Raw genomic sequence first — 115,343 nt, forward strand, 5'->3', positions numbered from 1 at the left:
GGCAGGCCCCCTTCACCGTCAAGGACAAGACCTTCCCCCACCTCACCCCCCTGACCGTCCTCACCCGCAACGAGAACCACATGGAAGTCTTCGCGGTGAACGGGGACGGGCAGGGCCAAGCCTCCTGGTTCGACGGGCAGCACTGGCAGGACTGGTTCGACCTCCGCCCCCATACGCTTCCCCAAAGCGCGCCCCTGGCCGCGCTCTCGCGCAACGACAACCACATGGAGGTCTTCGCCGTCGACGCCTCCGGCCGCCTGGCCGCCACCTGGTTCTACGACGGCAGGTGGCACGACTGGTTCGACCTCCCGGCCGCCTACGTGGCGATCCCCGACGAGGAGATCATCTTCGGCGACAAGCGCACCTTCACCCTCGGACGGCCGCTCCAGCACGCCGCGACGGACGCCGACTTCCAGACGCTGGTGTGCACCGAGGCACAGGTCGTCTGCGGCAGCGACGGCACGTGGGAGTTCACCGCGCACCTGGACAACCAGGAGACCGAGTGCGACGTCTCCTTCGACCTCGAACTGCGGCTGCTGGGCACCTCCCAGCGGTTCGGCTTCGTCATCATCGGTGATCTCAGCGCCGCTGGTAACGGCTATGCCACCAGGGTGGGGCTGCGCATCAAGGGGGTTCCGCCCAGCCGCACCTTCCGGGACTCGGGGACGTACGACCTGCTCAAGGACCCCGGGTTCTGGCGCGAGGTGTTCAAATGCCCGGCAACGTTTCATCTGGTGCCGCCGGCCTGGCGGTTCTGGCCGGAGTTCCCCCAGATCGACGATCCCGAGTAGGCGTTCAGGGCGGGACGGGCCGGCCCCACGGTGTCTCCAGGGCCGTGCGCAGGGCACCGGCCAGCTCCTAGCCGATGCGTTCGGCGAGTTGTTCCTCCAGGCGGGCGATGGCCGCCCTGGCCTGGCGGTGGGCGCGCTCACCCTCGAAGGCGCGTCGGATCAGCCTCTGCCGGGCGGATGCGAGGTCCGGGTCCTGTTCGAGGATTCTGGCGGCGCCCAGGCCGTGCACGGCCTGGTGCGCGGTCTGGCGGGTGACGCCCATGCGCCGCGCCAGTTCGGAGACGGTGGTGCCCTTCGTAGCTGCCTTTGCACTCTGAACTGCGGCGTTCAGCCGCGCCCGTGACGCGAGGAGCCCGTGCCAGAGTCCGCATGGCCTCTCGCGCTGTGTACAAATGCCAGCCTCAGCAGCGCGGGGGACGGTTCGCGGCGGGCGGTGACGGACCTGGCGGCGCATAAGAGCGAGCGGCAGTTCGCGGCGAGGGCGCAGCGGATCGACAGGCTGGTCTGGCTGTGGGGGGGGGAAGTCACTCCTTTGCCTTGTTGGGTTCGCGTAGGGATGCCAAGTCGCCGCCCTACGCATGAGTTTGACGGTGCTCTGGCTGTGTCTTGATCTTGTCTCGCCCCCGGTGAAAGAGTGTTCCCGTATCTTGCACCTCGCACGTTACGCAGAGGAACATTTGTCATGAGCACTCTCGGGATCGTCGGCAAGTCATCCGTCGCCGTGGCACTGGCCTGCGCAGCCACGCTGTTGATGCCGGCCACACCGGCCGCCGCCTCGGACTGGGACCGGAACTGCTACAGCATCTCGGCCCCCTACAAGGGCATCAGCGAGATCATCGGCAAGGCCGGCAAGACCCGCAGCGGCTGCACGAATGCCACCATCTCCCTGCAGCGTCACCGCTGGTACGGCTGGGAGGAAATGGACTGGACCCCGCTTAAGAGCGGCACCCAGATGGCGTGGTGGACCTGCACGGGTTCCGGCACCTACACCTACAAGACCGTCGTGAGCGTCGACTACAACCTCGCCACCTACGAAAGCGCCGAACGCCGACTGACCTGCTAAGACACCACTTCATTCGGCCATCCGGCGGTGGCGCAGGAGGGTTGCTGCGATGGCGGATGAGTGTGCCTGGTTCACCCTCCGCCACCGCCGCGACCTGCACCGACTTGAGCAGAACACCGCGGCCGCCGTCATCTCACCGGCAACGGATCACCACACTCCCAGCAATACCGCCCCGCCAGCCCTACACCGCGGATCATCCAGCCATCCCTGCCGCACCACCAGAGTTCAAAGACAACTACTAAGGGGCGGGTCCGCCAGGTGGTCATGCGGGATGCCCCGCCCCGGCGCCTGAAGGCGGAGAGGCGTTGGTCAGCCGACGGGCTCGTACTCCACCCTCTCCTGCCCACACCCGGCAGCCAGCTTCCGCAGGGCCTGCCGCTCGGCCTTGTCGACGGCCAGGTTCCAGCGGAGCTTGGCCACCACCCAGTGGGTGGTGTAGTGCAGCGGGCGTCAGCGAGCGGCGGCTGCCATTGGGCCGGGTCCTGGTCGGACTTCGACCGGTCGCTCCGCGCCGTCACAGCGACCAGCGACCGTTCGTCACCGAGGTCGTTGGCGTAGGCCTTGCGACGCGCGGCGCTCCACGTGCCGGCGCCGGAGTCCCAGGCTTCGGCGAGCGGCACCATGTGGTCGATGTCCAGGCCACGGGGCTGGATAGTGGTCTGGCCGTCGTAGTAGGACAACCACTCCCCCACAGTGACCTTGCAGCCCGGGCCGATGGTCGGGGCGATGCGGGACTCGGCGATGAGGACCTCCTCGCGGGTGTCACACCCGTCACGGTCCTAGTCAGTCCAGTGCTGGAAGCGAGAGCGCTGGTAGCCCTCCCGCTTCTCCGCGGCCGCTGGCAGAGCGGCGACCGCCTGCTTCAGCGTCATCGGAAGCGCAACCAGATCAGCGTCGGCGGCCGCAGTCGCGCCGCGGCGAGGGGCAGGGCGAGCAAGGCTGCGGCCAGGGCCGCGCGCAAACAGGTAGCGACCACGGCCTGGTGATACCGGGGCCCGTCGGGCGCCCGAGGGCGGTACGCGTGGAGCGTCACCCGGGCGAGCGCAAAGGTCGTACCGGCGAACTGTCCCGGGCAATGCCGGACACAACCAGCACGTCGAACAGGAAAGCGAGCGGCCCGGCCTAAGATCCGTTTCCGTAGCAGATGTCACCGATGAGCTGATCAAATTGGAGCGTTCCACCGAGGAAGCACGCGCGAACCTAGCGGGTCTTACCGGCGAGGAGTATCAGGCGCAGTGGCGCAGCTGAGACGAGGCGGCAGCCGTCTCCCAGGCCGCCGTCACCACGCACGCCAAAGCCACCGGCCAGACACACCATGAGGTCGAGCAGGCCGTGAAGAAGGCCGTGCGGCACGCCGACGAGGACCCGGCCAAGCAGGCACCTCCAGCGGCCGCGGCCAGTGTGCTCGCTGTCGTGATGGTGATAGGACCCGCAGCGGCCGCTGCGGTGAGCGTGGGGTATCCGGGGGTGCAGACCTACAGTGCTCGCCGAGGCACCCTGCATCTCCCGCTCCGTTGTGAAGGATTGACGATGGTGGCTCTGCATTGCCGCAACCGGCATGTGGCGCGCGGTGAACGCCGACATCATGAGGGATATGGGTGAGCTGCAACCGCGGAGTGGGCCATCGGCAGATAACTCATCTGGGCCCGCAGCGGAAGACCTTCAGCTGTCGCTGAGCGCACGGCTGGGCGTCGTGGCGGTCGTCATCGGCATTCTTATCGCCTGCTATCCGCTGGTGGTGGGTGGGCCTGCATGGCTGCGGATCCCGGCGGGTGTCCTGATCTCGCTTGGCGTCGGCCTGCTGCACCGCGTCCTGGGTACGGACCGGGTGATCGCCTCTTTTGTAGCGATCGCCGTCTTCTATGTGCTGACGCGATGCGCTTTGTGGGGCGCTGAGAGCGTGTTGTCTGACTGGCAGGAGCGACGTCTTGGACCTGATAGTGCGCCCGAGGCCGTTGTTGCCATTGTGAGCCTTGGAACGATGATCAGTTTGCTCGCGAAGGCGATCCTCAGCGGGATAGCCGCGTTGGTGCAGTCGAAGGGAACGGCCGAGGCCGACAAGATGCGTGCACAGGCACAGTTGCGGTTGGCGGACGCGGAGTACCTGCGGGCGCAGAAGGGCCTGCCGTCTGGCAGTTCGACCATGGGCATAGAAGGAGGCGCCGTACCTGCTCCCGCCGGGCCGGAAGGGGCAGGAGCGGCTGACGTATAGGCGTCACACGACGAAGCCCTGGCCTAACTCCTCGGCCGGGGCTTCGCGGTGTCTCCGTGTCAAGTAGCTGCGCTGCAACCGTGGCTCTCTGAGCCTTGTCTCCACCTTCGTGACAGCCAACCGTCGGCCGCGACCGACCTCGGGTGATCAGGAACTGCGGCTGTGGAGGGTCGGCCGGGCCCTAACCGTCATCTTCGCTGCCGCGGTCCTGGTGGCCGGTGGCGTCTTCTACGGTCTGGTGTATCTGCTGGACTTCCAGGAGATCGACACCGCCCAGAAGCTCGACGCCAAGACGCTCTTTGACCTGGTGAAGCTCTCCTTCGGGGTGGTCGCCGGGGCTGGTGCGCTCGTCGCCCTGGTCGTCGCCTACCGCCGCCAGCGCGTCGACGAAGCCGGTGCCCACCGGGAAGCCACCCGGCTCCACACCGAGCGCTTCTCCCAGGCCGTCGACAAACTCGGCTCTGGCTCCCAGGCCGTCCGGCTCGGCGGCGTCCACGCCTTGGCTGGCCTCGCCGACGACGCACCAGACGACAGTCTGCGCCAGACCTGCATTGATGTTCTGTGCGCCTACTTACGGCTGCCCTTCTCCCCCGACCCCGGCGACCTGCTCGATCCCCTGCCCGACGGCACCTCACCTTCTGAAGAGCAGCGCGATGGCCATCAGGACAAGAAGGACCGGTATCACGCTTTCCGTGAGGTCCGGCATACGATCTTGCGCCTCATCGGAGACCACTACCGCCTCCCCAAGGGCACTCACCGCTCCTGGCAGGGCTGCAGCCTCGATCTCACCGGGGTCACCATCGATGGCGGCGTGGACTTCAGCGGCGCGACGTTCTCCGGTGGCATCGTGAACTTCGGCGGTTCGGTGTTTTCCGGCGGCAGCGTGAACTTCGGCGGTGCGACGTTCTCCGGCATCGTGCACCTTGACGGTGCGACGTTCTCCGGCAGCAGCGTGAACTTCGAAGGTGCGACATTCTCCGATGGCATCGTGAACTTCGGTGGCGCGACATTCTCCGACGGCATCGTGTACTTCGGCGGTGCGGTGTTCTCCGGCGGCAGGGTGTATTTCGGCAGCACGGTGTTCTCCGGTGGCATCGTGCACTTCGGCGGCGCAGTCTTCTCCGGCAGGAGCGTGAACTTCGAAGGCGCGACGTTCTGTGGCAGCAGCGTGAACTTCGAGGCAACGACTGGTCCTGTTCCGGTGGGGCTCCTGGTGGCAGTCGGTACCCCGGTGCCATCCGAGGTCCGGCTGCGCCCCGGCTGGCTCTCCTCCGGTCCATGAACTGAAGGAGTGAAAAGGCATCGGCGTCGACGACCAAGACGAGGCCGCCGACGCCGATGCCTCAGACGGGGTGCCATCGGCCGTGGCCTTAGCCGTTGTTGGGGTGGCCGGGGTGGATGTCGCCGTGGTGTACGCCGCCGGTGACGCCGTGCTGGGCCATCCCCGCGGGTGCGGGGATGGTCCCGCGGCAGACAACGCCGCGCGCCGTCTCGGTGAGTGCTCCCCGCACCGCAAGGATGATCGCCAGCCGTGACCGTGGTCCCCCGGCTGAGGGTCGTGCCCCCCCCCGCCCGCGAGGATGATCCCTTGCGCAGAAGGTGCCGCCGATGCCGCGCTCGTGCTCCCACATCCGCGGGGGTAGTCCCTCACGGTGCCGCTCCAAGACGGCCGTGGCGTCGTGCTCCCCACACCAGCGGGGATAGTCCCGTCCCCCGAGGCCCCTCGTCGTGCCTGCTCCCTGCACCCACGTGGATGACCCCGGAACGACTGGACCGGCCTGCGTCGGAACTGCGTGCTCCCCGCGCGTGTGGGGACAGCCCGGTACCGAGGCTCCCTAGAGTCGCCGCATGGGCGAAGAGCTTTGGTAATAGTTGGAGTTGTAGCCCTGGCCTGGGGCGAGTAGTTGAACTGGCGCTGGTCCCGAGTTCTCATTAGGAGCAGCGGGGCTCTTGTGGGGCTGTCGTCGTATTGGGTTATCGGGCCCCAAGCGAGATGACCGCGAGGTGCTGGTCGCGATCATCTTCGTAACCGCCTCGGGCCACACATGGAACCAACTGCCGTCCGGCTTCGGCCGTCTACATTAAGACCTTTCCACTCGCCGGTTTTGAAAGGACTTCGCGTAGTCGGCCATCAGCTGGGGGCGGAGAACTTGGAGTTGGATAGTTCCGGTTGGACTGTGGGAGATCACGGAGCCGCTGATCCCACCACCGAGGGTGCGACGACGGGGTGGCAGGACGCCTGGCACGCCTGATGAGACGCTGTTCGCGGCGATCATCTATGTCCTGGTCAGCCGCTGTTCCTGGAGGTCCTTGCCGCCGCGCTTCGGAATCTCGAAGTCCACCGCGCACCGCCGGTCCCTGATCTGGTCCGGAGCCGGTGGCCGGCTGCACCAGGCCGTGCCGCACCAGCTCGACGACGCCGGTCTCATCGACGTCACCCGTGTCGTCCTCGACACCGCTCACGTCCGGGCAAAAAAAAGGGGGGCGAACACACAGGGCCGAGCCCCATAGACCGGAGCAAGCCGGGTTCCAAGATGCACATCCTGTCGGACGCGAACGGACTGCCCCTCCTCGGAGGCATCTCGCCCGGCAACGTCCACGACAGCGAGGGGGCTGAAGCCCATGATCGAGGGCCACCAAACGCAACACGACCCCTACCGCAGCCGGCACTTCAAGACTCAGCGGCTGCATGCGGACAAGGCGTAAGACGTGCCCCACCTGCGGAGATGGCTGCGGGAAAGCGCATCGGCGTGCGCATCGCCCGGAAGGGACTCGAGTCCAGAGAACGATTAGGACACCGACGGTGGGGCATCGAGCGCACCCTGTCCTGACTGTCCGGCTACCACCGCCTCAGCCCCCGATACGAGCGCAACCCCCGCAACTCTGGCCTTTCTCGGCCTCGCCGCCGCCCTGTGCTGCAACAAACGGCTCGTCCGCCGCACCACGTAGGACACGGTCTTACGCCATCCATCCCGCACCAACGCCGCGATAATCGTGCGGCAGCAGCCGGACGCTGACCCTGTGTGCTCTGGGCCGACAGCGAACCCGCTCTCACCGGCGCGCTCTGCTGCGCCCTAGCACGAAGCCGCGGCGCGCGGACCGCACCCTATCGGCCCTCACTCACACCCTCACCCGCGTGGCCTCCCACCCGACATCGATCTGGGCCCCTGGAACACAAAACGACTCCCGCCGCTTTGTGTTCCAGGGGAGACCACTCTCAAGATCATTCTTGCCCGTTCGGACAAGAATGATCTTGAAGGGCCTTGGACATCAGGGATGCCGACGCGATCCGGATAGCGTTCACGAGGAAGCGCAGGTCGCGCCAAAGGCCCGACCAAAGACAGACGTTCAGGCCATGTCCGCGGCACGCCAGGCCATGCGGTTCGATCAGCGCCTAGTGGTCACGTCAGGCTACCGAGGTAGTCGCCCCCAGCCGCCCGACTGGGTGAGGAAACCCGCATTTGGCCCCGATCTTCGATGCGGGGGACCCATTCCTTTGCCCGCCGAAGCACCGTGTTCGAACCTGATTACTGCAGGAGCACACGCATCCGTCGCGCGATATCACTCGCCTTTGAGCGAACCTGATCATCGTCCAGCAGGTCAGGCATACCGGTACCAGCCGAGTCATAGTCATGTGCGACATAGAACAGAGCTGTCGCGGTTTCATACTGCTCGGCTGTCGGGTACCGGCCGCCATACTCTTTGTACAGGGGGAGACAAATGATGGAGAACTCTGAAGGAGAGATCCTCCCTTCAGACACAGCCTCCGCAAGCACCAAAAAAGGTTCCAACGTTGCCATTTACAGTTTCCCTTGCATGCTCAAGTACCAGAACTGGTCTGAATTCACGTTCGTTTTCCAGGCTCCGAGCATTTCGCCCGATTCCACGTCAACTGAGACATGGCGTCCCGAGTTGAGATCTACATAGTGTCGAGCCGGCGCTCCGCGATACGTACCCGCGATCTTGACGTTCTCCGGATCCTTGATGAAGTCCCCCAAGGCATTCACGAAGGCCTGCTTACTCGCTTTACTCTCCGCTGCGGTGATCCCGAAGTCGGCGGCATGCTTGAAATGATGAGGCACCCTGTTTGCATCGATCCATGCGGATCCGCACCCCGGCCCCGAGTTGTGCACCAATACTGGCGTCTCACCCGCAAGCACATAATACGTGTGGATACCTTCGACAGTGAGGTTGTAGGTGCGCTGGCGATCCCGGAACTGGCGAGCTGCCTTCACGGCGACGATCCGACCCGAGTCCGTGCGAAGAGTCATGCCAGGCTTGAGTTTTCCAGCCGCTACCCACGCCTCCCTATTGACCGACCAGAAGGGATGTTCGTGTGTAGCCGTTAGTTTCTTGACGCCACCGGGTGTTACCAGGGTGAGCTCGGTGAAGCGCTTGTCTTTGTCGGTGACGATGGTTGCGGTTACTTCGCGTTTGCCGGTCTTGCCAGTCTTTGGGTCAGTCGCCAGGACCTTGTCTCCGACTTTAATGTCCTCAATATCCTTGTTCTTTCCGTCGGCCATACGCACGCCCGTGCCAGCGAGGAAACACTTGTTGCAGTCGGAAAGAGTCGTCTTCCTTCCCTTGGCTGCCGCCTCTGTCCCATCCTCTGCCGCCTTAGCCGCCTTCTTGACGACCTTACTGACGGGCTTGAGTACCTTCAGCCACGGCAGATCCATTGCCGTGTTAAAGCAATTCACTGTGACTCCGGGACGCGTTCCGCAACTCTGCCATGACTGCACGTCAGGAAGGATGAATTCCTTCACGGCCTTCGCGGCGCCACCATTTGCGAAAAACTTCCTGAGATGAGGGAAGGGATCAAAGCGGTCCAACGGGTTACTGAAACCGGTTTGAGCCATGCGGCTGTTCCTGCCGGAACTGTAATAGACCGCGCTGCTTGCGCGCCCACTGCTGCGGTAGCCGCCACCGCTCGATGAGACCGAACGGTTGTATATGTTGATCGCGGTTCTGAAGACAGACCGGGCCCAACTAAAGACGTTGCCGAAGCTGAAGAGGCCGGTGGGGTCGCTGAACGTCACCGGGTTGCTGTTGCTGTAGGTGTAGCCGTTCATCTGCTGAGAGTCTGTCAGGTCCATGATGGGATCGACGGACAGGAAGCGGCCGATGGAGGGGTCGTACTCCCGGGCACCGAGGTGGGTAAGTCCCGTAGCGGCTGTGTCATCGGTGCCGCCGACGAAGCTCTTGGTACCTGGCCAGGACTTGGGTGCCTCTCCTCTGGAGCCGCCGAAGGGGAGGGTGCGGCGCTGGGTCAATTTCAGATCAGACGCTGTGATGGAGAGTTGGCCGGTTCCCTGGTGATCGGCGGTGGTGAAGGTGATGGTGCCGTTGTTTTCCTTGATGGCCTGGTGGCCGCCGCCGAGGGGCGTGTAGCGGGTGGCTTTGGTCTTGGTGGCGCCCTTGGGCAGGGTCACTTCCGTGTGGCCGAGGTAGAGGGTGGTCTCGGTCGGTGTGCGGCTGATCAGGCGGTTGCCGTCGGTGTCGTAGAGGTACTCGGTGACCTTGTCGTTGCCGCCCTCGACCGGCTCGCTGACCTTGGCGAGGTGGCCTTCGGCGTCCCAGGTGAGTGTCTGGGTGTCACCGCGCAGGGTGCGGGCGATTGTGTTGCCGGTGGGGTCGTAGTCGTAGGAGTCCTTGGTGGTGGTGCCGCTGGGCTGTTTTGTGGTGACAGAGTCCAGGGCGTGTGGCTGGGGGTCGCCGGGCTTGGGGTAGTCGTAGGTTCGTTCGGTGTTTTTGGTGCCGTCTCCGCCAACGTCGTGCAGCGTTTCGGTCAGCCGGTTGCCGGCCTTGTCGTAGGTGTAGGAGTGCCAGTACGGGGCCGGTCCACCGGTCTTGCCTGCAGCCGGAGCGGTAGCGCAGGTCTTGTCGTTCTGGGTCCAGGCTTCAGTCAGTCGCCGCAGGTAGTCGTAGGTGAAGCACTGGGTGTCGGTGCCGGTGCGGGAGACATCCGAGACGGAGAGGATGTTGCCCGCTTCGTCGTAGCGGTACGAGTTGTGCTGATCCACTCCGCTTTGGTCTTGGCGGTCGACCCGGGAGGTGGCCAGGCGCTGGGTTCCCTGTTCGTAGGTGTAGGTGACCTTGGTCTTCTTGCCGTTGGTGCTGCCGAATTCGTTCCAGTAGGGCTTGCCGGTGTGTGTGTAGCTGGTGTCGGCCTGGAAGCCATCACCCAGTACGGAGATGGGCCGCAGTGTCTGCTTCTCGTAGGTGGTGGAGTATCCGCCGGCGGGCAGGGAGCCCGCCTCCGAGTAACTCACGCCTTTGACCAAACCAGAGGGCAAATAGGTGGTGCCGCTCTGGTAGGTGCCGGCCAGTTCCTTCTCGCTGTCGGGGATGACCACAGCGGTCATGGTCGGCCGGTACTGCGAGTCGTATTTGGTGACCTTCGAGGTGTAGGCCTGCCCGTCCACGTAGCGGGTGGACTCGGCCAGCTGCCCCTTGGCCCCGTCGATGGTGTCGTAAACCCACTTGGCGCGCAGATCGCCCGTGGCGCCGTCCTTGCGCAGCTCGGTTCTACGGCCGAGGTTGTCGTAGATGCTGGCGAGCACGGTGCCGCGCTGGTCGGTGGTGGTGGTCAGTTGCCCGCGGTCGTCGTAGGTGGAGTCCGTGGTGCCCTTGTCAGGGTCGCTGGACTTCGTCTGGCGGCCCAGCTGGTCGTACTCGTAAGTCCAGTTGTTGCCCGCGGGATCGGTGACCTTCTTCAGCTTGCCGCTGGGGTAATAGCTGTAGGACGTGGTGTCGAAGGCCGCACTCTGGCTGCGGGTGTGGTGCTGGCGCAGCTCGGTTGTCTTGCCACGGGCGTTGGTGAGGGTGGTGGTAGCGGTGGCGCCGTCGGGCGGGATGACGGTTGTGCGGTCGCCGCGGTGGATGGTTCTGGTGGTGGCCAGGACCTTGCCGCCGTCGCCGGTGCCGGCGATCTGCCGCTCCTCGACGGGGCGTGCGAGTCCGTCGTAGGTGGTGTGGGTCTGGCTCTCCACGCTCCAGGCGTTGTCCGGCTCGAACAGGTCTCGTCCGGGGGCTTGCTTGGCCTCGAAGTAGGGGGCGAATGTCTTGCTGGGCAGGCCGCGTTCGTCGTAGAAGGTGTCGGTGAGGATGCGGCCGCCGTCGGGGCCGGGCATCTGGGTCTGGCGTTCGCGCAGGAATCCGTCGTAGATCGTGTAGGTGGCGACCTGGCCGCCTTCGTTGTTCAGCGTCTGGGTGCGGACGGCGACTTCCTTGCCCTCGTCCACGAAGTAGCTGAACTGGTAGCTGGGGGTCTGGCTCGTCTTGCGGTCGGCCAGCCAGACTTTCGCGGAACGGCCCAGCGCGTCGTACGTCATCTCGATGCGCTTGTCGTTCGTGTCGATCTTTGCGGCGGGCTGGCCGCGCAGAGGCTCCAGTTCGGTGACGGTGGTCTGTGCCGAGGCCGGGTCGGCTGCCTTGGTCGGCGGACTGGTCTCGGTGATCTTCGTGGCCATCCCGGTGGCCGGGCTGTAGGCCGTGGTGGTGGTTCGGCCGTCCTTGCGCACGTCCACGACCGGATCGCCGGTGCCGGCGACGGTGACGTTCGCCGACAGGTCGGTGGTGGTGAGTTTGCGGCCGTAGGCGTCGAAGGTGGCACGGCCTTCCAGGTAGGTGGCCTTGGTGCCGTCGTGCTTCTTCAGCGTCGCAGTTGCGGTGGCGTCACCCTTGGTGGGCGCGGCTCCGTAGGCGCCGCCGTCGTAGGCGGTGCGGACATCGGAGATGACGTCCTTGGCGCGGTCGGGGGTGTCGGCGCACTTGGTGGTGACGGTCTCTTCCCGGGAAGGCAGGGTGAGGATGTTGTCCTTGGTGTTGGTGGCGTAGGTGGTGCGGGTGCACTGGTTGTCGTCGGCCGTGCTGTTGTCACCGAAGTCGTCGACCTGGGTGACGCGCCCGGCCACGGTGTCGTGTTCCGTCGCGGTGGAGGTGATGCGCCAGTCCGCACCCGCCCCGTCGTCCAGGGAGGTCCAGGTCTTGGAGTGAGCGGTGCCGGTGAAGTTGGATGTCACCGTGCCCCAGTCGCGGCTCTTCTTTCCGGTCTCGTGGTGCCAGGGACGGTCAACCGTCTTGGCCAGGACCTTGCCGCCCGGGCCCGAGTAGGTGACGGTCTTGTAGGGGAAGCCTTGCGCCGACTCATGATCGGCGATCGGGTCTCCTTCTCCGTCACCCAGACTGACCGAAACGTTTTTCGTGCCGCCGGAGGGTTCCTTGCGGTCTTCGTCCATGCCCCGCAGGAAGTAGCTGTCCTCCTGTGACTTGAGTGCGTCGGCGCCGCCCTGTCCGCCGGTCTTGGTGCGAACGTGGCCGTAACCGCGCCACTGCGACCAGGTCTTGAACTTCTGCTTGGTCAGACCGTCGTCATCGTCGTAGTGCCAGGCCGCGTCGCCCAGGTACTCATACTTCTTCACCGCATCAGCCGCGCCGCCGGTGCGGTCGGTGGTTATCGTGGATGTGACGACGTACTTGTTGAACCAATGCTGGTCCGGGTCGTCGCTACCAGCGCCGCCGATGTACTGCGGGAAGCAGCGGGTGGTGTTCGACTGCGGGCTCGGCAGCGCGTCGAAGGCACACACCGGGGCTGAATAGTTCACGTTGACCTGGCCGCCGGACTCATCCGAGACACCGGACAGGCGGGCCTTGATGTACGGCGCGTAGCCGTCGCCGATCTTGTCCAGGCGGTTTTCCTTCTGGGTGTAGGCGAAGGTCGTCTTCGGCACAGTGACTGCGGGGTCGGCGGTGTGTCCTGTGCGCTGGACGGAGTTGAGCAGCAGCTGGTAGTCGACGTCCGCCTTACCCCATTCGTGGTCCAGCTTCCAGGAGTCGACCTTGCTGTAGGCGTCGCCGTTCAGGACCTGCGTGGTGACGCCGGTCAGGCGCTTGCGGGTGAAGAACGAGGGGGACAGGCGGCCCTTGTCGCAGTCCTCGCTTTCGCCGCAGTTCATGTCCCAGGGCGTGTCGTACCAGTAGAAGGCGTCCTTGCCGATGTCGCTGCAGTCGGTCTTGCTGTCGGGCAGGCAGCGCTCGGAGGTGGTGAAATCGACCTTGGCCAGGGGCTTCTTGCTGTAGAGCGAGGAGGACTTCAGCCCGTACTCGATGTGGTCCAGCACTCCGCCGCGCACGTAGCGGGTGTTGTCCTTGGCCTTGAGGTTGCGGCCGTAGGAGTTCTTCTCCTGGTCGTAGTAGTAGGCGATGGCGTTGCTGTGCGGGTCGACGACGTAGTCGAGGTTCCACCGCCATCCCTGCTGGCACCAAGAGTCGGCGAAGGTTTCCTTGTGGCACTCTTCGCCAGCGTTGTTGCCGAAGACCGGCGCCGTCCATGTGGAGTTGGTGGTGGCCGCGCCCTCCTTCCAGCCCGGCAGCCGGTTGTATCCGAAGTAGTAGCGGACGCCGTCGGGGTCGGTCAGGCGCCAGTACTCGCCGTTGTCGTCCCCGTTGCCGCGCCCGGTGGAGGACATGCGGACGATGAGGGTCCCGTCATCCTGCTTGAACCGGTACTCCTCATCCGTTTCCTTGTCCTTGTCGGCGTCACCGGGCAGGGGGACCAGTTCACCGCCCTTGCCGTTGAACGTGATGAAGGCATTGTCGTAGCCCCAGCACTGGTCCCCGGGCTTGTTGCCGTCTGAGCCCTTTTCCCCGTCGTCCGAGCAGGGCTTGTAGCGGCGCTCGATGTAGCCGGGCCACAGGTCGAAGCCGTCGCCGGCCCAGGAGGACTGGTTGTTGGTGTTGCCGGTGCGTCCGTCGATTGCTCCTGAGGAGTAGGACAGACCCACTTCCGGGGTCAGGTCGCCCGGAACCTTGGGCACTGGCATGTCGTACGACCACGTGAAGTCACCGGTGTTGAGGTTGGTGTCCCAGGTGGCGGAGGGAGACAGTGAGGTCGCTTTGTAATCGCCGCTGACGCTCTTCTCGTCTGCGACGGCAGCCAGAACTGTGGCTCCGCTCGCTCGCAGAGCCACCGAGTCCGCGGTCAGCGTCTTCTTCTCGGTGTTGTTGACTGTACGAACTGGTTCGGGCGTGCGGCACTGCTGTTTCTGTGGCGTCTTCAGCGCACATGCCGGCAGCTCGACCAGAGTGAGGCGGGAGCCGTATCCGCCGCCGAACGCCTCAGCGAAGCTGGAGTAGTCGACCAAGGCGCGGACTTTGCCCTGCGCATCATTCTTGGCCTTACCGGTCTCGAGCGAGAAGAGCACGCCCCTCACGCCGGCTGCCTGTGTGGTCTTGCGGTCGACCACCCGTGCCGTGATGTCGCCCTGTGCTGCCTTGCCGGTGGCTGCGCCGGCGCCTTGGTGGCTGCGCTTGGCGGCGGCAGCCTTTGGGGCGCCCACCGCTAGCGGCAGGCCCTTGGCCTTGACGGGCTGTGCCTTGTTCGCGCGTACGCCGCCAGCGAGGTCGATCACGGCGGTGCCGGGCTTGGGCCAGGCCGCCTTGGGCGCACCCGTGGGTGTCTTGAGGCCCTTGGACTGCAGCCGTGGGCGGGCCGCCTTGGCGTCCTGGCCCTTGACTGGCTTCTCGGTTACCCCCGGGGCCGGGCGGTCTCCGTCATCCGCCGTGGCCAGCGGGGTGCCGGCGGCTTGCAGCAGGGTGCCCACCAGTGCAGTCGACACCGCTAGGGCCGCCCGTTGCCGCCAGGCGGCATGGTGGCGTGCTCTTCTTTTGCTGTTCATCCTCAACAATCAATCTTTAAGGGCAACGCACACCGCTGCACGGCATGGCATGGCCAGCTCAGTAAGAGAACAGGGTGAGGCCGGGGAGCAGGAGCAGGCCGCTCCCCGGCACTCGGTCAGCTGTCGCCGGGAATGTCGGTGGGGAGGCCGAAAAGGGAGCTGGCCATCTTCGTGATCTGTGCATCCGACAGGGCGCCCTGGATGGTCCATACGTCGTCGACCTGGCCGGCGAAGTACGTTCCCGTCGTGTCCCCCTTGGCCTTGCCGACCTGCAGGGATTTGGTGGCGGAGAACGCCAGGGCGTTGTCGGCCCACGCGATCAGGTCTTCGCAGGCGGCGTCGTCGGCATCCCCGTCTCCGTCCGCGTCACCGCAGGCGACTTCCTGCAGGTTGCCGTTGACGTAGAGGCGGATCTCCTTGGCGAAGCCGTCGTAGACCACCGCCAGGTGGTTCCACTGGGTGGCGGACTCGAACTCGGTACTTATCACCTTCGTCACTGTTGTGTCCGCGCTGTCACTGGCCGGAAGGATGAGTTCCCAGCGGCCGAGCCCCTCGGCAGGGTCCTTGGCGTCGGGCACGAAACGGACTTCGAAGGCACTGCGGGCGCTGCCCTCGGCGCTGAGCACGGCCATATCGTGCTCTGGTGCCGCGGCCGCCTGGGCCCAGGCGGTGACGGTGAAGCTGGACTTGGTGTCCACGGGCATCGTGGGCGTGGCCGCGTAGGCGGTGGTGCCGTTCAGCTCCAAGCCGTGAGCGTTGATCATGGACTCGCCGAGCTTCGCGCCTCCGTAGAGTTTCATCGGGCGCTTCTCCGCAGAGAGGTCCGGCGTGGTGGCAGGAGAGGAGCTGGAAGTGTCCTCAAAGTTCCAGCGGCCCTTGACCAGCGGCCGCTGCTTGAACATCTGACGGACTTCCTCGGCCGAGACAGGGCGGTCCAGCAGACGCACGTCGTCAATAGTTCCGGGGAAGTGGTTCTTGACCTCGCCGCTGTAGTTGCCGGCAGCGAGATACATGGACTGATCGGCATAGAACGCGCCGGCCAGCGGGATGGATCCGGCGCGGCTTCCGTTGACATAGAGGGTCAAGGTGTTGGCCACCGTGTCGTGCACGCCCACCAGGTGCGCCCACTCCCCCACGTACGCCTTGTCGTCTTCAGGCTGCATGGCGCGGATGGGCGTCGCATCGGCCGCGTCGGCGGAGTACTGGTTGACTGCCCACCGGTTGTAGGTGGAGGAGTAGTACAGCTCGAACCCGGGGCGTTCCTTGCCGGCCTGCGCGGCGATGATCGCCGCACCGTCGGGCTTCTTGTCGAGCTTGGCCCAGGCGGAGACGGTGAAGCTGCGCGAGGTGTTCACATGAGGGCCGCTGGACTGGCCGATCCTGGCGTAGCCGTCGGTGCCGTTGAACTCGGCTGCCTTGCCTGCCACGCCCGGCACGCCCGTGGTGACACCCCCCTTGTACTGGGCGGGGAGTACTCCGCCGTGGCCGGTGATCTCAGTGGCGTCGGCCGCCTCGTCCAGGTCGAAGACGGCTATCGCTGGCCGGCCCGGATCGCCGATGGTGTCCTTGTCGTGCAGCTTGTCGACCTCATCCTGAGCGAGGGGCTTGTCGAAGAGCTGCACTTCATCGATCGCGCCGGGGAAGAACGCGGAAGGGGCACCGCTGTAGGAGGCCGCTCCCAGTTGCAGCCCTCGGCGGGCTTCCCACGGCTTGTCATAGGCCATCTGGCCCACGAGCTTGCCGTCGACGAACAGCTCCAGCATGTCGCGCGCCGAGTCGTAAGAGCCGATCAGATGGGTCCACTTGCCAGCGGCCGCGCCGCCGGGTTTGTCCGCCATGGCACGGGCGATACCCGCATCCGCGGTGTCGGACTTGTACTGGTTGAAGGCCCAGCGGTCGTAGGTCTTGGAGTAGTAGAGCTCGAAGCCGGGGCTGTGGTTGCCCGGCTGGGTGGCGATGACCGCGGCTCCCTCAGGCATCTTCGACAGCTTCACCCAGGCCGATACCGCGAATCCGCGGCTGGTGTCGACCACCGGAAGGTCGGTGGAGGCATATCCGTCGACACCGTCGAAAGACACCGCCTTGCCCTGCACACCCGTCGTACCCGGCGTGGCGCCGCCGTGCAGTTGGGCGGTGCGCGGCGGGGTCGAGCCCTTGGCCTGGGAGGCGTCCGGAGCCTCATCCAGCTGCCAGGTGGCCCGCTCGGGCTGACCGGCCTTGACCCGGTACTGGTAGGTACGGATCTCGCTGCCGTTGCCGGCGGAGTCGAAGGCGCGGGCCGTAATGAAGTTCAGCCCCGGCTTGGCCGGCAGCACCTCGGCTATTTTGGCGGCACCACCGGACGTCGTGACCTTGTGCAACGGTGTGGGGTCACCGTTGATGCCGTACCAGTACGACGTCACATCACTGTCCGCCGCATCCAGCCCGAAGGAACCGTACTTGCCCACCCCGTCCCGCCAGGGGTCGTTCGGGTCCTCCGGATCAGACTCGGGGTAGTCGCCGGAGGAAACAGCGGGAGCCTTGGGGACCTTGGTGTCGTACACGAAGTAGCAGGCTGTCGGGCTGCCTGCGTAGGACCATGGTGAGTACTGCGCACCGTCGTGCACACGCGCGTACCAGTTGATCTCCTTGTTCACCGGGATCGTCGAGGGCAGCTTGATAGCGAAGACGGATCCTGAATTCTTGGCCGTCGTACGGCTCGGCTTCCAGCTGCCACCGCTCCACTTGGCCTGGAACTGCACGGAAACGTCGTCGCCGTCCGGATCCTTCACATCGACGGCGTAGATGTTGCCGAGCGTGCGCACGCGCGCGGCCTTATCCGAGCTCTTGCACGTGCCGCCGTAGGCCATCGTGAGCTGGGAGGCCTTGAGCTGTGTGGGCGCACGGTTGTACTTCACACGCAGGAAGGCCTTGTCCGAGAACCGTTTCCACCCGTAGGCGTCGGACTCGCTGGCTGCCTGCAGGCCGAACGTCATTGTCTTGTCCCGGGCATCGGCGGCATCCTGCAAAGCTGTCTTCACCGAGAACTCGGCGTCCTTCGCCGCGCACCCGCTGTAGCCGTAGGCAAATGACTTCGAGGACAGCTTCTTCTTCCAGAAACCCGACGCGTTCTGCGAGTTCCAGGTCGTGGAATCGGAGATGTCCTTGGTCTCCCAGAGCTCCACGGCGCGGTCCGAGCAGGAGGCCGACCATGTGTTGCGCACCACGAACTCGGCGGACAGGATCGACTTGCCGGCGAACTTGGAGACGGGGATGCGGTAGAAGAGGCGCTTGGTGTCGTTCGGCTGGCAATAGGCCCAGTTGCAGTAGCCCATGCCCGCGTCGTGTTCACCGTTGAACTTCCACTGCGCTGAGCCAGCCCAGTGCTTGGACGCCATCGTCCACGCCGTCGCCCGTGGTGAATACCACTGCGGGTCGATGAACACTGGGTAGGTGGTGTCCTTGCCCTTCAAAACGTCAGTGTCTGGCGTCAGTACCAGTTCCTGACCGCTGGCGGGAACATCCACCTCAACGGGGCCGAGCTTCCCGGACTCGCCCGCCGACGGCTCCTCACCTGCCACCGGGCCGTCCTGGCTCGCTGCCGCACCCCTTGAAGACTTGGCCTTGGCGGCCGGTGCGGCATTCGAGCCCGGGCTGGAGTCCCACATCATCGGCTTGGGTGCCTCGAAGACCGCACCCTTAGCGCCCTCGTCGATGGCCTGGAGCCCACCCTGAGCGGTCTCTTCGACCTCAACACCGTCGGCAGCCAACTTCAACCGCAACTGGGCCAGCTGCGGACTTTCCGCCGCCTTGGCCGACTTGACGACCAGAAGCTGCGTAAAGCCGTCCTCCTGCGCTCCCATGCGGAGATCCACTCCGGGCAGTACATCGCCATAAGTAGCCGTCGCACCCTCAACCTGCGGTTCAGGAAGCTTGTCCGGCCAGGACAGCGCCAGCTCACGACCGGCCTTCGTCATGCGTACCAGCGGCGCATCACCGCCCCCGGAGAACTCAAGGCCAGTTGTCGTCACCTTCGGAGCGAGGGCACCGTCAGCGGACTTCACAAGATCGGTGTCGACCGGCTCCCATTTTCCATCTTTGCGGGCGCGGATCGGCCTGAGGTACTCACGTGCTTCGAGCTTCCCCTCAGGAGTGGCGTACACGTCACTCGACTCACCGCGCTGGGAAAGCACCTCCACCGGCTCCCCCGTGCGCTTGGCCTCGGCCAGGGCAGCGTCGACACCATCCTGCCCCGCAGAAGGAGCATCACCCTCAGACTTCGCCGTTGCCGGTGCGGGGGCTGAGGCCTCAGCTGCAGGCGAGAACGGCACCAACGCGGCGACCACTGCCGCACCCAGCAAGCTCGCCAGAACTCCGGTCCCCCCGCGCGAACGCGCGTGTCTCCACATAACCCACTCCGGCCCGTTACGAAAAATGAGAATTCCCTTTACAGAGAATCGAGCCGTGACTGTATGCATCCGCCATGTAACTCACCAGAAGACCAGTCGCCACGAAACGGACAAACAGCCGACTGTGAATGTGACGTTACTCACGGTTGCGCCACAGCGGGCGGCAATTCGATAACTATCCGCAGGATTTGGAGAGCACTCCCGACCGCAGGCGCCCTGCGGCATGCTCCGCGACCGAGCGTGAGCGCGTACCGATGTGCCCAACCCTGCATCAACGATCCTGCAAGGGGCGCCGCCCGCAAGCCGGTTCTTCACCGGGCTCTCGGCAAACATGCTGGCAAGGCACCACTGAAAGGCATCTTGGCAAGCGCCCCCATCTCTTACAGCGCCTGAAGCTGGCAAAAGGTGACACAGGGAACCGTCACCAAGCCCTCTCAGGCCCTTCCTGATGAGGCGTGGCAACCCTGCCGTCTGGTGCTGTGACCGCGTAAGGTCCCCAACGTGGCGGTCGGATGGACCTGCTGTCTGTTCCGATCGCTGGAGCCGCCGAGGCTGAGCCTGTCTGTGTGCACAAACTGCCCGACCAGGCGGCGACTGCAGCGATCGGGCGCTAGCGCAGCACGTCTGACACCGGTGAAGCCCTCTCTGGATTGGGTATCTAGGGCTAGTCGGTGGCCGGAGCAGGTGATGTCCGCTTCGCGAGCGTGCCACTGTCACTGGCTGAGTGGTGGTCACCGGTGTGTCGTATGGCGGCGCAGGACGGTGCGGAGGATGGGAGTTACGGCCGGGGCCTGTCGGGCCGAGCGCCGGTGCGGAACTCGGGGTCGTGTGCGTGTTCTGTTGAGCGGGCGTCGAGGCGGGTCTGGAGCTGAGCGAGGACGCTGGCCCGCTCGGCGGGCCCGTAGGTGAGCCGCTTTCCGGTCGTCGCGTCGAAGGCCACCACTTCGCTGTGGGGCGCGGAGCACACCAAGGCCCGTTCGATGGCAGGCAGGCCGAGGCGGATGGCGTCGCAGGTACCGAAGCGGCTCAGGATGAGGAGGTCCTGGGTGACCTGCTCCCAGTCGCCGACGGACGGCCAGCCTGCGCCGCCGTCGAGTTCGTGGGTGAGGGTGGCCAGAGGCACGATCTCCCTGGGGGCGCGGCTGCCGTTGTTGAGTATGCGGTGGATCCGGTCGCCGTCGGGCTGGCGTACCCGGCTGTGGAGCAAGGCGGCGGCCTCCACGATGGTTGTGTTGATCTCGGGCAGGCCACGGGGCGGGAAGTAGGGCTGGTGGGCGAACAGCAGGTGTGGCGCGTTCTGCGGGCTCGGAAGTTTGCCGGGACGGGTGGTCATGGTGGGGCTCCCTATTTGATATCGGCTATCCGGCGTGGGTAAGGCGAGGCCCGAAGTGGGCCGCTGGACGAGCTGCGTTGACCGAGCCAGTGGTAGGGGTGCGTCACCGCTGCCAGCGCAGTTGGTGCGTTCGGTAGTCAGGTGGTGCAGAGGGTGCACTGGCCGCCATCGTCGGGACGTGCGTCGTGGGGTAGGGCCGCTGCAGGAGATTCAAAAGGCGCCGAATGGGGCGGTGGCTCTGCTGCGCGGTGCGTAACGAGGCCGAGCGGAGGTCAACGCACGGCGCTGGGCTGGCGGCGGAATACTCCCAGGCCGTTGGGAGGGCTGGTTCATGCCGTGAGTCAATCCGGCAGCCTTGACCAGTTCACCGGCCAGTGGGCCCCGGCCACGATCACAACGGCATCACGACAGACGGTGTCGGTGGTCGGCCCCGACCATTCCTGGGCCGGCAGCGGACGGGCGGTGGCAACAATGATGCGTAGTGCGAAGGGGGGCCGGTACGCAGTCGCCGATGCCTCCTGCGGCGGCCGAACGTAGGTCTTTCGGGCCGGCTGGCCGTGGGGTGAGGCGCACCGTTGGCGCTGGCGCTCGGTCAGTCGGGCCTCTGCGGCGCGTGATGGGAGAGGGCGACCACGACGGCCCATAGCCCCGACCACCATGGGGATGGGCCTCGGCCACCGCTGGTCACAGCGATGTTCAGGGCGCGCCAGGACCTGACCTTCCGTAGCCGGAGCGCGGGCAGGGCCCCGTCCCGCCACCAGTGCGGTGCTCGGCCTGGTGCACACGACGCTGGGCTGCCGAAGCGGTGCACTGTGCACAGGCTCCGGGCGCGAGTGCGTGCCCTCTGCAGGAGTGCGTCCTTGGTCCCCCTTCTGCGCCTGTTCGATCCCGCAGGCGGGGCTGCGGCGCTCGTGCATCGAGACTGTGCTTGCGTGCGGTGGTAGCTGCTCCCACGGGCCGCCCGCGTATTCGTGACCGGTTCGAGGCTGTGGTCGGGGCGGTGTGGTCGGCAAAACGGTCGGGCCGGGCCGGTTCTCTCAGGGGCATCAATCCGCCTGCCCTTCCTGGGAGTTCACGCATGTTTCGTCCCAAGCAATTACCCGATGCCGGGAGACCGCCGGTGGCCGCCGGGGTGGCGCTGACCCAGATGCGGCGACGTGTGCAGTGGGGCCGCGCGGGCGTCTGGGCGGCGCTTGCGGCCGGGCCGCTGGCGCTGGCCCTCGCGGCGTTGCAGCCGTCCACGACGGTCGCGGCGGCGTCGGGGGCGGCCGCGCAGCGTCCTGCGCAGCCTACGGCCGTGGCCGATCCGGCGGGATACGTGGCGGAGTTCGTCGATGCCTGGCTGCGCAGCAGTGAGGATGCGGGCAGTGCGGCCGGGCGCCGGGCGCAGTCAATGGCCCCCGGTGTCCCGCTGCCTTCCCTGGAGGAGGATGCGCAGGCGCCGCGCCGGGTGACGCCGGTGCGCAGTGTGCCGCGCGGGGAGGGGCAGTGGTCGGTGACGGTGGCGGCGCAGTATGCGGATGCGGTGCGCTATTTCGCGGTGCCGGCGCTCGTCTCAGAGAGTGGTGATTCCTTCGCGGTGATGGCCGCACCGGCGCTGGTGGCCGCTCCTGCCTTGCACCGGGTGCCTGTCTCCGCGTATCGGGTCACCGTCCCCGAGGGCCCGTTGACGCAGGCCGCGAAGGAGTTCTTGTTGGCGTACTTGGCCGGGCGGGGTGAGGTCGGCCGGTATCTGGCGCCCGGGGCGGAGGTGGCTGCGCTCTCCCCTGCGGCGGTGAAGGACGTTGAGGTAGAAGAAGTGGCCGCGCGTGAGGAGACGGCCGCTGGCGGCCGGGTGCCGCGGGACGGGACGCGGGTGCATGTCCTGGTCCAGGTCGAGGCGGAGGGTGCGGCAGGACGGTGGCCGCTGTCCTACGAGCTCACGTTCGCTGCGCGCGGCGGCCGGTGGGAGATCGCCGCGTTGTCCTCCGGGTCGGGCGGTGAGCGCTGATGGACGGCGTCCACCGTGTGGTTGTCGCGGGCAGGTTGGCTGACCTGGGTGATTCCTGGATTGGGACGGCGAAGGACTTGGGCGCGGCCGGTCTGCAGGCGGCGCTGGTCATCATCGTCCTGGTGATCATGTTGCAGCGCTTCAGCCTCAAGGCGGGGATTGGCGCTTTGATCCTCATGGTGATCGCGCTGGGCTTGTACAACTCACGCGACCAGCTGGCGGATATGTTCGAGGACGAGGTGAAGAACCCGGCCAAGAGCGCCCCCTTTGTTGCACCTGCGTGGCGTGAGGGCGGGCCGGTGAGCAGGCAGGGGCCGGTGTGAGCGCGGCGGCCGCCGCGCGCCGGGCGCGTTTTTACACCTCTGCGCGGCGCTATCCGTGGGTGATGGGCAAGATCGGCGATTGGCGTCTGCCGCTGGGGCCTTACAACTCGGCACAGATCGCGCTGGCCACCGTGGGCGGCTTCGTTCTGGTGAAGTCGGTTGGGGTGTGGGGCGGGTTCGGGCCGCTGTCGGTGGTGCCGGTGGTCGCCTGGATTGTGGGGATCTGGTTGTTGCGGCGCCCGAAGATCGGTGGGCGTACACCGGTCGCGGCCGCCTTGGGCCTGGTGGCGTTGGCGGTTTCGCCCGCCGGCGGCCGCATAGGCCGCCGGGCCGCACGGGATCAGCCCGCACGGCGCCTGGGCGGCGGCTTCACCATCGAAGGCCTTCCCCCAGCCGACCACACGCCGCGCCCGGTACCCGCGCGCCGGCCGGGCAGCCCCAGTCGGCCGGATGCCCGGGCCGGTGGGCAGCAGCCCGTCGACGTCGGCAGAGGGTCGTCGTCGGCATCCGCAGCCCCGGCGTCGCCGGTGCGCGCCGTGCTGAGGCGAGCCCACCTGCACGCCCAGAACTCGGCCAGGACCAGGGAGGGTTGATGCGTGTTCCCATCCGGCACATCGCCGGACATCTGCTGTGGTCCGCCCACGGACACGTGTGGGCCATCTACCGTCTGCATCCCGGCCCCGACAGCCAGGGACGTGGTCAAGAGAGCGTGCCGGGCACCTATGTACCGTCCGCGGTCCGCAACGAACTACTCGAGAAGACGACAGCGCTGGTGCGTTCGCTGTCCGGCGCACCGCGATTGTTCGGGCTGTGCGCTCAGGTCGATGCGAGTGAGGTCGCCTGGCGCATGGTCGACGGGATCGCTGAGGCCGGGGGGTCTTTGCCACCTGAGGCGTACCTGTGGATCGAGCACCTGGAGGCGGCGCTGGATCTGCTGGAGGACCAGGAGATGCACCAGCGCTCTTGGTGGCTGGCCGTTCCGCTTCAGAGCGGCCGCCAGAATCTGCAGGCGGCGACAGCGCTGTGGGCGGAGGTCTGCGACGCGCTCGGGCTGCGGGCCGCGCCCATCTCGCGCGCCGAGGTGAGGGCGTTCCGGGAACAAGCCGTGCAGGTGCAGGCCCAGTTGGCGGGTAGTGCTGCCTTTCGTCCGGCGCGGCCCGCGGAGATCGTGTGGATGATCCAGCATGCGGTGCACCGGGGCCTGGCCGAGCCGCTGCTCGGCCAGGCGGCGGCGAGCGAGCTGTATGGCGGGCAGGTGCGCGGCGGGGTGTTGCGCTCTCCCAGCTATGCCGACCTGGGGCAGGTCCGCCTCGAAGAGGGCGGCACCGACCGCGCCGAGCAGCCCGCCCCCGAGCCGCCGGGAGCGCGGGCGGCGCGAGGCCGCATGCCGTGGTGGAAGGAGCAGTCACCGTCGCCGCTGCGGCGTCGGTGGCTGCAGGTGGAGAGCGCCTCCGGTACCGGGTATCAGGCGCATCTGGTGCTGGCCGAGTGCCCGCCCGTGGTCAGTGAGGAAGCGGCGGATCTGTTTACGCAGCTCGAGGTCCTCGATTTTCCCGTCGATTTCACCGTCGATCTCACGCTGGTGCCGGCGGAGACGGCCCGCGCCCAGGTGCAGCGCAAGAAGAACGAGCTGGTGGACCAGGCCGACCAGTACGAGGTGCGGCCCACCGGGATGCCCGCCTCGCTGCCACAAGCCGCCGGTGATCTCGGGGAGCTTGATGGCCGGCTGTCTGGCAACAGCGTCGAGGTGGAGGTGCAGAGCATCACCGTTCTCACCGTGTGGGGGCCGACTGCTCAGCTGTGTGATGCGCGGGCGCGGGCGCTGGAGAAGCTGCTGGCGGGCGCCGACTACCGGGCGGTGCGCCCGTGCGGGCTGCAGGTCGATCTGTTTGCCCTCGGGCTGCCCGGGGCGGTGCGGGCACCGCGGTTGCGGGAGTTCACCCAGCATCAGCTCAGTGAGGACTGGGCGTTGTCGGGGGCCTTCGCGCATAGTGAGGTCGGTGATCCGAGCGGCCTGCTGCTGGGGCTGGATCTGGACTGTGGCACGACCCGCCCGGTGTTGATCAATGTGGCGGATGCGCCGAAGCAGGATGCCTCTGCCTCCTTGGGGGTGGTGGGGGATCTCGGCGGCGGCAAGAGCGTGTTGCTGAAGTTGATCGCCGGGTCGCTGGTGGACCGGGGCAGTCGCGTCATTTGCATCGACCGGACACCGGTGCGGGAGTGGGCGCGTTTCGCCCAGGCGGCTGCGCCGGGCCGCTGCCAGATCATCGATGCCGCACAGGCCGCGCTGTCCATCGATCCGCTGCGGATGTTCCCGGGCGCCGAGGGCCGTCACTACGCCCTCAGCTACCTCACGCTGCAGCTGGGGGTGGGCCCCATGACCACCGCCGGTGAGGTGCTGCATCACGCCGTGGAGCAGGCCGCCAGCTCCGCTGCCTGCTCGATGAGCGCAGTGGTCGCCGTCCTGCGGGAGATGGCCGCAGGCCAGGCGGGCAAGCGGCAGGATGCGGCCGCCACGCTGGCCGGGCTGCTGCGCGTGGTGGAACAAAACCATCTGGCCCGCATGGTGTTCGATCCGACGCTGCCTCCCGTGCAGTTGGAGGGAAAGGGATCCTCGGACTTCATCGTGGTGTCGACGAGCGGGCTGAAGCTGCCGCCCAAGCAGGCGTTCGCCCATCCTGAGGTGCTCCATCAGCAGCCGCTGGAGGCGCTGATCGGCCGGGCGGTGCTCTATCTGATCGCCGCGATCGCCCGGCAGGCCGCCTTCGCCAGGCCCGAGCAGTTTTGTGCGGTCGCTCTTGATGAGCTGTACTGGCTCACCTCGTCCACCGAGGGCACCGCCCTCGTGCACGAGATCCTGCACGATGGCCGCAAGCACGGCGCCGGATTGCTGGCCGGCGCCCACGAGGCCGAGGAACTGGGCCCCGACCGGGGGCTGATGGCCTACCGGGCGCTGGCGCGCACCACCGATCGTGAACGGGCCCGCCGTGGCCTGGAGTTCGTGGGCCTGGACGGCCGTGACAGTGCGCTGGTGCGGCTGGTCACCTCCAACCTGTCCCCCGTCGGCCAGCGGGAGCGGGCCGGGGAACTGTTGCTGACCGGGCCGCGGCAGAACACCGGCCGCCTCAAGGTCGTCATCCCCTCGCTTGCGCGGATCGCCTCGGGGATCACCACCACGCCCGGCCAGGCACCCCCGGTGCCGGCGCCCGAGAGGGCCTCCTGATGATCAGCCGGGAATGGGACCAGGCCCGGCGGCGCCATGCCTGCCGCCGGGCCGCCGGAATCGCAGCTTGGGCTGGTCTGATGCTGGCCGCGCTCGTCATGGTTCTGCAGCTGCCGGCCGCCTGGGCGCTGCCGGACGGCCACGGGCCAGCCACCGGCCACCGCGCGTCCTCACAGCGCGCCGGCGTGTGCGTGCTGGTCGTCGGGCCGGCGCTGCGCCATGGCGCAGCCGCAGAGGGCCGGCCAGCGCAGACAGGGCCGCAGGAGCACGTTCCTGTGGTGCCGGGCCTGCCGCCGGCCGCAGCTGCGGCTGCGGCCGCGGCTGCGCTCGCACTGGTGGTCCTGCGCCGGTTAGGGAGAGGGGACCTCTCATGATCCGGTGGCGTCCGGGGCACGGCAGGCTGCGCTCGTTCACCTACGCCCTGCTGCTCGCGGTGGTGTTCCTGATCGTCAACGCCCAGGTCGCCTACGCCGCTGAGGGCGGCGGGGACATGCTGGCCCCGCTGAATGTGGACAGTTCCGAGGGTGTGCCGATCAACGGCTATGAGCTGTCCGCGCACGGCGGGTCGATCTTCTCCCTGAAGACCAACGCCTACGCGTTTTTGATGAACGGGCTGTTCACGCTGTTGCGTCTGCTGGTCGGGCTGGCCTGCTGGGCCATTGAGTTCGCTCTGCGCTTCCCACTGATCAAGGTGCTGGCTGAACCGGCGCAGCAGATTTCTGACACCTACAACGACATCGTCGTCGACACTCTTGGCCTCAAGGGGCTGCTGCTGGGCTGGGCGTTCATCTTCGGCGGGATCCTTCTGGTGCGGGGTAAGGCGGGCAAGGGGCTCGGGGAGATCGCCTTGACCCTGCTGATTGCCGCGTTCGCGGCATCGGCGTTCATCCGCCCGGACTACCTGCTGGGCCCCGACGGGCCGCTGGCCCAGAGCCAGCAGGCGGCCGGTGAGGTCGCCCAGGCCACCGTCGCCTCCCATGACTGGGGCGGAAAGCTGGCCAGCGGCAACGCGGGGCCGTGCGGGACGGGTCTGTGGGGGCAGGCGCTGGAGAAATGCCACCAGATCCAAGAGGAGCGGCCCTACTCCGCCTCCGAGGTGGCCAAGCCCATCCAGGATTCCCTGAGCAATGTTCTGGTCGTCAAGGGCTACATGCTCGTGCAGTACGGGCGGGTCCTGGACCCGGGCAAGAAGGCCGACCGGCAGGCGTATGCGCTGCACCTCAAATGGGTTTCCGGCGGCTACAAGCCCGGCAGCCGGGAGCATGCCGAGCAGGACCAAAAGGCTGATGACGCCTGCAGCGGCATCAAGGGGCCGGCCAAGAAGTACTGCAAGGCGGGCCATCTGAACAACCAGAGGCCGGATGCGGAGAAGGACCTGCCCAAGCTGACGTTGGGCAACCAGCTCCTGGAGGCGTCCAGCCCTGTCTTGAGCGAGCAGGATCAGCAGTTCGCCGCGTTTTTGGCGGAGTTGAAGAAGGCCGGGCCGGTGGGCAAGGCCTGCGCGCGCTACGCCCAGGAGCCCACTGGCTGGCGGGCGGCCGGCGTGCTGCTGCTGTTCCTCTCCGCGCTGCTGATCTGTGCGATCGCCCTGTCAGGAGCGTTCGTGCTGGTCGGGGTGCAGGCCGCGGATGCGGCGGCCGCCGCGGTCGGCGGTGTCGCGCTGGTGTGGGCGATGCTGCCGGGCCCCAACCGGCAGGCCGTGTGGAAGTGGCTGGCGCTTTTGGGCGTCTGCGTCGCCGCGATGTTCGCGGTGTGCATGTTCTTGCCCGCCTATGGCATCGGCATCGACATCATGCTGACCGACGGCCCGCAGATGCCGGCCGAGCGGCTGCTGGCCCTTAACGGTCTGGCCCTGGCCGCTCTCGCCTTCCACCGCCGTCTGCTGCAGACGCTCTCGGCGGCCGGGCAGCGGCTGTCGCTGCGGATGCGCTACGCCAAGATCGGCGGAACCCATCTGCCCGGGGACAGCTCCGAGATCGGCGCGGCCCTGGCGGTCCACGGCAGCGGCCAGGGGGCGGGCGGCGGGTTCGGGCTGCGCACCCTGGGCGGCGGATACGGCCGGCTCGGTACCCGCCAGCGCCTCCTGCGCTCGCTGGCCGCGATGACAGATGGCACCGGCATGCCCCTGGACACCGGGCGGCTGCTCACCGACGCGGGCGCGGAAGCCTCCCGCGGCCTGGCGCCGCTCGCACTGGCTGCGACCGGCGCCCGAGTGGGGGCGCGCGGTGCCTGGTGGCTGACGGTGGGCCGCCATCCCGGCGATCAAAGGCTGGAGACGATGCGCAAGCCCACCGGCGCCGAAGACGTCGGCGCCGGTGCAGGGCCGGCCGGCGCGGCTGGGGCTGTGGCCGGGCGGACGGGCGGGCCGGGACGCCACGGGCCGCCGGACCGCTACCGGGATAGGGACGGTTTGATCGCCGATCAGCGCTCGGGGGCGGTCCTGCACGACCAGCACAGCGATCGCACCCTGTTGTCCACCCGGGCGCACAACAAGCTGGTGCGGCTGCGCGGCTATCGCCTGCTCAACCGCGCAGGCCGTCTCGCCTACGGCGCCACCTACGGGCTGCCCGCCAATACCCGGCGCGGGCGCGCTCGCGCCTCGCAGTACACCCAGGACGCCCGGCAGCAGCTCGAGGTGTGGCGCAACACCGTGCGCGAGGACGGCCGAGCCTGGCGCGGGCGGCACGCAGATACCAGCGGCACGGCATCGGGGCCGGCGGCCGGCTCGCGGCGCCTGCCGCCGCCCTCGCCCAGCGGCCCTGCCGCACCGCCGCCGGTCCCACCGCAGCCTCCGGGCACCCCGCCGGGCCCGGCCCGGCCGTCTGCCTCCCCCTCCCCCGGCACGGGGCAGGCGGCGGGCCAGCCGTGGTGGGCCGCTGGCGGAGCGCGGCTACCCAGCCCGCAGCGCACCCCGTCCTCTCCCACCGTGCTGGGCTCCAGCCCCAGTTCACGCGAGGAGGCACGCCGGCGTTTTGAGGAACTGCGGCGCCGCACCATGCCAGGCGACCAGGACAGCTCGCCGCGCCTGGGCGTGGCCGATGCCGACCGTGAAGGGGACGAGCCGTGAACCGGGTGAAAGGGCGCCGGCGCGCGAAGTGGGGGTGCCTGCTGGTGGCCCTTGTGATCGCAGCCGCCTCCTGTGCCGCCCCGATGGCCGGGGTCTTGTCCGCTGCGGCCCAGCTCTCCGCCCACAAGCCGGACCTCGAAGACGAGCCCGGCCTGGGCGGCGGCGCCGCGGACATCCCGCCGACGATGCTGGCCGCCTACAAAAAGGCCTCCCACACCATCAGCCGTCACGTGCCGCGCTGCCGGGGGATGTCCTGGCCGGTACTGGCCGGCATCGCCAAGGTGGAGAGCAACCACGCCGCCGGGCGCCCCATCGCCGCAAACGGTGATATCCACCGGCCGCGGATCTTGGGCGTGCTGCTGAACGGGTCCGGCACCGGGCACAACCACACCGTCTTCCCCGACACCGACGGCGGCCGCTGGGATGGCACCGCCGACGGCGAACGGGCCGTGGGCCCGTTCCAGTTCCTGCCCTCCACCTGGCAGTCCACGGGGCGCGACGGCAACGGCGACAAGGTCAAGGACCCGCACAATGCCTTCGACGCCGCGCTGGGAGCCGCGGTGTATCTGTGCGGCCGCGGCCGCAATCTCCACCAGCGCGACCAGCTGCGCGCCGCGATCTTCCAGTACAACCGGTCGCAGGAGTACGTGCACCACGTCAGCCGGCAGATCGAGCACTACCGGGCGGCCGCCACCAGCTCGTCCCAGAGCGTGGAGCTGGGGCAGGCATCCGGCACCGCCAAGATCGTCCTCAAGGCGGCGCTCGCCCAGCGCGGGACGCCCTACTCCTGGGGCGGCGGCAACGCGCACGGACCCAGCCGCGGCACCTGCTGCTCCCCCAGCGGCGCATCCGGTGCCGGCATCACGGGATTCGACTGCTCAGGGCTGACCACCTACGCCTACGCCCAGGTCGGCATCGCCCTGCCCCGCACCGCGCACACCCAGGCCACCATGGGCCGGCGCATCCCGGCCAGCAGCGGCATCCGCGCGCTGCGCCCCGGCGATCTCGTCTTCTACGCCGACCGCACCGGAGCCATCTTCCACGTCGGGCTCTACGCGGGAAAGGGGCAGATGGTCAACGCCGCACGGCCCGGAACCCGGGTGCGCATCGACCCCGTGGACGCGATGCCCGGCTATGCGGGAGGAGCACGCCTGCTGTGACCACCCCTCCCCTGCTCCCGTGCCGGGTGCCGCGCTCCCCCTGGCTGCTGCTCGCCTGCACGCTCCTTTTCGCCCTGGGCGGCTGCCTGCTCCTGCAGACCGCCCCCACCCCCAGCCGGCCCGCCCAGGACGGCCACACTCCCGCCGCGGCCGTATCCGGGCCGCCGGCCCCGCCCACTTCCCGCACTGCCCGCCGCCCTGCCGGAAACACCCGGAGTGAGGAGCTGGCCCACTCTGCTGCGGCCCCTGCGGTGCGCGCGCCGCGCAGCAGCGGACGGGCCACCGACCGGCAGATCCAGCAACAGCTGCAAAACGCCTGGCCGGCGGACCTGCCCGCCGCCCAGGAGCAGCAACTACGCCACCAGGCAGCGGCCTTGCTGCAGGCGGATGCCACCGGGGTGGGCCGCGCCCGCTTTCCCCGCCTGTTCGATGCAAGCCTGACCGGTGCTGTGGCGCCCGCTTTCAGCCGCGTGCGGATCCAGGCGGCCATCGCCCGCCGCGACGGCGCTGCCGACCGGGCGGTGGTGCACCTGGTGTGGGCGGCCGCCGACCGCGGCGGGACCTTCACCGACGGGCGCACCAGTCGCTACACCTTCCACCGGACCAAAGGAGCCGGCACGTGGACGCCCCGCACATGACACAGCAACGATCCGATCCCCTCGCCTACCCGGCCGGGGTGGTACGGGTGCTGCTGTGGCTGGCCTCGCACTGGTACCTGCTCGCCCTGGCCGTGGCCGCCACGCTCATCGCCGCGCTGGTCCTGACCCACCATCTAGCGATGAAAGCCTCCCAGGAGCGGATGCATCTGCAGCTCGAGCCCGCTCCGTACTTCGACCCCACCGCAGAAGAGATCTTCCGGCGCGGCGTGGAACTCGCCCGGGCCTGCACCTCCTTGCCCTGGTGGGCGCCGCGCCGCGCCAAGGCGGTGCGGATCCGGCTGTGTGCCGATGACCGGCATCCTTTCGCCTACCGGCTCGAGGGTCCCGCGGGAGCCGAACGGCTGCTATCCAGCACCCCGTTCGGCCCCCACGTCCGCGTCACCAAGGCACGACCGTTGCCCGCCCGGCCCCGGGCCCACGAGGTGCGCGCCGAGTTCATCCTGCGCGGCAATCCGATCGCCAGGCTGCGCGAGGTCCCGCTCCAGCCCGACCCCCTGCAGCCGCTCGTGGATGCCGTCGCCGACCTGCGCGCCGACCTGGGTGACCTGGCCGAGATCTGCGTCGATCTGCAGCGGGCCCCCAAGTGGGCGCTGCGGGTGCGCCGCTGGCAGCTGGTGGGCCGTGCCCGGCGCGCAGAGGAGCGGGAGGCCGCGCGCGCCGCGCGTTGGCTGCAGCGTGATGGGGCCGGGCTGGACGTCTCACTCGTGGCCCATCTGCAGCAGCTGCTGTCGGGGCGCGGCAGCGGGGCCCTGCGGCCGCGGCCGGTGGTGATGCCTCCCTCAACGGGCCGCGTGGACCGCTCCCAGGCGCTGGGAAAGCTCGCCGAGGACGACCAGCTGGTGCGGGTGCAGATCCTGGTGCGCTGCGCCTCGGACATCGAGGGGCGCGCCCACGCCCGGATGGCACGGATCCAGGCCGGCTTCGACGTGTTCGGCGGCTCGGCCCGGCTGGCCATGCGCGGCCTACGAGTCGGCCCCTGGCGCCTGGGGGCCGACCGCTTCCCGCACCGTGCCGTCTTCGACCGGCGCTGGCAGACCGGGCAGTGCGAGCCGCCGCGCGCGAACTGGGTGCGTCTGGAGGAGCTGGCAGGGCTGCTCAAACCGCCCACGGTGCACTGCCGCCTGCCGCTGCTGCCCGCCGACCTGCCCACCTGGAGACCGAAAGATCCCGAGCTGCTGCTGCAGGGCTGGCACCAAGGGCCCGACGGGCGCCGGCGTCTGGTCGCTACGCACACGGGCGAGACACTGTATGAGCTGGGCGTGGGCAAGTCGGGCGGTGGCAAGACAGAACTCGCCGTGGCCCAGGCCATCGGATATGCCCACGCCGGGGGCGGGCTGCTGTTCGTCGACCCGCACCGCGACAGCTTCGCCCGGGCCGCCCCCTTCCTGGCGCACGAGCACATCGCTGAGCGGCTGGCCCGGATCGATCTGACCGGTGTCGGAGCCCGCCCGCAGGTCAGCTCGTGGAATCCGATCGGCATGGACCACCAGCGGGCCCGTCATGCGGTCGTCGAGGGCGTGGTCGACTCCTTCGCGGCTGCGTTCGGCTGGGACGACGCCTCCGCACCGCGCGCGATCGCGATCCTCACAGCAGCGCTGACGGTGCTCACCGCGGTCAACGAGCTCGCCTGCCGTGCCAGGCGCCCGGCGGACCAGGCCACCATCTTCCACATCCGCGCCCTGCTCACCGACGCTTCCTTCCGCGCCCAGGCACTGGGCGCCGTCGGCCACGTCCTCAATGAGGACTCACGTGCCTGGTGGGAGCACACCTTCCCCACCTTCCCGCCCGATGCCTTCAGCATCCTGCTCAACCCGCTGACCCGGCTGTCCAGCAACCCGGTCACCTACGGCTTCCTCGGCCAGGGCCAGGGCGTCTACAACATCCGTACCGCCATGGACGACCGCATGATCGTGTGGGTGTGCACGGCCGGCCGCGGCCCCACCGACCGCCTCGTGTCCGCCCTCCTCAACCGCGATCTGCTGCAGGCCGGACGCTCCCGAGTCGATCTCCCCGAAGCCCAACGGCAGCTGTTCCGGGCCTACTTCGACGAGCTCATCACCCTCGCCGAGGCATCCTCGGACTCCATCGCCAGCATGTTCGAGGACTTCCGGAAGTACCGCGTCCAAATCCACGCACTGACGCAGCTGCTGGCCCGGCTGCCCGGCGATGTACGCCAGTCCCTGCTCCAGAACGCCTCCACCCTATCCACCACCAAAGGATCCCGGGCCGCCGTCGCGCCCCTCACCGAGGAATGGGGAGAACGCCCTAGCGCCGCCGAAATCGCCCACCTTGACCAGTACGACCACTACGCCACCTTCACCATCGAAGGACGCCGCATCGGCCCCGTCCTCATCCACGGCCCCCACCTGGACGATGTCTTCGCCCACCTGGCACGCCCGGCCAAGGTCCGCCTCCTAGAGCGCTGCGCCGACCGCATGGCCGGCGCCCTGCCCCTGCCTCAGCTCACCGCACGCGCCACTGCCCAGCTGGACCGGGTGATCACCTTCCTGAACGAACAGGCACCCACTTCACCGGTCACACTCACCAAGACCAGGAGCTACCAGTGACAGCACACAGCTGCCCGACGGCCCCTCAACAGCCGATCGAAGAACCGCCGAACCGAGAGCGACCCAGGTCGCGCTCCCCGGCCCGAGCGTGACGCGCCCGCACACCTCGCCGCAGCGCGTGAATCTTCAAATCGATATGTAGATCCCTGCGAAAGCACGCAGATGAAGATCTACAGGGAGGCTGACCAGCAACGGCGGCGCCATCGCTCCGTAGCTATTGCAACCATCAACTACCGGAAATACGTGACCTGTTGGCGGGGGTGTCCTAATGTACGCACCACGCACGCGCGAGACAGAAGCCACAACTGGCCTCTGCTTTAACGGAGTTGACCACTCCGCCCAGCTTAGCGGCACTGGGTCATCGTTCTCACAACAGGCCATACGGGGAGAGCGCACATGACATTGCGATCGCATCATTACGTCCGCGCACGGCGGACTATGCCCCTGGTATCTCTCACAGCTGTGCTGAGTGTCGCCGTTACCTCCTGCAGCAGCGACAGCACCGCGGATGACTCCCCACGGAAGACATCCACCAACTCCACCGAGACACCCACGGCGCCAGCGAAAAGCGCCGACCCCCAGTCTCGGGAGAAGAGGGCTGCACTCACCGTCTACACGCGCATGTGGGACGAGCAGGTCAAAGCCTATGCGAAGGCGGACATAAGAGGGACCGACCTCAAGAAATATGCCACCAAGGACGCGCTCGGTCGCGCGCTGGGCGACCTGCTGGCGATGAAGAAGGCCGGAACCGCCACCAAAGGTGCGCCGACGCACCACAACACCAAGATCGAGACCCCTATCGATCTCAGCGCGAAGATTCCCAAAGCCCGGTTGACCGACTGTCTGGACATCACCAACTGGCAGACCGTCAAACGCTCCAGCGGCAAGGTACAGCCCTTTCCGAGCAACCAGCCCATGCGCTATCAGGCCACTGCCCAGGCAGAGAAGTGGGGGAAGCAGTGGATCATCACCAAGATCGAGACGCACGGAAACCGCCAGTGCTAGGCCGCTTAGCACCCACGCTCCTGACTGCAGTCCTGGCGACCACAGTGCTGCCCACCAGCGCCATGGCAGCCCCTCAGCCGGACGACGGCACCAGTGGTATCTGCCCAGGGCAGTCCTCCTACGTGACGGTTTGCCGCAAGGATCCTGGTGGCGGAGGAGGCCGCAACCACGGGGACGGCCGCCCCGCGAGCAAGTTAGGGAAAGACAAGTCGAGTACCAGTGGCAAGGCTGGCCCTCAGCTTTGCGCTGTCGAGCGTCTGGACCCGCAGCCGCCCGCGAGCGACCCATTATGGAAAGGGCACAAGCCTGGCGACGGTGCCATCTACACCCGCGTCTGCCTCGTAGAGGACGCGGGCGCAGCCGCTATGGCTGGGGTGCTCGGCGGGGTCCCGCAGGTGTTCTGGGCTGCCGAGGCACCGGAAGTCGACGTCGATCCCGAGGCACTGGCCCGTCAAGCCGTTGACTCGATGCTCCTGACTGGGCCGGACATTGCGAGCCCCCGGGCAGCCGGAAAGTACACCGTCGGCGTGCCGATGTGGATGTGGGTGGAGCCCTCCCCCACCACGTTCGGCCCCAACACCGCCTCGGCGTCGCTGGCCGGAGTGACTGTGTCGGCCACCGCGAAGGTGTCCTCGATCCGCTGGTCGATGGGGGATGGGAAGACTGTCATCTGCCATGGGGCCGGCACCAAGTACCGGGCTTCGTACGGCATGACCAAGTCGCCCGACTGCGGACACCTCTACCGCGCCGGCTCCAAGGACCGGGCGGGAGGCCGCTTCAAGGGCACCGCGACCGCAACCTGGGCCGTCGAGTGGCACGTCACCGGCGGCGGTGAACAGGGCGAGTTCACCGAAGTCCGTGACAGCGACTTCACGGTGGCCGTGGGCGAGATGAGAGTCCTCGACTAACAGGATGGCAAGCACGTGGTGTTGAAGAGCATGTCCAAGAACAGACCGCAGGTGCCCGCTCCGCCAGCCGGGGACGCCGTGATGCGCCCCGACGTCGCCATCACCGACCCCGAGCCGCCCCGCCGGCGCCGCCGCTCCTTCATGGTGATCGGCGTGGTGATGGTGCTCGCCGGTGCCATCGGCTTTGCCGGGCTGATGAACGCCTCAGGAGATCGCTCCGATGTGCTGGCCCTGGCCCGTGACGTGCCGTCCGGGAAGAAGATCAGCGCGGCGGATCTGCGGGTGGTCTCCCTGCCCGACGATCCCGGCCTCAGGCCCGTGTCCGCGGCGAAGAAGGACACCGTCGTGGGCCGCCGGGCCGCGTCCGCGTTGCCCGAAGGCTCCCTGCTCACAGCAGGCCAGCTCACCAGCCACGGGGGGCTTAGGCCCGGCGAGGCGCTGGTCGCCGTCGAGGTCAAGCGGGGCATGGCGCCGGTGGATGCGCTGCGCCCCAGCGACACGGTGAGTCTGGTGACGCGGCCTCAGGAAGGTGCGGCTCCCGGCAAGGAGCCGGCCGATCTGCCCGAGGTGACCGGGCGGGTGGTCAAGGTGGGTGCGCCCGCCAGCAGCGGTGATGTCGTGGTCCAGGTCGCCGTCGGCGACGGGGACAGTTCGGTGGTGGCTGCCGATGCCAGTGCGGGCCGGGTCGCGATCGTCCTCAAGGCCGGGGGTTGAGCGCGATGTCCGTCATGGTGCTCGCCGGCGGGCATGGCTGCGGAGTCACCGTGTCCTGTCTTGCCCTGGCCATGTCCAGTCCCCGTCCTTCCCTGCTCGTGGAGGCCTCGGGACGGCAGGCCTCGATCCGCAGTGGCTACCGGCAAGGGGCGTGGGGCGGGGAGGTGGGGCTGTGGCATCTGGCGCAGGCGCACCTCCAGCACCACCTCGCCGAGGCCTTCGAGGCGCATCTGCGCCCGCTGGATGCGGAGGGTAACCGGCTGGTCCTGCCCGGACTGACCGATCCCGCCCAGGCCGCGGCCCTGTCTGGGATCTGGGAGCCGTTGTCGCTGTTGCTGCACGCCATGGACCAGCATGCGGGCTACGACGTCATGGTCGATGCCGGGCAGGTCATTGTGGACGGGGGCGGCGTGCATGCCGGGCTGTTCCCGACGGTTCTCGCTCACCGCGCCGATGTGGTGGTGCTGGTGCTGCGCAACACCTTGACCTCGGTGGCCCAGACCCTGCCGGTGGCGCGCGTCCTGCAGGGCGAACTGGAACGGCGGGGCAGCGGCAGTGAAGCGCTGCGGCTGCTGGTCATTCAGGAACTGTCCGCGGTCGCGGGGGGCTTGCGTTCCGATGCCATCGCGCGCCGGTTCGGCATCCCGGTCGTGGATCTGCTGCCCTGGGATGCGGCCGCCGCCGGCTTGTTCACCCATGGTGCGCAGCGCCCGCCGCGGCTGGCGAAGCTGCCCCTGCTCAAGCAGGCTCGCAAGACGGCCGCGGCGATCGCGGTAGAGGTTCATACCCGGCGCCGCGCGCTGGATATGCCTGCTGCTGCGGTCAGTTCCCCTCAGGTGGCCGGAGTGCTGCAGCGGCTGTCCGCGGGCCGGCCGCCTGGTGCGACCGTGCCCGATCCCCGGTTGCCGGGGGTGTCCGCGCATGGTTGAGCAGCCTCCCGGGTCCGGGGTGCCGCGTCTGCAGGACGTATTGCGGCAGTCCCTGGCCCAGCAGGTTCCGGACATGCCGGCCGCCCCGCCGGCGGGCACGGTGGTGCGCCCTTCGGTGAGTTCCTCTCCTTCGGCCGTGGGCGTTACCGAGCAGGCCGGGGTGTTGCCCGCCTCTCCGCAGGACATTGCCGGTCTGCGGGATGCGGTCAGCGACGACATTGTCGCGGCCGATGAGAAGGACCCGCTGGCCAACGAGAGTGCGCGCCGCGAGCGGGCCCGCTCGCTGGTGGCCACGCGCGTCTCGCGGTGGGCGGTGGATCAGGCCCGCCAGCGTGCGGCGCTGACTCAGGCGCAGGTCGAGATTTTGTGCCAGGCCGTCTATGACGCGCTGTTTCACGCCGGGCCGCTGCAGAAGTATTTGGACGACCCGGACGTGGAGAACATCGTCGTGCTGGGCGACAGCGTGCAGGTCGACTACTTCAACCGGCCCACCGTGAGGGTCGCTCCGGTCGCCCAGAATGACGATGAGCTGATCGCGTTGATCAACTGGTTGGCGTCGAACTCCGGGCATCGTGAACGGCGTCTTTCGGCGTCCTCGCCCATGGTCAGTTTCCGGCTGCCGGACGGCTCCCGCGCCGAGGCCACCACTTTGACCGGCGAGCCGTTTTTGGGTGTGCGGCGCCACCGCGTGATGGCCTCCAGCCTGGAGCAGATGCAGCAGTGGGGCACCCTTTCGCCCGCGCTGTCGGCGTTCTTGCACGCGCTGGTGCTGGCGAAGAAGAACCTTTTGATCGCCGGGGATATGGGGACTGGCAAGACGTCGTTGCTGCGCGCGCTGGCGAAGAAGATTCCGGCCGAGGAGCGGGTGGTCACCCTCGAGTCGGACCGTGAGCTGTATCTGGACCAGTTCGAGGACGGCGCGCAGTTTTTGGCGATGGAGTCCCGCGAGTCCAACGGCGAACTGGTCGATGGCCGTCCGGTCGGGCAGATCACGGTGGCGGACATGTTCCCGCACGCGCTGCGCATGCTGTCCACGCGCGTCATCGTCGGTGAGGTCCGCGACCGTGAGGCGATCGCGATGCTGCAGGCGATGAGCGCCGGCGGTGCCGGGTCCATGTGTACCCTGCACGCCGCCTACCCCAAGCTGGTGCTGCCCCGCCTGGTCACGCTGTGCCCGGGGATGCACCGTGACGACGTCCACGAACTCGTGAGCACCGCCGTGAACTTCGTGGTCTATCTCAAGCAGATCAACCAGACCCGTCAGGGTGGGCGCCGCCACCGGTTTGTCTCCCACGTCTTGGAGGTGCAGCCCGGTGAGAGCGGCCGTCCCTCCCTCCAGGAGATTTTTGCGCCCAGCGGCTGTGATCCGCGCGGCATCCCGCAGCTGGCCCCGTCCTGCATCGAGGAGCTGGAGACGCTGGCCGGATTCGACCGGCGCTGGCTGACCGTGCCCCCGTACGGCGCGTGGCCGGCGCCGCTGGATCTGCTGCGCGCGAAGGAGGATGCGGCGTGAGTACGGATCAGTGGAACCTGCTGGCTGCGCTGTGCGGGGCGCTGCTGGTGGGCGGGCTGCTGGTGACGGTGCGCGGCGCCGTCCCGGCGCCGGTCACCGGCCAGCGGCCTCCCTCGCGGGTGGTGGTGCGCTACCAGCAGATGCGCGCCTCGCTGCCCGAGGCGTGGGCGCGCCGGTACCGGTTCATCGTCTTCCTCGCCGGGCTGTCCGCGGCGGGCGCCTGGCTGTACTGGTCCCGGCCGGTGCACGGCCTGCTGGCCGCGCTGGCGGTGCTGGGCATTCCGTGGATCTGGAATCCGGCCGGCACCAGCGAGCGGCAGATCGTGCGGCTGGAGGCACTGGCGGAGTGGCTGCAGCAGCTGGCGGGGGTGCACGAGTCCGGCGGCACCCTGGACAGTGCCATCACCGCATCGGCCACACGCGCGCCGCCGGCCATCCGCCCACAGGTACGCCGGCTGGCCGCGAGGCTGCGGGTGGGCTCCAATCCGGCGCTGGCCTACCGGCAGTTCGCCGACGCGTTCGCGGACGGGGCCGTCGACAACGCGGTCATGCTGTTCCTCACCCACGCCCAGGACCACGGTCCGGGGCTGAGCCGGGCCCTGCAGTCCATGGCCAGCCTCACCGAGCAGGAGGCCATCTCGCTGCGCACGCTGGATGCCAAACGCAGCCAGGTGCGCACCGGCACCCGCTGGGTGTCGGTCATCTCGTTGGCCATCGCCGTCTACGTCCTGACCAATCCGTCCTGGGGGGACATCTACCGCACCGGACAGGGCCAGCTCGTGATGCTGGCGTTGGGCAGTGCGTTCGGCGCCGCCCTGGTGGCCATGCGTGCGCTTGCCCGGTCCCGGCCCGCGCCCCGGCTGCTGGCCGCCCTGCCGTCCACGCCAGGTAGGCACGGGGAGGGCCGCGAGCCGGCGGATGTGGACAAGCCGAAAAAGCGGAAGGCGGCCCTGTCGTGATCTCTCCCGAAGCCCTGTTGTGCGGGGCCCTGGCGGGCGGCGGACTGTTCCTGCTGGTGCGGGAGTTGCTGCCCGCCCGGGCGGACATGGACGCCGTCTTGGACCGGCTGGAGAACACCACGCCCCTGCCCGGGCAGGCCAGGCCCGCGGGCGGCCGGGCAGCACCGCAAGAGTCGGTGTGGGAGCGGGCCGGGGCGCAGATCCTGGCTGCGCACGGCCACCGGCTGAACGTGCCGCGCGCCGACCTGGAGCTGCTGAACAAGTCGGTGACCCACCATGTGGGCACCAAGGTGCTGGGCGCCGTGGCGGCCCTGGTCATGGTGCAGGTCAGCTGGCTTCTGCTGAACCTGGCGGGCTTTGGCCTCTCTTTCGCTCCGCCGCTGCTGGTCTCGGTGGGCTTCGCCGCCTACCTCTGGTTCTCCGCGGACGCCGATGTGCGGCGCACGGCGAAAGCGGCCCGTCTGGAAGTCCGCTACGCCATCGCCTCCTTCCTGGAGCGCGCCCAGTTGGAGCGGGGCGCGAACGTGGGTCCAGAGGCGGCGGTGCAGCGCACCGCCGAGGTCGGTGACCACTGGATCCTGACCCGCATCAGTGCGGCCCTCAAACGGGCTGAGCTGGCGGGCATCCCGCAATGGGAGGCACTCAAGCAGCTCGGCGAGCAGCTCGACATTCCCGAGCTGGCGGCGCCGGCCGAGTCCTTCTCGCTGGCCGGGGCCGGGGCCTCGATCCAGAAAACGCTGGCGACCCAGGCCCTGTTGTTGCGCCAGCGGCTGCTCACCGACCGGGAGGCCGAGGCCAACTCGGCGTCCGAGCGGCTGGTGGTGCCCGGCACGGTGCTGTTCACGGTCGTGCTGGTGATGTTCGCCTACCCGGCGTTCAGCGCCTTGACCTCCATCTGACCAGACATGCCTGCACATGTGGTGTGGCATTCAACAAGGGGAAGACGTCATGAAGTTAACGGGGCTCGAGAAGGTCACGGTCCGGCTGCACACGGCGTGGCTGATCCGCAGGGAGAAGATGGCGGGGGTGCGCCGGGACGCCGGGATGGAAACCCTGGAGAAACTGATCCTGGGCGCGGTGGTGCTGGGCGTGGCAGTGGCATTCGGCACCGTGTTCAAGGACACCTCGACGACGTTGATCGACCGGTTCAAGGCCGCCGTCGGCGCATGAGCGGCCGCATCCGCACGTGGTGGCGCCTGCGGCAGGAGGCGGTGCGCGGACAGTCGGGGGTTGCCACCTTGGAGTTCCTCATCATCGCGCCGATCCTGCTGTTCATCTCCTTGCTGGTGCTGCAGTTGGGGGTGTTCTTCCTGGCCAGTACCGCCGCCCATACCGCGGCGCGCAAGGGCGCGCAGACCGGTGGCCAGTTCCAGTCCAGTCCCGGGCAGGGCGCGGCGCACGCCGAGGCCTGGCTCGCCCGGGTCGGGGTGGTGCAGCAGGCCCGCGTCAGTACGGCCGGATCGACCGGCCAGCGGGTGCGGGTGACCGTGTCGGGGCGGGTCATGAACTTCCTGCCGTGGGACTTGCGGATCGAGCGCAGCGCCGAGGACACCGTGGAGAAGAACCAGTGAGCCGGCAGCAGGAGCGCATCCGCGGCCACCGGCCGTGCGCGCGGGTGGTCGTGACATTGGCCGGCCGGGCCGGTGACGATCGGGGCTCATACACGCTGGAGGCCGTGCTGTGCCTGACGGTGCTGGTACCGATTTTGGGCATCATCGCGGCGTTCGGGCTGGCCGGGCTCGGGGACAGCACGGCGGCGAACGCCGCGACCGCGGCCGCCCGCGCGGCCAGTGAGTCCGCCGACCCTGATACAGCCCAGGCACGTGCCCGGCAGGCGGCGCTGCGCTCTCTCAGCCAGGCGCAGCGCACCTGTGCGAGCACGGACATCCAGGTCGACACCAGCCAGTTCCCCTCTCAGCCCGGCCAGGCCGGCACCGTCACGGTGTCCGTGCACTGCACGATCCCGCTGGCGCAGCTGGCCGTGCCGGGGCTCCCGGGCTCCAAAACGCTGCGGGCGACCCGGCACAGCGCCGTGGACCGGTATGTGGCCCGTGCCGGTGAGGAGCACAGCCGATGACGTTTCCCCGCCTCCACGGCCGACACCACGCAGGTCCCCGTCGTGCCCTGCGGGCGCGGGCGACGCGGGGCGGTGACCGCGGCTCGGTGCAGCTGTACTTCATCGGCTTCGCGCTCGTCATCATCGCTCTGCTCGCGCTGCTGGTCGACGGCGGACGCCTGCTGATGGCCGATGCCGATGCGGACGACATCGCCGCCGAAGCCGCGCGCGCGGCGGGCCAGGAGATCAACGGGCCCGACGCCATCACCGGCAAGGGCACCCGCGCCGACCCGGCCCAGGCCATCGCCACAGCCCAAGACTTCCTTACGGATGCGGGCGTGCACGGCACGGTCACCGTCGCCGCGGACGGGCAGAGCCTCACCATCACCGTCCACGACACCTACCACACGCTGCTGCTCGGTGGTTTCGGCCCCACCCGCATGCAGGTGACCGCGCGGGCCGACGTCACGCTCGAACGCACCGACCCGGGAGCCTGAGATGCCCCACCCCTCCCTTCGCCGCAGACTCCTGGGCGTGCTGCGGGCCGCGGGCAGCCTGAGCGTCCTGGCCCTGCTGCTGGCCGGCGTGCCCTGGGTGCTCGCCCGGGCCGGCACTCTTCCGGCCGGGGTGCCCAGCGCAGCGGACATCAGCAACGCGCTGCTGTCGCCGGACGACGGGCAGGTGCTGTTCACGGTGATGACCGTGCTGGCGTGGGCACTGTGGCTGTGGTTCGCCCTGAGCGTGCTGGCCGAGCTCCCCCGTCTTCTGCTGCGCCGCCGCCCGGCACGTGGCCGGCACCGTGCGCTGGGGGCACCGCAGCGGCTGGCCGGTTTCCTCCTGGGCGGTCTGCTGGTGTTGCCGGCCGGCACCGCGATGGCCACTCCGGCGCCCGCGCTCGCCGCTACCGCCCCGGTCCAGCCCACCCCTGAAGGGCCTGGTGGCAAGGAGGCCGCTAAGGACACAGTCCCTGCCGCGGCCGCTGCCCGGCCTGCGCCCGCGGGGCCGGTGCATGTGGTGGGGGAAACCGGCGAGACCGTGTGGGACCTGGCCGTGGACTACCTCGGATCCGGCACCCGTTCCAGCGAGATCCGGACCCTCAACCCGCATCTGCCCCAGAGCGCGCTGCTGCCTGCCGGACTCCACGTACAGCTCCCGCCCGACGCCCGCATCCCCTCCCCCGCACCCTCACCGGTGCCCAACCACCCCCCGGCGCCAGCCGCCCCCAGCCCGCGGGGGCAACTCGCGGCCGCCGACGAGCAGGTGGAAACGGCCAAGGAGCAACAGGGCGAGCGGACGCACACCGTCAAGGCCGGCGAGTCGCTGTCCGGCATTGCCCAGGAGGAGTTGGGCGATGCCGCGCAGTGGCCGAAGCTGTTCGAGGCCAGCAAGGGAGACGATCAGCCGGGCGCTACACCGCCGGTGAGCCATCCCGACCTGATCTACCCCGGCCAACGGATCACCGTGCCCACCGCCGCGCCAGGCGCATCAGGCGACCAGCGCGAGAGGCCCGGCTCGCACGAGGACGGCTCTGCCGGGGAACAGGACAACTCCGGCAACGGAGAGGAGGCCGGGGCCGGCGCGCCTGATCCCCGCCATCCGTCGGCGACACCCCAGCAGCCCGGCCGTGAGCAACCGGCGCCCACCGACCGGCCCTCCCGCGAGCCGATGCCTGCGGCCAAACCCGCCCCGGACGCCGACGCCTCCTGGACATCGGGGGCGTTCAGCCTCCGCACTGCGGGGGTGCTGGTCTCCCTGGCGGCCGCGGTGACCTTGGCCCTGGCCCTGCGCCGTATCCTGCAGCGCCGCCGCGCCCGGCCGGGCGAGCTCATCGCCATGCCTGAGGAAACCTCCACGACCGAGGCGCAACTGGCCCAGGCCGCCGAGCCCGCAGGCCTCCTCCGCCTCGACCTGGCGCTGCGCACGCTCGCCCACCACAGCGCCCAGCACGGGCACTCGCCTCCGGCACTGCGCGGCGCCCGGATCACCGACAGCGGCGTGCACGTCCTGCCCGAGGACCTGCAGGCCGACCCGCTCGCCCCCTTCACGGCCGGCCGGGGCGGCTGGTGGAACTGCGAGAACACCGCCGAACTCCTCGACCAGGACGACGCCGCTCGCGTGCCGGCCCCCTACCCGGGGCTGGTCACCATCGGCGCCGACGAGGACAGCCATCTGGTGCTGCTCGATCTGTGCCGCACCGGCGTGCTGCTGTTAGACGGTGACCTTGAGCGCCGCACGGAGGTCCTCACCTGTCTGGCCCTGGAGCTCGGCATGAGCCCATGGGCGAGCGACGTGGAAATCGTCGTTGTCGGGTTCGGCAAGGGCCTGAACCACCTGCTGCCCACGGGCCGCATCGCGCACATCGACCAGCCCGATCACGCGGCACGGGACTTCGCCGAACGTCTCCTCGAAGCCCACCAGGAACCCGCCGCATCCCGCACCCCCTACCTGATCCTGTGCGCGGCCGACCTGGGGGCGGACAGTGCCTGGCAGGTCGCCGAGACCTTCCACACAGCGGGCGACACCATGAAGGTCGCGCTGATTGCTCCCGCCGGACAAGGCCATCTGCTCTTCGAGGACAGCGAGCTCCTGGACGCGGCCCGCACCCAGCCGCAGCCACTCGACAGCCTCGGCCTGGACATCACCCTGCAGCGCCTGGAGCACGACACCCTCCAAGAGGTCACCGACGCCCTGACCGTGTCCGGGCAGGAACCACGCCCGGCCGACGGTCCTTGGCAGCACGTGCCCTCCGAGACACAGACCGCCCACGCGGCCCGCACCGCGGCCACCGCGCCTTCCGCCCGCAACGACCCGCCCCGCACACCGTCCACCGACTCCCCCAGCTCTGGCTCTCCTGCCGGCACCCCGACCGCCGACCGCACTGCGGCGGACAGCAACGGGCTCGGCATCTACCCGGCCCTCCTGGCCGCCTCCGCCTCCCCCAGCGCCGTACCCGCGATGGCCTCTGCGGTGAGCAGGAATCCCGACGCGCCCGATGCCCCGCTGGCCCCTGCAACCGAGGACCTCGACACCCCGCCGCCGTCCGCAACCGCGGGCAACGCACCACCCGCTCCCGCAGCCGAGCGACCGCTCGCGGGGACCACTCCTACCACCAGCAGCGCACCGCCTGCCCCAGCCACCGGCCACCGGCCCTCCCCCGGCCTGGCCGGCAGTGCTCCTCCCGGCGTGCCGTTCATCCAAGTGCTGGGGCCGGTCACCATCGTGGGCGTGGCCGCTTCCCGCCACGGCAACCGCGAAGCACAACTGGCTGCTCTGCTCCACCTGCGTCCCGGCCGCAGCGCTAACACCTTGTGCGCGGAGATGGACCCGGCCCACCCCTGGGCCCCCGAGACCCTCAACTCCCGCCTCGGTGGCCTGCGCCGCAGTCTGGGCAAGGACGACGAGGGACTCTGGTACGTGCCGCGGCGCTCCGTGAAGACGGACCCGTTCGAGATCTCCCCAAAGATCTGCTGTGACTGGCACGCCTTCCTGCGCACCGTCGAAGCTGCTCTGCCCCACGGCCCCGCCGGGCTGTCCCACCTCGAACAGGCCCTGAGCCAGGTGCGCGGGAAGCCCTTCGGCACACATCCGCTGCCCTGGAGCGAGCCCCTGCAACAGGAAATCATCATGCGCATCGTCAGCACGGCACACACCGTGGCCACCCTGCGTCTGGCCCCCGGGCCGCACCACGACCTGACCCTGGCCCGCCGCGCCGTCGCCACCGGGCTGGAGGTCGATGACACCTGCGAACTGCTCTACCGCGACTGGTTCCAGATCGAAGCCGCTGCAGGAAACCGGAGCGGCCTGACCGCAGCAATCTCCCGCCTCGACCAGGTCAACCGTTCCCTGGGCCTGACCGCCGAACTCGATACCGAAGTCCTGATGCGCCAACTCCTCGACCAGACCGGCGACCAGACGTGATACACACACCGCCACCGCATCTGACAGGGCCGTAGCAGCTCGGCCATGCCACGAACGCGTACTTGTTCCGCCCCGTCAGACGCTATGGGCGGCCGATGCCCAGAACCTGACTCAGACCGTTTGGCCCCGCGTGCCCAGGGCCGCCTCCAAGCGGGCGATGTCCTCGGCGTCCTTGGTCCGCCGAGGCCGGGAAGGATCCCAGACGGGCATCATTCGCTTGATCTCGATCTGGGCCTGCACACTGACAATCGCGCACTCCAGACCACCGATACGGCCCGGACCGGCATCGAGCATTCCTTCGGGCCAGGGCGCACCGGCCCACGGGCCCCCGGCAACCACCACACGGCTATCCGTGTCCCGGCCCAGGAGCGTAAAGCTGCTCTCCAGACCATCCTTGACGAAATCGAGCTGCAGGTCGGGGGGCGCCCCGGGGACCGTTTCATAGCCGTGCTGCAGCACCCCTCTCGCCAGGTCAGCGGCATCATCCGCCCAGGCGAACCAGTCGATGTCCGCATGGTCCCGCGTGATCTCGCCGAGGAAGAAGTCCATGGCCCACCCACCGCGGAGCCATACCGGGACCCCAAGAGCCCCAGCAACCTCCACGGCCTCAGCAATCAGGCTGAGCTGCCGATCAGCACGTCCCGTATCCACAGCGCGGCAGGTTACCCGGCAACGGCTTTGCCCAGCACATCGTTTGTCCCCACAGAGCGGGCGGATGTTGCCTGATGCGGCACTAGATCGCGTCGGCGACCAGTATGCCTACCGAGGGCGGTCAGCCCGTTGACGGCCGGGAGGACGTGTGAAGATCGTTCGGACTAGCTGCCCGAAGTTCAGACGCGGCACGCAAAAAGTCGATGCACCCAAGATCTCGTCTTGGGTGCATCGACTTTGTCATGGCCATGCGCCAACATGAACCAGCGTTTCCCGTCCCTGTGCTTGCCGTGGTTGGAGCCAGTAGCGTGACCAGGGTGCCCACCTGCTTCGGCTGAATCGGCCGGAGCGGCTTCTGATAAGGAGCATCCCCGGTTCATCGAATCAGCGCAGCTCTGAAGTTTGCACACGGTCAGGGTTATCTCGCTGCTCCACATGATGGACCCCCGTTTCGCCACGTCAGATCCCTCTCCACGAGGTGTCGCAGCTTCTTTGGCCATGGACAAAGGCAGAGACAAAGCACGGGCTCTGGTTACAACGGCTTGCTGAACTGCGATCCTGGCGGGTAATGGCCGTAATTCACTGCCGGTGACGCCAATCACCCCAGTGATCGTCGGCAAATGGAGCCAGTAGCCCGGCCGGTGATCCGTCGAGATCACCGGCCGGGTCGGAAGGTGGACCATGCCTGCCACCCCGAAGAAACCGGGCGATCGCACCGGTATAGATGCCGCGCCGTCAACGGCTGCCACACCCCTCCCCTTTGACATGACGCAAGCTTTTGTCCTGGTCGCCTTTTTGGCAGCCGCAGTTGTGCTCACGCTCATCGCGCACATGAACGTCGGCGACATCTTGATTCTTCTCGGCGGTGCGGGAGGTATCGGCGCAGGGGTTCTCTTCTCTGTGCACTTGAAGAGCCAGAGAAGCCCCCGGGCGGGCATGGGCCTGTTCCGAAGGATCATCACGGCCGTCCTCAATCAGAACACTGCCGGTATGGGCGGTGGCAGCTGATGGGCGCTCTCCGCAGGGGGCGCCCCGAGGCGCCCGTGGTCACCACGGTCCCAGAACTCGCCGCGTTGGCCACCAAACTCAGGGAGATCCGATCGGGCGAGGGAAAGGGCGTGACCTACGCCGAGCTCGCCGAGCGGACCCTGTGGTCGAAATCCCAGCTTCAGCGGGCCACTTCGGGAAAAACCCTCCCCTCCCAGAGCCTGGTGCGTGCCTTCCTCTTGGGCTGCGGAGCCTCGCGCGGCCAGGCGCGCACCGTCTCGGAGCTCCACGTGCGGGCTGCCGCCGGCGTCGCCCGGCAGGCAAGGACGGCCAAGGCCTCCAGCAGGGTCCCCAAGCCTCAATACGTACGCGACCGTGCCGACCTGAGTGGAGCCCTGCGTGATGCGTGGGCTCACGCGGGTCGGCCTACGGTCCGCTCCATGGCCCACAAGGCCGGGCCCTGGATCCTGCCCCACAGTTCCGCCCACCGCATCCTGCGCGGGCACGGTCTCCCCCGTGACCTGAACCAGTACAAGGCGTTTCTGCATGCCTGCGACATCCCTGACGTTGACCTTGATCCCTGGTTCGCCGCCTGGGACAAGGCCCTCAGCCCTGTCGGCCTCGCGGCATAGAGTGCCCCACCCGCCAAAGAGCACGACCACGGCAGCCGGCGTCCCACACCGGTCGGCCGGGGCCGTGGGCGTGCCCGATGGCGGCGCCCCCACCCGCCGGGCTCTCGCCCGGGGTGCCTGCCGCACCGCCGTCTCCACAGGTTTTGACGCAGACACAGGTGAGTGCGCGGGGCAAGGAGAGGTGTTTCTCTCCCGCGGCAGCCTTGGACGGTGCGGTGATCGAGCAGCCGGCGCCCTCAGCCATCGCCCGACAGGTGAATGCCCCCTGGGCCATGCCACGCAGCCTGTGCAACGCGAAGGCGAACCGTCCTATCGACGCTGTCCTCGCATCGGCCAGCTTCCCGCTGCGTTCCCCCTTTATTCCCTTGGGCACCGGATGATCGCTTGAGCGTCATGCCTGCGGTCCAGGTGACAGGCGCGGAAGCCGCCCGTCACCCCTCTCGTGTAAGCCGCTCCAGGTGTCCCCTTCCACCGGAACCCGATTGTTTACCCCTCTGAACTGGGCTGATGAACAACGCCATGGCGCGGTGAAATCGGTGCCAGGCCGCCCCAGGCCCTCCAGCCCCGCCCCAGGGGTGCACGGAGGGCCAGGGGGATCGCCCGGCCGGGCCGAGGGCACGGCCGGGCACCGGCACCCGCACAAGGCGTAGAACGGGCGCCTGGCGGACTGAGGGCGAGGCCGGACACAGCACTACAGACCGGCACCGGCGTCTGCCAGACGACCGCCGACACAAACACCAAGGAGTTCCACCATGCGAAACACGAAGTTCGGCCGGGGCGCGATCATGGCGCTGTCAGCCACCGCACTGGCTGCCGGCGGAATCCTGGCCACATCCGCTTCGGCCCCGGCACAGCCCTCCATGGAGCGCAGCGCCGCCGCAGCTCCCTCCGACTGCCCGAAGTACTACTTCTGCGGTTACAAGGACGCCAACTTCAAGCGTTTGGCGTTCAAGTTCAAGGACTGCTACATGCAGGAAATCCCCGACGGGCTCAACAGCGGCGGCTCCTGGTACAACAACCAGTCCGCAGGCACCAAGGCGAAGATGTACAACAAGAGCAAGCAGCTCATCTTCACCACAGCCGGAGCGCCCTCGTCCGACGCCCACGGCAACTGGGGTCCTGTCTGGTACGTCGATGCCTGCTGATCTAGCACCCAGCAGCTAGCGTCGGGCGCGCGTTGCGCGGCCTGTGCCCGGAACCCCGCTGGGGCGCCGGGCACAGGCCGTGCGCCGGGGCCGGTTCAGGCGGCTGCTTTGACCTCCCAGGGCAGAGCACCCACTCCACCGGCCCCCTCAAGAGATCACAGCCCTCACCTGGATTCCCGCCCGAAGGCGCCACGGGCGAATGGATGCTGCTGGCCACGGTGGTCGCTCGCCACCCTCGGTATGGCCGCGATGCCGGATTTCGCTTGGGCGCGCGCAATGGTGCGTTCCCTCTGCCAGAGCCCACATCATGCGGGTTGCCCGGCGGGTCTCTGTGACGGGGCCACGCGCGGTACGACCGACTGGCACAAGCATCCGCTATCCGACCGCTGACCCCACACCAGGAGTTCCACTATGCGAAGCACGAAGTTCGGCCGCGGAACGGTTATCGCGTTGTCAGCCTCCGCGCTGGCCGCCGGCGCAGTCCTGGCCACGCCTGACTTAGCTCCAGCACAGCCGGCCACTAAAAACAGCGCTACAGCGGCCCCAGTATCTTGTCCGCCGGGCTCCTTCTGTATTTACACGAAGGACCGAGTAGTCGTATTCAAGGACTGCTACATGCAGGAGATCCCTGAGGGGCTCCACAGCGGCAGCTGGTTTAACAATCAGTCTCCGGGCACCAAGGCGAAGTTCTACAACAAGGCCGGTCAGCTCATCTACACCACACCCGGAGCGCCGTCCAAGGACGTCTTCGGCAACTGGAGCATATTGAGGTTCATCGATCCCTGCTGAACGACGAGCCCGTGCTGCTGAGCGAGGTCTCGTTGTGGCAGCGCTGATCACAACTTCACCACCCCCACTGGGCGTTTCGGTCACTGACTCAGTGCAGGTACCCGCTGATGAGCAATTCGGCCCGCGTCGTGCACTGGTCCTGGTCGGCGTCCCCCCAGTGCTTGAAGGCCGTACGGACGTCCCGGCGCTCGGCGGCGAGCGGCAAGGAGTGGGTGGCGCCGGATGGCCGGAGCAGCCGATCCTCGACGCCAGCTGATCAGTTCCTGCGACAGCCGGGGTTGGCGGTCAGGTGATCGTGTACGCGCTGCCGGGGAAATCCCAGCCGTCGGTGCCTTCGCCGATGTCGTCACAGATGACGTAGTCGATGAAGTCGTCCTGGAAGGCATCGTCGTCGAGCTCACCCTCGCGCCACAGCGAGTCGATGGAGGCCCAGTGTCCGTTGCGCCCGTCGATGCGCAGGGGCGCGGTGCCCCTGGCGCCGCGGTCGCGTGCGTCGTCACCGGTTTTGACGACGCCCCGGATCTCGAACTGGTGCTCCTTGAAGGCCTGCGGGATGGGGCTGGCCGCGATGGTCGCGGCCGCTTCGTAGGCCTGGCGGATGATCTCGCGGTAGCTGCGGCGCACGGGGTACTCGTCGTCCGCCAGCCACTTCAGCAGGGTCTGGTGGGTGATACCGAGGCCGGCTCGCGAGAGTTCGGTGTAGCCGCGGTGGGTTTCGGTGAGGTGGACGAGTTGGGCGTGCCAGCCCTTGGCCCGGTAGGACTTCAGCCGTCCCCTGGGCTGGACGTGGTAGGCGGCCAGCAGGTTGTTGAGGGCGGCGCCCAGGGTGTCGCCTTGGCCCTGGGGCATCAGGTGTCACTTCCCTGCTCGTTTTTGACCTTGACCTCGCCGAAGCCGGTTCCCACTTTGTACTTGCCGGGCGCGGTGCCGTCCGGGGTCCAGAAGACGGCCTCGTCGACGTTGCGCAGGGCGATCAGCGTGTGGTTGTCCTGGACGGCGCCCCAGGCTGTGATCCAGTGGCGTACGGAGGCCTCGGCGACCACGCTCATGCGCCAGTCCGGGCGCCAGAAGGGTGAGTTGACGCGTTCGCCCTTGGGCCAGAGCAGACGCAGGGCGATGGACAGGCGTCGCTTGTACTCGATGTAGGGCTGGCCGGTCGTGATCAGCTCGGCGCGGGCGGTCCTGGCTGCCTGGTAGAAGGGCTTGAGGAGGGAGTTGTTCGCGCGTCCGGTCCAGGAGTCGTGGATGTGCAGCTGCCCGTCGAGGTGGCCCTGTCGGATCAGTTTTTCCAGGATCTCCATGTGGGGCGTGGTGACCCAGACCCGGCCCTGGTCGTCGGCGCGGTCGGCCAGGCGCCCCAGGGGGTGCGGCATGTGAGGGTGTTTCCAGGCCGGTACGTCGATCTGGAACACGCCCGCCTGGTCCTTGTCACGGTGGTCCAGGGGGCCGGTGTGCAGGAGCTTGTTCGGTGCCAGGGTGACGGCCGAGCAGGCGGAGGGGTAGGAGCCGTTGCGGTCGATCGTGCACAGCTGCCCGGGGCCGAATGGGTCGGGCGGCACGATGAGCTGGTGGCGTTTGCCGCCGCGGGTGCGCACGCTGTCCACATCCGGGTGCACCCAGCGGGGCTCGCCGTCCATGACTTCGTTGAACAGGGTCCAGGGTGGCTGATCTCGCTCGTCTTTGCGGATCACCTGGATCGGGTGCATCTTCGACCGGCTGATGGCCTCCTTGAGGAGGCGCAGGGCGGGGAAGGGTGCATCGTCACCTTCGTCGTCCTCGTCACCGGGCTGCAGCTCCTGCCCCGGCTGTTCGGGCTGCGGGGACGCCTGGTCGGCTTGAGGGTTGGCGTCGGTGTGCTGGGTGGGCGCAGCGGCGTGTGCTGCGGGTTTGGGGCTGGGCGGGCAGGGCGGTTGCTGCTGGGTCTGGTCGTGTTGCAGGGCGGTGATGAAGTCGTCCAGTGCGGTGCGCAGGCGGTGGGCTGCGGGGTGGTCGGGAAGGTGCAGTTGTGCGTCGTGGGCCAGAGCTGCGGTGTAGGTGCGGCGCTCGGGCAGGGTGTCGATGTGCTGGTTGAGCACGCTGTCGCGGTGGTCGGACAGGATCTGGACGGTGCGGGGGTCCAGGCCTTTGAGTGCTCCGGAGGTGAAGGGCAGGGCGGCGTCGACCAGTTCCTGCTCCGCTGCGGCGAGATGGTGCACGCCATCGTCCTCCGGTGGAGCAGGGGTGGGATGGGGTGGCGCGTCGGTGAAGCGTGCACGGCTCAGGTCGGGGCGCAGCGTCAGGGTGGTCTGCCCCAGGTCGCGTTCGGTGACGGTGACGGTGGCGGTGTCCGCGCCCGGGGCGAGGCTCAGGGTGAGGGTCACATCAGCGTCCAGGCTGCGCACCGCGTCGGCGTCATCGGTGTTGAGGACGGCCAGGACCGGTACCGACTGCTGGCGGGCCAGGTGCATCAGGGTGCGGACCGCGGCAGGCACCCGGGGGCCGGACAGCGGCAGGTGAGGGTCAGCGGCATGGTGCAAGCGGTCCACGACGACCAAGGCCAAGTCGTCCGCGTAGGGGGCGGACTCGGCGATCGCCTCTGCGGTCAGGCCTGCACCGTCATCGACCAGGAGCGGGGCCTGGGTCAGGTGTGCGCCGGCCTTCTCGGCGGCAGCTCGCTCGGGGGCGGTGAGCGTGCCCGCGCGCAGCTTGCGGTGCTCCGTCCCGGACTCGGCTGCGATGATCCACCGGGTCACGTCGGCCGCGGTCAGGCCCGCGGCCGCATACAGGACGCCGCGCCCGTCGCTGAGTGCGGTGCGGCGCGCGGCGGCGAGGGCCAGCAGGCTGCCGCCCGCCCCGGGTACGGCAGCCACGAGGGTCAGTTGGCCGGGCTGCAGGCCGCCGGTGGCCGCGTCCAGTTCCGCCAGACCGAAGGTGCAACCCGGCGCCGTGGGGGTGAGGATGTCACCTACTTGGTCCTTGAGGGATACCAGCTTGCGTGCGGGTCCGGCCGCCGGTGCCGAGGGCTTGTCGCTGTCCACCATGTCCTTCTTCGGGTGTGGTTGTCGGGGCGGTTCAGGCCGGGCGGCCGAAGAGTTGGTGCGCCTGGTCGAGGCGCTTGGCCCGGTCAGCGGCGGCGGCGCGGGCTTCCTGGTCGGGGGCGGTAACAGTGTCCAGTTCGGCCTGGGCTGCGGCACGAAGGGCACTGGGCTTGGCATGCAGACCGGCGGCGCCGGGGATATTCGGTGCCAGGTGCTGCAGCAGCTGTTCAACGCCGGCGCTGGCGGATTCGGCACGGGTCCCGGAGTGTTCTGCGGCGGCGCAGAGGCGGATCGTCAGGGTGAGGAAGTCGGTTCGGGCGGAGGTGTCTGCGACGATGCGCTGCTGCAGAGGCCAGGTGCTGAGCGTCAGCAGGGCCCTAGCCGGCGTGAGCCGGTCGGCGGTCAGCGCCGGGCAGATGTAGGTGCGGACGGCCCGGGTGGCCATATAGCTGGCTTCCTCATCTCTGCGCAGGCCGGTCATCTGCCGAGCGGGCAAGTCGCTGCCGTAGAAAGCCTGGTGGACAGCCCGGATCATCTTTGGTGCAGCCGGCGCACCGATCAGGGTCAGAGTGTCGAGGACCTGCTCACGCAGTGGCCGCAGACCCCGCAGACCCCTCTGGCGACTGATGGGTGGCTGACCCGTAACGTCCTGGCCGCCGGGAACGACCAGCGCGTCCCAGGCGGACTGCGTGGCATGCAGATCAACGCGGAGGGATTCAACCCGTCTACGATCCCCATCGGCCCGTGCGGTGCGCATCGCACGCCGCAGATGCGCCATCTCCGTCTCGAGGGCTTCCAGGGCGTCTTCCACTCCGTCACCCTACCTTACGTAACACAACTTTTCCTGTAATTTCTCTACTTCCGACAACGGCCACACCTACGCTGCGCCCTCCTGCTGACCGTCGCGGCCTGCCCCCCTGCCGATACACGCCGCCTTAGGTCAGTTCACAGCATGGTCAAGGAGAATGGGCCGCTCCGGTTGTCCGTACTATCGCTGTGTCAGGGCATCTGTGTACTGAATATTGCTTGTCACCCCGCAGGCCCGGGCCCCAACCCCGGTCCCGGGAAGCACACATGTGCAGCAGGCTCTTCAACTCCGGCCCCAGGTCCGGGAAAGGTTGTGCGCCCCATGTCCGAGAACGTTTCCGCCACCGAACTGACATCGCAGTACACCGCTCAAGTCCGTGCCGACCTCGAACGCAACACCAAGGAGCAGCAGCGCCTCGGTGCGGAAATCGCCTCCTTGCAGGAGCAGTTGGTGGCCCATCAGCGTGACCACGCGGTACTGGTCAGCATCCAGCAGGCGCTCGGTGAGGAGCCGGCTTCCCCGGAGCCGGCGGCCCCGCAGGAGCGGGCCGCGGTGCCCGCCCCCCGTACGAAGAAGAAGTCGCCCGGCTCCGATGCCACGGGCAAGCGGGCGCGGGTGACCAAGACCGCTCCGCAGCAGGCGGCCGCAGGCAAGGGCGCTGGGAAGGGCGCCGCCAAGAGCTCCGGGAAGGTGACAGGAAAGGGGGCCGCCAAGAGCTCCGGCAAGGAGTCCGGCAAGGCTGAGGCCGCCCAGCCTGCCAAGGCTGCCAAGCCGGCGCAGCCGACGCTGGTGGAGCTGATCCGCGGGCATCTCGCCGAGCAGAGCGAGCCGCGCTCGGCGGCGGAGATCGCCACGGCCCTGGGCCAGGCCCACCCCGAGCGCAGCGTCAAGACGACCGTGGTGCGCACCACGCTCGAGGGGCTGGTGGCCAAGAGCCAGGCCCAGCGCAGCAAGCAGGGCTCGTCCGTCTTCTACACCGCCGCTTCGGCGCCGGTGCTGGTGCCCGAGCAGGCGGCACCGGCGCAGGGCGGGGAGCAGGACGGCAAGACGCAGGGCAGCAAGGCGCAGGGTGAGGAGCAGGCCGCGGCTGCCGGTGCATGACCTTGCTCTTGGCCTCACTGCGGCAGGCCGGTGCCGACCGCAGTGCTTGGGGCAGAGTGCCGCGCAGGACTGGGGCAGCACCTGCGCATATACCAGATGACGCCCAAGGGCGAGCAGCGGCAGTTCAGCAACGATCTGCCGCTGGCTTTCCTGGGGCTGCGCGAATCCTTGCGGCCAGACCTTGGGCATGGGGCCAACATGAGGCGCCATAAGCATGGAGAACCCGTCGCGGCGCCAAGACGCTGACCCCGGCGGGCATCTCCTTGCGGGGATGTGCTGGGTGACGAGGTCGTCCCGGGGCCGAGCCGACGCCATCGAGTCAGCCTGATCAGGGTTCAGCAGCCGGTTTAGGTCACACTGAACAATCGGGCAGGAACAGTGGTGGTGGGGAGCGGGAGGGCCAAAGGGTGGGGCGTCCTGAGAAGTCGGTGGATCCCAACGAGGGTCCGGTGCAGCGGTTCGCATATGACTTGCGGAAACTGCGGCTGGAGGCGGGCGGCCCCACCTACCGGGAGATGGCCCGCAGAACCCACTACTCGGTTACCGCACTCTCCCAGGCGGCAGCCGGGGAGCAGCTGCCAAGCCTCGCGGTGGCGCTGGCCTATGTGGCGGCCTGTGGCGGAGATACCTTCGCGTGGGAGAAGCGGTGGGACGACGTGGCGGCGGAGGTGACCACCGCTCCCCGTGCCGCCGATGGTGAGGAACCGCCCTACCGGGGACTGGCTCGTTTCGAACCCGGGGATAGCGAGGTGTTCTTCGGGCGTGAGCAGTTGGTGGACGACTTGGTCGAACTGCTTCGCATACACCGGTGCGCGGCCGTGCTGGGGCCGTCCGGCAGCGGCAAGTCCTCCTTGTTGCGTGCCGGTCTCGTCCCCCGCCTGCGCCGCTCCGAGCCGTCCGAACCGCGTCCGGCGGCCCTGCGCATCCTGACGCCGGGGGAGCATCCGGCGCGCACACACGCCGACAAGCTGGAGCCCGCCGCTGGCGAGGGGGACACCTATGTCCTGGTGGACCAGTTCGAGGAGCTCTTCACCCTCTGCACCGACCCTGCGGAGCGAGAAGGGTTCATCCGCCGGCTGCTGGCCGCTGCGGAGCCCGGCAGCAGGCTTCGCGTGGTGCTGGGCGTGCGCGCCGACTTCTACGGCCACTGCCTGCGTCACCCGCAGTTGGTGGACGTACTGAAGAACGCCGCCGTTCCGGTGGGGCCGATGGGACCGGCGGAGCTGAGGCAGGCGATCATCAAGCCCGCCGCCGCACGGAACACGATGGTGGAACGTGCCCTCACCGCACGCCTGGTGGACGAACTCGCCGACGAACCGGGTGGTCTGCCGCTGCTCTCCCACGCCCTGCTGGAAACCTGGCGCCGCCGCTCGGGAAGAATGCTGACGTTACGGGCGTACGAGGCAGCCGGTGGTGTGCGCGGTGCCATCGCCCAGACCGCCGAGGATGTGTACGGATCTCTTTCCCCGGAGCGCGCCGAGCTGGCGCGGCTGGTCTTGCTGCGTCTGATCACCCCAGGCGAGGGCGCCCAGGACACCCGCCGCCCCGTGAGCCGCGCCGAGCTGGACTTCGCCCCTGAGGAGGAGATCAGCGCCGTGGTGGGCGAGTTGGTCGGTGCCCGGCTGCTGACCGTGGACGACGGCACGGTGGATCTGGCTCACGAGGCCCTGATCACCGCCTGGCCCCGGCTGCGCGGATGGATCGACGAGGCCCGTGAAAGCCTGCTGGTCCACCGGCGGTTGACCGACGCCGCCCACGCCTGGCACGAGCTCGGCCGGGAACCGGGCTCGCTGTATCGAGGGACACGGCTGGACGCGGCGAGCGAGCAGCTGGCGGACACCGACCTCACCGCGTTGGAGCGTGGCTTCCTCGACGCGGGCCGCGCCGCGCGCACCACCGAACTGCGGCGCCGACGCGGCCTGCTCGCCACTCTCGCTGTCCTGGTCGTCCTCGCCCTGGTCGCCGGCATCACGGCCTGGCAGCAAAACCGCACCAGCGACCGCCGCCGCGTGGAGGCCGAAGCCAGACGCATCGCCGCGGTTGCGGACGCCATGCGGTTCGCCGACCCCGCGACAGCCATGCGGCTTTCCGCCGCCGCCTGGCGGCTCGCGCCCACCCTGGAGAGCCGCTCGGCGCTGCTGAGCGCCATGGCCCAACCGGAGCAGGACGTCTTCCCCATCCCCGGCCTGGCCTTCGGCCCGGCGTTGAACCGGCTCACGGCGGACGGACGCACTGTGCTGTCCATCTCCGCGCGGCGCGTGGTGGTCTGGGACGTGCGCACCCAGCGGCGCACCAGCTCCTACCGGGGTCCGGGCCGAGCGCTGTCGGACATGGACCTCGAGCCGGACCTGGAGCCGAACTGGGACATCAGCCCCGACGGTCGACTGCTTGCCCTGCCCGCGAAGGAAGACGTGCGGCTGTGGGACGTACGAGCCAGCCGGGTGGTCGCCACCCTGCCCGTGGGCGCGGCGGTGTCGGCGCATTTCGGCGCGGACGGACGCCATCTGACGGTGGTCGGCCAGGACGGTGAGGAATTCCAGCGGACACAGGTGTGGGATCTGCGCGACCGACGGCGCCTGTCGAGTGTGCGCGCTCCTGTAGTGCAGGAGTACCCGACCAGTGTGAGCGCCGATGGCCGCGCCCTCGCACTGTGCCGGGGCCGCCATCATCTGGAGGTACGGGACCTCCGCACAGGGCGGGTCCATCGCCTTTCGCGGGCCGCGAGCGCTGCCCGGGTCGCTTGCCCCGACCAGGACCGCTACGCCCCGGGAGTGTTCGCTCTACGGCCGGGCGGTGATGTGCTGGCGGCCGTGGACGACAACACGATCCGACGCTGGGTCGTGCGCACGGGCCGCGAACTGCCCCGCCTGGACCTCGAGGATGCAACCGCGGTGCGCTTCAGCGCGGACGGTACTTTTCTGGCCGCCACCACGGGCACGGAAATCGTGCTGTGGCGGCACAACGAGCCGGATCAGCCCGTCTTCCGCCACCAGCTCATCGGCGAGATGATCACCGAATTCTCCCTTGCCCCCGACGCCTCTGCTGTGCAGTACCTCCGTCGGACCGGCACCTCCGTCGCCTCACTCGACTTGCAACCGATCGTCCGCGCCGACTGGCAGAAACGTCCCTTCGAACAGGCCCACCTCGCCGGTGACAGTCGCACCGCGGCCGTCCTCTCGCGTGAGCCGGGCCAGGCCGGCGTCCGGCTGATCGACACCCGCAGCGGCCGGGCCCTCACCACCCTGCCCGAGCCCCCCTGCCCGCCGGACGCCGATGCTTCCGTCTCCGATACCGAGGAGGACCCTTCGGGCTGCTCGGAACTGATGGCGTTCAGCCCCGACGGCCGTCGTTTCGCCTACGTCAGAGTCTGGAGCAATACCCGGCAACGGCAGCGGATCACCGTGTGGGACACAACGAAACACCGCAAGGTAGCCGCCCTGGACGCCGGCCCGGCGGCGGTGAACGAGATCACTGGTCTGGCCTTCGACACCGAGGGGCACAGCCTGCTGATGGCGCGCGGCTCTGACACCTGGGCGCTGGAGCGCTGGGACCTGGGCACCGGCAGACGGACAGACACCCAGTCCGCCGGCTCCCATCTGGGCAGCAGCATTCAGTCGGGTGGCTCCGGAAGAATCCTGGCCGTACGCCCGGACGACGCTCTCGTTGTTTCCAGCGATGACGAAGTCATCGACCTGCGCGCGAGGCGCGTCCGTTCACTCGTGCTCAGCGACAGCGGCCTCCCCTTTGCCGGAGCGTTCAGCAAGGACGGCACCCGCTTCGCCGTCGGCGACGCCAGCGGGCGAGTCACCATATGGGATGGCGATGTGCATCACCGTCTCAGCGTGTTCAACGGCGCCTACACAGGCGACCGCGAAAGCGCGCAGGACTCCGTAGTCGCGCTGGCCTTCTCCCCCGACGGCCGCACTCTCGCCGTGGTGGGCACCGGATCCGTCCAGCTGTGGGACGTCGCCTCGGGACGCTCCCTGGGCTCCCCCTTGCCCACCTCCGGCCAGTACATCTCCAGTGTCGCCTTCTCCGACGACGGCACCAGCCTGTACGCATCCGGCGCGCGAAACCCCGCCGAGCCGATCGACTTGGCGCCCGAGCGTCTTCTGCGCCGGGTCTGCGCGCGCGCCGGCTCCGGGCTGTCACGGGCGGACTGGCAGACCTACCTGCCGGACCTTCCCTACCTCCGAACATGTTGAGTGCTGCCGTCCTCGGCTGTGCTGTCCGGCCCGGGGGTTCAGGCCGCGCGGGAGCGGGTGGAGGCGGCGGAGACGGAGCTCGGCCTGGAGCTGTGCGCGTCCCCACGCAATACGACCTGCGACTGCACATGAAAGCCCTATAACTACACAAGAAGAATTTCAGGCCTGAATTTGAGCAATCAGGCCATTCAAGTCATTGGATCATTCAATATGACGAATCGGGCGTCTTCTCGACTAGGCTAATGAGTGCCAGCCGGAGAATTTCTCTGACTGAGCAAAAGGGAAGGCGTACCTCATGCGCTCCACGCGCACCACCCTCGTTCCCCGTACGGTCTTGATCGCCGCGATCGCCGCGGCCGGCCTGGCCTTCACCCCCGCCCTCGCCTCGGCGACGGCCCCGGCCAAGACGAGCAGCACCAGCACAGCCCCCGGCTTCGGCATCCTCGGGCTCCCCGGCGCCAACGGCGCCAACGGCGTAGGCAGCAACGGCGGTGTCGGCGGTCTCGGCGGCACCGGGGGCGCGGCCGGCGCCAACGGCAACGGCGGTACCGGAGGTGCCGGAGGCAACGGCGACGGCAGCGCGAGCACCGGAGGCGCAGGTGGCACCGGCGGTGCCGGTGGCGCCAACGGCAACGGTGGCGCAGGCGGCTTCGGCGGCGCGGCCAAGCTCGGCGGCACGGGCGGCAAGGGCGGAGTCGGTGGCGTAGGCGATGCCGGCGCCGGTATCGCCGGCGGCAAGGGCGGCAACGGCGGCGCGTCCATCGTCGGTGGCGGCCACACCGGCGGCAACGGCGGCGCAGGCGGCGCAGCCAGCCCGGTGTGCCCCGGCAAGCCCGGCGGCAACGGCACCGCAGCCACTCTCACAGCCGACGGCACCACCGGTGCCACAGGAGCAGCCGGCAAGACCACCCTCCCCTGCTGAACGGACTCCCGGGCAAACAACAGGCCCGTGACCCATCGGCTGTCAGGACCGGAGTACAGGCCCGACCGTGACAGAAAATCCAGGACACAGTCAGGTGTCACGTGCCCAGTACGAGACACTGAGACGTGGTGAACGGTTCACGAGAGCGCCCGGCTGGAAGACCTCCAGCCGGGCGCTCTCTCGTCCAAAAACTTCAACGGCCGGGGCGTACGGGCCAGGGATCTTGTCGGCGTCACACCGGACGACGTGGACCATTTAGGGACTGAAGGGCTACGAGATCGCGCGCGAGCTGAATGTTTCCACCGGTCTGGTGTCCGTCCGGCTCAAGGAAGCCCGCTCAGCCGGTGTCGAACTCACCGGCTACGCCGCTGCCGGTGAAACCCACGTGGTTGCGGAGGTCTTAGCGGGCTCTGGTCCACTTGCTGTGGACGCGTACGCAGCGTGACTATCGATCTCATCGTGACGGTGGCTGAGATAGCCCGAAAATCGCCCGGCCGGTGTGCGGTGTGGTCGACAGTGCTGCGTCGTGAACGAAGTACGACCGCAACTCGAAGAGTTGCTGTTCTCCTCATCGGAGGACGTGGTGGTGGAGTCGGTCGAGACGACCGACATGGCCGTCCGGGTAGAGGCCCTGAGTACTGCCCGGCAGGCGACCTGTCCGGACTGCGAGAACCTGTCAGGGCGAATACATGGTTCCTATCTGCGGTTTCCTCGTGATCTGCCGGCGGCGGGCAAGTCCGTCGTAGTGGCATTGAGGGTGCGCCGGTTCGTCTGCCCGGAGAGCTCTTGGTCCGCGCAAGACATTCGTCGAGCAGGTGCCGGGCCTCACCCGCCGGTTCGGCCGACGGACGGAACGGCTACGATCGACGCTCATCTCAGTCGGTCTCGCGCTCGCGGGCCGGGCCGGGGCTCGCATGACTGACGTCTTCGGGGCGCCCGCCAGCCGCAACACCCTGCTACGGCTGATCTCCTCGATCCCGGATCCGCCTATTGCCGCGCCCCGTGTGGTTGGGGTGGACGAATACGCCCAGTGCAAGGGACAGGTCTACGGGACCGTACTCGTCGACGTCGAGACACGTCGTCCGATCGACCTCCTGCCCGACCGGAGGCGGACACCCTCGCGGCCTGGCTCGCCGAGCGACCCGGCATCGAGATCGTCTGCCGCGACCGCGCCCCCTTCTTCGCCGACGGCGCCACCCGCGGTGCCCCGCAGGCCATCCAAGTGGCCGACCGGTGGCACCTCTGGCACAACCTGGGCGAAGCCGCCGAGAAATGCGTCCACCGGCATCGCGGCTGCCTGCGCCCCACGCCGGAACAGCCGGAGGAACCCCAGGAGGAGGTGGAGTCGGCTGCGTCATCGCCGTGGCCCACAGGACACCGCTTCGCCGAACGCACCCGCTCCAAGCACGCCACCATCCACGCGCTCCTCGCCGCCGGCCACAGCAAGCGGTCCGTCGCCCGCCAGCTCGGCATGACGCTCAACACGATCCTGCGCTTCTCCCGCGCCACCACTCCGGAGGAGATGTTCACCGGTCAGTGGCAAAACCGTCCCACCAGGCTCGACGCCTACAAGCCCTATCTCGATCAGCGTTGGCAGGAAGGCTGCACCAACGCCTGGAAACTGTGGGAGGAGATCAAGGAGCAAGGCTATCCCCGCGGTTACGCCGGCGTCCGCGCCTACGTCAGCAGGAACCTGCGCGGCAAGCCCCAACCGGTCGGAGCCCGGCCGCCATCGGCCCGCGCCGTCACACGCTGGCTTCTCACCCACCCCGACGCCCTCCCCGAAAGCGACCGGATCCAGCTCAAGGCCGTCCTGGCCAACTGTCCCGAACTCACGGCGCTTTCCGAGCACGTGCGCTCCTTCGGCCACATGGTCGCTCACCTTCAGGGCCATCAGTTGCCGACCTGGATCGAAGCAGCCACCGCCACTACCGACCTGCCCAGCCTCCGGCACTTCGCCCAACACCTCGAACGCGACCTCGACGCCGTGACCGCGGGCCTCACGCTGCCCTGGAACTCCGGCGTCGTGGAAGGCCATGTCAACCGGATCAAGATGCTCAAGCGGCAGATGTTCGGCCGCGCAGGATTCGAACTCCTCCGCAAACGGGTCCTGCTCTACGCATAGGACTCCAGATCAGGAGTCTTCCTCGACGAGGCCGAACCCTTCAGGGAAGCCCAGCAAGAAGTCGCGACGCGACGGATCGTTCTCCTGCGAAGCCATCGAACCGAGCAAATCCATGAACTCGCTTCGCTGATCATCCGACAGATGAGACATCAGAGCAGCGACACCCTCCAGGACCTTCACCGCGTCATCCGGGTCCATCTGCTCGTCCTCGCACCTTTCGACGAACCAGAGGACGTCGACCAGCGCCTCTGCCAGAGCACGGGTCAGCGACGGATACCCAGACACAGAACGACCTCCTCCACGGCGACTGACAGAGCACGGTCATCTCACCACACACCACTGACGTCACCGCCGGTGAGCTCTTCACAGCAAGTGGACCAGAGCCCTAACTGACGTTCACAGTCAACGGCCTTGCAAGTCGGGCATTCGACACGGCGCATCCACGAGTGCACGAGATCCGTCTCAGCATCGGACCGGAGGTGCCGTCGCCACTTACCACCCCACGGAATGCTCTGCGATCCGTTCTCCACGCCCATTGGCCCCCCTGAGTCCGGTGGTGTGCGCCCTCTTGCCGGCCGTGAAACTGACCGTGCCTGCGCTGACGCCCTTCAGCGGTCGAACGGGGGAATGCCGTCCAGGCCGCTCTCGGCGAGGATCTGTTGGACCGTGTCGTCCAAGGCGCTGGCCGCGTCGATGACGGTCTCCAGGCCGTCGGGGAGCAGGTCTTTGTCTCGGTACCAGTCGCGCAGGTGGCCCTCGTTGACGTGCGCGAGGTACTCGGCATCTGGTTTCGTCGCGTGCCGGAGCACCGTCTCCTCGAAGGGCACGTGGAGGTAGTAGCACCGTGTGACGCCCTGGTGGGCGCGCACCAGGGCCTGGAGCATCGTGCCGTAGCGGTCGGCGTACAGGATGCCTTCCAGGACGACGTGGAAGCCGTTGTCGAGGGCGTAGCGGGCGGTGAGGTCGATCAGGCCGATATTGGCACCGCCGGGCCGGTCGCGTTCGCGCAGCACGATCCGGCGGAGGTTGTCCTGGGCGACGATGGCGAGGTTGCGGCCGAACTTCTCGCGCAGGCCGGCTGCGACGGACGACTTGCCCGAGGCGCTGTTGCCGCGGAGCACGATGAGGCGCGTGTCGCTGGTCCCCGCGGTGCCGTGCGCGGCCTCAGTCACCCGCGGCTCACCTGGATTCGGTTGTTGTGGAAGTGCTCCCAGTCCATGACCAGGCGGAAGCGGCGGTGGGCTTCCAGGCGCTCCGCGTCGGCTGGCGCCTCGCCGCGCTGGACACGGGCATCGCCGGATTTCACGAGTTCCGCAAGGGCGAGCCGGACGTCGTCGACGTCCTGGCCCGTGGCTGCCGCCAGCCGGTCCAGGGAGGTGAGGGTCTCTGCCGGTTCACCCAGATCGTTGACCAGATGGTCGATGAGGGTGTCCAGGAGCGGGCCGGTGTGCATCATCCAGCGGATTTCGTCGAGGCGCTGGTTGAGTTCGGGGTCCAGGGGCAGCAAGTGGCCGGGCAGCGGCAGCACGGCGGGCATGGACCATCGGGTGCCGTCCGGCGTCTCTGCGCAGCGGGCCAGGCCCCACGACAGGTAGAGCTCGGACAGGTCCCGCACGGTGGTGGGCACTGGGAAGCCGGCTGTCGTCAGCATGGTGCTGAACTGCTCCCAGCGGACCGCCTCGCATGCCTCGCGGCCCTCGGGCGCGTCCTCGTAGTCCCATTCCTCATCGGGCCAGGAGAAGGTGAGGGAACTGTCGAGGTCGCCGCCGATCATGTCCCAGCGGCCGTCGAAGATCTCTTGCAGGAGGTCGTCCAGGGAGCCGGTGAAACCGGGCTGGCACGCCGTCCCGATCAGCATGGTCAGCGGGAAGCCCTGACGGGGCAGGACGTACTCCCAGCCCGACACCCACCAGTCGTTGTGCATCGCCAGGTCCCGGCGCGGGCCGGACACAGACGTCTTCTCAGTCATCCGCAGCTCTTCCTCGAAACACCTCGATGCCCGCAGCGTACGCAGTGAGACGGGGCAGATTCTCACGGACGCGCCACCCACACCTGGTGGGCGGGAGCGACGTGCAGTCCTTCGCGCACGCGGCCGCGCAGGACGCCGACGCGGGTTCGGCCCTCCACGACCTGCAGCCCGCTGCCCGACGGGTCCAGGAAGCACCGGTCGATCAGGAGCGGCGGGCGTAGCCACGTCCCGTGCTCTTCCCAGTGCAGGCCGACTTCGCGGGGGCGGACGTCGACCCAGTGCACCGGGTTCTTGGCGTACTCCTCGATGCAGCCGTCGTCGGAGGCTCCGGTCGGCATCCCGTGGAAGTCCGCGGCCGGGATCGTCTCGAGCCGCCAGGTGATCTCGCGCAGGTCGATGCTGCCGTAGTCGGTTACGAAGTGGTCGTTGTCGCCGAAGTCGTAGAGGAACTGTTCCAGGACGTCGTCTGGCCACTGAAGCGGGGCCACGGCCGGGTCGATGCGGAAGCGGTCGTAGCCGTAGCTGAGACCGCCGGTTCGGCGGCGCTTCATCAGGGGGCTGAGGTCTTTCAGCTTCATGCCGTCAGGTGTACCGCAGACTCTGGACGACCTGGAGTTCGTGTGAGGGCCCGCGCATCCGCCTCAGCCGGTGAGCAACCGGGAACCAGCAGTAGGGCCGGACAGGGTGATTCTGTCCGGCCCCGCTGTCGTCGGTCAGCGGATGCGTGTGACCGAGACGGTGGCGTACCGGGTGGTGCCGGCCTCTACCTCCACGACCGGGCCCTGGGTGGTGGTGTACCGCTCGCCGTCGTCGGTGTGGGCGCGCTGCCCGGGCCCGGCCGCGGCGATGGAGCGGGCGACCGCCGCGGCGAGCGGCGCGGTCAGGGCGCGTGACAGCACCCGGCGCCCGTCCGGCAGCCGTACGGCCGCGCGGTGCGGGCGGGTGGCGGGCCCGACGTAGCCGATGACGTCCGCGTCCACCGTTTCCGCGTGCCGGAGCTTGGCCCTCTCTGCACCAAGTCAAGTTCAGTGGTGTGTGTTGGGGGCCGATCATCCCGCCCAGCACTCCGATCTTCGGCGCCGGCGCCGAAGACGACGGGCGCAGAGTGCGTGGGGCGGTGTGGATCAGCCTGAGGTGTCCTATTCGCAGGACAACTGTCGTCATTCTCGTCCGGCTTCCTTACGCAGGTGCTCTTGGTCCGGTTCCGCGGGTCGCCGGGAAGCGGCGTTGCCGGTGGGCTCTGCCAGGGTGTGCGTCGTGGACGAACTGGTGGAGCGTGTCGACGATCAAGATCGTGTGCTGGGGGTGGTGGTCAGCCGCCGTCAGGGCATCCGGGAGGGATGGCTGCACCGGGTCGCCGTGACAGTGTGTCGTGATGAGCGTGGTCGGGTGCTCGTTCACCGGCGGTCGGAGCAGCTGTTGCGCTTCCCCGGGCTCCACGAAGTCGTGGTCGGTGGCGCCGTGGATGTCGGTGAGTCCTACGAACAGGCCGCCGCGCGGGAGCTGACCGCAGAGCTGGGGATTCGTGTACTGCCGCGCTTGCTGTCCACGTTCATCAACCGCAGCGGTTTGAGCCCTCACTGGCTCGGCGTGCACGAAGCTCTGGTGCCTGACACCGTGGCCGCGGATCCTGATGAGGTCGCCTGGCATGGCTGGCTAACCGAGCCTGAGCTGCGGTCGGCCCTGATCGAGTGGCGCTTCACCCCCGACAGCCACGAAGCCTTCAGCCGGTATCTCGGGTTCCGGACCACGCAGTCCTGACCTATCCTGCCTCGCGGCCTGGGCGGTGAACGGCGGGGTGTAGCTTCCTGCCCGTGTTAGAACACCAGGATGAGACCAGGACGGCCTACGACGGGGTCGTCGAGCTCTATGCGTCGATGTTCACTAGTCGGTTGGAGACGCGGCCGTTCGCTCGGAACATGATCGGCACCTTCGCCGAGCTCGTGCGTGACACGCAGAACTTGCGGGTAGCCGACGTCGGGTGCGGACCCGGTCATCTGACGGCCATGCTGCACGACTTGGGGCTGGATGCCTTCGGGATCGACCTCTCCCCGGCCATGGTCGACCACGCTCGGCGGGCCCAGCCGACGCTGCGGTTCGACGAAGCACGAATGGAGGCCTTGCCGGTCGAGGACGGCGCGCTCGGTGGAGTGCTGGCCCACTACTCGATGATCCATACCCCACCTGAAGAACTGCCCTCGGTACTCGCTGAGCAGGTGCGTGTTCTGGCACCAGGGGGTCTGCTCCTGGTGTCTTTCTTCGGCACCGAAGGGCCGGAGCCGGTCCGCTTCGATCACAAGGTGGCGCCTGCCTATAGCTGGCCGGCGGAGCGGTTTGCCGAGTTGCTGGCCGAGGCTGGGCTCGTCACGATGGCTCGGTTGCTCCACGACCCAGCGACCGAGCGCGGCTTCCTCGACACACACTTGCTGGCCCGCCGCCCGTGGAGACTGACCTGCGAGAACTCTTGAGTTGGTTCGGTCAACATGCGTGACGCCCAATCCGCACCCTAGATAACAAGCACGGTGCGAATCTCCCGACAGATGTCGTGTATCGCCGGAGGGAACTCGTAGGTCGGGGCGGCGTGGGGCCTGAACCCACACGACCGCCTCACCGTCCAAGACCGTCCCGGGGCGCAGCACCGGCAGGCTCGTGCCCCGCGCTCAACCGCCTTGGCCTCCCTACAGTTGGTCTCCCCTGCTGGGTGCTTCCGGGGGATGCATCCCGCCACCGTCCTTGCTGTCCACTTCGCAGGTGCGCGGGTCGTAGGACTGGTCATTGGGAATCAACAGCACTGCGTCAACCTGCTCAGGGTGCTCGACGTCGAGCCAGTCGTCGCCCGTGAGGGGATCGTCCGCCGGACCGAACGCCTGGGACGAGGAAACCGTCTGACACCCCAACGCCACACGCTCCTTGTCGACCGCGCAGGCGTCCACCGCGGGATCGGAATATTCATTGGTGCCGTCGAAGCGGAAGCGGAAGTGGACCTGGTCACCGTCGGAGGGCACCTGCGGGTGGGGTTCAGGGCGCCAGTCAACGACCGCGACGGTGACGCCGAGAGGCTTCCCATCCGTGTCCACGACCTGCACCCTGACACCAGCCTTACCACGCTCCGCCATCGTGTCGGTGCAGCCCAGGGAAGAGCAGCCGGACAGGGCGACAACCACCAGCGGGGCAACGGCGAATACCCGTGCAGGTAACACTGGATGACCTCCGGTCGCGGCGGGGCGGTAGCGTACCAAGGGCCTGGCAGCTGCGGGTGGTGACGACGAGCCCCTGCGGCGGCGAAGCCGAAGCGCAAGCAGCCCAACAACTCCGCGTTACCAGCCGATCCCCGGCGACGAGGCGACGACCCTCGGCAGGGTCGTGGCCATACTCCGGCTCACTGAGCGCCACGGCTTGGCTCCCTGAGCCCGCACGTCACACCGAGAGAAATGGATCCGGACCCCGGCCCACGCTGTCACCGCGCCGCGCACCAACTGAGGGAGCAGCAGGCTCACCCCCGACACCGGAACGCGGGCGCCAGCTCGTGATCCGGACTGGCCGCGAACCGCACCAGGAAGGCACGAATAGGCACAACGCCTTCGACTCCCTTACCGGCATTCGGCCCGTCAGACTCCCGATATCTCGGGACCCGCGCCCGCGCTCCCCCATACCCACCCGACCCGAACCGTCCGGCCCGGCCGGCGCGGGGACATCGTCAGAGGCCCCGCTGCTGTCAGTGCACGCCGCCGTGGTGTTCCTAGCGGCCGTCCTCATCGGTCTCGTCATGGGCGGCCTCATGTTCCTCCACGACAAGTCCGTGCCCGCGGCCGTCGCCACGAGCCTCAGTCCTGGAAGGACCCGGCGGACGTGGCGAAACCCGGTATACGCATGAGAAGTTGAGCGGGTGGACAACGACATAACCGTCGCGCTGATCGGTGCGATCGGTGTGGGTGGCACTATCGTCGGAACCTTCGCCGGCACGGTGCTCGGCGCTCGCATCCAAGCCCGCGGCGGACACGACCAGGCCCAAGCTGCACGCGACGCGGCCACCACCACCGTTACGGCCACGGCGCGTCAAGCGATGGTCGAACGCCGTTGGGCGATCCTCGCCGAGTACCTCCGCGCGGCCGCCGCCCTCCACGAGAGCGCGAATCGGCTCTACGCTCTGAGCGCGGATGCCCGTGTCGCCGGAAGTCTGATCACTGCGGACGGACCGACTCTTGAAGCCGACGTCGAGGAACGGCGGCACACCTTCCTCTACGCATACGCCGAGGCCGAACTCGGCGCACCCGCCGAGATGCGCCCCCTTGTCTACGACCTAAGAAAATGCACGTTTTCCCACGTCGAGCAATCCATCAGGGGCAGGGACCTCATCAACGCCCATACAGTCCTGCGCGACCTCGCCACAACGCAGGGCCACGGTTCACCAGCCGGTCGAGCACATCTCGCCGTCACGACGTCGTCCGCCCCTCATCCGGTCGACGACACGACCCACGAGGACCTCGCACGCTGGCGTGTCGAAGCCACGAGGGCCTTGGAAGGTGTCCGCGCACTAACCCCCGAACAGCGCCACTTGCTCGCCTACCGACCCGATGAGGACCAGACCCTTGTCCTCATGGAGGCCGGGGACCGGTACACAGAGGCGTGGGACGCGTTGGTCACTGCCGCGCGCCGAACACTGGGAACCGACCCCAGTTAAAGGACGTCTGAACCGCCGACTGCGTGCCCCGGCTCGGCGGCGCAGGCGCGAGAGCCAGCCGGTGGCCTTCTGCTCGGGCACAACCGGCTCCTTCTCAGCCATCCGCAGCTCTTCCTCGAAACACCTCGATGCCCGCAGCGTACGCAGCGAGACGGGGCAGATTCTCACGAACGCGCCACCCACACCTGGTGGGCGGGAGCGACGTGCAGTCCTTCGCGCACGCGGCCGCGCAGGACGTGCTGCTCGCCCCCCCCGGGACGCTCGGCTCGCGCCGCGCCCGTGGTCCCGGTCGTGCGCGTGGTCATTGCTAGTGCCTGCTCGTCCTGGCTGGCGCCGTGCTGCCGACCCGGCCGCCTGCAACTGCCGCTGCTCCCTGCCGGTCCCGGCCTGCGAGGCCATTCGGCGGGCTTTCCCCCGTCCGCTGCACCCTGTCGTCGGTCCGCTGCAGTTACTCCGTGACGCGGCCCGCGAGTTTCCATTCCACATCACCTCACCTCGGCGCATCCTCCCCTGAGCCCCTACCCCGTGTGGCGATGATGCCGCCCATGGCACTGATGACGGCCGCAATGATGGCGTCCACATCTCCCCCTTGCTCATGGGCGCCGAGTTACGCCCGGCAAGCACACTGGCAGCCCCCGGCCGGACGAGACCAGCGGGCATCTCCGCAGCTCAGAGGCAGCTTCCCTGCAAGATTGCGTGTGCATTTCGCCCAGGGTTCCGCGCCCAATCCGTACAGGAACGCGCCCGGAAAACGTGCAGCGTACTGACGGTGCAAGACCACCAGCAGCAACGCGTCCCCTCCTGTCACACCTGGGCGCGCGGCCCTATGAGGTTTCGTGCCGGACTCCTGACACTTTCTGGAACCGCTCCGGGCCAGGTCCCGACGACACGGGATACGCCCCACGCCTCGAGACCACGACGGCAGGTGGCGTAGGCAGCCGCGACGCAAACCATCCCGGGTCACAGTCCGCGGCCGTGTCTACTACCGTCGCGCTGCCCGCACACGGATCGCAAGAGCGGTGCCGCCCGGCGGCCTTGCAGGCCCGGCTGGCGCGCCTCGGCACGGGGCGGGGCGGGGCGGCGTGGCAGCCCGCCGACGGCGTCCACGAAGGAAGAGGGACTTGGTGGTGTGGAGCGAAGCAGTGGGCTGGCGTCGGGAGTTGGGCTGGGGGACGCCGCCTTCGCCCACCCAGTGGCAGCGTGGGGCCCCAGTGCCGCAGCTGCCCGCCGGCGATGTCGCCGCGTGCTGCCGCTGCTCCTGCCCGTCGCTGGCTGCCACTTCGGCGGTCCGCTTCCGCCGCGCCTGTGCCCGTCGGTCCGCTGCCGTGCTCGTGCAGGCGCGGCCGCCCAGTGTGCTTGAGCTCCGCGAGGCCCCCCGTTGGGCCGCCTGTCCGTCACCGCGTGCTGCTCCGCGGTTTCGCGCCGTCCCTCGGCCGCTTGCACCCGTGGTGTGGGCGGCTCTTCGTCGAGCTCACCGCCCGCCCTGTAGCCGCCGCTCGTTGTCACGCCGGTCGGCCGTGGGCCGCCGCCGCCCGTGGTCTTTCCCCAGGTCGGCCCGCTGCGCAAGGTGCCCCGGCTGCACACCGAACGGGCAAGTCCACCGCCATCGTCCACCAGGACTGACACCTCGTACGGTCCGGGGCGCGGCGCACTGGGCGCGCCGTGCCCCGACTCCGCATCAGCTCAGAACTTCTCGGCTCAGAACTCCTCGTTGGTGACGAGGGCGTTGCCGAAGACGTCGTACACCGAGACGTAGCCCTCCTTGGAGTCCTGCCAGTCGTCGAAGGCCGCGGCGAGCGCGCGTGCGGTGGCCATGGGCTCCTTGACCGGCGTCGTCCCACCGTTGATGTCGGTGGAGATGTAGGCGTTGCCGGTTCTGTCGTCCCAGTCGCCGATGACGCGCCGTACGCGGGACGCCGCCTTCTTCTGCTCCTGGGTGCCGTGTGTCTCGACCCACGCGCGGAAGTCGTCGGCGTTCTTCCTCGACTGCTTCTTGTCGGCGTCGGGCGGCAGGGTCTCCTGCTCGGTGGCGGTGCCCTGGGCCGTCGTGTCGGTCCACTCGCAGCCACTCGTGAGGCCGATGGCGACGCACGCGCCGAGGGCGAGCGCCGCGGATCGGATCAGCCGTGGGCGCATCACGCGCTCCTCCCTCTCAGAACTTGATCGCGTCGGCCTTGTCGTTCCAGTTACCACCGTAAGCGTAGGAAATCTTCTTGAAGTTCGGGTACCGGGTGTATCCGGCCCCGAGGAAGAGGTGCGGGTCGGGCATGCCGGTGCGGAAGTCGTACAGCTCCACACCGCGCTGCGGGCGGTTGACGTACGCGGAGGACGCCTTGTCCCGGAAGCTCGGGCTGTACTGGTCCAGGTGGCGGGTCTTCGCGGTGTCGTACGTCGGCCACTGCAGTCGACGACCCTTGAAGTCCGCGTCCTGCCACAGACACACCCAGCTCTTGGGGCAGTCCAGCCAGCTGCTGCGCAGGGCGGTGGCGGCCGGCGCCGCCTTCGGGGCGCTCTGGGCGGCCGCGCCCTCGCGCGCCTGCGGAGTCGGCGCGTGCTCGGCGAGGTAGGCGTCGGCCTCGGCCTGGTCATCGAAGCACTCCATCGTGCCGTCCTGCGAGACCTCGGCGCAGACCTGCGCGCCGCCGAGGTCGTCGGACCGGGAGTCGATCTCCTCGCCGTGGTAGTACATCTCGACCTTCGGCGCGTTCTCCACCTCCTGGTGGACCTGCGCCTCCTCTTCGGCGGTCGCGGTGCCGGAGACGGCGCCGGGTACCTCGGGGAGGGAGCTGTCGGCGAAGGCCGGAGCGGCGGTGATGCCTGCGGTCGCGAGGGCGAGGGTGGCGGCGGCCATGGTGGTGCGGGTGCTGATGTGCACGGGTGTTCCCCAGAAAGACGTCATGTTCGAGCGGACCCACGGAGCTCCGGGTTCTCCGGAGCGCGGATCCGATCAAGGAACGTATTGCATGGAGTGTGCACCGATCTAGCGGATGAATCCGCTTAAAGCCGACAAGTTCCACCCGCCCCATCTGTGGCGTTAAGCATGGTTGCACGGCGAGGGATAACAGCCCTATCAAGATCGACTCACGGCACGGTCAAGCACGTCGTGACGTGGCGTCACGTGGTGACGAGTCCTCATATGTCGGTTGTGGCACCCGGTTTACGGCCGCCCTTATCTACGCCTTACGATGATCAATCCCATTTCCCCCACACCTCACAGCTTGACCGGCAACGCACCGACATCACGGGAGAAGACCCGTATCACACCATCGGTGCTGCTTTGCCATGCGCCAACTGTGAGAGAAAGAGCATGAGTTGACATCGCACATACGGAGACCGGCACGCGCCGGGATCGCGGGCCTCGCGGCCGCCGCGGTCCTGGCCGGGCTGATCCAGACCGGCACGGCCCACGCCGCGCCCGACGGCACGACCGTCGCCTCCCAGCCGAAGTCGGCCGGAGACGGGCCCGGTTCGGGTGCCGTCGCCGACCCCGACGAGAAGCTCGGCAAGGACTGGGAGACCTCGAAGGACCGGGCCGTCACCGCCGCCGCCGACTCCGAGGGGCTGCGCATCCTCGCCGCAGCGTCGGACGAGGCGTACGCGTGGAAGACCGCCGCCGTCCTCAACGAGCCCGGAATGCCCGCCGATTCGTGGATCGGCAACCAGTGCGTCATGGACGACTCCCATGTCGCCGCCGTGTACGCGCCGCGCGCGTTCACCAACAAGCCGGACCTGATGCAGGGCGGCGCGTTCACCGCGATCGTGAACACGAGGACGGGGGACGTGACGAAGCTGCCGTTCACCGGCACCCTCGCCTACTTCGACCCCACCTGTAACACCACCACGCACACCGCGGCCTTCACCCAGTACCGCGACATGAACGACGTGTCGCAGGTGAAGACGCAGGTGATCACGGTGGACACGGCGGGCAAGACCATCGCCAAGACCGGTGAGCTGCGCGGCCAGGTGTCGTCGGCGGCGCCCGTGAAGGACGGTGTGGTCGCCGGTCTTGGCCGCGACCTCGTCCGCGTCGACGGCAAGGGCAGGATCCGCAAGGTCACCGAGGGCGACAGCGTCCCCTTCGACATCCGCCCCATGGGCGGCGACCGCGTCGGCTTCGTGGACCGCAAGGGCACGAAGACGGCGCAGGCGAAGGTGTACGACGGACACGGCGAGCCCCGCACGATCGCCACCGGCCGCCTCGGCGACCTCGGACTCGAACCCGGCGCACGGGGCCGCACCTTCCTGACCGGCGAGGCCAAGGACGTGCGACTGCGGGACAGCGGGGTCACCCGGGTCGACGCGCCCGCCGACACCGACCTCTCCTCGCACGGCCGGCTCGCCGTCGAGCCCGTCCTCACCCCCGGCGTCCGCGCCGGCCTGACCCGCATCAAGGGCGCGGGCAAGGGCTTCGACAAGGCGAACGAGCCCGAGGCGGGCGTGCGTTCGCGCTCCGGCCAGGCCCCGGGCACCGCGAACGACGAGACCACCATCACCGTGACGTCGACCGCGACGACCACCGGCGAGAAGGTCGAGCAGCGGGTCGAGTCGGCGCAGCCGCGCACCACCGCGGGTCTCTCGCCCGCCCTGACCGGCGACAGCAAGCCGCGCACGCTGACCCGCGCCTCGGCCGTCAAGACCGCGGCCGCGTCCGCGCCCGTCTCGCACGATCCCGTCGACACCGACCGCTGGTGCTCCGTCTCGCGCAACGACATGAGCGCCCAGGCGTTGCAGCCGACGCCGAACCAGGTGGAGTGGGCGGTGGACATGGCCGTACGCGGTGAGCTGCGCGCCAAGTGGATCCGTCAGGGCGACTACCGGGGCCAGGCGGGGCTCGGCACGATCGACCCGCAGGGCCTGTTCCCACTGCCGAAGCTGAACGGGGGCGGCCGGATCCCGGCGAGCGTGCTCCTCGGCATCCTGGCGCAGGAGTCCAACCTGTGGCAGGCCGAGTCCGGCGCGATCCCCGGCCAGATGGGCAATCCGCTGGCCGCCGTGGACGGCTACTACGGCCACAAGGCGAAGGACACGCTCCTCGGCTACTGGCGCATCAACTGGGACAAGTCCGACTGCGGTTACGGCGTCGGCCAGGTCACCGACGGCATGCGCCTGAAGGGTCACGAAAAGAAGGACGAGACGAGCCTCGACCCGAAGCTGCAGAAGGTCATCGCGGTCGACTACGCGACCAACATCGCCGCCTCCATGAAGATCCTCGCCGACAAGTGGAACGAGGTGCACAAGGACGGGCAGAAGATCACGGTCAACAACGACGATCCGTCCCGCATGGAGAACTGGTTCACCGCCGCCTGGAACTACAACCTCGGCTTCAACCCCAAGTCGGAGTCGGGCAAGAACGGCGGACACTGGGGCCTCGGCTGGTACAACAACCCGGCCAACCCCATGTACAAGAAGGGTGCCTGGGACCACCCGTTCATGGATGTCAGCCTCAACGCGAACAACATCCGTGACGCGGCGCACCCACAGGACTGGCCGTACGAGGAGAAAGTGATGGGCTGGTCCGCCTGGTCCATCGACACCGGCTTCTCCTACGGCACGGACGGCAAGCAGGACTGGAAGGGCGAGTCCGGCTTCAACACCGCCGGGTTCCGTCCCGCGTGGTGGGCGAGCATCGCCGACCGCTCCCGCGTCAGCCCGCCGCTGGACACGTTCTGCAACAAGAAGAACAACTGCGACCCGACCAACCCGGTCGACTGCCCGGACGAGGCCTGCTACCGGCAGTTCTGGTGGACGCAGGAGAAGGCGGTGTGGAAGCCCGACTGCGACCAGACGTGCGGGCACGAGAGCATCAAGTACGTCACGCTGCGCTCCGAGCCGGGCCGCGGCTACCGGCTGAAGAACGGCGACCCGGTATGCGGGGGCGCCCCCGCGGGCTCCGACGTCGTCACCTCCGTACCCAGCGGAACGCCGACCTGGTCCACTTGCGGCAAGGCGTCCTCGACGGGCTCGTTCCAGTTCACCTTCCATCCTGACTGGGACAAGCACTACGAGGCGAAGGCCGATCTGCACTCCATCGGCGGCGGCCACGGCGGCCACTTCTGGTACACCCACACCCGTAACGAGGACAACCTCGGCGGCGACGGCAACCGGATGACGATCGAGGGCGAGTGGACGGCGGGCAAGAAGTACGACCTCGCCGCCGTCTACGCCTACGTCCCCGACACCGGGGCGCAGACCCGGCACGCGACGTACGTCGTCAGCGGCGCGTCCGGCGGCCCCTACGAGCGGGTCGTCGACCAGAACGCGAACAACGGCAAGTGGGTGCCGCTGGGCGCCTACAAGTTCACGGGCACGCCGAAGGTGAAGCTCACGAACTACACGAAGACGGGCACCGCGGACCACGACGTCGCCTGGAACTCCGTGGCGTTCAAGCCGATCAAGGGCAAGTTCGTGCACCGCTCGCTGACCGCCGCGGCGATCTTCGACCCGAACCAGGAGCTGAACTCCAACTGGCCGGTGTCGACCGAGATCAACTCGCCGGTGCAGTCGATGAAGGCGCTCTACGACTGGGGTCTCGGCCTCGCCGACCAAGGTCCCCTGTGGAACAACCCGGAGGGCGCCGACGCCGTCGGCATGTCCTCCAAGGCGCGCTGCCCTTCGGCGAAGGCCGTCGGCGAGTGCACGGGCCAGAAAACGTGGGACGCGGCCGACAAGTGGGCCAAGGAGATCAAGGCGGGCGGCTGGAAGCCCCGCGCCGACGGCTCCGCCCCCGCGCACTCCATCCCGCGCTGGATGGCCATGTCCAACGAGCGGCCCGACCCGGCCGCCCCCGCGTCCAAGGCATACGCGGACCCGAACAGCTACAAGATCAAGTCTGATGTGAACGTGACGTTCGTGGTCGGCGAGGACGGGAAGATCGTCGACGGCAGCGTGGGGTCCGACTACCGCGCCCGCGTCGGCAACGCCCACCTGCCGCACTTCGTCACGGACATCATGCAGGCGATCGAGGCGGACTACGGCATCCCGGCGCCGGACATCGACTACACCACGCAGGACGCGCTCGAGTACGGCAACGTCCACACGTCCCACCCCTACAAGGACGGTGACACCCCTGGTCAGGCGTACTTCCCGCACTTCCGCGGCGCACGTCTGGACGACGCCAAGCAGTGCGTCGACTTCCGCGGGGTCGGCGGCGGTGTGCATGGCTACCGGGCGATGATCGGCCACAAGTCCGTCAACGACAACGTCAAGGCGTGGGTGGACCAGGTCAACAACGACCTGGAGACCAACCACACCGTGCGGCGGTTCGCCGGGGACGTCTACTCGATGTTCTTCAAGAACACCGGGAAGTGGAACAACAACATGTTCGGCTCCATGATCGGCAACGCCCCGCCGATCTGGCAGGACATCGCCGCGGCCTTCTGCGCCGACGGCTCCGTGAAGCCGACTCACCTGCAGAAGAACAAGGACGCCAACCCGTCCGACGGCATCGTCTTCCAGTCGTACATGCCGGACCTCTATCTGTACGTGGACGACCGGCTGACCGACAACCTCGGCCGGAAGTCGAACCACCGCATCAGCGGCGGCGACTGGCGGAACTTCTCCAACTTCCCCGCCACCGCGCCGAACGGCAACGCCTACGCCTCTTGCTCCGCCTACCACCGGGGCAGCGGCGGCAATCCGTGGGGCGTGGACGCCCCCGTTCCGTTCCTCGGGGACGGGCCGGGGAACCGTCCCGGCAGTGTGGTGCACTGTGACGAGCCGGCGAACAAGTTCACCGAAAACCTCACCCGGTGACCCGGAGTGGGTGAGTGAGCACATGACCACCGACTGATCCGATGCACGAAGAGGGGAGACGGACCGGGCCCGCACCGGCCGGCCCGTCCCCCCTCCGCACATCTAGGGAGAAATCCTCATGGGCTTTCTGTACTTGGCCTTCTTCGCCGCGTTCCTCTACCTGGTGCCCGTGGCCCTGCTCTGCAGGAAGGTCGCGATCAAGACAACGGCGAAGATGGGCTGGACCATGGCTTTCCTGCTGATCGTCTTCCCCGTCATCCTGCTGGTCATCGGCGGCGTGATGGACGCCAAGGGAGCCGCGTCGTAGGCATCTGCCGCATCACGCACAGAGGGAGCACGGCATGCGCATCCCTGGACCCGAACCGAGGGCGGACGGCGGGGTGGTGCCATCGCGGAGGCCGGGGGCCTGCACACCTACCAGCTGTGGCTTCACCAAAAGTACGGGCCCGTCACGCGCTTCCAGCTGCCGGGCGTGGAGATGACCGTCTCGGTCGCCGACCCCGTGCTCCTTGAGTAGTTGTCCTACGTTTCAGGAGCGGGCCGGGGCCGGTCATTCGTAGGATCGGTGAGGCCCAGGGGCTCCGGGTATGGCTCAGTAGTTGTCGCCACCTCATGGCTTCAAAGACTTGGCCGCCCGGAGCCCCGCGACGGCTCGACCGCTGATTGGGAGATGCGACTCGATCGCTGGGTAGGACAACGTCGGCGAGGTCGTCTGAGGATGAAGAACCAACGACGAGCTGGCGAAGGTGGCCGTGCCCGAAATCTGGGCCCGGATTGGACATCGGCAAGGAACATCATCATTGCGTGGTCCTCGACGAGCGCAGTGAACGCCTGCTGTCGCGGCGGGTACTGAACGACGAGGCAGCTTTGCTGGAGCTCATGGGCGACGTCCTCGCGTTGTCCGAGGACGTCCCGTGGGCAGTGGACATCAATCACGGCGAGGCCGCCCTGCTGATCGAATTACTGATCAGCCACGATCAGCCGGTCATCTATCTGACCGGCCTGGCCGTCCATCACGCATCCACCGCCACCGGGGCCGCTCTTGAGCAGTTGCCATCAGACAGTTCCGTCGAGGAGGGGTGGTTGGGCTGGTTTTCGCGTTACCGTCGCGGTGCTGTGGGCTTAGCCTTCCGCTAGACGGGCGTCCTGCCTTCAGCCCCCAATCCCTGGGCTGCCAGTGAGACAAGACCTCAAGCGGCCGGGACCGCGCCCCGCAGCGAACGCAGTCCCGGCCTGTGCGCCCTCTTAGGCCGGGGGCACTCCCGCAGCCTCTGGCCTGTGAGGACGCTGGCGTGAGGGAAGACGGCGGAGCCGTTGCCCTCTGCCCTGTGCGGCCACTGCCGTTTTCGAGCGACCGGCGGCGGCCGCAGCTCGCTCACTTGCTACATGCCTCGGCGTGCGATGGGCCGGGGCCGCACGTGGGATGTGTCCTGATGAGGGTGGTGCCCTGATCCCTCGCTCTGGGCCCAACGTGGGTGGTTCAAGCTCACGCTCGGGCACTAGGATCTCGTAGAACTACCCTTAGATTATAAGCCTGTTGAGGCGAACAATTCTGTAGTGGACCGCGACTGCGGTGCATGCTCAGCGCCGGACTCGCTCCTCAATTCCCGCGGTAGACGCCGAAGGGTCCGGCCCGTCTCTCGGGCCACTTCAAGGCCGGGTCTCCCTGCCTCCGGCGGCCTGGAGGGAGTGCGCCATACGGAGGGGCACCGGCCGCCGCTGTCCCCACACACGTGGACGTGGCCGTACGGCGCATTGGGTAGGGGCGTCACCTCTCGTATTGGCACTGGGGTCAGTCGAGGGCGTGATGGGCCAAGACGTGGTCCACGGTCTGGTGGAGAGGCTGACCGTGACTGAAGGCGTGAGCGCGCAGACGGGCCAGGGCGTCATCCGGTGGCAGTCGATACGTCTCGGCGAGGATGCCGACGGCTAGATGGACGCTGGGCGGGTATCCCTGTGGGCCGGGCCGGGTGGGGCGGTGCTCGGCGGTCAGCAGATGAGGATGTTCGTCGAAGGCGAGCAGGGCGAGGATGCGGGCGTAGGCGCCGGCCCGGGATTTGTTCCGGGTGGTGAGGAGGCCGGGTGCGGTGCGGTAGAAGTCCACGGCGCCGATGGTCAGGTGGCCGATGGTCAGGGGCAGCGCCGTCACGGAGCGCACGCGTTGGCCTGCGGCGGCCTGGGTGAACGCCGGCCAGCGGTCGAACGCCTGGTGCAGGTCGGCTTCTTCGACCAGGGTGCGCTGTACGTAGGCGTCGGTGCAGGGCCCTTCTCCGGTGGTGAGCTGAGCGTCCTCCAACAGCCGGGCGTGCTCGTCGGTGGCGTGGCCCATGATGCGCAGTTCACCGGCAACGATCAGGCTCACGCCCATACTGTTGACCTCCAGGTCGGCCGCGCCCGCCCGGGCGGCGGTGGCGAGGGTGATCTCACCTTCGGAGGCAGCGATCTGGCGCCAAGCGGCGGCATGGTCGTCATCCATGGGGTGCCTTACCAGAAATAGCGGGCCGGAGACTGGGCGGTCTGGAGACCTCGCCGGCTTGGAGGAAGGGTCAGGTCAGGGGCGGTCTACGGCGTTGGTGTCGAGTTGCCCGTCGATGAGGTGGCGACAGACCTCGGTCAGGCCGAGCCGGTGGGAGCGGGCGTGGCGGCGCAGTGCGTCGAAAGCCTCGTCGACGCCGGTGTTCCAGCGTTCGGCAAGGATGCCCTTGGCCTGTTCGATGACGATGCGGCTGGTCAGAGCCGCCTGCATCTGGGCGCGTTGCTGGTTGGCGTGGGCGACGGTGCGGTGCTGCAGGATGGCGATGGTCGCCACGTCCGCCAGCGCCTGGGCGACCCGCGCGTCGGCGGCCGACAGGTTTTGCGGACGGCTGTCGAAGAGGTTCAGCGCGCCGATGACCGTATCGCGCAGCCGCATCGGCAGCGCGTGAGTGACGACGAAACCGGTCTCACGGGCCCGGGATGCGAAGAGAGGGAAGGGGCTTGTCCCGACCGGTGAGGTGAGGTCGATGTTGAGCCGGACCGTACCGCTGCGGTGGCATTCCACGCACGGGCCCTCGTCGTGCTGGAGAGCGAAGAGTTCCAGCAGGCGGGTGTGCTCGTCGGAGGCGGCGATCAGCTGGAGTTTGCCGCCAGGGTCTTCGAGCATGACTCCCACGGCCGGCACGTCGAGCAGCTCGGCGCAGCGATCACACAGGGTGTGCAGGAAGTCGATCAGGTCGAAGTCGTCGACGAGCGTGTCGACCGCGTCGATGACGGCCGCCAGCAGGCGTTCTTCTCGAGTCATGGCCCTTCAGTCCCTCCGCCGGCCAAAGCATCCGGCTCGTCTCCATCATCATCGCGAAAGTGCACTCGCCGGGCCACTACGTCTTCGGCGACCTCCGGCAACGGCCGCTCCAGCTGGAAGGCGTACGCACGCAACCGGATCAGAGCCTCGGCCACGGACACGCCCGCCTGCGCGCTGATCATTCCGGCGGCCTGGTGCACGGCGGCGCGATAGAAGTACGAGCTGTCCTCCGCGGCGGCGAATGCCTCCCATGAATGCTCGTCCTTGACCAGCGCGGCGGTCAGCGCGTGCGTGATGATCCGCGCATCGGCCAGCAGCGCCCCCTCCAGCGGGCCGACCCTCGCCCGCTGCAGGGTCATGGTGCCCAGGCAGGCCCCGCCGAGCTGCAGCGGCAGACAGAAAACCGCGCCGATTCCCTGTGCCAGGGCCTCGGGCAGCAGGGCAGGCCATCGGGTGATCGATTCGGCCGACAGGTCCGGCACCAGGACTGCCGCGCCCGAAGAGGCGACCTCCGGGCCCGGCCCCTGGCCCAGCGTGTACTGCAGGTCCTCCAGCTGTGCGCTGACGCCGGGGGTGGCCCACAGCAGTTCGTTCAGCCCATTGCCAGGTGTCACGGACACGGCCACCCCGTCGACGCCCAGGGCCCGGGCGCACCGCTCGACATCCGCGCCGACCAGCCCTCCGCTGCCGGGGACCGGCCGCAGGCTCTCCAGCACAGCAGCAAGATCACCCATGGCCATAGCCCCGCCGCCTTCCTGCCTGATCAGACCTGCCCAGTTAAACGGCACACCCAGTCTAGGTGGGCGGAATCCCGTCGCGGGCAGGCCCAACGCTGCACGGCTCAGAAGCGTAGGGTGGACAGACAGGCTGCCCCGATAACCGAGCAGATGGTTTCGTCTCGCACGGCAATCCTGACATTGGCTTCCGATCAAGGGCAGCGTCGGCGGTGAGTGCCAAAGATCGGACGCACGGCCATGTCCACGCTTTCGGGTACACAGCCCTATCCCGCCTCTTCCACTCTCGCTTCGTGACAGCCGCCCGGTCGGCAGCTGTTGAGCTGGCCGCCCTTCATCTGGACCACCCCGATCCGTCGAGCAGCCTCGTGCGATCGTGCAGGGCGGAACTACGGAACACCTGCTCGGTCGGTCTGACGCTGGCGGTGGACGCCGCCCTCGCCCAGCGCGTTTCCCTGGCAGCCGAGGGCCCCCTGGCCGCTCGTGGCGAAGCTCTGCAGATCAACCTGGGGGAAGGGCCGTGTATCGAGGCCCTCAAGCGCCGCAGGCCGGTTCTTGCCCCCGACCTCGATGACCCGGATTGCATCGTCGACTGGCCTGTCTACGCCCAACAGGCCCGTGCGCACGGCATTAGGGCCGCCTTCGCGCTAGCCGCTGTCGTCCAACCCGACCAAACCGGTCCTCAGCCGGGCCTGGTCCTGTCCGTCTACCGCGACCGGCCCGGTCCCCTGCCTCAAAAGGATTTGGGGGTCGTGCGCATCCATGCACACGCCGCCGACCTCCTGCTCCTGACCGTTCCCGTACCCGGCGAATTCGACCCCGCCGACACCTGGCTCCTCCCGGCCGACGCCGTTGTCCACCAAGCCACCGGCATGATCAGCCACCGCCACAATGTCACCACCAGCCAGGCGCTGGCACTGCTGCGTGCCCATGCCCATGCGCGCCAAAGGGACCTGCGTGACCTTGCCAAAGCCATCGTCTACAACGGCTTGCACCTGCCACAGCTTCCCCCGCCGGATCCTATGACCCCCTGAGCAGGGGCCCCATCGGGACTGAACAGAGTGAACCGCCGAGGTGCTGGGAGTCGTCGTGATCCGCACCGCGATCATCCAGTTGAGGAGTCCTCCATGCCGTACCTGATCTCGCCCCACTCCGCTGATACCTGAACAGGTGGAGCAGGGCTTCGACTACCTCCTGGCACTCCAGATGGGCGGCGCGAACTACGTTTCCGGCCGCACGCCAGCCACTCCATAGTTGGCCTTCCTGCTGCTGCGGCTCGCCGATAACATCGTCTTCCCCGTCACGGGGGTCCTGGGCGACGGGGAGTCTCACGCGGACTCCTTCGCCCTGGACGAGTGGGGTGCATCTTGGGGCAACCGACGGAATTGACTGACCTGCAGGAACGTGGCTTCCGCCAGGCGTCGATCCCGCCAACTGTGTCCGCAATCCCGGGTGATGACCGCTAACGGCAGCCTGCTGCGGTGTGGGCGCAGGCAGAGCCGAGATGCCCGGCCGCCCGTCGGCCGCGTTTCGTCACCCGGGCAGGCTCATTCCGTCGGTGGCGCCCTTCTCCCGCATGGGCACGAGATGGCTACGACACCTCATCGCGAGCGGGAATCGGATCGCCACGACCGGAGTTGGGGAGGGAAGTCAGCCGTTTCAGGAGGGGTCATGCGAGCGATTCAGGTTTCCGAAGTGGGCGGTCCCGAGGTGCTGCACCTGGTTGACATTGATCAACCGGTGCCGGGCCCGGGCCAGGCGGTCGTGGAGGTCGCCGCGTCCGGCGTCAACTTCCTCGACGTATACCACCGCGAGGGCCGGTACACCCTCCCGCTGCCCTTCACCCCCGGCACTGAGGGCGCGGGCACAGTCCTCGAGGTTGGCCCCGGCGTCACCCACGTCGCTGTGGGAGACCGGGTCGGCTGGGTGGAGATTCCCGGCACCTATGCCGAGCAGGCCGTCGTGGACTCCTCCCGGCTCGTGCCTTTGCCCGACGGCGTCGACTTCGAGGCCGCCGCCGCGGTGCTGCTGCAGGGCATGACGGCGCACTACCTCGTCAAGGACGCCTACCCGGTCCAGCCAGGCGACACAGTGCTCGTGCACGCTGCCGCCGGCGGTATGGGGCTTGTGCTGACCCAGCTCATCACCCATCTCGGCGGCACAGTGATCGGCACGACCTCGACACCGGAGAAGGCCCAGCTGGCGCGGCAAGCCGGGGCCGCCGAGGTGATCCTCTACTCTGCAGTGGACGATCTCGCGGCCGAGGTGAAGCGGCTCCATGGCGGCCAGGGCCTGCCTGTCGTCTTCGACGGCGTCGGCAGGGACACCTTCGATGCAAGCCTCGCCAGCCTGCGACCCCGCGGCCACCTGGTGCTCTTCGGCGCCGCGAGTGGTGCAGTGCCTCCCTTCGACCCCATCCGGCTCGCCCAGGGCGGTTCGCTGACCCTGATCCGGCCAAGCCTCGGGGACTTCATCGCCGATCGGTCCGAGCTGCTCCGGCGCGCCGCCGACGTGCTGGAATTGGTGCGCACCAAGACGCTTGAGACCACCGTGACAGCCCGCTACCCGCTCGCCGAGGCCGCCCGAGCTCACCGCGATCTGGAGGCTCGGCGCACCACCGGCAAGCTGCTCGTCATCCCCTAGGGCAACCGGCGGAATTGACTGACCTGCAGGAACGTGGCTTCCGCCAGACGTCGATCCCGCCAACTGTGTCCGCGATCCCGGGAGATGACCCCTAACGGGAGCCAGCTGCGGTGCGAGCGCAGGCAGAGCCGAGATGCCCGGCCGACCGTCGATCGCGTTTCGTCACCTGGGCAAACCCATTCCGTCAGTGGCACTCTTGCTGTCCGCATTGCGGGACTGGACGCGCGTCCCACTACGTGCTGGGCACCGCCCGCAGCATCATCCGCTTCGTCGAGAACGTCATCCCCGCCCCCGACGTCCGCGGAGACACCCGCGCCACCCTGGAGACCATGCGCGACGAACACCTGGAGCGGGCCCGGGCGGGCACGGCGACGGTGCGCGGCCGGGTATGGGAGCCCAGGCGCTCCGCGCGGCGTACCGCGTGGGCCCACCAGGTGCCCAGGGCGTCGGCGGCGAGGCGGACCCGCTCGTACGGCGGGGCCGGTGCGCTTGCGGTCAGCGGGCGCCGCACGGCCTGGTCCTCGGTGTCGCGTGGGTAGAGGGCGCGCAGGTCGGCGGTCATCATCCGTTGGCTCGCCGGGCGGGTGAAGTGGTCGATGACCGTCTGCACGATCTGTTCGTCCAGGCCCGGCTGATGGGGGGCGGCCGCGCAGGGCGTAGGAAAGGTAGTGGCGGGGGCGAGCAGGTGGTGGCGTTTGAAGGCGCCGTGGATCACGTACACCACGGCGACGACATCGACGGCCGCCAGCACGGTGTCGACCACCGGCTGCACCCGCGCCCGCACGACGAGTTGGTCGACGAAGTCGGCGCCGTACGCCCGGATCGCGGAGCGTCTCCAGCGCTCGCGCAGCTCGGTCAGCGACCGCAGTTCCGTGCGTTTGGGCGGGCGGGTCTGGTCGGTGGTCTGGCAGGCCAGCTTCCTATCGCGCCGATCACGTTGCGCCCCTGAGCAAGGGCCTCGAGGTGGATCTGCTTCGACGCCACCCTCAGGCACCTGCCCCTGATTGTTGAGGGATCAGCCCCTCGGAGACAGTCCGCAACGCTGTCGGCTGTCGGCCACTCAACTAGGCCTGTGCGTAACCGACTTCGTTCACAGGGCCCTCACAGGGTTGTGATCCGTCTGTGCGCAACCGTGTCCATCATCACGTCCGATACAGGTGGTTCAAGGGGTGTGTCCCAGTTGGTGTTCTTGCTCCTGTGGGAGAAGCGCCCATAGAACGTTCCAGCGCGACAAAACACATCCGATCAGCCCTGCCCAGAAAGAAACAAACAGGCGGGGTTAGAGGGGATTTTTCTCTTGCCTGGAAGACCACCTGCAAGAAGTCGCATCCTGGCACGGCTCGCTCTCGGCACCTGCTCGATCCTGCTCTTAGGAGCCGGGAACGTGGCCGTCGCGGACAGCGGTGGCCGCACCCCCGACTGGGACTATGCGCCGTCCTCACGACCCGCGGCCGGCCCGGAGAAGCTGGCCGCAGCTGCCAACAACCACCGGCCCGACTCGGGAAAGAACCTGAAGGCCGGCCCAGGCACCAAGGACTCCACCGGTGTCTGGCAGGTAAACCGCACCAACGTCACGCTGAGCAACACCGTCACCGATGCCGATGACGACACCGCGAACCTGACGTTCCAGGTCTACACCACCGACGCGAGCGGTAAGCCCAAAGACCAGGTGATGCTCACCGACCCCGATACCGGAAAGCCCGCCGACTTCGGCGTGGTCGTCTCCGACTACGTGGTGTCCGGCGGCAAGGCCGAGGTGACCCTCCGATACGGCGACCTGAAGACGAACACCACCTACGCCTTCCGCACCAGCGCATACGACGGGACCCTCTACGAGACCGGCTGGTCATCCTGGTCGACGTTCCACACGCGCGGCCGGGCGGTAAGTATCACGCTGCCCGAGCCGGACAAGAACGCCCCGGTGCTGGATCAGGACGACTACCAAAAGCCGCAGCAGATCCCCCAGCCCACCATGGAGGTGGTCCCCCCAACCGTGCCGCCCATCGGGCGCAGTGCCGCGGACGGCTGGAACTGCGGCAAGGTCAACAAGCAGACGGACATTCAGCCATGCTCGCGGCTGGTTCCGGACGCGAGCAAGAGCACACACGATGCCCTCACCAAGGGGGCAAACGCGGATCTGCCCCACTTGGTCGACTAGTGCAAGACCTACACCAACTCACACATCAAGCGGTATGAAGCCTGCATATCGACCTTCAAGTACGGGTACGAAGGCATCGTCGTCAAGGACGGCAGGCCCACCGGCGAAGTTCTGAACGCCTCCTGGGCCGTGGGGCAGGAAGTGAAGCTGGCTCAGGACTCCGCGACGTTCACGCAGCAGCTCACTCTCGTGCCTGTGACGCTCGACAAGAAATTCGGCTCGGTGACCCTCGACGTCGACTTCGACTGCATGATGCCCGACAAGTGCTCCACCGGACCGCAGTCATGGGACGGAGCCCTGGAGTGGACGGGCCTCGACCCGCTCTCCCACACCGCGATCGGGAAGATTGACCACACCTGGAACGCCGCGGACAGCTCCGAGCTCTTGGACCTGTCGACGAAGATCAGCGCCTACTCTCCGGTGGCCAACCCGGCAGCGACGCGGTGGCAGGCCGATGGCGCAGAGATTCGCTGCGACAAGATCTCTGCCACCACCCCGGGCTGCACCTTTCACAAGTACATCCCGACATGGGTGATGAACTTCGACAAGGCCCCGCCGGCCGTCGCACACGCCTGGCTGATCCAGGCCAAGTTGCCCAGTCACCCCGGCAGCAAGGCCGCCAACAAGCCGCTGTTCTTCCTGCCCGCCAAGGACAAGAACCAGCACCAGCGTGACCCCGACGACAACCGCAAGGTGATCTGCCCGGACGGCTGGGCTGCCGCCTACGGCAACCCCGACGCCACCAAGGTCACCGAGATCAGCGCCACCGACAAAGTCTCCTGTGACGAGTTCGCCTACGCCTCCACCTACAACTCCGGCGGCATGCCCAAGAACATGGGCGGCTTGAACGAGGTCGACACCGGCAACGACTGCGTGCAGACCTACGCCACCCGGGTCAAGCAGGGCGAATGGCGCCTGTACGACGACGTCCGCACCGCAGCCCCGACCTGGAAGGAGAAGTGCGGCCGCTCGGCCATGTCCGGCTGGATCAACTCCACCTCGATGGGCGGCGCCTGGAGCAAGGGCTTCTCAGCCAAGTACCGCCTGCTGGACCAGGACCCCTACTGGGCGGACTTCCCCCAGTTCGCACACTGCGACGCATCCCGGCTGACCGCGACCTGCACGGTTCCCGTAAGTTGCTGAACGCTGGTGGGGCACAGCGGCAACCGCTGTGCCCCACCAGCCCGCCTTCGCCCGAAGACAAGGAAGTGGCCATGCCTGACAGCCTGGCGTGGATCGCCGATGCTTGGCGCGCCGCGGACATGAATGCCGGCGACCTGTACATCACTTGCGCCCGCGGACTCAGCCCGCAGGCCCTGGCCGAGCGCCTCGCCGATCACCAGCCGGTGGAGGTCAAACCCGCCGCCACCCTCCACGAAGCATCCGCCATGGTCGACTTGGCCCACATCTACTGCGCGGGGCTCATCGGCCAAGCCGGCCACTGGGCATTCATCGTGGAAAGCGGAGGCAGCGAGGGATGGGCCCTGGACCCGGCTGTCTCCCACGGCGCCGAGATCCTCATCTTCGATCCGCGCCCGGACGACCCGCCCTCCTTCTTCAGCTACCACGCCAACGGCGAGGTGCAGTTGCACTTCGAGCTGGGCGCAGGCTACGACCCTGCCGGTGTCCAGCCCGACCTGCTGCGCTCAGCCCTCGAAGCGGACGGAGTCATCCCGCCACAGGACTCCATCGACGACATGCTCGGCATGGACGAGGAAATGTCATCACATGAACAACAACGCCGGGTGCTTACAGTCATTGGCGAACACTTCGGACTGTCCCTCCCCCAGCAAACCATCGTGAGCGGACGCCTGCCTGTCGCCATCACCCGGACCTCATCCCCGACTTCTTGGTAGCGCAGATGGTGAACAGCAGGCGATATGCCGTCGGCTGTGCGACGGGTTGCCTGCCAATCACCTTTCGTACGGTGGAAGGTCCTGCGCAGTCAACAGCCCTCGGGCGGTGCCAAAGCGTTTTTCCGACGAGTCGGGGAGCTGATCAACGATGACGCTGCATCCCATCCAGGTGGAGCCACAATTCTCGGCCATGCTCTTGACGGCCGCGGGCTGGCTGCCGGTCTCAATCCAGTCGTCGATCAGCAGGACACGGTCCCCCGGGCCCAGTGAGGATCGCTGGAGTCGCAGCGTGTGACGAAGGCGTCGGTAGTCGGGAGACGACTGACGCACAGCTTTGTCGCCGCGGAAGAGGCCCTCGCCCTTCCGGACGGGAACGAATCCGACGCCAAGCTCGACGGCTATGGCACCACCCAGAAGGAATCCCCGTGACTCGATCCCGCACACCACCGTGATCCGCTCGTCCCGGAACGGTTCCACGAGACCAACCACTACCGCAGCCAATGTCTAGGCATCCCGGAGGATCGCCCACACATCTGCATGTCCCCCGACCCACCGGAAGCGTTCGAGTGTCAAGTCGCGTGCAGTAGTAGGCATGAGCGCGAGTCTCCCGTGGGACACCGTCTAAGACTCATTCGACGACTGTCCAGGTGTGCCGCCCGCGAGCAGCGTGGCGAGGTTGTCTCTGCCGTGTTGTTCGATCGCCGTGCCGAACTGGCCGGCCATCTGTGTGTCGTAGTTGGGCCGCTCGGAAGAGCGCAGGGCACCAATCGGCGTGTGGTGCAGAGTGTTTGGGTCGGTGAGTCGGCACAGCGCGAACGCCGTGGTCGGGGACGGGCAGTGCACGTCGTAGACGAGTACCTGGTCCTCCTTGTCTGCCACCGCCACCACCTTCAGATCACCGGTCAGCGGATCCCGCACGACGCCCTGGGCGCCTGGTTGACGCCGAGGCGGATCGGCTTGCCGTGCTCCAGCCGGATCACGGCCTCCTCAGCCTGCTGCTTGCCCTTCAGCGCGTTGAAGGCACCGTCGTTGAAGATGTTGCGGTTCTGGTAGATCTCGATAAGGGGCGCAACCCCGTAAGCCACGCCGCCGTCGCGTGCCACTCCCCCACTGCCGGTGGGATGACGGCCGGTGGGGGGTGTCGGGCATGCGTACGCATACCCCGTCGCGGCACCGCATCTCATCGACCGCCGGCGTCGCTCAGTGTGCGGCTGACAGGGTGAAGCCCGGGTAGCCGTCGCGGGCCGCGGCGTCGCATTCCTTCCGGTACCGGTCCAGGCCGCCCGTGTAGGCGAGGAAGGCGCGGGGTTTGCCCGGGATGTTCGCGCCCGTGTACCAGGAGTCGACCGACGGGTAGAGCGTGTGGCCGGCGAGTTCCGCCGTGCTCGCGACCCAGTGCGCCTCGGCCTGCGCAGTGGCGTCGATCTCCGTGAGGCCGTTGCGCCGCAGGTGGGCGATGCAGTCGGTGATCCAGTCGATCTGCTGTTCCAGGGCCACCGCGATGTTGGTGAGCACCGACGGGCTGAGCGGGCCCAGGACGGTGAAGAGGTTGGGGAAGCCGGCCGAGACGAGCCCAAGGTAATTCCGGGGACCGTCCGCCCACCGCTTTTGGAGCGTCGCGCCGCCCTTGCCCACGATGTCGATGGCGAGCTGGGAGCCGGTCAGGGCGTCGAAGCCGGTGGCGAGGACGATCATGTCGAGTTCGTGCTCTCCGTGCGAGGTGCGGATGCCCCGGGGGGTGATCCGCTCGATCGGGGTGGTACGCAGGTCCACCAGCGAGACGTGCGGCAGGTTGTATGTGGCGTAATAGTCGGTGCCCAGGCAGGGCCGCTTGGTCGCGAACGGGAAGCTGGGGCAGAGCAGTTCGGCCGTCGCGGGGTCGGCCACGATCGAACGGATCTTGGACCGTACGAACTCCGCCGCGGTCTCGTTGGCCTTCTCGTCGGTCAGGATGTCGGTGTAGGTGCGCAGTATGCCGTTGAGGAAGCCCGTGTCCCAGGCGGCCTCGTAGGCGGCCGTGCGCTCCGCCTCGTCCGCTTCCAGGGCCGATCGGGTCGGGGGCTCGAAGACGGTCCCGCCCCGGGAGCGCCGCTGAGCCTGCCGGAACTGCGGGTAGGTGGCCTTGAACTCGGACAGCTCGGCGGGGTGCAGGGGACGGTTGTGGGCCGGCAGTACGTAGGCCGGGGTGCGCTGGAGGACGGTCAGCGCGGTCGCCTCCTGGGCGATCGCGGGGATGACCTGGACGCCCGAACACCCGGTGCCGATCACGGCGATCCGCTTGCCGGTGAAGGAGACCTCCTCGCGCGGCCACCGGGCGGTGTGGTGGATCGCGCCCGCGAAACTGCCGGCGCCGGGTATCCGGGGGGCTTGGGGAGTCGACATGCAGCCCGTCGCCAGGATGAGGAAGCGGGCGGTGACGGCCCGTCCGGTGTCCGTGGAGAGCTGCCACAGGTGACGGTCCTCGTCGTAGGCGGCGCGGGTGACCCGGGTGCGGAGCACGATGTCCCGGCGCAGGTCGAACCGGTCCGCGACGTGGTGGATGTAGCGCAGGATCTCCGGCTGGGAGGCGTACCGTTCGCTCCACTCCCATTCCTGGTCCAGCTCCGGGGAGAAGGAGTAGGAGTAGGAGAGGCTCTCGATGTCGCAGCGGGCGCCGGGGTACCGGTTCCAGTACCAGGTTCCGCCGAGGTCCGCACCGGCCTCCAGGATGACCGCCGTCAGGCCGAGCTGCCGCAGTCGGTGGAGCTGGTAGAGGCCGGAGAGGCCGGCACCGACGACGACCGCGTCGAGCGTATCGGCCGCGTCGGCCGGGTTTTGGCCGCTCTTCGGCGCGGCGCTGATGCGGCCGTCCTTCGGGCCTGGCCGAAGTTGGCGGCAGTCCATGTGCGTCACGCGGTCTCCTCCGTCATGCGCTTGATGAGTTGTTCCATGGTGAAACCCCTGGAGGGGGCGGGAACTTGCGCGTAGGTGCGAAGGGGCGGTCGTTGATGATCACCCTTCCGCAACGAACGTAAAGAGACGGTCAAGCAACCGTCAAGGTCGCCGCAGGCCACAGCCCTGCACACAGACCAGATCATTTGAGACGGGGCAACAGATTCTTGCGCAGAAGCGCGGCCGCCTGGGAAAACGCTCTCCCGAGGGCAGACGGCCGAGGCGGCAGAGGCCGGTCGGACTTCCAGCCGGCATCAGGCAGTTCACGGCGACGTGTCACTTGACCATGTCCCAGCAGACACGCCAGTGGAGACGGCGGTCCTGGTGAGGGAGAGGCGTACGCGGCCTGCCTTGCGGATGAGGCGGAGTTGAGCCGCTCACCGGTTGTGCTTGTTTGCCTGACCGGCATCAAAAAGGTGGCCGTCTGACGACTTGGCCACCACCAGCCCAGGAGGGTCACCACCGCGGCCGGGACAGTCGAGGTGAAGGCGCCGCGGGTGAACGACAAGCGCGTCGACGAGACCACCGGCGAGCGCAAGCGGTTCTCCTCGGCGATCCTGCCGTCCTGGTGCCGCGAGTCCCCGAAGATCAGCGAAGTGCTGCCGCTTCTCTACCTGCACGGCCTTTCCTCCGGCGGCTTCGTGCCCGCCCTGTTGAGTCGGCTTTCGCCACCGTCCGGCTGCGGACCAAGGTCACCCGGGGTCCCGGCAGCGCGGCTGCCGCCCTGGCCATGGTCTTCAAGCTTGTCGAGTCCGCCCAGCAGCGGTGGCGGGCTGTGAACGCACCCCACCTCGTCGCCCGAGCCTGCGGTTTGTGAGTGAGTGTTCGTCAGGGCAGCTCGCAGCTCGCCCACCCGGTCCGCCCGGATGACGAGATCGGGCTCCGCCGTCCGACGGAGGTGAACGCTCCCTGTGGTGGACGTACACGAGCAGGGTGAAGTCCGAGGCTGGAGTTTCTGTGGAGAAAGGGGCATCCAGGTGGAACGCTGGGACCGGGTCGGACGGTGCGCGGGATACGGGGCGGCGCTGGCAATGTCGCCCTATTTGTTGGTCAAGGTGTCGTGGGTCGTCGGCTCGCTGCTGGGACTGGCACCGATCGGGAAGGGCTTCAACCTTGCCAGTTGGGTCCTCCTCAATACCGTGACCATCGGCATGGCCGGGGCCGGTATCGCCCTGGCGCTCGCCTTGGTGCGGCCCTGGGGCATGCGGATACGGGGGTGGCTGGCGGCCTTCTGCGCCTGGACGGGGGCAGGATTCCTCGTGTCGATCCTGCCGTACGCCGTGCTCAGCACGGTGCTGGATGCCGCGCGCGGCGACACAGCAAACAGCGGGGGCGACGACTCTGCCATGCCCGGCTGGGAGGGCGCTCTGATCCAGTTCAGCTTCATCGGGATGGGGCTGGGGCTGACCCTCGCCCTCCCCGCCTACCTGCGGCGGCGCTGGCCGGAAGCTTTCACCGCGCGAGTCGGGGACAACACCCGTACCGCTGTGCCATGGTCCGCGTTCGTCGCAGCCGTCGTCGGACTTGCGTGGCTGTACTGGGCGGTTGGCGGCACCCTCGGAGTTACACACCCGGCGGAGCAGGAGACCAAGTGGTACCTGCTGACGGGTATGGGTGCGTTCTGGGCACTGGCCGGATCCGCCGCCATCCGAACGCTCGCCCGATCACGTCCCGCCCGAGTGCCCCACCACCTCCTGCTGACGCTCGGCTGGCTCGGGTCGGGCTCACTCTTCGCGTGGAGCGGCTGGAAACTGCCACTCACCCTGTTCGTAGCCCTGGCCCACCCGGCCGACGTCACCCTGCCGGAAGACCTCGCCGTCGCTGCAGTGCTGCACCTCGCCGCCGTTGTGGCGGGGGCCGGCATGCTGAGATCACTTGTCGGATCACGTCCACGCACCACCGCTGGCGCCAGCCCGACGCCCCTGCACACATGAGAGCTGGGTTGATACCAGTGGCGAAGCCCGCCGACGGAGGCGTTCCAGCCACACCAACCGATCCACAGGAATTGACAATTGCTCCCGCGGCGTCGGCCGTCTCGGTGGCGCTTGTGAGGAACGCGGCGAGGTCGGTGATGGCCTCGGGTTCGGCGGTGGTGAGCCGGGTCGCGAACGCCAGTTGGGCGACGCCGGTGTCCGGAGCAAGGTGGGCAAGCGCGGCCAGCAGTTCGGCGTGCGCGAGGACCGGCGGGGTGAGAAGGCCGATGGCTTCCTCGCGGGCGGCGGGGTCGCGGTAGTGCCCGAGGTGCGCGGCCAGGGTGTGGGCGAGCCAGGCGTCGGCGTCAGCCGGACGTATCCGCCGGCTCCGCGAAGCGGACCACCAGCCCTACTACGGCGCACTCAAGCCACTGCCCGAAGACCACGCCAAGCAACTCGCCAAGGCGATCGACCGCACCGGAATTTCTACTCACTTCGTGTCATGCCTTAGCGGTGCGCGGTCACGATCTGGCGTCTCACCGCGGTCCGCGGCAGGCATTCGGCATCATGTGCGAGTGCGCCCACGGAGACTACGAAGACGACAGCCACCGGCTCCGGAAACGGGCCACGACGCTCTGCTCGCTTACGCCGAGGAGGAGTTGGCCTGGTACGCGGGAACGCGCGACCGAGCTCGGCGGCTCCATCAGCTGACCGAACTGACAGCTTTGCTCACCGGCGCTGCGACTGTGGTCGCCGCCGGGATCCAGGCGCCTGCGGCGGTCACGGCGTCCCTGGCCGGAGCGGCTGTGTTCATCGGCGGGTTCCGGCAGGTCTTTCAGCACGTCGACCGCTGGGTTCTGGCCGCGGAGAGTTGGACGAGCCTGCGCGTGGAAGTCCATCGCTACCGGCTCCTCACGGATGAGGACCGCGACCAATCGGCGCGGGAACGACTTCTGCAGAAGATCGAAGAGGTCGCCGCAACTGAGGTCACAGCGTGGTCTTCAGGCCGTCGCGCAGCCGGAGGAGGAGCCGCGCACCAAGGCCAGATCACTCCGTGAACGCTCAACAGGGTCAGGTCCGCCCGCCCGCATACCGACGCCCAAGCCATCGGCACCGTCGTGCCCCAGGCACGAACTCGCGTATCAGGACCAGCAGCGAACTGTACCGAACCCGTCTCTCGGGCCTCGTGGACTGGCACCGGGACCGGGCCGCGGCGGCACGGGACGCCCCCTGCTCGGCCGCCGCACTCGGCAGTCCTCGCCCTGGCAGGTCCGCTCGGCGCCTCGCATTTGATCTCTCTCAGCCGTGTACTGAGAAAAACACGGAAGTTCCGAAGGCGGTCTAGACGATGACCGTGGTGACCCACTCGACCTGGATTCGCTACAGGTCGAGTGCGGCAGGTGGGCAGGTCAGCGGGGCTCCCGTGCTATGGGTTGAGACGTGGAACGCCTCATACAACGGCACGGGAGCCTTGTGTGCTGCCGGAGGTCTCTGCCAGCCCCGCATTCAGGACTGCCGACTTCCTTGGTTGGCCCATACGCCACCCATAAACATGTAGCCGAAAAGAATAATGAGCATGGGTATACCTAGGGCCCACCTGGTGCCCTGCCCCAGCCCTGACATCCACACCATGATCGGCCAGAAGATAAGTCCTAGAATTATCAAGCCGCCAAGGAAAACGCTGAGACGCTTTGAATACTGACTCATCCCCTGTCCTTTCGCTCGACTGCGGGGAGCGCTTGCGTGCCCCCCGCAGTCGCTCAACTACTCATCTATGATCGGGTAATTCGACTTTCGGGCTCTTCACTTCTTGAGCGCCTTCATTCCCATTTTGGTCAACGCGCCAGCGCCACCAGTTGCCGCTCCCAAAGCGCCCTGTTCTGCACATGCCTTACCAATCGAATCCCCCTCGATGGCGGCAGTGATTGACCCTCCCAGGCACCCACCGATAGCACCGCCCGCAACCGGGCCCAGCACACCGTCAAGAGCCGTGCTGGCGACCGTACCGGCCACTGCGCCGACGACGTCCCCGAATGACAAAAGGCCCTCCGGGTCGATGCGGTTGACAGGGTCGCCTTCCGCGTAGAGGTAGGGATTCTTCTCCTGTCCGGAGGGGTCACGTTGGGTGAAGCGGCCGATGTTGGGGTCGAAGTAGCGGGCCGAGAGGTGGTAGAGGCCGGTGGGGTCCTGGTAGCCGCCGGCGAAACGGTAGGGCTGGGTGACCTTCTCCGAGGTCGTCGACCGCTCGACGCCGCGCGGGCTGTAGCTGTAGGTGTTGACCTTGGTGCCGGATTCGTCCGCGACGGCGACGACGGAGCCGATCGCGTCCGTGAGGTAGAAGTACGTCTTCCCGTCCAGGGTCATGGAGTTGAGTGTGCCCCCGGGCTCCCGGTTGAAGCCGGTGTCCACGCCGCCCGCCGAGGTGGCGGAGAGGCCGAGGGGACCGTTGTGGAAGTAGGTGTCGCCGAGCTTGATGCGTTCGCTCTGGTCGGTGGAGCCGTACTGGCCCACGTACGTCTTCCCGCCGACGGTCAGCGAGGTGAGCTGGCTGTGATCGGACCACTTCTCCCCGGTCCGGGTGCCCTCCGGGGTAGAGGCGCCAGCGGTCTCGTTGCCTTCCAGATCGTAGGACCAGTTCGTCGATGAGCCGTTCTTCGCGGTGATCTGCTGGGCGTCGTTGATCGTGTAGGTGGTGCCGCGCGGGCAGCCTTCGGCGGTGCCCTGGCTCGTGAGGTTGCCCGCCAGGTCGTAGCAGTACTGCCAGGACGAGTTGAGCGTGGAGCTCTTCTTCTCCTCGGCGTAGGAGAAGCGTCCGGCGCCGTCGTAGGTGTAGCTGGTCTTCATGCCGACCAACGCGTCGGTCTTGGTGCGGATCTTGTCGCCGTCGGTCTTGCCGTCGGTGCCGTAGCCGTAGGTGTAGGTGAGGTCGACCAGGGTGCCCTTGCCGGACTTGGCCGTGATCCTCTCGGGGCGACTGGAGTTGTCGACGTCGACGGTCTGCACGGTGCCGCCGGGGTAGGCGGTCTCGGTACGGACGTCGTTGCGGTTGTACTTGTAGGAGGTGACCTTGCCCGACGGGTCGGTCAGTTTCTGCAGCTTGTTGACCTCGTTCCAGGTGTAGTCGACCTTCCCGGCCGGGTCCTGATAGAAGTCGACGTTACCTGCCGGGGTGTAGGTGAGCAGGGTCTGGGAGCCGTCCTGGAGGGTGCGGGCGGTCTCGCGCTGGAGCGGATCGAAGGTGTACCTGATGGTGCCGGTGGAGTCGTCGCGCTGGCGCAGGTTGCCGTCGCCGTCATACCAGTAGCGGACCGTGTTGTTGGTGGTGGAGACGGTCTTGATCCGGTCGAGGTTGTCGTAGGTGAAGGTCTTCTTGATGCCGCGGCCGTCGGTGAGAGTCTCGGTGCGGCCCAGGCTGTCGTAGGTGAAGGTGCTCTCGCCCAGCGGTTTGGGCGGGGCGGCCTTGGTGAGGTTGCCTTTGCTGTCGTAGGTGAAGGAGGTCTTGACCGTCTTCGTCGACGACATCTTCGTGTCGGCCGTGCAGCGCTGTCCTTCGAAGCCGCCGCAGGTCGGGGAGGCGGGGTTGTAGGTGTAGGAGACGCTGCCGCCGCCGGTGCCGGTCTGAGCGACCGACTTGGTGTTGCCGGCCGTGTCGTAGGTGAAGGACGTCTTCTCGCCGTCGGCGTTGGTGGAGTCCTTGGGCTTGTCGCCGCCGGCGATCGTCTGCCAGCTCGTGACCGATTTCCCGCCTGTCGGTGACTTGATGGACTCCAGGTTGTTGCGGGTGTTGAAGCCGTAGTCGGTCACGTTGCCGCCGGTCGTGCCGGTGCCCATGGCGTCGGTGGCGGTGTCGACGTTGTGGTTCGCGTCGAACTTCGTCTTCCGGTTCCGGTCGAGCGCATCAGTGGTATCGGTGACCTGACCGTCACCGTCGTGCTTGTACTTCGTCGCGTGCTTCTCCGGATCGGTCACGGTCGTCGTGCCCGCCGCCGTCGGCGAGTCCGCGCTGTAGGCGTAGGTCCAGGTGGGACCGGTGTGGCCGGAGCCGTTGAAGTCGGTGGCGCGCAGCATGGAGGTGACGCGGTTGGTGCTGTCGTAGGTGAAGACAGTGACGCGGCCTTCTGCCGTGGTGATCTTTGTCAGGCGGTTGGAGGTGTCGTAGCCGAAGGCGGTGGTTTTGCCTTCGGCGTCGGTGGTCTTGTGCAGGTTGCCGTCGGGGTCGAGGTCGAAGACGGCGGTGCGGCCGGAGTTGTCCTTGGCCTGCCACTGCGAGGCGTCGGTCTTGAGCAGGTCGATCCAGCGGCCCGAGCGGGTCTCGGTCAGCTTGAACCCCTGGTGCTCGTCGCCCTTGTCGTGCTGGGTGACGGTGACGGTGCCCTTGTTCTTGTCCGTGACCTTGGTCAGCGTGCCGTGCTCGTTGTAGGTGTCCTTGGTGTGCGACTTCCAGTTGGTGACGGTGTAGGTGCCGTCGGCGTTCTTCTTCAGCTCCTTCGAATACCCCTTGGGAGTGGTGAAGGAGCCATCGGCGGCCTTCTTGAACCGCAGGGTGTCGCCGGAGGCGTCGTACAGCACCACCTCGTCATCCAGGACCTGGAGGTAGCGCTCGTACTGCTGCCACCACCGCTGGGACACCTTGCCCCACGGCGCGTCCAGCGAGTTGTAGGTGCGCGCCAGGGTCAGCTCCTGGCCGACCCCCGCGATGGAGAAGTCCGTGGCGGTCAGCATCAGGTTGCCCGTGGAGTAGTTGATCCGGGCCGTCAGCGCGTCAGTGATCGCGAAGTTGTTGATCCGGTGCCACGGCACGTCGCCCTGCCCCTCGGGCACATGGGCCGGGATCTCCTGGGCGGAGCGAGAGGACGACGACGTCGGCTCTGTCCCCTCGGCGCGCTTCTTCTGCTGCGCGCGCCAGGCCGCGACCTCATCCGTTGGCGTGCGTTCGGCCTGCGGTGCGACGGGCTTGTTGGTGCCGACCTTTACGTCGGGCATTTCGAATGACGGAGCGTTCTTGCCCCACGCCGACCCTGGCTCATCGGCCGCGGCAGTACCGGTCGCCGGCAGCAAGGACAGGGTGAGAGCGCCGGTGGCCAGAGCGGCGGCGGTGGCGAGGCTGGTTCTCTTCCGGGCACGCGAAACACGCGCACCCATGGTGCGTTGCGTCAAGACTTCCCCCCACAGGAAGACGGACCTCGCAGACCCCAGCGGTCACGAGGGGCCCACAATCTGGCACACGCCACCCCCGAGACACGCGGCGATTCACTCGAACAGTCGTTCCATGTGAAATGAAATGGCCTTCATGCAAGATCGGCACAAAACGGCCGGGATTTCACGGAGCCCACCTGTCTGAGCACGACCGTTGCGCCTCGCGCACCGAGCACCGGCGGCTAAGTGGCCGAGAAGACGCGGCCATGGGCTACACGCGCAGAAATTGTCGTCTCAATCCGCAGCCACTTCGGGCGTACAGAAAGGCAGAGCTGCGGTGGGCATCGGCGAGCGGAGGCTGCCGCTCCGCATGGTGCCACCTGGTCGGCAGGAAGACCTGCGCATCAACATCTGCCTCGGACACAGGACGCCCCCGGCCAGCCCGGGGGCGTCCTGTAACAAGAACCCGGACCGAAGCCTCGGGAGGCCAGCTGGCATCGGGGCGCTGGCCCACAAGCTGGGTCAGCAGCTCAATGATCTGGACCTGGCCCCGGCGTCGATCTTGTTGCTGAGTGCCTCGACGTTCTGGTCCAGGTTGCCGACTTGGAGGCGCACCGCGATCAGATCGGACACGATGATCCCGAACTCACGGTCGTCCTGCGCCGCGACCTCTCCTTCGCCTCCTGCCAGATCCCTAAGGCATAGGTCAAGCGCCGGGCGGTGTAAGTAGCTGTGCTCAATCCCCCTGTCTGTGACGGTCGGTGACGGTGGGCAGAGTCGTTCAGCGGTGTGCCGCCTATAGCGCTCTGTGGTGGTCCCATGCGAGGAGGGAAGAGGGACCCACCTCCCGCCGGTGCCCTGTGACGGCGTCTTGCGTGCTGTGACATCGAAGGATGAGGCGGCGGGATCACTCGCTTTGCGTCGGGTGGCCGCCTGTTGCGGATGTGTCCGACGTTACGTGGTGGATGTGTGCGGGATCAGCTGCGGTATTGCCGGCATTCACCAGTAAAGACAGCATCGAGGGCGTCGCGGAGTAGTTCCTCGCAGGCGGCGCGCAGCGGCCGGCCTCCGAGGGTGCGGTCTGGGTCTTGGTAGAGCTGTGCGGCCAGCCCGTCGGCGAGCGCTGTGATCCGGGTGGCAGCCAGGTCGGGGTCGGCGGCCTCTTCGACTTCGCCGCATTCCTTGCCGTTGTGGACGGCGGTGGCCAGTTGGGCGCGGATGTCGGCGGCGGTGGCGTCGGCGACCTGGGCGAGCGTTGCGTTGTCGACGGAGCGGCCGAGGAAGGCTCGTGTGACGCGGTATTCGCCGCGTCGTTCGTCGTCGAGGGGCAGTAGCTCCAGCAGGCTTTCGAAGACGACGTCGGAGATCCGCCGCCGGTGGGCGACCCCGTCCGTGATCTGTGCGGTGATCCGATCCCGGAAAGCCTGGGTGACCTGGCCGTAGGCGAACAGCAGCAGCTCGTTTTTGCTGGCGAAGTAGTGCTGTACGAGGCCGACGGAGATCTGTGCCTCTTGGGCAACGGCTGCCATGGTCACCGCGTCCAGCCCTGCCGCAGCGACGAGGCGCTGCACGGCGTCGGCGATCTGGCGGCGACGGGCTGGGTGGTCGGCAACTCGGGGCACGGGATAACCGTATCAATGTACGGTTACGAGGTAGCCATACGGCCATACGGTTATGGCCGCCCACGCCTGCCCGGAGACCGGAGAGCCATGACCCTGCGACCAGTCGCCCTGTCCTGCCTGCTCCTAGCCCTGCTGGTGTTGACCGGAGCGATCACTGCCCCGGCCGCACACGCCCGTGGCGATACCACCGCCAAGGTCGATGCCTTTCTGCGTGAACGCGCGAAGGCCACGAAATCCCCCGGCCTGGCCTACGCGATCGTCAACCGCCGTTCCATCGAGCACGTCGGAACCATCGGCCGCGACGGCGACGGCCAACCAGTCACCAAGAACACCCCGTTTCTGTGGGGTTCAGTCGCCAAACCGGTGACCGCCACCGCCGCCATGACCCTCGTCGAGGCCGGCAAGGTCGACCTCGACCAGCCGGTACGCGCCTACCTGCCGCACTTCACGCTGGCCGACCCCCAGGCGGCCAGCCGCATCACCGTCCGGCACCTGCTCACCCAGACCAGCGGGATACCCGAGTTCACCGACGCCGTCGACCGCTTCGAGCAGCGGGCCGATCCCTACCGCGCGGCGATGGCGGAACTGGCCGACGTCGAGCCCGCGTCCGAGCCCGGGCAACGGCACAGCTACTCCAGCGCCAACTACCTGCTCCTCGGCGCCCTCGTGGAGGACATCAGCGGCCGACCGTACGCGCAGTATCTGCGCGAACACGTCCTCAGCCCACTCGGCATGCGTGACGCCATCACCACCCCGGAACGAGCCCACGCGATCCCGGCCGGCCACGACATCGTCTTCGGACGGGCGGTGAAGACCAAGACCCGTTTCGATCAGACCGGCCCCAGCTACGGCTACCTCGGCGGCACCGTCGAAGACCTCGCGCACTTCGCTGTGGCCCACCTGAACAACGGCGCCTACGGACCGAACCAATTGCTGGCGCGGCGCTCGGTGACCGAGATGCACCGGGGCGCCGCCCTCGTGAGCGGCACCCAGAAGTACGGCCTGGGCTGGCGCGACGATGCCCGCAACGCCGACCTGGGCACTCGCACCATCTGGCACAGCGGTGCCTCCCCCGGCTACCAGGCCACGGTGGTGCTGCTGCCCGGCGCCGACCGCGCCTTCGTCGTGATGCACAACGTCCACGGCTACTTTCAGGGCGCCGACCTCACCGCCACAGGACTGGGCGCCGCCCGCATCCTCGCCGGCGGCCGGCCCAACGTGCCCGCGGCCGACACCTCGTACCACGTGATCCTGGCCATCCTGATGAGTGTCCTGGCCCTTGCCGCGGCTGAGATCGCCTGGAGCGTCTACCGGTTATTCCGCCCGGCGTCCAAGCCGCGCAGCCGTCTGCGGCTCCTGACCGGCACTGCGGGCTGGACCCTCGGCGGCATCGGCTTGGCCTGGCTGGCCAACGGCCTCGTCCCGCTGACCACCGGCGCGGACCAGGATCTGATCCGCCTGTGGGCACCGGACATCGGCTGGCTTCTGCTCGCCATCATCATCGCCGGATACACCCTGGCCGCCGTCCGGCTGGCGGAAGGCTGCCTGCGGCTACGGCCAGGCCGTCGCCGCCTCCACGTCATCGCCTCCGACGACCGGCCACCATCACGTAACGTCACGGGTCAGGGGCTATGACACAGCCTCTCACCACCGGCGTACCAAGTATCGACATCGGCCTGCGTGCACTCGGCGAGCGTCGCCGCGGCGGCTTGGGAGGCACAGTGGGCACGGGCGGTAACGCATCGTCATGCCCTCGAGCGCACCGCGGGTGAGCGTAGACGCGAGGAGGCCCGTACACGCTGTGCGTGTACGGGCCTCTGATCGAGCGCCGGGCAGGCCTTGCACCTGCATTTCCCCGCAGGAAGCGGGGCGTCTTTCCTTGGACCACCAACGCATCACCGGCTGCCGCGTGTTGTGGCGACCAGTTCAAGATCTACTGTATAGGACGGAGGGGTGGGGGCGCGACATGAGGCGGGCGTTGGGCGCGAAGGCCGAGGCGGGAGACCGCGCCAGGGCGGCTCGTGCGCGGAAGCGTTTGAGGTAGTAGGCCATGCCGGTACCGTTCGTACTGTCGGCGAGAATCGCCTTTCCCCAGCAGACGGCGACCGCTTCCTTGCAGAACATCCGGGCTGAGGCCCGTTCGTGGTCGGCGGCGGTGACTTCCACCAACAAACGTTCGGGGCCCTGTCTGCACCCAGGCGCCGGAAGGTGGCCGGTGGCGCCGCCGCTCCGGTTGGGCAGTTCCTCGGCCGCCGCGGGCTCGGCGGCGTCGGGGCGGTCACTCAAGGACGCCGCGACGATGACCAGTTGTTCGACGAACTCGGGGCCCAGCACCGGGAACTCGAGGTCGGGGTGCTGGTCGTAGCCGGCGGTCACGGAAGCGGCGACGAATTCGATGACGGCCTGAGCCGCCTGCGTGCGCGGGCTCGTGCGGCTGAGCCGGCTCAGGACACGCAGGAGCGTGGCCAGGCTGGTGTCGGCGGTCATCACCTGGCAAGCCGGGGCCTGTTCGCCGGTGTCGGCGGTGTCACCGTCTTGCGGGGGGGGGTGGACGACGGCCTGGTCCTGCCACAGTGCAGCGGCGTAGGTGTCACCGCGGGCGAGGTGTTGCAGGTAGAGGCAGTAGGAGGCGGCGGGGACGTCGTCGGCGCCTGCGGCGTACTGCCACCAGAAGCGGGCGCCGTCGTCAGCACCGGTGAGCTGCTGAGGCGGGCGGAGTCTGCCGGCAACTACCGGAGCGGGCCTGAGCGCGGTCACCGGATTACCGCGGACATTTTGCCCCCCCCCGATGACCGCCCGCGAGCCTGTCCCCTGTCCGGTCCGGAAGCGACAGCCAGACGTCAGTCCATGAGCCGCAGCGCAGGGGTCCTGCGGCGGTCACCGGAGGCGGGAGGGGATCATCGGGCTTCAGAGGATGTCGTCGTTGGAGTCGAACTCGTGCTGGTCGGGGGGAAACTCGTCGAAGTACACCGAGTCCGTCTCTCCTGTCAGGACGGACAGGAGGAAGGGCGTGCACTGGGTCGGGTGGTATTCCCATTCCGGTCCCCGGCCCTCGTTGAACATGACGGTCCACTCATCGGGCTTCTGTTCCGGCCGACGCAACCAGTACAGCATGGCGCCGCTGCCCTCGATGTAGGCCCACGGCAGGACCTGGGCCTGGGGATCGTCCTGCAGTTGCGCCGGCTTGGGTTCGGTCTCCCACAAGTTGGCCAGGACTTCTGCCCGCTCCGTGGCCTGGTCGAGGAGGTTGTAGTTCTCGTTCGGGCATGCGGGGTCCAGGAGCCAGATGGTTTCGTCGAAGACCCCGCCTCCGTAGGTCTCAACGAGTTCCTTGTAGTCCTGCGGCAAGGCGGTGCCGAGCCGCTGCTCGGCGGCGGCCCAATCTCGCGGGCGACGGGTGCCGGGGGGAGGAACGAGAGCGGCAAGGCGTTCCACGGTGGGGTGCATCGGGGTCGGTTTCTTTTCCTTGAGGGGGGGCTTACTTGGGCTTTGGGACATTGAAGATAGTGACGCTGTTGGTACTGCTTAACGTCTTCGTAGGGGTGAAGGAGAAGCCCCGGTTGCCGTGCGCCTCCAGGGTCATTCCCGGGGGGGATGACGTCGCTGGGGTCGTTGGTCCGGTGGATGGGCGTGACCTTGTAGTCGATGGTCTCACCTGCATCGACGGCGGTCCGGAACTGGTCCTCGACCTTTTCATGACCGGCGAGTTGGCGTGGTGCAGGCCGGTTTCGGGGTCGTACTGGCCCGGGAAACGGAGCGGGGTGTATGCCGTGGCGTTCTGGTTCCAGGTGGTGGTGTCCCGGAGTGTGGTGCGGGTGCGCCAGGCGATATGGCCGTTCTCGTCGACGAGTTCAGTGGGGGTGCCGACCTGGTCGGTGACGATGGCGTAGGACCAAGAGCACCACCATCATGGCCAGGGCAGCTGTTTGGTCACCTCATGACAGTGGAGCCGGCCGCATCTGTCCGTGTGACCCGGCACCCGGTATCCCGTCCTGCTGACACCCACTCACAGGCCGGTCCTGCGTGGTCCGGGCGGCACCGTCCAGGTCACCAGGACGGGCGTACGAGGTCCGGGGTCCGGGCAGCCAGGTCGGGGGTGCCGAGGAGGGTGAGGGCCAGTTCGGTTTCGCGGTGCAGGGCGTTCAGGGCGGCGGTGACTCCTTCGGCGCCGCCTGCGGCCAGGCTCCAGACGTAGGGGCGCCCGAGCGCCACGGCGTCCGCGCCGAGTGCCAGTGCCTTCACCACGTCGGTGCCCCGGCGGATGCCTCCGTCGATGAGGACCGGGGCCCTGCCTGCCCCGGCCTCGGCGACGGCGACGGCGACGGCGACGGCGACGGCGACGGCGGGCAGGGTGACGAGCGGGGCGATCGCGGTGTCCAGGTTGCGGCCTCCGTGGTTGGACATCCAGACGCCGATTCCGGTCTCCGCGGCCCGGCGGGCGTCGTCGGGGCGCACGATGCCCTTGGCCAGGACCGGCAGCCCGGAGACCGAGCGCAGCCATTCGAGGTCGGACCAGCCGACGGCGGGGTCGATCCGTGGGTCGTGGATGCCGTGGTGCGCGGGGTCGGCCGTGTTGCGGCCCGGTTGCGCGGTCAGGTTGGCGGGCGTGCCGTGGGAGGGGAGGGCGAATCCGTTGCGCAGGTCCCTCTCCCGAAGGCCGGTCACCGGGGTGTCGACGGTGACGACGCAAGCGGTGGCGCCGGCCGCGCGGGCCCGGAGCACCAGGTCCTCGGTGAGGGCCCGGTCCCGCTGTACGTAGAGCTGGAACCACCAGGGGGCGGTGGCGGCTGCGCCGATCTCCTCCAGCGTCAGTGTGGAGAAGGTGCTCAGGAGGCAAGCAGTACTCGCTTGCGAAGGAGTTCGAACCCTGCGCGACAAGCGGCCAGGGCCGAGTAAGGTCTTCGCCGGGTCGACCGGGGCCCGGCGGTTCCCATGCAGGTGGACGCAGGTGGTGCACACCCCCGGCGGGGCCAGGCCGTCCCCCACATCACGTTGGACCACACCGCATCGAGGATCAGCCTTTGACTCCGCATTCCCTGGCGTTCTACGTGGACGTCGTCATCACCGGCACCTTGCTCGGCGTGCGCCCCGCGGACTCTCCCGGCCACGTCACCAAGGTCCTTGGGCCGGACTTCGCCGAGAACACCTTCGGCAACCGCAGTATGTGCCGTGACTACGGCCTCGCCGAGTTCTACTGGGACCGCGCTTCCGCCGACCACCCCTGGTCGGGCCACCACTTCACCCTGCAGGTGCACCGACTCGCCTACCGGGACCGCACCCTCGTCAACGACACGCTTCGTGCCCGGTACGGGCGGTTCACTCCCAGGCTTCGGTTCGAAAAGCTGCAACGTCTCTTGGCGCGGCGCGGCGTCCCCCTGCTGGAGATCCCGGAAACCCCCGCCAACGCCCCGTATTTCCGCACTTTCCGGCAGCCCGATTCCCGTGTGACCGTCTCCGTCATAGGCACCTACGACGAGTACAGCACGCCGGACAATCTGCGGGTCGGCGACGTGTACAGCATCCAGGCCCCGACACTGTCCGGGCATTTGTGCAGCCCTGGCTCAAGAAGTGGGCACTGGCCGAGCTCCTTCTGACCGCGCTTCCCAGATGCTGATGCTCGGTTCCAAGGGGGTACGCGGTGTGTTGCGGGAGCCCGGACGTGGGCTGGCCTGGTGGTTAGTCGTAGTACTCGCCATCGTCGCCTTGGACCCGGGCGTCAAGGGCCCGGGCCAGCGTCCGCATCTTGCGAATCAGGATGTCCGTGGGATTCTTGGCGCTGATGTCTGTTGGCGAGAACCAGTGGATGGCCGTGCCGAATCGCTCCTCAGGCGGATGGGTGACCATATCCGCAGTCCAGCGAGAGGCTCCTCCTTCGCTGGCCGCAGCAGGGACCATCTGCAGGTCGGGGTCGGCGGCGACCACGGCCTCCCACTCCTGCTCAGTGATTTCCAGCCCGCTCTCGTCCCACCAGTCTTCGCGGCGAGTGATGTGTACGTCATAACCCATGGAACGGCACCGTAGAGCAACGCACTGACGGTGCCTCGTCTGCGGCTAAAGGGCTGGCCAGCAACAAAAGCGGTCACGATGCCGCTGCCGGTTGCTGACGCCAGATCCGTGGCCGGCCGTGCGGCTCAGGGACCGCAGATGTCGGTAGCTGTCAGGCTCACCGTTACCGGAACAGTGAGCCCTGCCCTTCCCGCATGAGAGGCCGTGTCTCACGTGTCGTATCCCGACCGTCGACCATCCCGCCAGCTTTCTCCATGCCTTGGCGTAGTCGGCGAGCTCGCGCGGCTGCGTCACCCTGATCTACGCCCCTCAGCGTCTCCGCCACGGCCACGTCCCAGACGGCAGCATCCGAGGGAGGTGAGGGAGCTCCTCGGCGACGGGACGGGTTCCACGAACAGTCTCTCGATACATCCGCGCGCGGTCCCGCCGAGAGCTGTTCCGGCGAGACCGCGCGGCAGGTCAGCCCTCGACCGTCTCCAGAAAGTACTCGTAGGAATCCAGGTCGAGACTCACATCGGCAAGCCGACCGAGTGCGGCCGCCTGGCTCTCCTCAAGGGGGTACACGTCGACGAGACGGTCGGCCGGGATGCCCACCACATCGGCTGCAGCCTCCAGGCCGACCCCCGAGACATCCAACTCCTGCTCAGGAAAGTCGGAGTCCTTCCTGTAGACGGTGATCAAAATCTTCACGGGGTTACCTCTCGTGACTTGTCCGCGGGCTTTTTCTCGGCGCCCGTGGTGGGGTCGTACTCGCCGAGATGCTTGCCTCGCTTGTTGTACTTCTCGACAGTGCCATGCCAGGAGTCCCCATTCAGCACAGCTCCTGAGGAAGGCAGCCGCAACCCGGAGTGTGTCAGCCCCTTATGCGAGAGCATGCTGCCGTAACAGATATACGTGATCAGCGTCCCTCTGAAGCCACTCTTGACTTACACATGGCCTGGCCTTGGCCCGCGACAGCCAGGCGAGCCGTTCTCCCTGGAGGCAGCCTGGCAGTGGGAGGACGACGAGAGTGCCGACCCCGAGGACCCGCGGATCGACGCCGCATTCAGCAAGGGGTCCATCGTTCTCGGGTCCGAGGACGGGCAATCGTTCTGGCTCCTGCTGACCACCGGCCCCCGCCGCGGGGACGTTTGGATGATCGCCGGTGTCGGCGCCACCCCTGCACCTAACGATCAGGCATGGGGTTTTGAGGAGTGGGTGCAGCACTGGCAGAACGGCAACGACTGGTGGGGCTGAACGCTCCGTACTGACCGGTGGCAGCTTGTGCAGGAACAGCGCGAGCAGGAGTCCGGGGCCCGAGAGGATGTCATTCGCTGGGAATGAAAGCGCTCACGCCTGTTCTGTCAGCTCCCGGGTCACCAGTTCCTCCAGGAAGTCGTTCATCGTTGTGCTCCGCTCGCGGGCCAACTCCCGCAGCCGGTCGCGGACGTTGAACACACCACAACGATCAAGCTCGGGTTCAAAGACAGTTACTGAGGACGAATCTGGACGTTCCCTGGTGGCCCGTACCCGTCATGAGCTGGTGCGGGCGGGGCCGGGCGTGGAAAGACCCGGGAGCGCTCGCCCGTCGCTCATTACCCCGGACGTAATCGACCACGCTGCAACCCAGCGGCAGTCTTGCGTCATCGCCAGCCATCACCCCGCAAGACGAGAACCACCTCACAGGAGGCTGACCCGCCATGACCGCACACGACACCGCCGCATACGAGACCGCCGTCGCCCGCTACTTCGAGGCCTGGAACGCGGAGGGCGCCGAGAACATCGACAAGGCCGTGGCCGCCGCCTGGACCCAGGACGGCAGCTACACCGATCCGCTGGCCGACGTCTCCGGGCACGAGGGCGTCGCCGCCGTGATCCGCGGGGCCCACGAGCAGTTTCCCGGCTTCGAGTTCCGCCAGGTCGGCGCGGCCGACGGGCACCACGACATCGTCCGCTTCAGCTGGGAGCTCGTATCGCTCGCGGACGGGTCCGCGCCCGTCGCCGGGTTCGACGTGATCACGCTGGCCGACGACGGGCGGATCGATACCGTGCACGGGTTCCTGGACCGCGTACCCACGGCCTGAACGAACGAGGTTCGCCCTACGGACCGTGTCGGTTCGTAGGGCGAACCTGTGCTGCTACAGAGCTAGCAGCTCCCTTTCGGATCACTTGGTGGCAGTTCGATCTCAGGGCCGACTGAGTCGGAAGGAGCTTCTGCCTGCCACGATGCGCTGATGAGCTACTCGTCGCGCGATTCCCGGACGACGAGGGCAGTGGCGTATGGGCGTCACCGCCGGTCATCGAGGAGGCATCGGGGCCGATGGTGTACCTGCTCATGTCCTATGGCAAGGCTGAAGAGGTGTCCGAGTACGCCTCCGCGCTGGCTCGCGAGCATGGACTTGTCTGCTTCGATCCGCAGGTGCAACGCCTCCGACCGTGAGCTGCCTGCCTCTCAGCGGGCAGACCAGAGGAAGATGTCGGCGATGTGCGGTTCGGCAAGGAAGATGGTCGGCATCTGCCTGGCCGCCGTCAGAGGATGGCCTCCGGCTGACTCAGGTCGACGACGAGCCGCGCACCCTCCTCCGGGCGCAGCAGCTCGGCGAACGCGTCCAGCGCCGCCGACAACACCGCGTCGTCCAGATCCACCACCTCGGTCGGGTCGTCCTGACCGTCGGCGTACAGCTCCAGGTCATGCGCGCTGAAGTCCGCGTGCCCCATGCACAGCTTCGAGTCTCTGGCCTCGAACACGGCGACCGTGTGCAGGTGGTCCTCGCCTGGTACGAGGAGCTGCGCCCGGCGGGCGAGGCGTCGGGAACCGGGTTGCGCCAGCTGAGTACGAGCCACGGTGCAGACGAGTATCCGTGCCCATGCCCCGGCGGGGTGCGCGGGGCGAGGATCGTGCATACCGATCACGGAAGGAAGCAACGATGAACCCCGGCACCTACGCGCGCTTGTACGGCTCTGCTCGGCCCGCACCTCGCACCGGGCACACGGGCCTTGCCGTGGCGGCAGGTGTGCTGTGGGCGCTCACTCTGGCATCACTGGCCTGGATCACGCTGCTCGTGGGTCTGGCCGCACTCTGGGGCGCGGCGGAGGGCGCGGACGCCGGCACCCTTCTCCTGCAGTACGTGGCGATCGTCGCCGGTGCTGCCACGGCCTTGACCACCCTGATGTTCGCCCCCGGCATCCGCCGACGGTCATGGGCAAGCCGCCTATTCCTGGCAGGTGTTGTGGCATGCCCGGTTGCCACCGGCTTCGCGTTGTGGTCCTGGGCCTACACCGGCTAACTCCCTGAAAGAGGGATTCTGAGCGCCGAGGACTCGCCATGCGTCGCGGAACTCACCCCTGCCCCGTGCCCCGCCGCACTGATGCGGCCGGGGGTGCGGCTCTGGTGTGAGGGAGATCAGTCGTCGGCCGGGAGTGCGTCGAGCGCGGCCTGCCACGGGTAGGCGTTCAGGTCACCCTGTTCGGGCTTGTGCGGGGTGCAACTCGTGCTCCGGGCACGGCACTCAGGATCGATCGGCCTCATTGTGTTAGGCCAGCCGCCAGCACGGAACGGTGCGGACGGCGTGGCCATGGCTACGACCGGCCGGGGCGGTGGCCGCGACTGCGACCACAGCCGTGACCGCGGCCGCGACTGCGATGAGGGCCGTGACTGCGACCGGAGCCAGGCCACGACTGCGACCAAGGCCGGAACCGGGGCCACGACCCGGTGCCGGCGCGGATGACCGGCGGCCGGGCCGGCCGCCGGTCACATGGTGTGGGTCCCGTGGCGCGAGCGAGGGTTCGAGCGTCCGGTCATTCGGCTCATTCGTCGCGCAGGCCCTCGGGACGCATCATGCGCCACATCGCCGGCAGGCTCAGCAGCGTGACCAGGAGGACGACTCCGCCACCGATCCCGGCCATCCCCGCAATGCTGCCCCAGGCCACCGCGAGCGGCAGGCCCGCCATCTTCAGCAGCATCGAGCCGAGACTCAGGCCGCCGACGACGGCCAGGGCCAGGCCGAGCAGCACCGGCAGCGCGGTCTGCCACAGCACCGACAGGCCCAGCGTCGAGCGCGGGGTGCCGAAGGCGACGAGCACCGCGAGCAGCTTCCTCCGCTCACGGAGCTGGTCCAGCATGGTCACGAGCATGCTCGCGCCGATCAGCAGCAGCGTGACGGTCGCACCGATGAACAGGCCGCGCTTGATGTTCGTGAACTCCGGTGCCTGTTCGCTCTCTACGTTCTCTTCGACCTGGAGCAAGGGGTCGATCCGCGCGGCGGTGTTGCGGACTCGCTCGGCCGCGTCGCGGTCGGAAGGGTCCAGCTTCACCAGCAGTTCCGTGCCGGCGTCCGCCAGGTCGTGGGTTCTGATCGCCTCGGGCGTGGCGAAGACGCCGGTCGTGAAGGACCCCGCCGGGTCCGGCACCACCTGTGTGGCACGGGCGGTGGCAGGGACGGTCCACAGCTTGGGCGCGGCCTTCGGGGAACCCTCCTCCGAGGCGGCCAGGTCGACCTGTTCGCCCGGGTCGGGGGTGTACACGCCGCCCTTCAGGGGGTCCTCGCCCAACTCGTCGGCGACGGTGTAGACACTGCCGGGCCGACAGCCCGGGGCCTCGACGATCTGCCGCAGGCTCGCGCAGTCACCGACGATCACGAAGGCTCCGGGCGCGTCGCTGCCGGGCTCGGCGGCATCACCGAGCGTATATGCCAGGGCGGATGTCACGCCGGGCGTGGCACGCAGGGCGACCATGTCCTCGCGCTGCCGGTTCTCACCCTCGTACGCCCCAATGATCCGCAGCTCGCCGCGGACCGGGCTGCGGCCGGTGGTGTGCGTGTACCTGCTCTCCAGGCCCGAGAACAGCATGTGCACGGCGATCGCCCCGGCCACCGCGAGGGTGATGCCGCTGACCATGCGTACGGCCGTGCCGCTGTCCGCCTGCAGGCGCCGGCCGGCGAGTTGCAGCGACAGCGGACCGCCCCGCAGCCGTCCGACGACGGCCTCCATCGCCCAGGGCAGCAGCGCCGTGACCCCCGCGAGGAGCAGGATCGCGCCCACCGCGATCTTCGGTTCGTTGACCCGGGTCTCCGGATCAAGGCCGTCGATCATCGGGAAGAGCAGCGTCACCCCGGCGGCCGGCAGCAGCAGCCGCCACCACAGCCGCCGCTTGACCGTACCTGCGTGCCGTACGACGCCGAGGGGTTCGACGGCGACGGTGCGCAGCGCGAACAACGTGACGGCGACGGCGAGGACCGGCACGCCGGCCACGATCAGCGCGGCGAGCACCGGGTCCGGGGCCACGTCGGAGGCGAAGACGCTGATCCGCCACAGTTCGACCGTGCCGACGAGCCGTCGTCCGCCCACGAAGAGCCCGAGGCCCACGGCGAGTCCCGTCAGCGCGCCCACCAGGGCCTCACCGGCCGCGATGCGCCGGATCGTCGCGGTGTCCGAGCCGACGAGGCGCAGCGCGGCCAGCCGCCGGTCGCGGCGCTCGCCCCCGAAGCGGACGGCCCCGGCGATGAGCACCGCCACCGGCATCAGCAGCACCACGATGGTGATGACGAGCAGCAGCATGAGGAAGGAGTCGAGTCCCTCGGAGGGGCTCGGGCCGCCGAAGTGGTCGGTCCGCGTCGGGTTGTCGCCCTTCGGGGTCAGGTCGTCCGCCCCCGCGTAGTAGGCCAGTTCGCGTGGGCCGAGCAGTCCCGCCTCGCCGATGGTGCCGGTGACGCGATGGTCCAGACGCTTCTTGAGCAGGGCGCCCTCGGTGGAGTGGAGCAGTTTCTCGAGTTCGGGGGAGACGACCATTTCGCCGGGGGCGGGCAGTTCGTGCAGGCCCGGCGGGAGGGCCGGCCTGTCGCCGTCCGGCCGGATGAGCCGCCCGTAGATGTCCTGGCCCTGGTAGGTGGTGTCCGCCCTGCCGGTGACGACCGTCTCGTCGGTCGGTCGTATCGGCGTGCCGTACACGAAGTCGTCGCGGGCCGCGCCGCGGTCGTCCCGGGCGCTCAGCACGGCCGGAACGGCTGAGGCGAGGAGCAGCAGGGCCACGCCCAGGCCGACGCCGACGGCGGTCAGCAGCGTGCGGGTCCAGGCCGGGCGTCCGCCGCTCACCGCGAACCAGGCGCCGAACGCGAGGTCGCGCGCCCAGGCCGCCGGGCTGGTGCGGGCCTCGCCGCGGGCCGCGCGTCGGCGCTTCAGGCGGTCGCGGGTGCGGTGGCCGGCCCTCACGCGGTGCGCTCCATGTCCCTGGACCTGCCGTCGCGTACGACGATCTCGCGGTCGGAGTGGGCGGCGACCCGCGCCTCGTGGGTGACCAGGACGACGGCCGCGCCCGTGTCATGGGCGGCTTCGGTGAGCAGCCCGAGGACGAGTTCGCCGGTGAGGGAGTCCAGGGCGCCGGTCGGTTCGTCGGCGAACAGGACGCGGGGCTCCGCGACGAGGGCGCGGGCGAGGGCGACCCGCTGCCCCTGGCCGCCGGATATCTGCCCGGGACGCCTGCGGGAGAGGTGGTCGATCTCCAGGCACTCCAGCCATGCGCGGGCTCGGCGCATGGCGTCCTTGCGGGGGGTGCCGTTCAGCCACAGAGGCAGCGCCACGTTCTGCAGACACGTCAGTTCGGGTACCAGCTGCCCGAATTGGAAGAGGAACCCGAACTCGCTCCGACGCAGCCTGCTGCGTCCGGCGTCAGACAGCGTCGACATGGCCCGGCCCTTGTACGTGACCCGGCCGGCGTCGGGCAGGACGATGCCGGCCAGGCAGTGCAGGAGGGTCGACTTTCCGGAGCCCGACGGACCCATGACGGCGACGATCTCGCCCGGCCGGATGCTGAAGTCGGCGCCATCCAGGGCATTGGTCGAGCCGTAGGCCTTGCGCAGGCGGGTGGCGGCCAGGATGGGGGCGCTCATGGACGGATCTTCGTGACGAGCGGGCCGAGACGGGCGACGGTGAACTCGCCCGCCCCCAGAAGTGCGGTGCGGGCGCGACTGCTTGACATGCGGCGCACTCTACATGGCATGTATACCCGGTATGTATAGCTGGCATGTAGAGCTGGCATGTAGAGCTGGCATGTATAGCTGTCCGGGTTCTCTGCCGGGGCGGGGGGCTTCGACCGTCTTGGGGGCGGGGCTTGAGGTGGGGGTCCAGCCCTGGCCTGGGGGCTCGGCCCGAGCCGGGGGCTCCACCGACCGGGAGGTGACTCCGCCGGGCTTGGCGGTCGGCCCGCCCCTGGGCGAGTCCGGTCCGGCGTGGGGCCCCGGGCGGGCCCGTGGTGTGTCCGGCACGGGGTCAGCTCTTCCCGGCCGCCGTGTCGGCGAGCCAATCGGCGGCTTCGGCGTCGGTCATCAGCAGGGCCTGCGTTGGGTGTGCGGTGCCCGGCCTTGGAGGTCTGCTCGGACGACTGCGCCTGTGGCAGCGGGCAGGCGACCGGGTGGCCAACGCGAGCGGGCAGGCCACTGGAGCTGATCCACCGAGCAGCTCATTACACGGCAGGTTGCGTCTTCTGCTTACCGCGTCTTCTGCTTACCGACTGGACAGGCGGACGCCGCCAAGGGAGCGGGAGTGGACGCCCCGGCCGCTCCCCCGAGCTGATCCAGGATTTCGACGGAGAGCAGGTCCTCTTTGCCCTTGAAGGCGTCCGCGATCACAGGATCGGTGGAAAGGACCGTCTCGGCCGAGACGTTGTCCTGAACGATCCGGGCGAGGTTGTCCAGAGCGACGAAGACGGGGTCGCGGGGAACTTCAGCGGTCGGCAGGTCGATCAGATGCGTGGCGACCTTCGCCGGGTTCATGCATCGCCTGATGATGATCGATGCCTGGTTCAGCTCGGACGTCGTCCAGATCGACAGCACGACCGTATACAGGTCTTCCCATGCCTTTTCTCCGGCCAGGTCCCGCCACGTGCGCATGAGCCCTTCCACACCCGAGATCTGCGCGGCAGCCGCATACGTCATGTTCGTGCGGATGCTGGGATAGGTCTTGGCCGAGAACTCCTGGAGCGAGGCCATGTCGAAGGTTCCGCTGCTGACGCAGTCACGGATGAATTGGAGCGCTTCGTCGAGGATCTTCCCGCAAGAGGCCTCCAGTTGATGTGGCAGGTTGGCCTTTCCGAGCTGCCTACGTGCGGTGGTGAGCGTGGCAGCGTAGCTCTGGAGCGGGCCGGCCCAGCCGGCTGACCGCGGCCCCGCAAAGGCGACCATGTCCAGGTCGTGGGGGTCGATGCGACAGGCGTTGGGGAGGTTGGGCACCCTGGGGCTCAGATATGCGGCAAGGATCGAGAAAATGCCCTGGGGTACGTGGCTGATCGACTTCGCCAGCTGGAACAGCTCGGGCACCGGCCTGACGGACTGCTGCGGGTTTCCGCCACGGACGAGAGTGAACGTGCCGCCGGTGGAATCGTTTTGGACCACGATCACGGGACTCAGACGACGGATCATTTCGGACTTGAGTGCGGCATAACTTGCGCGCATCCCCGCGTTGACCTCTCGGATCGCGTCACGAGCCTTCACCTCAGTGTCCGTAGTTTCTGTCCCGGCCCGGTCTTCAGCCGTGGCGGCCAGGGCCGACGGGGGGACGCCGAACAGCGCTGCCCCACCGGCCGCCGAAACTCCGTCGATGAATCCTCTGCGTGTGACCATTCCCCGTCCTCCCACTTGTCCTCTCACTCTGCGCGCCAGAGAAGTGCGCGCGGCGGGCGCAGATCACTTCACGCGGCTTCGGCGACCACCGGCCAGCTTCCCAGCAAGGCCACATCTACCTGTACTTATCTGTACTTACCTGAGCACTTTCGCGAGTACGCCGACACCCGCCTTCGAGACGGTGATATCCCGCATCACGTGCCCCGCACCGGCCCGGGAAGACCACGGGTCCGGCCTCTGGCCGTTCTGGCCGACCGCGCGTCTTCGTCATCTGCCATCTCCTCTGGCTGCAGCCTCGTTGCGGACGAGGGAACGACTGGGTCCTGATCCTCTGACGGCTTCCGCTTCGGCTGTCGAATGCCTCGTTACCAGCACCCCTCGGGCAAAGCGGCGCCGATGCCACGCAGATGACCAAGTGCGGCTGCGAAGGAGTAGCAGTCGAACAGCTGAGTGTTCTCGTCCGGAGACGGGCTCGGGCAGTCCCAGTGCGCTCCACAGGCGCCCTACGTTCGCCTGCGCCGTGATCGGCGCCGAGGTGTTCAGCCAGGGGCGGATGTTGATGAAGGCCGCGTCGAGGAAGCTGTTCTTGATCTGTTCGCCGCGCGCACGCGCCCAGCCGACGTTCTCACCGAGCACCACCATGTCGTTGCTGTAGGACAGGACGGTCTGCCGGCTGATGCCCGTGAGTTCGGTGAAGTAGGGCGACAGTTCGGCGTTGACCGTGGGCCGCACCAGAGTCTCGTACTCCTCGATGACGCTGCAGTCCTCGCTCAGCCGCAACGCTCCGATCTGCACAATCTCGCGCAGCTGACCGGGCGCTGCCCAGCCCTGTTCCAGCGCCTGCGGCCACGACGAGAAGGAGCCCCTGCACCGGCTCGTCGACAAAGCCCCCGGCCTGGCGCAGGAGAGCCAGGTCGGTGCACGCACAGGCCACAAGCGCAGCGAGTGCAAGAAGGTTTGGGGCAACTACACCGGCAGCGGCCTGGAGTGCGACGAGTACCCCTTCGCCTCCGCCCGGGAAGGGTCCACCAAGGGTGACAACCGCTTCTCCCTCCACCTCATCGATGGCAAGGACAACGGTGCGAGCGGGAAACGTATAACAAGACGTAGACACGGAACCGCATTCTTGACGGCGACCCCTTCTACGGGCCTCTACGTGAAGATCACCGACCAGCCAGGAAATGACATGCCGCTCCTTCACGAGTACACCTGCACGGGCACACCAGGTCGCCGCGTCCTGGAGGTGTACGACGCCGACACCTACCTCGGCGACACAGCAACCCTGGACACCGCCGAAGAACAGGTAGTAGCCGGGGAGCACCACCACCTCTACCTGGTCAGCCTCCAGCCCGCCATCAAAGCCCAGGTCAGCATCCGCGTCTGGGACACCGTCCCCCAAGTGCCCGCCGCCGCCGAAGGCCACGTACCGATCACCATCGAGTCAGGCACTGGCACCCTCGTCGTCAACGAGCTCGAGTTCGGCCCCGCCGGTGAGACGAACCTGCCCCGCCCTGGCGTGTATGAGGGCCACGCCTGGTGGAGCGGCCGACAAGCCGCAGGCGACTACTACGACAGCTATTTCGACCAGGAAACCGAAGACTGGACCCTCGAACAGACCCGTGACTACTTCGCCCAGTGCCCCGCGGGCGAGCACTACGTCCTCGACCTCGCCTACCTTCGCGAGCCGGACCCAGTCGATGAAAACGAAGCGGATCGCTGAAGCCCCGCAACCATGCGGCAGCGGCCGGCCTGCCACCTGAGCGGCACACCCCCGCCTCGCACCAAGGGGTCGGTTCCTGTCCCAGAACCTCTGGGCAGGGGCCCGAACGGTCAGGTTGAATGAGGCCATCGCGCGCGGATGGCCCCGGGAGTCGGCCGAAGTCCGCCGCGCCCTCACCCACCCCGCCCAGGCGAAGGTGGACCCGTCATGAGGATGAGCCTTGATCTCCCTCGGCTGTCTCAAGCGCCGCCTGCACTCCGCCCACCTGCGAGTAGGGTCCTTCAGCATGCGCCCAACACCGCCCGGGATACGCCGGGTCAGCCTCCGCGCCGCCCTCGGGACCGGGTCGGCCTTCACCGCCGCCGCATTCGGCGCCGGGTTCAACCTCGCCGCTGACCGGAGCGGCAGCGCGGGCCCGGACATCATTGTCGTAGAGCACTCGGTCGGTCCTCGCCACGGCACCGGGAACCAGCCCATGGCCGGAAACCCGCTGCCCAGCGTGTGCACCGGCT

General features: G+C 68.1%; 89 protein-coding genes and 9 pseudogenes (1 of these 98 only partly in view). 58 read left to right on the forward strand and 40 right to left on the reverse strand.

Annotation, left to right across the window (positions count from 1 at the left end):
• Nucleotides 1-791 (forward strand): annotated as a pseudogene (locus tag ACZ56E_RS35720) (hypothetical protein); the annotation flags it as partial.
• A 67-nt stretch (nucleotides 792-858) separates the two neighbouring features.
• Here the strand turns inward: ACZ56E_RS35720 and ACZ56E_RS35725 are convergent.
• Nucleotides 859-1,053 carry a hypothetical protein gene (locus ACZ56E_RS35725; RefSeq protein WP_471220799.1) on the reverse strand — a complete coding sequence of 65 codons (195 nt, stop codon included), beginning with the start codon at nucleotides 1,051-1,053 and terminating at the stop codon, nucleotides 859-861.
• Between the two features lie 420 nt (nucleotides 1,054-1,473).
• Between ACZ56E_RS35725 and ACZ56E_RS35730 the strand changes: the two genes are divergently transcribed.
• From ACZ56E_RS35730 to ACZ56E_RS35740, 3 genes are all read left to right on the forward strand, one after another.
• Complete coding sequence (locus ACZ56E_RS35730; RefSeq protein ID WP_471220801.1) at nucleotides 1,474-1,854, forward strand: hypothetical protein; 381 nt, start codon at nucleotides 1,474-1,476, stop codon at nucleotides 1,852-1,854.
• Between the two features lie 1,570 nt (nucleotides 1,855-3,424).
• The gene (locus ACZ56E_RS35735) at nucleotides 3,425-4,066 is read left to right on the forward strand and encodes a hypothetical protein (RefSeq protein WP_471220803.1); all 642 of its coding nucleotides are present in this window, start codon (nucleotides 3,425-3,427) and stop codon (nucleotides 4,064-4,066) included.
• A 109-nt stretch (nucleotides 4,067-4,175) separates the two neighbouring features.
• Nucleotides 4,176-5,348, forward strand: a complete 1,173-nt coding sequence (locus ACZ56E_RS35740) for a pentapeptide repeat-containing protein (RefSeq protein ID WP_471220804.1) — start codon at nucleotides 4,176-4,178, stop codon at nucleotides 5,346-5,348.
• Nucleotides 5,349-5,436: 88 nt separating this feature from the next.
• Here the strand turns inward: ACZ56E_RS35740 and ACZ56E_RS35745 are convergent, their stop codons facing one another.
• Entirely contained in the window at nucleotides 5,437-5,577 is a 141-nt protein-coding gene (locus tag ACZ56E_RS35745) for a hypothetical protein (RefSeq protein WP_471220806.1), read from the reverse strand.
• 703 nt (nucleotides 5,578-6,280) lie between these two features.
• Between ACZ56E_RS35745 and ACZ56E_RS35750 the strand changes: the two are divergent.
• Nucleotides 6,281-6,385 (forward strand): annotated as a pseudogene (locus ACZ56E_RS35750) (IS5/IS1182 family transposase); the annotation flags it as partial.
• On the opposite strand, the gene ACZ56E_RS35755 reads toward ACZ56E_RS35750, so the two are convergent.
• Entirely contained in the window at nucleotides 6,343-6,504 is a 162-nt protein-coding gene (locus ACZ56E_RS35755) for a hypothetical protein (RefSeq protein WP_471221014.1), read from the reverse strand. The pseudogene ACZ56E_RS35750 and the gene ACZ56E_RS35755 sit on opposite strands and share 43 nt — an antisense overlap.
• A 96-nt stretch (nucleotides 6,505-6,600) precedes the next feature.
• On the opposite strand from ACZ56E_RS35755, the gene ACZ56E_RS35760 reads away from it, so the two are divergent.
• Nucleotides 6,601-6,897 carry a transposase family protein gene (locus ACZ56E_RS35760; protein WP_471220808.1) on the forward strand — a complete coding sequence of 99 codons (297 nt, stop codon included), beginning with the start codon at nucleotides 6,601-6,603 and terminating at the stop codon, nucleotides 6,895-6,897.
• A gap of 969 nt (nucleotides 6,898-7,866) precedes the next feature.
• On the opposite strand, the gene ACZ56E_RS35765 is transcribed toward ACZ56E_RS35760, so the two are convergent.
• From ACZ56E_RS35765 to ACZ56E_RS35775, 3 genes are all read right to left on the reverse strand, one after another.
• Complete coding sequence (locus ACZ56E_RS35765) at nucleotides 7,867-14,745, reverse strand: polymorphic toxin-type HINT domain-containing protein (RefSeq protein ID WP_471220810.1); 6,879 nt, start codon at nucleotides 14,743-14,745, stop codon at nucleotides 7,867-7,869.
• Between the two features lie 116 nt (nucleotides 14,746-14,861).
• On the reverse strand, nucleotides 14,862-19,133 hold the full coding sequence (locus ACZ56E_RS35770) for a LamG domain-containing protein (protein ID WP_471220812.1): 4,272 nt from the start codon (nucleotides 19,131-19,133) through the stop codon (nucleotides 14,862-14,864).
• Between the two features lie 778 nt (nucleotides 19,134-19,911).
• Complete coding sequence (locus ACZ56E_RS35775; RefSeq protein WP_471220814.1) at nucleotides 19,912-20,466, reverse strand: hypothetical protein; 555 nt, start codon at nucleotides 20,464-20,466, stop codon at nucleotides 19,912-19,914.
• 1,120 nt (nucleotides 20,467-21,586) lie between these two features.
• Between ACZ56E_RS35775 and ACZ56E_RS35780 the strand changes: the two genes are divergently transcribed.
• The 20 genes from ACZ56E_RS35780 (at nucleotide 21,587) to ACZ56E_RS35875 (ending at nucleotide 45,457) form a co-directional block, all read left to right on the forward strand.
• Entirely contained in the window at nucleotides 21,587-22,456 is an 870-nt protein-coding gene (locus ACZ56E_RS35780; protein WP_471220815.1) for a conjugal transfer protein, read from the forward strand.
• Nucleotides 22,456-22,779, forward strand: a complete 324-nt coding sequence (locus ACZ56E_RS35785; RefSeq protein ID WP_471220817.1) for a hypothetical protein — start codon at nucleotides 22,456-22,458, stop codon at nucleotides 22,777-22,779. Before ACZ56E_RS35780 ends, ACZ56E_RS35785 begins: the two co-directional genes overlap by 1 nt.
• Complete coding sequence (locus ACZ56E_RS35790) at nucleotides 22,776-23,372, forward strand: hypothetical protein (protein ID WP_471220819.1); 597 nt, start codon at nucleotides 22,776-22,778, stop codon at nucleotides 23,370-23,372. The genes ACZ56E_RS35785 and ACZ56E_RS35790 overlap by 4 nt, the downstream gene beginning before the upstream one ends.
• Nucleotides 23,372-26,002 carry an ATP-binding protein gene (locus ACZ56E_RS35795; protein ID WP_471220820.1) on the forward strand — a complete coding sequence of 877 codons (2,631 nt, stop codon included), beginning with the start codon at nucleotides 23,372-23,374 and terminating at the stop codon, nucleotides 26,000-26,002. The genes ACZ56E_RS35790 and ACZ56E_RS35795 overlap by 1 nt, the downstream gene beginning before the upstream one ends.
• 370 nt (nucleotides 26,003-26,372) lie before the next feature.
• Nucleotides 26,373-29,069 carry a hypothetical protein gene (locus tag ACZ56E_RS35800; RefSeq protein WP_471220821.1) on the forward strand — a complete coding sequence of 899 codons (2,697 nt, stop codon included), beginning with the start codon at nucleotides 26,373-26,375 and terminating at the stop codon, nucleotides 29,067-29,069.
• A 44-nt stretch (nucleotides 29,070-29,113) separates the two neighbouring features.
• Entirely contained in the window at nucleotides 29,114-30,229 is a 1,116-nt protein-coding gene (locus ACZ56E_RS35805; protein ID WP_471220822.1) for a C40 family peptidase, read from the forward strand.
• Nucleotides 30,226-30,867 (forward strand): hypothetical protein, encoded by a 642-nt coding sequence (locus ACZ56E_RS35810; protein ID WP_471220823.1) that lies wholly within the window; start codon nucleotides 30,226-30,228, stop codon nucleotides 30,865-30,867. Before ACZ56E_RS35805 ends, ACZ56E_RS35810 begins: the two co-directional genes overlap by 4 nt.
• Nucleotides 30,864-33,455 carry a type IV secretory system conjugative DNA transfer family protein gene (locus tag ACZ56E_RS35815; protein ID WP_471220824.1) on the forward strand — a complete coding sequence of 864 codons (2,592 nt, stop codon included), beginning with the start codon at nucleotides 30,864-30,866 and terminating at the stop codon, nucleotides 33,453-33,455. Before ACZ56E_RS35810 ends, ACZ56E_RS35815 begins: the two co-directional genes overlap by 4 nt.
• Before the next feature lie 621 nt (nucleotides 33,456-34,076).
• Nucleotides 34,077-34,460 carry a hypothetical protein gene (locus tag ACZ56E_RS35820; RefSeq protein WP_471220825.1) on the forward strand — a complete coding sequence of 128 codons (384 nt, stop codon included), beginning with the start codon at nucleotides 34,077-34,079 and terminating at the stop codon, nucleotides 34,458-34,460.
• Between the two features lie 527 nt (nucleotides 34,461-34,987).
• The gene (locus ACZ56E_RS35825; protein WP_471220826.1) at nucleotides 34,988-35,368 is read left to right on the forward strand and encodes an ATP/GTP-binding protein; all 381 of its coding nucleotides are present in this window, start codon (nucleotides 34,988-34,990) and stop codon (nucleotides 35,366-35,368) included.
• 30 nt (nucleotides 35,369-35,398) lie between these two features.
• Nucleotides 35,399-36,082, forward strand: a complete 684-nt coding sequence (locus ACZ56E_RS35830; RefSeq protein ID WP_471220827.1) for an SAF domain-containing protein — start codon at nucleotides 35,399-35,401, stop codon at nucleotides 36,080-36,082.
• 5 nt (nucleotides 36,083-36,087) lie between these two features.
• Nucleotides 36,088-37,011, forward strand: coding sequence for a hypothetical protein (locus ACZ56E_RS35835; protein ID WP_471220828.1), 924 nt, complete (start codon nucleotides 36,088-36,090; stop codon nucleotides 37,009-37,011).
• The gene (locus ACZ56E_RS35840; RefSeq protein ID WP_471220829.1) at nucleotides 37,004-38,524 is read left to right on the forward strand and encodes a CpaF family protein; all 1,521 of its coding nucleotides are present in this window, start codon (nucleotides 37,004-37,006) and stop codon (nucleotides 38,522-38,524) included. Before ACZ56E_RS35835 ends, ACZ56E_RS35840 begins: the two co-directional genes overlap by 8 nt.
• Nucleotides 38,521-39,483, forward strand: a complete 963-nt coding sequence (locus tag ACZ56E_RS35845) for a type II secretion system F family protein (RefSeq protein WP_471220830.1) — start codon at nucleotides 38,521-38,523, stop codon at nucleotides 39,481-39,483. Before ACZ56E_RS35840 ends, ACZ56E_RS35845 begins: the two co-directional genes overlap by 4 nt.
• On the forward strand, nucleotides 39,480-40,382 hold the full coding sequence (locus ACZ56E_RS35850) for a hypothetical protein (RefSeq protein ID WP_471220832.1): 903 nt from the start codon (nucleotides 39,480-39,482) through the stop codon (nucleotides 40,380-40,382). Before ACZ56E_RS35845 ends, ACZ56E_RS35850 begins: the two co-directional genes overlap by 4 nt.
• Before the next feature lie 49 nt (nucleotides 40,383-40,431).
• On the forward strand, nucleotides 40,432-40,653 hold the full coding sequence (locus ACZ56E_RS35855) for a hypothetical protein (protein WP_468317573.1): 222 nt from the start codon (nucleotides 40,432-40,434) through the stop codon (nucleotides 40,651-40,653).
• The gene (locus tag ACZ56E_RS35860) at nucleotides 40,650-41,054 is read left to right on the forward strand and encodes a TadE/TadG family type IV pilus assembly protein (protein WP_471220835.1); all 405 of its coding nucleotides are present in this window, start codon (nucleotides 40,650-40,652) and stop codon (nucleotides 41,052-41,054) included. The genes ACZ56E_RS35855 and ACZ56E_RS35860 overlap by 4 nt, the downstream gene beginning before the upstream one ends.
• The gene (locus ACZ56E_RS35865) at nucleotides 41,051-41,560 is read left to right on the forward strand and encodes a TadE/TadG family type IV pilus assembly protein (protein WP_471220837.1); all 510 of its coding nucleotides are present in this window, start codon (nucleotides 41,051-41,053) and stop codon (nucleotides 41,558-41,560) included. The genes ACZ56E_RS35860 and ACZ56E_RS35865 overlap by 4 nt, the downstream gene beginning before the upstream one ends.
• A complete protein-coding gene (locus ACZ56E_RS35870; RefSeq protein ID WP_471220839.1) occupies nucleotides 41,557-42,036 on the forward strand; it encodes a hypothetical protein in 480 nt (159 codons plus the stop codon). The genes ACZ56E_RS35865 and ACZ56E_RS35870 overlap by 4 nt, the downstream gene beginning before the upstream one ends.
• 1 nt (nucleotide 42,037) lies before the next feature.
• A complete protein-coding gene (locus ACZ56E_RS35875) occupies nucleotides 42,038-45,457 on the forward strand; it encodes a LysM peptidoglycan-binding domain-containing protein (RefSeq protein WP_471220840.1) in 3,420 nt (1,139 codons plus the stop codon).
• A gap of 111 nt (nucleotides 45,458-45,568) precedes the next feature.
• Here the strand turns inward: ACZ56E_RS35875 and ACZ56E_RS35880 are convergent, their stop codons facing one another.
• A complete protein-coding gene (locus ACZ56E_RS35880) occupies nucleotides 45,569-46,108 on the reverse strand; it encodes a nucleotidyltransferase domain-containing protein (protein WP_471220843.1) in 540 nt (179 codons plus the stop codon).
• Between the two features lie 681 nt (nucleotides 46,109-46,789).
• Between ACZ56E_RS35880 and ACZ56E_RS35885 the strand changes: the two genes are divergently transcribed.
• The 4 genes from ACZ56E_RS35885 to ACZ56E_RS35900 all read left to right on the forward strand — a co-directional run bounded on the left by ACZ56E_RS35885 (nucleotide 46,790) and on the right by ACZ56E_RS35900 (nucleotide 49,661).
• On the forward strand, nucleotides 46,790-47,116 hold the full coding sequence (locus ACZ56E_RS35885; RefSeq protein ID WP_471220845.1) for a hypothetical protein: 327 nt from the start codon (nucleotides 46,790-46,792) through the stop codon (nucleotides 47,114-47,116).
• Nucleotides 47,116-47,727, forward strand: coding sequence for a helix-turn-helix domain-containing protein (locus ACZ56E_RS35890; protein ID WP_471220847.1), 612 nt, complete (start codon nucleotides 47,116-47,118; stop codon nucleotides 47,725-47,727). The genes ACZ56E_RS35885 and ACZ56E_RS35890 overlap by 1 nt, the downstream gene beginning before the upstream one ends.
• 752 nt (nucleotides 47,728-48,479) lie before the next feature.
• The gene (locus tag ACZ56E_RS35895) at nucleotides 48,480-48,872 is read left to right on the forward strand and encodes a hypothetical protein (RefSeq protein ID WP_471220849.1); all 393 of its coding nucleotides are present in this window, start codon (nucleotides 48,480-48,482) and stop codon (nucleotides 48,870-48,872) included.
• Nucleotides 48,873-49,283: 411 nt separating this feature from the next.
• Complete coding sequence (locus ACZ56E_RS35900) at nucleotides 49,284-49,661, forward strand: hypothetical protein (RefSeq protein ID WP_471220851.1); 378 nt, start codon at nucleotides 49,284-49,286, stop codon at nucleotides 49,659-49,661.
• A 285-nt stretch (nucleotides 49,662-49,946) separates the two neighbouring features.
• Here ACZ56E_RS35900 and ACZ56E_RS35905 read toward each other — a convergent pair whose 3' ends face one another.
• From ACZ56E_RS35905 to ACZ56E_RS35915, 3 genes are read right to left on the reverse strand one after another with little or no spacing between them, the layout of a single operon-like run.
• Entirely contained in the window at nucleotides 49,947-50,510 is a 564-nt protein-coding gene (locus ACZ56E_RS35905; protein WP_471220853.1) for a hypothetical protein, read from the reverse strand.
• Nucleotides 50,510-52,681, reverse strand: coding sequence for a DnaB-like helicase C-terminal domain-containing protein (locus tag ACZ56E_RS35910; protein WP_471220855.1), 2,172 nt, complete (start codon nucleotides 52,679-52,681; stop codon nucleotides 50,510-50,512). The genes ACZ56E_RS35905 and ACZ56E_RS35910 overlap by 1 nt, the downstream gene beginning before the upstream one ends.
• A 31-nt stretch (nucleotides 52,682-52,712) precedes the next feature.
• Complete coding sequence (locus ACZ56E_RS35915; protein WP_471220857.1) at nucleotides 52,713-53,489, reverse strand: hypothetical protein; 777 nt, start codon at nucleotides 53,487-53,489, stop codon at nucleotides 52,713-52,715.
• A gap of 318 nt (nucleotides 53,490-53,807) precedes the next feature.
• Here ACZ56E_RS35915 and ACZ56E_RS35920 point away from each other — a divergent pair, with 318 nt between their 5' ends.
• From ACZ56E_RS35920 to ACZ56E_RS35940, 5 genes are all read left to right on the forward strand, one after another.
• Nucleotides 53,808-54,587 (forward strand): hypothetical protein, encoded by a 780-nt coding sequence (locus ACZ56E_RS35920; RefSeq protein WP_471220859.1) that lies wholly within the window; start codon nucleotides 53,808-53,810, stop codon nucleotides 54,585-54,587.
• Nucleotides 54,588-55,036: 449 nt separating this feature from the next.
• Entirely contained in the window at nucleotides 55,037-58,792 is a 3,756-nt protein-coding gene (locus tag ACZ56E_RS35925) for a WD40 repeat domain-containing protein (protein WP_471220861.1), read from the forward strand.
• 295 nt (nucleotides 58,793-59,087) lie between these two features.
• A complete protein-coding gene (locus ACZ56E_RS35930; RefSeq protein WP_471220863.1) occupies nucleotides 59,088-59,714 on the forward strand; it encodes a hypothetical protein in 627 nt (208 codons plus the stop codon).
• Nucleotides 59,715-60,324: 610 nt separating this feature from the next.
• Nucleotides 60,325-60,636, forward strand: a complete 312-nt coding sequence (locus ACZ56E_RS35935; protein WP_471221005.1) for a transposase family protein — start codon at nucleotides 60,325-60,327, stop codon at nucleotides 60,634-60,636.
• A gap of 108 nt (nucleotides 60,637-60,744) precedes the next feature.
• On the forward strand, nucleotides 60,745-61,839 hold the full coding sequence (locus tag ACZ56E_RS35940; RefSeq protein WP_471220865.1) for an ISL3 family transposase: 1,095 nt from the start codon (nucleotides 60,745-60,747) through the stop codon (nucleotides 61,837-61,839).
• 9 nt (nucleotides 61,840-61,848) lie between these two features.
• Here ACZ56E_RS35940 and ACZ56E_RS35945 read toward each other — a convergent pair whose 3' ends face one another.
• The 5 genes from ACZ56E_RS35945 to ACZ56E_RS35965 all read right to left on the reverse strand — a co-directional run bounded on the left by ACZ56E_RS35945 (nucleotide 61,849) and on the right by ACZ56E_RS35965 (nucleotide 64,788).
• Nucleotides 61,849-62,124, reverse strand: a complete 276-nt coding sequence (locus ACZ56E_RS35945) for a hypothetical protein (protein ID WP_471220867.1) — start codon at nucleotides 62,122-62,124, stop codon at nucleotides 61,849-61,851.
• A 323-nt stretch (nucleotides 62,125-62,447) separates the two neighbouring features.
• Nucleotides 62,448-63,011: an AAA family ATPase gene (locus ACZ56E_RS35950; RefSeq protein ID WP_471220869.1), complete on the reverse strand. Its 564-nt coding sequence runs from the start codon at nucleotides 63,009-63,011 to the stop codon at nucleotides 62,448-62,450.
• Complete coding sequence (locus tag ACZ56E_RS35955; RefSeq protein ID WP_471220870.1) at nucleotides 63,008-63,808, reverse strand: DUF6042 family protein; 801 nt, start codon at nucleotides 63,806-63,808, stop codon at nucleotides 63,008-63,010. Before ACZ56E_RS35955 ends, ACZ56E_RS35950 begins: the two co-directional genes overlap by 4 nt.
• Before the next feature lie 62 nt (nucleotides 63,809-63,870).
• Nucleotides 63,871-64,386 carry a hypothetical protein gene (locus ACZ56E_RS35960; protein ID WP_471220872.1) on the reverse strand — a complete coding sequence of 172 codons (516 nt, stop codon included), beginning with the start codon at nucleotides 64,384-64,386 and terminating at the stop codon, nucleotides 63,871-63,873.
• A gap of 135 nt (nucleotides 64,387-64,521) precedes the next feature.
• Nucleotides 64,522-64,788 (reverse strand): hypothetical protein, encoded by a 267-nt coding sequence (locus ACZ56E_RS35965; protein ID WP_471220874.1) that lies wholly within the window; start codon nucleotides 64,786-64,788, stop codon nucleotides 64,522-64,524.
• A 277-nt stretch (nucleotides 64,789-65,065) separates the two neighbouring features.
• Here ACZ56E_RS35965 and ACZ56E_RS35970 point away from each other — a divergent pair, with 277 nt between their 5' ends.
• Both ACZ56E_RS35970 and ACZ56E_RS35975 read left to right on the forward strand, forming a co-directional pair.
• Nucleotides 65,066-65,569, forward strand: coding sequence for an NUDIX domain-containing protein (locus ACZ56E_RS35970; protein ID WP_471220876.1), 504 nt, complete (start codon nucleotides 65,066-65,068; stop codon nucleotides 65,567-65,569).
• Nucleotides 65,570-65,622: 53 nt separating this feature from the next.
• The gene (locus ACZ56E_RS35975; RefSeq protein WP_471220878.1) at nucleotides 65,623-66,276 is read left to right on the forward strand and encodes a class I SAM-dependent methyltransferase; all 654 of its coding nucleotides are present in this window, start codon (nucleotides 65,623-65,625) and stop codon (nucleotides 66,274-66,276) included.
• A gap of 210 nt (nucleotides 66,277-66,486) precedes the next feature.
• Here ACZ56E_RS35975 and ACZ56E_RS35980 read toward each other — a convergent pair whose 3' ends face one another.
• The gene (locus tag ACZ56E_RS35980; protein WP_471220880.1) at nucleotides 66,487-67,008 is read right to left on the reverse strand and encodes a hypothetical protein; all 522 of its coding nucleotides are present in this window, start codon (nucleotides 67,006-67,008) and stop codon (nucleotides 66,487-66,489) included.
• Nucleotides 67,009-67,694: 686 nt separating this feature from the next.
• Between ACZ56E_RS35980 and ACZ56E_RS35985 the strand changes: the two genes are divergently transcribed.
• The gene (locus tag ACZ56E_RS35985) at nucleotides 67,695-68,489 is read left to right on the forward strand and encodes a hypothetical protein (RefSeq protein ID WP_471220882.1); all 795 of its coding nucleotides are present in this window, start codon (nucleotides 67,695-67,697) and stop codon (nucleotides 68,487-68,489) included.
• 164 nt (nucleotides 68,490-68,653) lie between these two features.
• Here the strand turns inward: ACZ56E_RS35985 and ACZ56E_RS35990 are convergent, their stop codons facing one another.
• The 3 genes from ACZ56E_RS35990 to ACZ56E_RS36000 all read right to left on the reverse strand — a co-directional run bounded on the left by ACZ56E_RS35990 (nucleotide 68,654) and on the right by ACZ56E_RS36000 (nucleotide 71,364).
• Nucleotides 68,654-68,794 (reverse strand): hypothetical protein, encoded by a 141-nt coding sequence (locus ACZ56E_RS35990; protein WP_471220884.1) that lies wholly within the window; start codon nucleotides 68,792-68,794, stop codon nucleotides 68,654-68,656.
• A gap of 1,393 nt (nucleotides 68,795-70,187) precedes the next feature.
• Nucleotides 70,188-70,625: a hypothetical protein gene (locus ACZ56E_RS35995; RefSeq protein ID WP_471220886.1), complete on the reverse strand. Its 438-nt coding sequence runs from the start codon at nucleotides 70,623-70,625 to the stop codon at nucleotides 70,188-70,190.
• A 16-nt stretch (nucleotides 70,626-70,641) separates the two neighbouring features.
• On the reverse strand, nucleotides 70,642-71,364 hold the full coding sequence (locus tag ACZ56E_RS36000) for a peptidase inhibitor family I36 protein (protein ID WP_471220888.1): 723 nt from the start codon (nucleotides 71,362-71,364) through the stop codon (nucleotides 70,642-70,644).
• Between the two features lie 437 nt (nucleotides 71,365-71,801).
• Between ACZ56E_RS36000 and ACZ56E_RS36005 the strand changes: the two genes are divergently transcribed.
• From ACZ56E_RS36005 to ACZ56E_RS36015, 3 genes and pseudogenes are all read left to right on the forward strand, one after another.
• On the forward strand, nucleotides 71,802-76,241 hold the full coding sequence (locus ACZ56E_RS36005) for a carbohydrate-binding protein (RefSeq protein ID WP_471220891.1): 4,440 nt from the start codon (nucleotides 71,802-71,804) through the stop codon (nucleotides 76,239-76,241).
• 118 nt (nucleotides 76,242-76,359) lie between these two features.
• Nucleotides 76,360-76,548, forward strand: coding sequence for a hypothetical protein (locus ACZ56E_RS36010; protein WP_471220893.1), 189 nt, complete (start codon nucleotides 76,360-76,362; stop codon nucleotides 76,546-76,548).
• A gap of 445 nt (nucleotides 76,549-76,993) precedes the next feature.
• Nucleotides 76,994-77,270, forward strand: a pseudogene (locus ACZ56E_RS36015) (IS110 family transposase); the annotation flags it as partial.
• A gap of 763 nt (nucleotides 77,271-78,033) precedes the next feature.
• Here the strand turns inward: ACZ56E_RS36015 and ACZ56E_RS36020 are convergent.
• The 3 genes from ACZ56E_RS36020 to ACZ56E_RS36030 all read right to left on the reverse strand — a co-directional run bounded on the left by ACZ56E_RS36020 (nucleotide 78,034) and on the right by ACZ56E_RS36030 (nucleotide 80,261).
• Complete coding sequence (locus ACZ56E_RS36020; RefSeq protein WP_471220895.1) at nucleotides 78,034-78,717, reverse strand: hypothetical protein; 684 nt, start codon at nucleotides 78,715-78,717, stop codon at nucleotides 78,034-78,036.
• 75 nt (nucleotides 78,718-78,792) lie between these two features.
• Nucleotides 78,793-79,521, reverse strand: coding sequence for an ANTAR domain-containing protein (locus ACZ56E_RS36025; protein ID WP_471220897.1), 729 nt, complete (start codon nucleotides 79,519-79,521; stop codon nucleotides 78,793-78,795).
• Complete coding sequence (locus ACZ56E_RS36030; protein ID WP_471220899.1) at nucleotides 79,518-80,261, reverse strand: GAF and ANTAR domain-containing protein; 744 nt, start codon at nucleotides 80,259-80,261, stop codon at nucleotides 79,518-79,520. The genes ACZ56E_RS36025 and ACZ56E_RS36030 overlap by 4 nt, the downstream gene beginning before the upstream one ends.
• Before the next feature lie 287 nt (nucleotides 80,262-80,548).
• Here ACZ56E_RS36030 and ACZ56E_RS36035 point away from each other — a divergent pair, with 287 nt between their 5' ends.
• Complete coding sequence (locus ACZ56E_RS36035; protein ID WP_471220901.1) at nucleotides 80,549-81,289, forward strand: GAF and ANTAR domain-containing protein; 741 nt, start codon at nucleotides 80,549-80,551, stop codon at nucleotides 81,287-81,289.
• A 637-nt stretch (nucleotides 81,290-81,926) separates the two neighbouring features.
• Complete coding sequence (locus ACZ56E_RS36040) at nucleotides 81,927-82,898, forward strand: quinone oxidoreductase family protein (RefSeq protein ID WP_471220903.1); 972 nt, start codon at nucleotides 81,927-81,929, stop codon at nucleotides 82,896-82,898.
• Nucleotides 82,899-83,130: 232 nt separating this feature from the next.
• On the opposite strand, the gene ACZ56E_RS36045 is transcribed toward ACZ56E_RS36040, so the two are convergent.
• Complete coding sequence (locus ACZ56E_RS36045) at nucleotides 83,131-83,892, reverse strand: hypothetical protein (protein ID WP_471220905.1); 762 nt, start codon at nucleotides 83,890-83,892, stop codon at nucleotides 83,131-83,133.
• A 390-nt stretch (nucleotides 83,893-84,282) separates the two neighbouring features.
• Between ACZ56E_RS36045 and ACZ56E_RS36050 the strand changes: the two genes are divergently transcribed.
• The 3 genes from ACZ56E_RS36050 to ACZ56E_RS36060 all read left to right on the forward strand — a co-directional run bounded on the left by ACZ56E_RS36050 (nucleotide 84,283) and on the right by ACZ56E_RS36060 (nucleotide 86,912).
• Nucleotides 84,283-85,056 (forward strand): hypothetical protein, encoded by a 774-nt coding sequence (locus tag ACZ56E_RS36050; protein WP_471220907.1) that lies wholly within the window; start codon nucleotides 84,283-84,285, stop codon nucleotides 85,054-85,056.
• 141 nt (nucleotides 85,057-85,197) lie between these two features.
• Nucleotides 85,198-86,199: a hypothetical protein gene (locus tag ACZ56E_RS36055; protein WP_471220909.1), complete on the forward strand. Its 1,002-nt coding sequence runs from the start codon at nucleotides 85,198-85,200 to the stop codon at nucleotides 86,197-86,199.
• A gap of 71 nt (nucleotides 86,200-86,270) precedes the next feature.
• Nucleotides 86,271-86,912, forward strand: coding sequence for a DUF6461 domain-containing protein (locus tag ACZ56E_RS36060; protein ID WP_471220911.1), 642 nt, complete (start codon nucleotides 86,271-86,273; stop codon nucleotides 86,910-86,912).
• 57 nt (nucleotides 86,913-86,969) lie between these two features.
• Here the strand turns inward: ACZ56E_RS36060 and ACZ56E_RS36065 are convergent, their stop codons facing one another.
• From ACZ56E_RS36065 to ACZ56E_RS36075, 3 genes and pseudogenes are all read right to left on the reverse strand, one after another.
• Nucleotides 86,970-87,401 (reverse strand): phosphoribosyltransferase family protein, encoded by a 432-nt coding sequence (locus tag ACZ56E_RS36065; protein WP_471220913.1) that lies wholly within the window; start codon nucleotides 87,399-87,401, stop codon nucleotides 86,970-86,972.
• 139 nt (nucleotides 87,402-87,540) lie between these two features.
• Nucleotides 87,541-87,976, reverse strand: a pseudogene (locus tag ACZ56E_RS36070) (2-oxoacid:ferredoxin oxidoreductase subunit beta); the annotation flags it as partial.
• Nucleotides 87,977-88,112: 136 nt separating this feature from the next.
• Entirely contained in the window at nucleotides 88,113-89,795 is a 1,683-nt protein-coding gene (locus ACZ56E_RS36075) for a flavin-containing monooxygenase (protein ID WP_471221007.1), read from the reverse strand.
• Between the two features lie 476 nt (nucleotides 89,796-90,271).
• Between ACZ56E_RS36075 and ACZ56E_RS36080 the strand changes: the two are divergent.
• The 4 genes and pseudogenes from ACZ56E_RS36080 to ACZ56E_RS36095 all read left to right on the forward strand — a co-directional run.
• A pseudogene (locus ACZ56E_RS36080) lies at nucleotides 90,272-90,523 on the forward strand (IS256 family transposase); the annotation flags it as partial.
• Nucleotides 90,493-90,642: pseudogene (locus ACZ56E_RS36085) on the forward strand (IS256 family transposase); the annotation flags it as partial. The pseudogenes ACZ56E_RS36080 and ACZ56E_RS36085, both read left to right, overlap by 31 nt.
• 178 nt (nucleotides 90,643-90,820) lie before the next feature.
• On the forward strand, nucleotides 90,821-91,777 hold the full coding sequence (locus ACZ56E_RS36090; RefSeq protein WP_471220915.1) for a hypothetical protein: 957 nt from the start codon (nucleotides 90,821-90,823) through the stop codon (nucleotides 91,775-91,777).
• A 554-nt stretch (nucleotides 91,778-92,331) separates the two neighbouring features.
• Nucleotides 92,332-92,814 carry a DUF4231 domain-containing protein gene (locus ACZ56E_RS36095; RefSeq protein ID WP_471220917.1) on the forward strand — a complete coding sequence of 161 codons (483 nt, stop codon included), beginning with the start codon at nucleotides 92,332-92,334 and terminating at the stop codon, nucleotides 92,812-92,814.
• A 745-nt stretch (nucleotides 92,815-93,559) separates the two neighbouring features.
• On the opposite strand, the gene ACZ56E_RS36100 is transcribed toward ACZ56E_RS36095, so the two are convergent.
• Complete coding sequence (locus tag ACZ56E_RS36100; protein ID WP_471220919.1) at nucleotides 93,560-96,739, reverse strand: RHS repeat-associated core domain-containing protein; 3,180 nt, start codon at nucleotides 96,737-96,739, stop codon at nucleotides 93,560-93,562.
• A 1,130-nt stretch (nucleotides 96,740-97,869) separates the two neighbouring features.
• Nucleotides 97,870-98,514, reverse strand: a complete 645-nt coding sequence (locus ACZ56E_RS36105) for a TetR/AcrR family transcriptional regulator (protein ID WP_471220921.1) — start codon at nucleotides 98,512-98,514, stop codon at nucleotides 97,870-97,872.
• Nucleotides 98,515-98,601: 87 nt separating this feature from the next.
• On the opposite strand from ACZ56E_RS36105, the gene ACZ56E_RS36110 reads away from it, so the two are divergent.
• Nucleotides 98,602-100,149 carry a serine hydrolase domain-containing protein gene (locus ACZ56E_RS36110; protein ID WP_471220923.1) on the forward strand — a complete coding sequence of 516 codons (1,548 nt, stop codon included), beginning with the start codon at nucleotides 98,602-98,604 and terminating at the stop codon, nucleotides 100,147-100,149.
• A 291-nt stretch (nucleotides 100,150-100,440) separates the two neighbouring features.
• Here ACZ56E_RS36110 and ACZ56E_RS36115 read toward each other — a convergent pair whose 3' ends face one another.
• From ACZ56E_RS36115 to ACZ56E_RS36130, 4 genes and pseudogenes are all read right to left on the reverse strand, one after another.
• Complete coding sequence (locus tag ACZ56E_RS36115) at nucleotides 100,441-101,271, reverse strand: hypothetical protein (RefSeq protein WP_471220925.1); 831 nt, start codon at nucleotides 101,269-101,271, stop codon at nucleotides 100,441-100,443.
• A 150-nt stretch (nucleotides 101,272-101,421) separates the two neighbouring features.
• A complete protein-coding gene (locus ACZ56E_RS36120; RefSeq protein WP_471220927.1) occupies nucleotides 101,422-101,961 on the reverse strand; it encodes an SMI1/KNR4 family protein in 540 nt (179 codons plus the stop codon).
• 31 nt (nucleotides 101,962-101,992) lie between these two features.
• Nucleotides 101,993-102,403 (reverse strand): annotated as a pseudogene (locus tag ACZ56E_RS36125) (RHS domain-containing protein); the annotation flags it as partial.
• Between the two features lie 158 nt (nucleotides 102,404-102,561).
• Complete coding sequence (locus ACZ56E_RS36130; RefSeq protein ID WP_471220929.1) at nucleotides 102,562-103,392, reverse strand: alpha-hydroxy acid oxidase; 831 nt, start codon at nucleotides 103,390-103,392, stop codon at nucleotides 102,562-102,564.
• A 143-nt stretch (nucleotides 103,393-103,535) separates the two neighbouring features.
• Here ACZ56E_RS36130 and ACZ56E_RS36135 point away from each other — a divergent pair, with 143 nt between their 5' ends.
• Nucleotides 103,536-104,108 (forward strand): hypothetical protein, encoded by a 573-nt coding sequence (locus ACZ56E_RS36135; protein ID WP_471220931.1) that lies wholly within the window; start codon nucleotides 103,536-103,538, stop codon nucleotides 104,106-104,108.
• An 82-nt stretch (nucleotides 104,109-104,190) separates the two neighbouring features.
• On the opposite strand, the gene ACZ56E_RS36140 is transcribed toward ACZ56E_RS36135, so the two are convergent.
• The 3 genes from ACZ56E_RS36140 to ACZ56E_RS36150 all read right to left on the reverse strand — a co-directional run bounded on the left by ACZ56E_RS36140 (nucleotide 104,191) and on the right by ACZ56E_RS36150 (nucleotide 105,395).
• Nucleotides 104,191-104,520: a hypothetical protein gene (locus tag ACZ56E_RS36140; protein ID WP_471220933.1), complete on the reverse strand. Its 330-nt coding sequence runs from the start codon at nucleotides 104,518-104,520 to the stop codon at nucleotides 104,191-104,193.
• Between the two features lie 459 nt (nucleotides 104,521-104,979).
• Complete coding sequence (locus tag ACZ56E_RS36145; RefSeq protein WP_471220935.1) at nucleotides 104,980-105,210, reverse strand: DUF7683 domain-containing protein; 231 nt, start codon at nucleotides 105,208-105,210, stop codon at nucleotides 104,980-104,982.
• Entirely contained in the window at nucleotides 105,207-105,395 is a 189-nt protein-coding gene (locus ACZ56E_RS36150) for a colicin E3/pyocin S6 family cytotoxin (protein ID WP_471220937.1), read from the reverse strand. Before ACZ56E_RS36150 ends, ACZ56E_RS36145 begins: the two co-directional genes overlap by 4 nt.
• Nucleotides 105,396-105,441: 46 nt before the next feature.
• Here ACZ56E_RS36150 and ACZ56E_RS36155 point away from each other — a divergent pair, with 46 nt between their 5' ends.
• Nucleotides 105,442-105,756, forward strand: a complete 315-nt coding sequence (locus ACZ56E_RS36155) for a hypothetical protein (protein ID WP_471220939.1) — start codon at nucleotides 105,442-105,444, stop codon at nucleotides 105,754-105,756.
• Nucleotides 105,757-106,199: 443 nt separating this feature from the next.
• Complete coding sequence (locus ACZ56E_RS36160; protein WP_471220941.1) at nucleotides 106,200-106,583, forward strand: nuclear transport factor 2 family protein; 384 nt, start codon at nucleotides 106,200-106,202, stop codon at nucleotides 106,581-106,583.
• Nucleotides 106,584-107,028: 445 nt separating this feature from the next.
• On the opposite strand, the gene ACZ56E_RS36165 is transcribed toward ACZ56E_RS36160, so the two are convergent.
• Nucleotides 107,029-107,343 (reverse strand): hypothetical protein, encoded by a 315-nt coding sequence (locus ACZ56E_RS36165; RefSeq protein ID WP_471220943.1) that lies wholly within the window; start codon nucleotides 107,341-107,343, stop codon nucleotides 107,029-107,031.
• Between the two features lie 83 nt (nucleotides 107,344-107,426).
• Between ACZ56E_RS36165 and ACZ56E_RS36170 the strand changes: the two genes are divergently transcribed.
• The gene (locus ACZ56E_RS36170) at nucleotides 107,427-107,786 is read left to right on the forward strand and encodes a hypothetical protein (RefSeq protein WP_471220945.1); all 360 of its coding nucleotides are present in this window, start codon (nucleotides 107,427-107,429) and stop codon (nucleotides 107,784-107,786) included.
• Between the two features lie 520 nt (nucleotides 107,787-108,306).
• Here ACZ56E_RS36170 and ACZ56E_RS36175 read toward each other — a convergent pair.
• From ACZ56E_RS36175 to ACZ56E_RS36190, 4 genes and pseudogenes are all read right to left on the reverse strand, one after another.
• Nucleotides 108,307-110,706 carry an FtsX-like permease family protein gene (locus ACZ56E_RS36175; protein ID WP_471220947.1) on the reverse strand — a complete coding sequence of 800 codons (2,400 nt, stop codon included), beginning with the start codon at nucleotides 110,704-110,706 and terminating at the stop codon, nucleotides 108,307-108,309.
• Complete coding sequence (locus ACZ56E_RS36180; RefSeq protein ID WP_471220949.1) at nucleotides 110,703-111,383, reverse strand: ABC transporter ATP-binding protein; 681 nt, start codon at nucleotides 111,381-111,383, stop codon at nucleotides 110,703-110,705. The genes ACZ56E_RS36175 and ACZ56E_RS36180 overlap by 4 nt, the downstream gene beginning before the upstream one ends.
• A gap of 597 nt (nucleotides 111,384-111,980) precedes the next feature.
• A complete protein-coding gene (locus ACZ56E_RS36185) occupies nucleotides 111,981-113,111 on the reverse strand; it encodes a twin-arginine translocation signal domain-containing protein (RefSeq protein ID WP_471220951.1) in 1,131 nt (376 codons plus the stop codon).
• Between the two features lie 365 nt (nucleotides 113,112-113,476).
• Nucleotides 113,477-113,996 (reverse strand): annotated as a pseudogene (locus tag ACZ56E_RS36190) (exonuclease domain-containing protein).
• A gap of 10 nt (nucleotides 113,997-114,006) precedes the next feature.
• Between ACZ56E_RS36190 and ACZ56E_RS36195 the strand changes: the two are divergent.
• From ACZ56E_RS36195 to ACZ56E_RS36205, 3 genes and pseudogenes are all read left to right on the forward strand, one after another.
• Nucleotides 114,007-114,153: pseudogene (locus ACZ56E_RS36195) on the forward strand (NucA/NucB deoxyribonuclease domain-containing protein); the annotation flags it as partial.
• A gap of 144 nt (nucleotides 114,154-114,297) precedes the next feature.
• A complete protein-coding gene (locus ACZ56E_RS36200) occupies nucleotides 114,298-114,831 on the forward strand; it encodes a hypothetical protein (protein WP_471220953.1) in 534 nt (177 codons plus the stop codon).
• Between the two features lie 286 nt (nucleotides 114,832-115,117).
• Nucleotides 115,118-115,343: the 5' portion of a hypothetical protein gene (locus ACZ56E_RS36205; RefSeq protein ID WP_471220955.1), read on the forward strand. It continues 152 nt past the right edge of the window; the window shows 226 of its 378 coding nt (coding positions 1-226); its start codon is at nucleotides 115,118-115,120; its stop codon lies off the right edge, out of view.

Source organism: Streptomyces sp. NPDC039480, assembly GCF_055597165.1.

Bases quoted from the DNA above. Each gene is read 5' to 3' on its own strand.
- ACZ56E_RS35725 (WP_471220799.1), bottom strand. From the start codon at position 1,053: ATGGGCGTCACCCGCCAGACCGCGCACCAGGCCGTGCACGGCCTGGGC.
- ACZ56E_RS35730 (WP_471220801.1), top strand. From the start codon at position 1,474: ATGAGCACTCTCGGGATCGTCGGCAAGTCATCCGTCGCCGTGGCACTG.
- ACZ56E_RS35760 (WP_471220808.1), top strand. From the start codon at position 6,601: ATGCACATCCTGTCGGACGCGAACGGACTGCCCCTCCTCGGAGGCATC.
- ACZ56E_RS35765 (WP_471220810.1), bottom strand. From the start codon at position 14,745: ATGAACAGCAAAAGAAGAGCACGCCACCATGCCGCCTGGCGGCAACGG.
- ACZ56E_RS35770 (WP_471220812.1), bottom strand. From the start codon at position 19,133: ATGTGGAGACACGCGCGTTCGCGCGGGGGGACCGGAGTTCTGGCGAGC.
- ACZ56E_RS35775 (WP_471220814.1), bottom strand. From the start codon at position 20,466: ATGACCACCCGTCCCGGCAAACTTCCGAGCCCGCAGAACGCGCCACAC.
- ACZ56E_RS35785 (WP_471220817.1), top strand. From the start codon at position 22,456: ATGGACGGCGTCCACCGTGTGGTTGTCGCGGGCAGGTTGGCTGACCTG.
- ACZ56E_RS35795 (WP_471220820.1), top strand. From the start codon at position 23,372: ATGCGTGTTCCCATCCGGCACATCGCCGGACATCTGCTGTGGTCCGCC.
- ACZ56E_RS35800 (WP_471220821.1), top strand. From the start codon at position 26,373: ATGATCCGGTGGCGTCCGGGGCACGGCAGGCTGCGCTCGTTCACCTAC.
- ACZ56E_RS35815 (WP_471220824.1), top strand. From the start codon at position 30,864: ATGACACAGCAACGATCCGATCCCCTCGCCTACCCGGCCGGGGTGGTA.
- ACZ56E_RS35820 (WP_471220825.1), top strand. From the start codon at position 34,077: ATGTGGGACGAGCAGGTCAAAGCCTATGCGAAGGCGGACATAAGAGGG.
- ACZ56E_RS35830 (WP_471220827.1), top strand. From the start codon at position 35,399: ATGTCCAAGAACAGACCGCAGGTGCCCGCTCCGCCAGCCGGGGACGCC.
- ACZ56E_RS35835 (WP_471220828.1), top strand. From the start codon at position 36,088: ATGTCCGTCATGGTGCTCGCCGGCGGGCATGGCTGCGGAGTCACCGTG.
- ACZ56E_RS35840 (WP_471220829.1), top strand. From the start codon at position 37,004: ATGGTTGAGCAGCCTCCCGGGTCCGGGGTGCCGCGTCTGCAGGACGTA.
- ACZ56E_RS35855 (WP_468317573.1), top strand. From the start codon at position 40,432: ATGAAGTTAACGGGGCTCGAGAAGGTCACGGTCCGGCTGCACACGGCG.
- ACZ56E_RS35860 (WP_471220835.1), top strand. From the start codon at position 40,650: ATGAGCGGCCGCATCCGCACGTGGTGGCGCCTGCGGCAGGAGGCGGTG.
- ACZ56E_RS35870 (WP_471220839.1), top strand. From the start codon at position 41,557: ATGACGTTTCCCCGCCTCCACGGCCGACACCACGCAGGTCCCCGTCGT.
- ACZ56E_RS35875 (WP_471220840.1), top strand. From the start codon at position 42,038: ATGCCCCACCCCTCCCTTCGCCGCAGACTCCTGGGCGTGCTGCGGGCC.
- ACZ56E_RS35885 (WP_471220845.1), top strand. From the start codon at position 46,790: ATGCCTGCCACCCCGAAGAAACCGGGCGATCGCACCGGTATAGATGCC.
- ACZ56E_RS35890 (WP_471220847.1), top strand. From the start codon at position 47,116: ATGGGCGCTCTCCGCAGGGGGCGCCCCGAGGCGCCCGTGGTCACCACG.
- ACZ56E_RS35895 (WP_471220849.1), top strand. From the start codon at position 48,480: ATGCGAAACACGAAGTTCGGCCGGGGCGCGATCATGGCGCTGTCAGCC.
- ACZ56E_RS35900 (WP_471220851.1), top strand. From the start codon at position 49,284: ATGCGAAGCACGAAGTTCGGCCGCGGAACGGTTATCGCGTTGTCAGCC.
- ACZ56E_RS35905 (WP_471220853.1), bottom strand. From the start codon at position 50,510: ATGCCCCAGGGCCAAGGCGACACCCTGGGCGCCGCCCTCAACAACCTG.
- ACZ56E_RS35910 (WP_471220855.1), bottom strand. From the start codon at position 52,681: ATGGTGGACAGCGACAAGCCCTCGGCACCGGCGGCCGGACCCGCACGC.
- ACZ56E_RS35920 (WP_471220859.1), top strand. From the start codon at position 53,808: ATGTCCGAGAACGTTTCCGCCACCGAACTGACATCGCAGTACACCGCT.
- ACZ56E_RS35930 (WP_471220863.1), top strand. From the start codon at position 59,088: ATGCGCTCCACGCGCACCACCCTCGTTCCCCGTACGGTCTTGATCGCC.
- ACZ56E_RS35935 (WP_471221005.1), top strand. From the start codon at position 60,325: ATGGCCGTCCGGGTAGAGGCCCTGAGTACTGCCCGGCAGGCGACCTGT.
- ACZ56E_RS35955 (WP_471220870.1), bottom strand. From the start codon at position 63,808: ATGACTGAGAAGACGTCTGTGTCCGGCCCGCGCCGGGACCTGGCGATG.
- ACZ56E_RS35960 (WP_471220872.1), bottom strand. From the start codon at position 64,386: ATGAAGCTGAAAGACCTCAGCCCCCTGATGAAGCGCCGCCGAACCGGC.
- ACZ56E_RS35990 (WP_471220884.1), bottom strand. From the start codon at position 68,794: ATGACCACGCGCACGACCGGGACCACGGGCGCGGCGCGAGCCGAGCGT.
- ACZ56E_RS35995 (WP_471220886.1), bottom strand. From the start codon at position 70,625: ATGCGCCCACGGCTGATCCGATCCGCGGCGCTCGCCCTCGGCGCGTGC.
- ACZ56E_RS36010 (WP_471220893.1), top strand. From the start codon at position 76,360: ATGGGCTTTCTGTACTTGGCCTTCTTCGCCGCGTTCCTCTACCTGGTG.
- ACZ56E_RS36020 (WP_471220895.1), bottom strand. From the start codon at position 78,717: ATGGATGACGACCATGCCGCCGCTTGGCGCCAGATCGCTGCCTCCGAA.
- ACZ56E_RS36025 (WP_471220897.1), bottom strand. From the start codon at position 79,521: ATGACTCGAGAAGAACGCCTGCTGGCGGCCGTCATCGACGCGGTCGAC.
- ACZ56E_RS36030 (WP_471220899.1), bottom strand. From the start codon at position 80,261: ATGGCCATGGGTGATCTTGCTGCTGTGCTGGAGAGCCTGCGGCCGGTC.
- ACZ56E_RS36040 (WP_471220903.1), top strand. From the start codon at position 81,927: ATGCGAGCGATTCAGGTTTCCGAAGTGGGCGGTCCCGAGGTGCTGCAC.
- ACZ56E_RS36060 (WP_471220911.1), top strand. From the start codon at position 86,271: ATGCCTGACAGCCTGGCGTGGATCGCCGATGCTTGGCGCGCCGCGGAC.
- ACZ56E_RS36075 (WP_471221007.1), bottom strand. From the start codon at position 89,795: ATGGACTGCCGCCAACTTCGGCCAGGCCCGAAGGACGGCCGCATCAGC.
- ACZ56E_RS36100 (WP_471220919.1), bottom strand. From the start codon at position 96,739: ATGCCCGACGTAAAGGTCGGCACCAACAAGCCCGTCGCACCGCAGGCC.
- ACZ56E_RS36110 (WP_471220923.1), top strand. From the start codon at position 98,602: ATGACCCTGCGACCAGTCGCCCTGTCCTGCCTGCTCCTAGCCCTGCTG.
- ACZ56E_RS36120 (WP_471220927.1), bottom strand. From the start codon at position 101,961: ATGCACCCCACCGTGGAACGCCTTGCCGCTCTCGTTCCTCCCCCCGGC.
- ACZ56E_RS36140 (WP_471220933.1), bottom strand. From the start codon at position 104,520: ATGGGTTATGACGTACACATCACTCGCCGCGAAGACTGGTGGGACGAG.
- ACZ56E_RS36150 (WP_471220937.1), bottom strand. From the start codon at position 105,395: ATGCTCTCGCATAAGGGGCTGACACACTCCGGGTTGCGGCTGCCTTCC.
- ACZ56E_RS36160 (WP_471220941.1), top strand. From the start codon at position 106,200: ATGACCGCACACGACACCGCCGCATACGAGACCGCCGTCGCCCGCTAC.
- ACZ56E_RS36170 (WP_471220945.1), top strand. From the start codon at position 107,427: ATGAACCCCGGCACCTACGCGCGCTTGTACGGCTCTGCTCGGCCCGCA.
- ACZ56E_RS36180 (WP_471220949.1), bottom strand. From the start codon at position 111,383: ATGAGCGCCCCCATCCTGGCCGCCACCCGCCTGCGCAAGGCCTACGGC.
- ACZ56E_RS36185 (WP_471220951.1), bottom strand. From the start codon at position 113,111: ATGGTCACACGCAGAGGATTCATCGACGGAGTTTCGGCGGCCGGTGGG.
- ACZ56E_RS36200 (WP_471220953.1), top strand. From the start codon at position 114,298: ATGCCGCTCCTTCACGAGTACACCTGCACGGGCACACCAGGTCGCCGC.